77 protein-coding genes and 27 pseudogenes (2 of these 104 running past the window's edge) are annotated in these 115,343 nt (G+C 62.4%); 60 read left to right on the top strand and 44 right to left on the bottom strand.

Annotated elements, in window-relative coordinates; all coding sequences use genetic code 11:
- From AB4O25_RS02385 to AB4O25_RS02360, 6 genes and pseudogenes are all read right to left on the bottom strand, one after another.
- On the bottom strand, nucleotides 1-144 hold the start of the coding sequence (locus tag AB4O25_RS02385; RefSeq protein ID WP_017528373.1) for a GntP family transporter. The gene continues 1,317 nt to the left of window position 1, outside the view; only the first 144 of its 1,461 coding nucleotides appear in the window; it begins with the start codon at nucleotides 142-144; its stop codon lies off the left edge, out of view.
- A 97-nt stretch (nucleotides 145-241) separates the two neighbouring features.
- Nucleotides 242-886 (bottom strand): 3-oxo-tetronate 4-phosphate decarboxylase, encoded by a 645-nt coding sequence (gene otnC, locus AB4O25_RS02380; RefSeq protein ID WP_017528372.1) that lies wholly within the window; start codon nucleotides 884-886, stop codon nucleotides 242-244.
- Nucleotides 883-2,176: pseudogene (gene otnK, locus AB4O25_RS02375) on the bottom strand (3-oxo-tetronate kinase). Before otnK ends, otnC begins: the two are co-directional and overlap by 4 nt.
- Nucleotides 2,177-2,186: 10 nt before the next feature.
- Nucleotides 2,187-3,092, bottom strand: coding sequence for an L-threonate dehydrogenase (gene ltnD, locus AB4O25_RS02370; protein ID WP_017528370.1), 906 nt, complete (start codon nucleotides 3,090-3,092; stop codon nucleotides 2,187-2,189).
- Between the two features lie 364 nt (nucleotides 3,093-3,456).
- Nucleotides 3,457-4,758 (bottom strand): Nramp family divalent metal transporter, encoded by a 1,302-nt coding sequence (locus tag AB4O25_RS02365; RefSeq protein ID WP_017528369.1) that lies wholly within the window; start codon nucleotides 4,756-4,758, stop codon nucleotides 3,457-3,459.
- Nucleotides 4,759-4,885: 127 nt separating this feature from the next.
- Complete coding sequence (locus AB4O25_RS02360) at nucleotides 4,886-6,067, bottom strand: XylR family transcriptional regulator (RefSeq protein ID WP_017528368.1); 1,182 nt, start codon at nucleotides 6,065-6,067, stop codon at nucleotides 4,886-4,888.
- A 139-nt stretch (nucleotides 6,068-6,206) separates the two neighbouring features.
- Here AB4O25_RS02360 and xylA point away from each other — a divergent pair, with 139 nt between their 5' ends.
- The 4 genes from xylA (at nucleotide 6,207) to AB4O25_RS02340 (ending at nucleotide 11,327) form a co-directional block, all read left to right on the top strand.
- On the top strand, nucleotides 6,207-7,523 hold the full coding sequence (gene xylA, locus AB4O25_RS02355; RefSeq protein WP_460150406.1) for a xylose isomerase: 1,317 nt from the start codon (nucleotides 6,207-6,209) through the stop codon (nucleotides 7,521-7,523).
- A 112-nt stretch (nucleotides 7,524-7,635) separates the two neighbouring features.
- On the top strand, nucleotides 7,636-8,637 hold the full coding sequence (gene xylF, locus AB4O25_RS02350; protein WP_460150404.1) for a D-xylose ABC transporter substrate-binding protein: 1,002 nt from the start codon (nucleotides 7,636-7,638) through the stop codon (nucleotides 8,635-8,637).
- A 5-nt stretch (nucleotides 8,638-8,642) separates the two neighbouring features.
- On the top strand, nucleotides 8,643-10,190 hold the full coding sequence (gene xylG / locus AB4O25_RS02345; protein WP_460150402.1) for a D-xylose ABC transporter ATP-binding protein: 1,548 nt from the start codon (nucleotides 8,643-8,645) through the stop codon (nucleotides 10,188-10,190).
- Nucleotides 10,191-11,327, top strand: coding sequence for a sugar ABC transporter permease (locus tag AB4O25_RS02340; protein WP_017528364.1), 1,137 nt, complete (start codon nucleotides 10,191-10,193; stop codon nucleotides 11,325-11,327). It begins immediately after the preceding gene.
- Between the two features lie 156 nt (nucleotides 11,328-11,483).
- Here AB4O25_RS02340 and AB4O25_RS02335 read toward each other — a convergent pair whose 3' ends face one another.
- The 3 genes and pseudogenes from AB4O25_RS02335 to AB4O25_RS02325 form a co-directional block, all read right to left on the bottom strand.
- Nucleotides 11,484-12,404: a substrate-binding domain-containing protein gene (locus AB4O25_RS02335; protein ID WP_116079627.1), complete on the bottom strand. Its 921-nt coding sequence runs from the start codon at nucleotides 12,402-12,404 to the stop codon at nucleotides 11,484-11,486.
- Nucleotides 12,405-12,421: 17 nt separating this feature from the next.
- Entirely contained in the window at nucleotides 12,422-13,126 is a 705-nt protein-coding gene (locus AB4O25_RS02330) for a methyl-accepting chemotaxis protein (RefSeq protein WP_460116881.1), read from the bottom strand.
- A 201-nt stretch (nucleotides 13,127-13,327) separates the two neighbouring features.
- A pseudogene (locus tag AB4O25_RS02325) lies at nucleotides 13,328-13,699 on the bottom strand (methyl-accepting chemotaxis protein); the annotation flags it as partial.
- 1,123 nt (nucleotides 13,700-14,822) lie between these two features.
- Between AB4O25_RS02325 and AB4O25_RS02320 the strand changes: the two are divergent.
- Nucleotides 14,823-15,755, top strand: a complete 933-nt coding sequence (locus AB4O25_RS02320) for an IS110 family transposase (RefSeq protein WP_068931592.1) — start codon at nucleotides 14,823-14,825, stop codon at nucleotides 15,753-15,755.
- Between the two features lie 155 nt (nucleotides 15,756-15,910).
- Here the strand turns inward: AB4O25_RS02320 and AB4O25_RS02315 are convergent, their stop codons facing one another.
- Nucleotides 15,911-17,161, bottom strand: coding sequence for a glycoside hydrolase family 68 protein (locus tag AB4O25_RS02315; RefSeq protein ID WP_065877868.1), 1,251 nt, complete (start codon nucleotides 17,159-17,161; stop codon nucleotides 15,911-15,913).
- Nucleotides 17,162-17,428: 267 nt separating this feature from the next.
- Nucleotides 17,429-18,927 (bottom strand): annotated as a pseudogene (locus AB4O25_RS02310) (CoA-acylating methylmalonate-semialdehyde dehydrogenase).
- Nucleotides 18,928-19,035: 108 nt separating this feature from the next.
- Here AB4O25_RS02310 and AB4O25_RS02305 point away from each other — a divergent pair.
- Complete coding sequence (locus AB4O25_RS02305; protein ID WP_460150400.1) at nucleotides 19,036-19,974, top strand: LysR family transcriptional regulator; 939 nt, start codon at nucleotides 19,036-19,038, stop codon at nucleotides 19,972-19,974.
- Nucleotides 19,975-20,151: 177 nt separating this feature from the next.
- Nucleotides 20,152-21,834 carry an AMP-binding protein gene (locus AB4O25_RS02300; protein WP_017528358.1) on the top strand — a complete coding sequence of 561 codons (1,683 nt, stop codon included), beginning with the start codon at nucleotides 20,152-20,154 and terminating at the stop codon, nucleotides 21,832-21,834.
- Between the two features lie 25 nt (nucleotides 21,835-21,859).
- Here AB4O25_RS02300 and AB4O25_RS02295 read toward each other — a convergent pair whose 3' ends face one another.
- From AB4O25_RS02295 to AB4O25_RS02275, 5 genes and pseudogenes are all read right to left on the bottom strand, one after another.
- Nucleotides 21,860-22,222 carry a hypothetical protein gene (locus tag AB4O25_RS02295; RefSeq protein WP_017528357.1) on the bottom strand — a complete coding sequence of 121 codons (363 nt, stop codon included), beginning with the start codon at nucleotides 22,220-22,222 and terminating at the stop codon, nucleotides 21,860-21,862.
- A gap of 2 nt (nucleotides 22,223-22,224) precedes the next feature.
- Nucleotides 22,225-23,212, bottom strand: a pseudogene (locus tag AB4O25_RS02290) (hypothetical protein).
- 240 nt (nucleotides 23,213-23,452) lie between these two features.
- A pseudogene (locus AB4O25_RS02285) lies at nucleotides 23,453-25,509 on the bottom strand (TonB-dependent receptor).
- Nucleotides 25,433-25,639, bottom strand: coding sequence for a hypothetical protein (locus AB4O25_RS02280; RefSeq protein ID WP_460151011.1), 207 nt, complete (start codon nucleotides 25,637-25,639; stop codon nucleotides 25,433-25,435). Before AB4O25_RS02280 ends, AB4O25_RS02285 begins: the two are co-directional and overlap by 77 nt.
- 67 nt (nucleotides 25,640-25,706) lie before the next feature.
- Complete coding sequence (locus tag AB4O25_RS02275; protein ID WP_460150399.1) at nucleotides 25,707-27,872, bottom strand: TonB-dependent receptor; 2,166 nt, start codon at nucleotides 27,870-27,872, stop codon at nucleotides 25,707-25,709.
- A gap of 181 nt (nucleotides 27,873-28,053) precedes the next feature.
- On the opposite strand from AB4O25_RS02275, the gene AB4O25_RS02270 reads away from it, so the two are divergent.
- From AB4O25_RS02270 to AB4O25_RS02260, 3 genes and pseudogenes are all read left to right on the top strand, one after another.
- Nucleotides 28,054-28,569 (top strand): sigma-70 family RNA polymerase sigma factor, encoded by a 516-nt coding sequence (locus AB4O25_RS02270; RefSeq protein ID WP_017528353.1) that lies wholly within the window; start codon nucleotides 28,054-28,056, stop codon nucleotides 28,567-28,569.
- The gene (locus AB4O25_RS02265; RefSeq protein ID WP_223496734.1) at nucleotides 28,570-29,538 is read left to right on the top strand and encodes a FecR domain-containing protein; all 969 of its coding nucleotides are present in this window, start codon (nucleotides 28,570-28,572) and stop codon (nucleotides 29,536-29,538) included. It begins immediately after the preceding gene.
- A gap of 94 nt (nucleotides 29,539-29,632) precedes the next feature.
- A pseudogene (locus tag AB4O25_RS02260) lies at nucleotides 29,633-31,995 on the top strand (TonB-dependent siderophore receptor).
- A gap of 82 nt (nucleotides 31,996-32,077) precedes the next feature.
- Here the strand turns inward: AB4O25_RS02260 and AB4O25_RS02255 are convergent.
- Complete coding sequence (locus tag AB4O25_RS02255; RefSeq protein WP_017528350.1) at nucleotides 32,078-33,352, bottom strand: glucarate dehydratase family protein; 1,275 nt, start codon at nucleotides 33,350-33,352, stop codon at nucleotides 32,078-32,080.
- A complete protein-coding gene (locus tag AB4O25_RS02250; RefSeq protein ID WP_460150398.1) occupies nucleotides 33,349-34,701 on the bottom strand; it encodes an MFS transporter in 1,353 nt (450 codons plus the stop codon). The genes AB4O25_RS02255 and AB4O25_RS02250 overlap by 4 nt, the downstream gene beginning before the upstream one ends.
- A 107-nt stretch (nucleotides 34,702-34,808) precedes the next feature.
- Here AB4O25_RS02250 and AB4O25_RS02245 point away from each other — a divergent pair, with 107 nt between their 5' ends.
- From AB4O25_RS02245 to AB4O25_RS02230, 4 genes are all read left to right on the top strand, one after another.
- The gene (locus AB4O25_RS02245) at nucleotides 34,809-35,708 is read left to right on the top strand and encodes a LysR family transcriptional regulator (RefSeq protein ID WP_116079624.1); all 900 of its coding nucleotides are present in this window, start codon (nucleotides 34,809-34,811) and stop codon (nucleotides 35,706-35,708) included.
- A gap of 757 nt (nucleotides 35,709-36,465) precedes the next feature.
- Nucleotides 36,466-36,924, top strand: coding sequence for a (2Fe-2S)-binding protein (locus AB4O25_RS02240; protein ID WP_017528347.1), 459 nt, complete (start codon nucleotides 36,466-36,468; stop codon nucleotides 36,922-36,924).
- Nucleotides 36,924-39,155: a xanthine dehydrogenase family protein molybdopterin-binding subunit gene (locus AB4O25_RS02235; protein ID WP_017528346.1), complete on the top strand. Its 2,232-nt coding sequence runs from the start codon at nucleotides 36,924-36,926 to the stop codon at nucleotides 39,153-39,155. The genes AB4O25_RS02240 and AB4O25_RS02235 overlap by 1 nt, the downstream gene beginning before the upstream one ends.
- Nucleotides 39,156-39,171: 16 nt before the next feature.
- Nucleotides 39,172-40,512 (top strand): c-type cytochrome, encoded by a 1,341-nt coding sequence (locus tag AB4O25_RS02230; protein WP_017528345.1) that lies wholly within the window; start codon nucleotides 39,172-39,174, stop codon nucleotides 40,510-40,512.
- Between the two features lie 3 nt (nucleotides 40,513-40,515).
- Here the strand turns inward: AB4O25_RS02230 and AB4O25_RS02225 are convergent, their stop codons facing one another.
- Complete coding sequence (locus tag AB4O25_RS02225; RefSeq protein ID WP_017528344.1) at nucleotides 40,516-41,085, bottom strand: TetR/AcrR family transcriptional regulator; 570 nt, start codon at nucleotides 41,083-41,085, stop codon at nucleotides 40,516-40,518.
- A gap of 165 nt (nucleotides 41,086-41,250) precedes the next feature.
- Between AB4O25_RS02225 and AB4O25_RS02220 the strand changes: the two genes are divergently transcribed.
- Nucleotides 41,251-42,039, top strand: coding sequence for an SDR family NAD(P)-dependent oxidoreductase (locus AB4O25_RS02220; RefSeq protein ID WP_017528343.1), 789 nt, complete (start codon nucleotides 41,251-41,253; stop codon nucleotides 42,037-42,039).
- A gap of 42 nt (nucleotides 42,040-42,081) precedes the next feature.
- Nucleotides 42,082-43,079 (top strand): annotated as a pseudogene (locus AB4O25_RS02215) (NADP-dependent oxidoreductase).
- Nucleotides 43,080-43,102: 23 nt separating this feature from the next.
- On the opposite strand, the pseudogene AB4O25_RS02210 reads toward AB4O25_RS02215, so the two are convergent.
- From AB4O25_RS02210 to AB4O25_RS02175, 8 genes and pseudogenes are all read right to left on the bottom strand, one after another.
- A pseudogene (locus AB4O25_RS02210) lies at nucleotides 43,103-44,903 on the bottom strand (glycosyl hydrolase family 28 protein).
- A 50-nt stretch (nucleotides 44,904-44,953) separates the two neighbouring features.
- Nucleotides 44,954-45,730 carry an ABC transporter ATP-binding protein gene (locus tag AB4O25_RS02205; protein ID WP_065877842.1) on the bottom strand — a complete coding sequence of 259 codons (777 nt, stop codon included), beginning with the start codon at nucleotides 45,728-45,730 and terminating at the stop codon, nucleotides 44,954-44,956.
- A gap of 2 nt (nucleotides 45,731-45,732) precedes the next feature.
- The gene (locus AB4O25_RS02200; protein ID WP_460150397.1) at nucleotides 45,733-46,581 is read right to left on the bottom strand and encodes an ABC transporter ATP-binding protein; all 849 of its coding nucleotides are present in this window, start codon (nucleotides 46,579-46,581) and stop codon (nucleotides 45,733-45,735) included.
- A 15-nt stretch (nucleotides 46,582-46,596) separates the two neighbouring features.
- Nucleotides 46,597-47,514, bottom strand: coding sequence for an ABC transporter permease (locus AB4O25_RS02195; RefSeq protein WP_065877840.1), 918 nt, complete (start codon nucleotides 47,512-47,514; stop codon nucleotides 46,597-46,599).
- A 32-nt stretch (nucleotides 47,515-47,546) separates the two neighbouring features.
- The gene (locus tag AB4O25_RS02190) at nucleotides 47,547-49,151 is read right to left on the bottom strand and encodes an ABC transporter substrate-binding protein (protein WP_065877838.1); all 1,605 of its coding nucleotides are present in this window, start codon (nucleotides 49,149-49,151) and stop codon (nucleotides 47,547-47,549) included.
- A gap of 46 nt (nucleotides 49,152-49,197) precedes the next feature.
- Nucleotides 49,198-50,211: an ABC transporter permease gene (locus AB4O25_RS02185; protein WP_370737731.1), complete on the bottom strand. Its 1,014-nt coding sequence runs from the start codon at nucleotides 50,209-50,211 to the stop codon at nucleotides 49,198-49,200.
- A gap of 45 nt (nucleotides 50,212-50,256) precedes the next feature.
- Nucleotides 50,257-51,866 (bottom strand): annotated as a pseudogene (locus tag AB4O25_RS02180) (ABC transporter substrate-binding protein).
- A gap of 72 nt (nucleotides 51,867-51,938) precedes the next feature.
- The gene (locus AB4O25_RS02175; RefSeq protein WP_026067292.1) at nucleotides 51,939-53,093 is read right to left on the bottom strand and encodes a mandelate racemase family protein; all 1,155 of its coding nucleotides are present in this window, start codon (nucleotides 53,091-53,093) and stop codon (nucleotides 51,939-51,941) included.
- Between the two features lie 358 nt (nucleotides 53,094-53,451).
- Between AB4O25_RS02175 and AB4O25_RS02170 the strand changes: the two are divergent.
- A pseudogene (locus AB4O25_RS02170) lies at nucleotides 53,452-54,176 on the top strand (oligogalacturonate-specific porin KdgM family protein).
- Nucleotides 54,177-54,289: 113 nt separating this feature from the next.
- Here the strand turns inward: AB4O25_RS02170 and AB4O25_RS02165 are convergent.
- Entirely contained in the window at nucleotides 54,290-55,069 is a 780-nt protein-coding gene (locus AB4O25_RS02165) for a FadR/GntR family transcriptional regulator (protein WP_017528334.1), read from the bottom strand.
- Nucleotides 55,070-55,157: 88 nt separating this feature from the next.
- Nucleotides 55,158-55,301, bottom strand: coding sequence for a hypothetical protein (locus AB4O25_RS02160; protein WP_017528333.1), 144 nt, complete (start codon nucleotides 55,299-55,301; stop codon nucleotides 55,158-55,160).
- A 285-nt stretch (nucleotides 55,302-55,586) separates the two neighbouring features.
- Between AB4O25_RS02160 and AB4O25_RS02155 the strand changes: the two genes are divergently transcribed.
- From AB4O25_RS02155 to AB4O25_RS02125, 7 genes are all read left to right on the top strand, one after another.
- On the top strand, nucleotides 55,587-56,825 hold the full coding sequence (locus AB4O25_RS02155) for a cystathionine gamma-synthase family protein (protein WP_017528332.1): 1,239 nt from the start codon (nucleotides 55,587-55,589) through the stop codon (nucleotides 56,823-56,825).
- Nucleotides 56,826-56,941: 116 nt separating this feature from the next.
- Nucleotides 56,942-58,372 carry an amino acid permease gene (locus tag AB4O25_RS02150; RefSeq protein ID WP_017528331.1) on the top strand — a complete coding sequence of 477 codons (1,431 nt, stop codon included), beginning with the start codon at nucleotides 56,942-56,944 and terminating at the stop codon, nucleotides 58,370-58,372.
- A 103-nt stretch (nucleotides 58,373-58,475) separates the two neighbouring features.
- Nucleotides 58,476-59,318, top strand: coding sequence for a LysR substrate-binding domain-containing protein (locus AB4O25_RS02145; protein WP_460060471.1), 843 nt, complete (start codon nucleotides 58,476-58,478; stop codon nucleotides 59,316-59,318).
- Between the two features lie 17 nt (nucleotides 59,319-59,335).
- Nucleotides 59,336-60,715 carry a threonine synthase gene (gene thrC, locus AB4O25_RS02140; protein WP_065877834.1) on the top strand — a complete coding sequence of 460 codons (1,380 nt, stop codon included), beginning with the start codon at nucleotides 59,336-59,338 and terminating at the stop codon, nucleotides 60,713-60,715.
- A 22-nt stretch (nucleotides 60,716-60,737) separates the two neighbouring features.
- Nucleotides 60,738-61,175, top strand: a complete 438-nt coding sequence (locus AB4O25_RS02135; protein ID WP_017528328.1) for an Lrp/AsnC family transcriptional regulator — start codon at nucleotides 60,738-60,740, stop codon at nucleotides 61,173-61,175.
- A gap of 175 nt (nucleotides 61,176-61,350) precedes the next feature.
- A complete protein-coding gene (locus AB4O25_RS02130) occupies nucleotides 61,351-62,409 on the top strand; it encodes a homoserine dehydrogenase (protein WP_017528327.1) in 1,059 nt (352 codons plus the stop codon).
- Entirely contained in the window at nucleotides 62,406-63,818 is a 1,413-nt protein-coding gene (locus AB4O25_RS02125) for an aldehyde dehydrogenase family protein (protein WP_065877832.1), read from the top strand. Before AB4O25_RS02130 ends, AB4O25_RS02125 begins: the two co-directional genes overlap by 4 nt.
- A 109-nt stretch (nucleotides 63,819-63,927) precedes the next feature.
- Here AB4O25_RS02125 and AB4O25_RS02120 read toward each other — a convergent pair.
- Nucleotides 63,928-64,864, bottom strand: a pseudogene (locus AB4O25_RS02120) (AraC-like ligand-binding domain-containing protein).
- A gap of 505 nt (nucleotides 64,865-65,369) precedes the next feature.
- On the opposite strand from AB4O25_RS02120, the gene oxdA reads away from it, so the two are divergent.
- The 17 genes and pseudogenes from oxdA to AB4O25_RS02035 all read left to right on the top strand — a co-directional run bounded on the left by oxdA (nucleotide 65,370) and on the right by AB4O25_RS02035 (nucleotide 82,919).
- A complete protein-coding gene (gene oxdA, locus AB4O25_RS02115; protein ID WP_460150395.1) occupies nucleotides 65,370-66,428 on the top strand; it encodes an aliphatic aldoxime dehydratase in 1,059 nt (352 codons plus the stop codon).
- 79 nt (nucleotides 66,429-66,507) lie between these two features.
- Nucleotides 66,508-67,374, top strand: coding sequence for a transporter (locus AB4O25_RS02110; protein ID WP_017528323.1), 867 nt, complete (start codon nucleotides 66,508-66,510; stop codon nucleotides 67,372-67,374).
- A gap of 151 nt (nucleotides 67,375-67,525) precedes the next feature.
- A complete protein-coding gene (locus AB4O25_RS02105; RefSeq protein WP_017528322.1) occupies nucleotides 67,526-69,040 on the top strand; it encodes an amidase in 1,515 nt (504 codons plus the stop codon).
- 75 nt (nucleotides 69,041-69,115) lie between these two features.
- Nucleotides 69,116-69,707, top strand: a pseudogene (nthA, locus tag AB4O25_RS02100) (nitrile hydratase subunit alpha).
- 40 nt (nucleotides 69,708-69,747) lie between these two features.
- Nucleotides 69,748-70,404, top strand: a complete 657-nt coding sequence (gene nthB, locus AB4O25_RS02095) for a nitrile hydratase subunit beta (RefSeq protein ID WP_003173242.1) — start codon at nucleotides 69,748-69,750, stop codon at nucleotides 70,402-70,404.
- Nucleotides 70,401-71,657, top strand: coding sequence for a CobW family GTP-binding protein (locus tag AB4O25_RS02090; RefSeq protein ID WP_116079615.1), 1,257 nt, complete (start codon nucleotides 70,401-70,403; stop codon nucleotides 71,655-71,657). The genes nthB and AB4O25_RS02090 overlap by 4 nt, the downstream gene beginning before the upstream one ends.
- Before the next feature lie 18 nt (nucleotides 71,658-71,675).
- Nucleotides 71,676-72,626: pseudogene (locus tag AB4O25_RS02085) on the top strand (PAS domain-containing protein); the annotation flags it as partial.
- Nucleotides 72,627-72,674: 48 nt separating this feature from the next.
- Nucleotides 72,675-72,945 (top strand): annotated as a pseudogene (locus AB4O25_RS02080) (methyl-accepting chemotaxis protein); the annotation flags it as partial.
- Nucleotides 72,946-73,036: 91 nt separating this feature from the next.
- Nucleotides 73,037-74,677 carry an AMP-binding protein gene (locus tag AB4O25_RS02075; RefSeq protein ID WP_460150393.1) on the top strand — a complete coding sequence of 547 codons (1,641 nt, stop codon included), beginning with the start codon at nucleotides 73,037-73,039 and terminating at the stop codon, nucleotides 74,675-74,677.
- Nucleotides 74,674-75,237: a TetR/AcrR family transcriptional regulator gene (locus AB4O25_RS02070; RefSeq protein WP_017528317.1), complete on the top strand. Its 564-nt coding sequence runs from the start codon at nucleotides 74,674-74,676 to the stop codon at nucleotides 75,235-75,237. Before AB4O25_RS02075 ends, AB4O25_RS02070 begins: the two co-directional genes overlap by 4 nt.
- A 456-nt stretch (nucleotides 75,238-75,693) precedes the next feature.
- A complete protein-coding gene (locus AB4O25_RS02065) occupies nucleotides 75,694-76,545 on the top strand; it encodes a MurR/RpiR family transcriptional regulator (protein ID WP_460150392.1) in 852 nt (283 codons plus the stop codon).
- A gap of 44 nt (nucleotides 76,546-76,589) precedes the next feature.
- A complete protein-coding gene (gene ddpX / locus AB4O25_RS02060) occupies nucleotides 76,590-77,156 on the top strand; it encodes a D-alanyl-D-alanine dipeptidase (protein WP_460150390.1) in 567 nt (188 codons plus the stop codon).
- A gap of 144 nt (nucleotides 77,157-77,300) precedes the next feature.
- Nucleotides 77,301-78,855, top strand: a pseudogene (locus tag AB4O25_RS02055) (ABC transporter substrate-binding protein).
- Nucleotides 78,856-78,960: 105 nt separating this feature from the next.
- On the top strand, nucleotides 78,961-79,977 hold the full coding sequence (locus tag AB4O25_RS02050) for an ABC transporter permease (RefSeq protein WP_017528313.1): 1,017 nt from the start codon (nucleotides 78,961-78,963) through the stop codon (nucleotides 79,975-79,977).
- Between the two features lie 47 nt (nucleotides 79,978-80,024).
- A pseudogene (gene ddpC, locus AB4O25_RS02045) lies at nucleotides 80,025-80,876 on the top strand (D,D-dipeptide ABC transporter permease); the annotation flags it as partial.
- Nucleotides 80,877-80,882: 6 nt separating this feature from the next.
- A pseudogene (locus AB4O25_RS02040) lies at nucleotides 80,883-81,916 on the top strand (ABC transporter ATP-binding protein).
- Nucleotides 81,913-82,919, top strand: a pseudogene (locus AB4O25_RS02035) (oligopeptide/dipeptide ABC transporter ATP-binding protein). Before AB4O25_RS02040 ends, AB4O25_RS02035 begins: the two co-directional pseudogenes overlap by 4 nt.
- Here the strand turns inward: AB4O25_RS02035 and AB4O25_RS02030 are convergent.
- The 5 genes and pseudogenes from AB4O25_RS02030 to hpaR (AB4O25_RS02010) form a co-directional block, all read right to left on the bottom strand.
- Nucleotides 82,916-84,367, bottom strand: coding sequence for an amidase (locus AB4O25_RS02030; protein ID WP_460150388.1), 1,452 nt, complete (start codon nucleotides 84,365-84,367; stop codon nucleotides 82,916-82,918). The pseudogene AB4O25_RS02035 and the gene AB4O25_RS02030 sit on opposite strands and share 4 nt — an antisense overlap.
- Nucleotides 84,368-84,383: 16 nt before the next feature.
- Nucleotides 84,384-85,614 (bottom strand): annotated as a pseudogene (locus AB4O25_RS02025) (MFS transporter).
- Between the two features lie 10 nt (nucleotides 85,615-85,624).
- A complete protein-coding gene (locus AB4O25_RS02020) occupies nucleotides 85,625-86,557 on the bottom strand; it encodes a SphA family protein (RefSeq protein ID WP_017528307.1) in 933 nt (310 codons plus the stop codon).
- Between the two features lie 67 nt (nucleotides 86,558-86,624).
- Nucleotides 86,625-87,616, bottom strand: a pseudogene (locus AB4O25_RS02015) (helix-turn-helix domain-containing protein).
- Nucleotides 87,617-87,781: 165 nt separating this feature from the next.
- A pseudogene (gene hpaR / locus AB4O25_RS02010) lies at nucleotides 87,782-88,127 on the bottom strand (homoprotocatechuate degradation operon regulator HpaR).
- Here hpaR (AB4O25_RS02010) and AB4O25_RS02005 point away from each other — a divergent pair.
- The gene (locus tag AB4O25_RS02005) at nucleotides 88,050-88,241 is read left to right on the top strand and encodes a hypothetical protein (RefSeq protein WP_460151010.1); all 192 of its coding nucleotides are present in this window, start codon (nucleotides 88,050-88,052) and stop codon (nucleotides 88,239-88,241) included. The pseudogene hpaR (AB4O25_RS02010) and the gene AB4O25_RS02005 overlap by 78 nt on opposite strands.
- A 135-nt stretch (nucleotides 88,242-88,376) precedes the next feature.
- On the opposite strand, the pseudogene hpaA reads toward AB4O25_RS02005, so the two are convergent.
- Nucleotides 88,377-89,283, bottom strand: a pseudogene (hpaA, locus tag AB4O25_RS02000) (4-hydroxyphenylacetate catabolism regulatory protein HpaA).
- Nucleotides 89,284-89,451: 168 nt separating this feature from the next.
- On the opposite strand from hpaA, the gene AB4O25_RS01995 reads away from it, so the two are divergent.
- The 8 genes and pseudogenes from AB4O25_RS01995 to hpaI all read left to right on the top strand — a co-directional run bounded on the left by AB4O25_RS01995 (nucleotide 89,452) and on the right by hpaI (nucleotide 96,731).
- Entirely contained in the window at nucleotides 89,452-90,111 is a 660-nt protein-coding gene (locus tag AB4O25_RS01995; RefSeq protein WP_065877810.1) for a fumarylacetoacetate hydrolase family protein, read from the top strand.
- An 11-nt stretch (nucleotides 90,112-90,122) separates the two neighbouring features.
- Nucleotides 90,123-90,893: a fumarylacetoacetate hydrolase family protein gene (locus AB4O25_RS01990; RefSeq protein ID WP_017528302.1), complete on the top strand. Its 771-nt coding sequence runs from the start codon at nucleotides 90,123-90,125 to the stop codon at nucleotides 90,891-90,893.
- A gap of 5 nt (nucleotides 90,894-90,898) precedes the next feature.
- A complete protein-coding gene (gene hpaE / locus AB4O25_RS01985) occupies nucleotides 90,899-92,359 on the top strand; it encodes a 5-carboxymethyl-2-hydroxymuconate semialdehyde dehydrogenase (RefSeq protein ID WP_460150386.1) in 1,461 nt (486 codons plus the stop codon).
- Between the two features lie 76 nt (nucleotides 92,360-92,435).
- On the top strand, nucleotides 92,436-93,293 hold the full coding sequence (gene hpaD / locus AB4O25_RS01980) for a 3,4-dihydroxyphenylacetate 2,3-dioxygenase (protein ID WP_068932197.1): 858 nt from the start codon (nucleotides 92,436-92,438) through the stop codon (nucleotides 93,291-93,293).
- A gap of 44 nt (nucleotides 93,294-93,337) precedes the next feature.
- Nucleotides 93,338-93,730: a tautomerase family protein gene (locus AB4O25_RS01975; RefSeq protein ID WP_017528299.1), complete on the top strand. Its 393-nt coding sequence runs from the start codon at nucleotides 93,338-93,340 to the stop codon at nucleotides 93,728-93,730.
- A gap of 51 nt (nucleotides 93,731-93,781) precedes the next feature.
- Nucleotides 93,782-95,084, top strand: a pseudogene (locus AB4O25_RS01970) (MFS transporter).
- Between the two features lie 12 nt (nucleotides 95,085-95,096).
- Complete coding sequence (hpaH, locus tag AB4O25_RS01965; protein WP_065877802.1) at nucleotides 95,097-95,900, top strand: 2-oxo-hept-4-ene-1,7-dioate hydratase; 804 nt, start codon at nucleotides 95,097-95,099, stop codon at nucleotides 95,898-95,900.
- A gap of 15 nt (nucleotides 95,901-95,915) precedes the next feature.
- Entirely contained in the window at nucleotides 95,916-96,731 is an 816-nt protein-coding gene (hpaI, locus tag AB4O25_RS01960) for a 4-hydroxy-2-oxoheptanedioate aldolase (protein WP_460150384.1), read from the top strand.
- Between the two features lie 123 nt (nucleotides 96,732-96,854).
- Here the strand turns inward: hpaI and hpaR (AB4O25_RS01955) are convergent, their stop codons facing one another.
- Complete coding sequence (gene hpaR / locus AB4O25_RS01955; RefSeq protein WP_017528295.1) at nucleotides 96,855-97,277, bottom strand: homoprotocatechuate degradation operon regulator HpaR; 423 nt, start codon at nucleotides 97,275-97,277, stop codon at nucleotides 96,855-96,857.
- Between the two features lie 231 nt (nucleotides 97,278-97,508).
- Between hpaR (AB4O25_RS01955) and AB4O25_RS01950 the strand changes: the two are divergent.
- The 6 genes and pseudogenes from AB4O25_RS01950 to AB4O25_RS01925 all read left to right on the top strand — a co-directional run bounded on the left by AB4O25_RS01950 (nucleotide 97,509) and on the right by AB4O25_RS01925 (nucleotide 102,382).
- Nucleotides 97,509-98,805: pseudogene (locus AB4O25_RS01950) on the top strand (NAD(P)/FAD-dependent oxidoreductase).
- Nucleotides 98,806-98,837: 32 nt separating this feature from the next.
- Entirely contained in the window at nucleotides 98,838-99,203 is a 366-nt protein-coding gene (locus AB4O25_RS01945) for a cupin domain-containing protein (RefSeq protein ID WP_017528293.1), read from the top strand.
- A gap of 56 nt (nucleotides 99,204-99,259) precedes the next feature.
- Entirely contained in the window at nucleotides 99,260-99,919 is a 660-nt protein-coding gene (locus AB4O25_RS01940; RefSeq protein ID WP_065877798.1) for a response regulator transcription factor, read from the top strand.
- An 85-nt stretch (nucleotides 99,920-100,004) separates the two neighbouring features.
- Nucleotides 100,005-100,826 (top strand): molybdenum cofactor biosynthesis F family protein, encoded by an 822-nt coding sequence (locus AB4O25_RS01935; RefSeq protein ID WP_026067288.1) that lies wholly within the window; start codon nucleotides 100,005-100,007, stop codon nucleotides 100,824-100,826.
- Nucleotides 100,819-101,619: an SDR family NAD(P)-dependent oxidoreductase gene (locus AB4O25_RS01930; RefSeq protein WP_065877796.1), complete on the top strand. Its 801-nt coding sequence runs from the start codon at nucleotides 100,819-100,821 to the stop codon at nucleotides 101,617-101,619. The genes AB4O25_RS01935 and AB4O25_RS01930 overlap by 8 nt, the downstream gene beginning before the upstream one ends.
- Nucleotides 101,612-102,382 (top strand): SDR family oxidoreductase, encoded by a 771-nt coding sequence (locus tag AB4O25_RS01925; RefSeq protein ID WP_017528289.1) that lies wholly within the window; start codon nucleotides 101,612-101,614, stop codon nucleotides 102,380-102,382. The genes AB4O25_RS01930 and AB4O25_RS01925 overlap by 8 nt, the downstream gene beginning before the upstream one ends.
- 97 nt (nucleotides 102,383-102,479) lie before the next feature.
- Here the strand turns inward: AB4O25_RS01925 and feaR are convergent, their stop codons facing one another.
- The 3 genes from feaR to AB4O25_RS01910 all read right to left on the bottom strand — a co-directional run bounded on the left by feaR (nucleotide 102,480) and on the right by AB4O25_RS01910 (nucleotide 105,618).
- On the bottom strand, nucleotides 102,480-103,442 hold the full coding sequence (gene feaR / locus AB4O25_RS01920) for a transcriptional regulator FeaR (RefSeq protein WP_017528288.1): 963 nt from the start codon (nucleotides 103,440-103,442) through the stop codon (nucleotides 102,480-102,482).
- Nucleotides 103,443-103,553: 111 nt separating this feature from the next.
- The gene (locus AB4O25_RS01915) at nucleotides 103,554-104,138 is read right to left on the bottom strand and encodes a DUF3156 family protein (protein WP_017528287.1); all 585 of its coding nucleotides are present in this window, start codon (nucleotides 104,136-104,138) and stop codon (nucleotides 103,554-103,556) included.
- Nucleotides 104,119-105,618 carry an APC family permease gene (locus tag AB4O25_RS01910; protein WP_065877794.1) on the bottom strand — a complete coding sequence of 500 codons (1,500 nt, stop codon included), beginning with the start codon at nucleotides 105,616-105,618 and terminating at the stop codon, nucleotides 104,119-104,121. Before AB4O25_RS01910 ends, AB4O25_RS01915 begins: the two co-directional genes overlap by 20 nt.
- A 289-nt stretch (nucleotides 105,619-105,907) precedes the next feature.
- Here AB4O25_RS01910 and AB4O25_RS01905 point away from each other — a divergent pair.
- Nucleotides 105,908-107,234 (top strand): annotated as a pseudogene (locus AB4O25_RS01905) (alginate export family protein).
- Nucleotides 107,235-107,333: 99 nt separating this feature from the next.
- Here the strand turns inward: AB4O25_RS01905 and AB4O25_RS01900 are convergent.
- Together AB4O25_RS01900 and AB4O25_RS01895 are read right to left on the bottom strand one after the other, a co-directional pair.
- The gene (locus AB4O25_RS01900) at nucleotides 107,334-108,266 is read right to left on the bottom strand and encodes a p-hydroxyphenylacetate 3-hydroxylase reductase component (protein ID WP_017528284.1); all 933 of its coding nucleotides are present in this window, start codon (nucleotides 108,264-108,266) and stop codon (nucleotides 107,334-107,336) included.
- Nucleotides 108,267-108,322: 56 nt separating this feature from the next.
- On the bottom strand, nucleotides 108,323-109,492 hold the full coding sequence (locus AB4O25_RS01895; RefSeq protein WP_065877792.1) for a p-hydroxyphenylacetate 3-hydroxylase oxygenase component: 1,170 nt from the start codon (nucleotides 109,490-109,492) through the stop codon (nucleotides 108,323-108,325).
- 236 nt (nucleotides 109,493-109,728) lie between these two features.
- Here AB4O25_RS01895 and AB4O25_RS01890 point away from each other — a divergent pair, with 236 nt between their 5' ends.
- From AB4O25_RS01890 to AB4O25_RS01880, 3 genes and pseudogenes are all read left to right on the top strand, one after another.
- Nucleotides 109,729-111,216 carry an aldehyde dehydrogenase family protein gene (locus AB4O25_RS01890; protein ID WP_460150382.1) on the top strand — a complete coding sequence of 496 codons (1,488 nt, stop codon included), beginning with the start codon at nucleotides 109,729-109,731 and terminating at the stop codon, nucleotides 111,214-111,216.
- Nucleotides 111,217-111,474: 258 nt separating this feature from the next.
- Nucleotides 111,475-112,516: pseudogene (locus AB4O25_RS01885) on the top strand (Rieske 2Fe-2S domain-containing protein).
- Nucleotides 112,513-113,463 (top strand): PDR/VanB family oxidoreductase, encoded by a 951-nt coding sequence (locus tag AB4O25_RS01880; protein ID WP_065877788.1) that lies wholly within the window; start codon nucleotides 112,513-112,515, stop codon nucleotides 113,461-113,463. The pseudogene AB4O25_RS01885 and the gene AB4O25_RS01880 overlap by 4 nt, the downstream one beginning before the upstream one ends.
- Nucleotides 113,464-113,469: 6 nt before the next feature.
- Here AB4O25_RS01880 and AB4O25_RS01875 read toward each other — a convergent pair whose 3' ends face one another.
- Both AB4O25_RS01875 and AB4O25_RS01870 read right to left on the bottom strand, forming a co-directional pair.
- Entirely contained in the window at nucleotides 113,470-114,183 is a 714-nt protein-coding gene (locus AB4O25_RS01875; protein ID WP_017528279.1) for a GntR family transcriptional regulator, read from the bottom strand.
- Between the two features lie 130 nt (nucleotides 114,184-114,313).
- Nucleotides 114,314-115,343 (bottom strand): annotated as a pseudogene (locus AB4O25_RS01870) (thiolase family protein); it runs 213 nt beyond the window's last position.

The following is a 115,343-nucleotide window of genomic DNA, read 5'->3' as shown; positions in this document are numbered from 1 at the left end:
AGCCGGTTTCACCCCGGCGACCAGCGCTACCACGATGCTCACCAGCATCAGCGCGACAAACGGCTGGAATTTGTACTTGAGGACCAGAAACAGTAGCAGCGCGATGCCCGCGCCGGCGGTCAACATCAAAATCAATGGGCTCATTGGTAAATGTCCTGTTGTTATTGTTTTTGGGCGCAAGCGGGCCCCATCGAGCGCCGCGGGCGGTTCTCGAGTGGTGCTTGCAATGTCGGTCTACGGGTTACCAGTGCGCGCCGAACGTCTCGCGCAGTTCATCCAATGCGGCCTGGCCAAGCGGCTCGGGCCGGGGGTTGCTCATCAACCACAGGCGTGCGGTTTCTTCCAACTCTTCCAGGGCATAGCTGGCCTTGGCCACCGAGCTTTCCCACACCACCGGCCCGAGGCGTTCGAGCATCACGCCACGCACGCTGTTGGCCAGTTGCGCCACTTGCTCGGCGACGTTGGGCGAGCCGGGGCGCTGGTACGCAATCAGCGGAATGTGCCCGACTTTCATCACCTGATAAGGCGTGAGCGGCGGCAGGATATCGTCCGCCCGCCACACTCCGGCCAGGGTCAGCGCCACCAGATGCGTCGAATGGGTATGCACCACGCCGCCCACCGCCGGGTTGCGGTCATACACCTGGCGGTGCAGGGCCAGGGTTTTTGACGGCTTGTCACCCGACACCCATTCGCCGTCAAGATTGACCTTGGCAATGCACCCGGGCACCAGGCGACCCAGGCAGACATCGGTGGGGGTGATCAGCCAACCATCGTCCAGGCGCGCACTGATATTGCCGGCGCTGCCGACGGTGTAACCGCGTTGGTAAAGGCTGCGGCCCACGTCGCAGATTTCTTCGCGCAGGGCCTGCTCGTTGATGGCGCTCATTGGGCGCCTCCCGCCAGTTGCGCCAGGGCTTTGGCAAAGAAGTCGCGCCCCCCGAAGTTGCCCGATTTCAGCGCCAGCGCCAGCGGTTCGGCGCAACTGCTCACCGTGGCCGGCACGCCGGGATCAATCTGCGCGCCGATCTGCAACAGGGTGACGCCAAGCGCCTTGACCACCGCGCCGGACGTTTCGCCGCCCGCCACCACAAAGCGTCGAACGCCCTCTTGACGCAAACCGGCAGCGATCTCGCCCAGTGCATCTTCCACCAGGGCTCCGGCGCGTTCGACACCCAGTTGTTGCTGCACCGCCTTGACCTCGTCCGGGGTGCTGGTGGCATAGATCAATACGGTGTCGGCACTGTCGCGGGCAAAGGCCAGCGCTTGCGCCACCACCGGTTCGCCGTTAGCCAGGGCGATGGGGTCAAGACGCAACGCCGGGCGCCCCGCTTCGCACCAGGCCGCCACCTGGCCGAGGGTCGCCACCGAGGCGCTGCCGGCGAGCACCACCTCGCCACCGCTGACCGTGGGGCATGCCGTGACATCGAAGTCGCCCAGTTTACCGGCGCGGCGGAAATTGCCCGGCAGGCCCAAAGCCAGGCCCGAGCCGCCGGTGAGCAACGGCAAGTCAGCGCACGCACTGCCCAGGGTGTAAAGGTCCTGGTCCGACAGCGCGTCGGCGATGGCGATGCCCACGCCTTGCCCGCGCAGTTCGACGATCTTGGCGCGGGCGGCATCAACCCCCGCAGCGAGCGTGTCGTAGCGCAACAAACCGACCGGCAATTGCGTCTGCTGTTGCAGCACGCGCACCAGGTTCGCATCGCCCATGGGCGTCAGCGGGTGGTGCTGCATGCCGGACTCGCTGAGCAACTGGTCTTGCACAAACAAGTGACCGCGGAAAATCGTGCGGCCGTTTTCTGGAAACGCCGGGCACGCCAGCGTGAAATCGCTGCCCAGCGCCTTGAGCAACGCCTCGCTGACCTGGCCGATATTACCGGCGGCGGTGGAGTCAAAGGTTGAGCAGTACTTGAAGAAGATCTGCTCGCAGCCCTGCCCGCGCAGCCAGTCCAGCGCGGCCAGCGATTGCTCGACCGCCTCGGCTGCGGGCGTGGTGCGCGACTTGAGCGCGATGACGATGGCGTCGGCCTCCAGCCCCTGGGCGACTTCGCGGCTGGGGATACCAATACTCTGCACCGTGCGCATACCGCCGCGCACCCAGCCTGTTGGCAAGGTCGGTGGCGCCGGTGAAATCGTCGGCGATGCAGCCCAGCAAGGGACGTGCGTTGGAGTCAGTCATGCGGCGTTCCTCAAACAGGCTCGGGCTTGGCGGTGGGCAGGTCGATACCCGGGAAAATCTTGATCACCGCCGAGTCGTCCTCGCGGCCGAAACCGGCGCTGGACGCCTGCATGAACATTTGGTGCGCCGTGGCCGACAGCGGCAGCGGAAACTTGCTGGCGCGGGCGGTATCGAGCACCAGGCCCAGGTCCTTGACGAAAATATCCACCGCCGACAGCGGCGTGTAGTCGGCCTTGAGAATGTGCGGCACGCGGTTCTCGAACATCCAGGAGTTACCGGCACTGTGGGTGATGACTTCGTACAAGGCGTCGGCATCGACCCCTTCGCGCAGGCCCAGGGCCATGGCCTCGGCGGATGCGGCAATGTGCACCCCGGCCAGCAATTGATTGATGATCTTGACCTTCGAGCCCAGGCCATGCACGTCGCCCAGGCGATAAACCTTGCCCGCCATGCCCGCCAGCACCGCTTCGGCCTTGGCGTAGGCGGCCTGCGGGCCGGATGTCATCATGGTCATTTCACCGGCGGCGGCCTTGGCCGCGCCACCGGAAATCGGCGCATCCAGATACAGCAGGCCGTGTTCGCCCAGGCGCTGCCCCAACTCCACGGCGTACGTCGGCGCCACGGTGGCGCAGCCGATCACCAGGCTGGCCGCACGTAGCGACGCCACCGCCCCGCCCTCACCGAACAGCACGGTCTCGGTCTGTTCGGCGTTGACCACCACCGTGATGATCACATCGCAGGCCTGCGCCATCTGCGCGGGCGACGCACACGCCACCCCGCCTTCGACGGCGAACTGCTGGGTGACCGTTTCACGCACGTCACACGCATGCACATTGAAACCTGCGCGCAACAGCGAGCGGGCAATGCCCAGCCCCATCGCGCCCAAACCGATCACACCGACATTCTTATTATTCATGGGGTACTCCAGGGGAAAACGGCGGCTGACACCACACCGGCGAGCCGCGTTGGAATGGCGATCGATCATCCACCAATGAACGGATTATGTGAAGTATTTTTTCCATCTAACATTTTTTAACATCGGTAGCCCTGGCCGTTGTCGCCTCGCGCAGGGCCGGCGGCATGCCCGCGTCGTCCGGCGGCCAGGCTTTGTGTGAAAGGACGTGATGGAACACAAGCAGCAACGCCCGCGTGTAGGCGGGCCGATGATGCACAGGACAAGGAAGGCGCAGGCGTGGTGTATCGAGGAGGTAGTGGCGGCGTTTCGTTGAACGTACCGTACGCGTCGCGCGGCACAGGCGCGACGCGTACAGCCACGCAGATCAGCTGAACAGGTCTACCCCGAGCTGGAACGCTACCCACAGTGCCAGCCCCGTGGCGAAGAGCAGCGCGATGTTCTCGAACAGGTTATTGCGGTATTCCTTGCCGAGCAGCGACTTCTGGTTGGACATGATCAGCAGGCCCAGGGAAATCACCGGCAACCCGATGATGTTCAACGCGCTGACGCCGATGGTCAGCGTGACGAAGTCCGGCATGCCAGGCAGCGACCAGACCAACGGGGTCACCAGGATGAACAGCATGAACCACTTGTGCATCGGGTCATGGTGGAATTGCTTGCCGTAACGCTCGCGCCGCCCTGGCCGTACGTGCTGGAACGCGTCGGTGATCAGCATCGGAAACGCAGTGGTCTTGCCGGAGATGCTGGCAAACAGCGTGGCGAACACGCCGATGAAGAAGATGTACCAGCCAATCGGGCCAAAGAAGATTTCCAGCGCCTTGCCCAGATCGCCCAGTGTCTTCACTTCGATACCGTTGGGCCGAAGGATTTCGGCACCCACGATCCAGATCGCCAGGTTGATCACAATGCCGACGAACACCGCAAACAGCAGGTCGTTACGCTGGATGCGCTTGTGTTGCGGGCCCGTCCACCCCTTCTGGCGCATGACATACGGGTGCACGAAGTTGGCGATCGAACCCGCCACCGCGCCGATCACCGATACCGCGACCAGCAGCGCGCCATGCACGCCCTCGTCCGGCGGGATGCTGAAACCGATCGTGCCTTTGACGATCCCTGCCATGTCCGGCCCGGACATGACCGCCAAGGCAATGAATGCCAGGGTCATGATTGCCAACAGGCCTTTCATTACGCCTTCGATCATCGAGTAGATGTTGCGCCCGACCAGCATCCACACCGCCAGCACCACCGCCACCGAACACAGCAGTGCGTAGTCGGTCTTGAAGAGCATGGCCAGGGCCTCACCCGCCCCCTTGATCATGTAGGCATTCATCAGGTGCCCCATGAGCAATGCGTACACCAGCAGGAACCAGGCAAAAAACGGGTTCAACTGGGCGTAGCCCTGCAGGATCGTCATGCCTCGGTTATTGCATAACTGGAAGCGCGCAATGATGTTGACGATCAGGTACCTGAGCAGCAGAGACACCGCCAGCACCCACATCATGGCGTAGCCATAGTTGGCGCCCGCCACCGAGGAGGTGATCAGATCACCGGCTCCCAACCAGGACAGCACGGCAATCACGCCAGGGCCAAGCAGCTTTAGAAGTCGTACAACACGGCCGGACGCAGGTGCCGCAGCCTTGCCTTCGATGGAAGGGAAACCGGTCATCGGAGAGTCTCCTTTGTTTTTTTGTGAGAGCGCGGCTAGTCGAACACAGTTGATATGACGTCGTACAACCATAGGGGTTGGATAAGTATTAAAAAATGTTTCTTCTGCACGAGTGGCAATACAGCCCTCAATCACACGCCACGCCGTGCTGATACTCCCGTGGCGTACACCCGTACTCACGCCGGAACACGGTGTGCAGGTACTGCGCCGACTTGAAGCCGCACTGTTGGGCAATGTCGGTAATCGCCAAATCGCCGTGTTCCAGCCCCTTGGCCGCCGCCGCCAGTTTGAAACGCAGAATCTCGTCATGCACGCTGCAACCGCGCACCTTGCGAAAGTGCGACTCCAGGGATGAGCGCGACACGCCGACATAGGCCGCGACCTGGGCGGTCTTGATGCCCTGGCAGGCGTATTGCCGGATAAACAGCAGCGCCTGCATCACGTAAGGGTTGCCCAAGGGTTGATGCAAGCTGGAGGCCTGCACATTGATGGCCTCCGGCGGCACCAGGATTTGCGTACCGGCGCAAGGCTTGCCGTGCAGCATCTGATGCAATAGCGCGGCGGCGGTGCGGCCCATGGTTTCAGTGCCCTGGATCACCGAGCTCAAGGGCACGCGCGTAAGGGTGCGGGTCAGCGGGTCGTTGTCGATGCCGATCAGCGCCACCTGCTCCGGTACCGCGATACCGGCGGTAAGGCAGGCCTGCAGCAATTGCCGAGCGCGGGCGTCGGTGACGGCGATGATGCCGATGGGTTTGGGCAGGCTATGCAGCCAGGCGATCTGCAGTTCCACGGCGCTGTCCCAGAGTGGCGCGCTGGTGCCCAGGCCGCGATAGATCTCCACGTGCAAACCGTCGCGCTGCATCAGCCGGCGGAAGGCTTTTTCGCGCTCCTGGGCCCAACGGTTGGCCTGGGCTTCGGGCAAGCTGAAACAGGCAAACCGCGTCAGCCCGGCCTCGATCAGATGCTCATAGGCCAGCTTCATCAACGCGTCATTATCGGTCGCCACGTAGGGAATGCCCTTGGGGTAGGCACGCGCATCCTCATAAGAACCGCCCACCGCCACCACCGGCAACTTGATCCCCGCCAATGCTTCGCCGATCAACGGGTCGTCGAAGTCGGCAATGATGCCGTCGCCCTGCCAACGCTCTATGCCTTTGAGGCGGCATAGAAAGTCCTCTTCCAGAAACAGGTCCCACGACGCACGGGTGCTGCTCAGGTAATTGCCGATGCCGGCGATGATGCCACGGTCATAGATTTTGCTGCCGTTGAACAGCAAGGCGATGCGGTGAACGGGCGGTAGGGTTTTCATTGTTGTTGTCCTGTGGCCGGTCGCCAGAGACTAGCCCCCGCCACTCAAAATCGCACGCCCCTTTGGTGATTTTCATAATCAGCAGCCCCCAGGCCATTGCTAGTATCCAGACACCGCCAAGAACAATAAGGAAAACGCCATGCCGTACTTCCCAGGTGTCGAGAAGGTTCGCTTCGAAGGCCCCACCAGCGACGCCCCCCTCGCCTTTCGCCATTACGATGCCAACAAGCTGATCCTCGGCAAACCCATGCGTGAGCACCTGCGCATGGCGGCCTGTTATTGGCACACGTTCGTGTGGCCGGGTGCGGATATGTTTGGCGTGGGGACGTTCAAGCGGCCGTGGCAGCGCAGCGGCGACCCCATGGAACTGGCCATCGGCAAGGCAGACGCGGCCTTTGAGTTTTCTCCAAGCTGGGCATCGACTACTACAGCTTTCACGACACCGATGTGGCCCCCGAAGGCAGCTCGCTCAAGGAATACCGCAACCACTTTGCGCAGATGGTCGACCACCTGGAGCGCCATCAGGAACAAACCGGCATCAAACTGTTGTGGGGCACCGCCAATTGCTTCCAGCAACCCACGCTTTGCCGCCGGCGCCGCGAGCAACCCGGACCCGCAGGTATTCGCCTATGCCGCCGCCCAGGTATTCAGCGCCATGAACGCCACCTTGCGGCTCAAGGGCTCCAACTACGTGTTGTGGGGCGGCCGCGAAGGCTATGAAACCCTGCTCAATACCGACCTCAAGCGCGAGCGCGAACAGCTCGGACGTTTTATGCGCATGGTCGTGGAGCACAAGCACAAGATCGGCTTTAAGGGCGACCTGCTGATCGAACCCAAGCCCCAGGAGCCGACCAAACACCAATACGATTACGACAGCGCGACGGTGTTCGGCTTCTTGCATGAGTACGGCCTGGAACACGAGATCAAGGTGAATATCGAAGCCAACCACGCCACCCTGGCCGGGCACAGTTTTCATCATGAGATCGCCACCGCCGTGTCCCTGGGGATCTTCGGCAGCATCGACGCCAACCGCGGCGACCCGCAAAACGGCTGGGACACCGACCAGTTCCCCAACAGCGTCGAAGAAATGACCCTGGCCACCTATGAAATCCTCAAGGCCGGCGGTTTCAAGAACGGCGGCTACAACTTTGACTCCAAGGTGCGCCGCCAGAGCCTGGACGAGGTCGACCTGTTTTACGGCCACGTCGCCGCCATGGACACCCTGGCCCTGGCCCTGGAACGCGCGGCGGCCATGGTGCAAAACGACCAGTTGCAGCAATTCAAGGACCAGCGTTATGCCGGCTGGCAGCAGCCGCTGGGCAAGGCCGTGCTGGCGGGCGAGTTCAGCCTGGAGTCGCTGGCCGAGCATGCGTTTGCCCATGAGCTCAACCCGCAGGCCGTGAGTGGGCGCCAGGAAATGCTTGAAGGGATGGTCAACCGTTTTATCTACAGTTAAGGGGTTGTCGTGAGCGGGCTTGCCACAGGGGCGGCCCGCTAGCCACACCCACAGTGTTCGCCTAAAGTCTTCACCCAGTGTCTTTCCAACAACAATAAAAGGACGCACCACCATGAAGTCATTCAAACGTACCCTGCTCGCCACCACCCTGGCCCTGCTGACCCTGCCGGTCATGGCCGACCCGGCCCATCCGAAAATCGGCTTCTCTATCGATGACCTGCGCCTGGAGCGCTGGTCCCGTGACCGCGATTACTTCGTGGCGGCCGCGGAGAAACTCGATGCCAAGGTCTTCGTGCAGTCGGCCGATGCCAACGAACAAAAGCAGATCTCCCAGATCGAAAACCTGATTTCCCGTGGCGTCGATGTGATCGTGATCGTGCCGTTCAACGCCACGGTGTTGACCAACGCGGTGGCCGAAGCCAAGAAGGCCGGGATCAAAGTGGTGTCCTATGACCGCCTGATCCTCAACGCAGACATCGATGCCTACATCTCCTTCGATAACGAAAAAGTCGGCGAAATGCAGGCCCGCGGCGTGCTGCAAGCGGCGCCCAAGGGCAATTACTTCCTGCTCGGCGGCGCGCCCACCGACAACAACGCCAAGGTGCTGCGCGAAGGCCAGATGAAAGTGCTGCAGCCGGCCATCGACAAGGGCGATATCAAGATTGTCGGCCAGCAATGGGTCAAGGAATGGAACCCCACCGAAGCGCTGAGCATCGTCGAAAACGCCCTGACTCGAAACGACAACAAGATCGACGCCATCGTCGCCTCCAACGACGCCACCGCCGGCGGTGCGATCCAGGCCCTGGCCGCGCAGAAACTGGCGGGCAAGGTGCCGATCTCCGGCCAGGATGCCGACCTCGCCGCCGTCAAGCGCGTGATCGACGGCACCCAGACCATGACCGTGTACAAGCCGCTCAAACTGATCGCGACCGAAGCCGCCAAGCTGTCGGTGCAGTTGGCGCGTAACGAGAAGCCCACCTACAGCTCGCAATACGACAACGGCAGCAAAAAGGTCGACACCATCCTGCTCACTCCGACCCCGCTGACCAAGGCCAATATCGATCTGTTGGAGAAGGACGGGTTCTACACCAAAGAGCAGATCGGCGGGCAGTGAACGCCATGGCCGCCGACTACCTGTTGCAAATGAACGGCATCGTCAAAAGCTTTGGCGGTGTCAACGCGCTGAACGGCATCGATATCAAGGTGCGGCCGGGGGAATGCGTGGGTCTGTGCGGCGAGAACGGTGCCGGTAAATCCACCCTGATGAAGGTGCTGTCGGCGGTGTATCCGTACGGCAGCTGGGACGGCGAAATCCTCTGGGACGGGCAGCCGCTCAGGGCGCAGTCCATCAGCGAAACCGAGGCGGCCGGCATCGTGATCATCCACCAGGAACTGACCCTGGTGCCCGACCTGTCGGTGGCCGAGAACATCTTCATGGGCCACGAGCTGACCCTGCCCGGCGGGCGCATGAACTACCCGGCGATGTTCCACCGCGCCGAAGCGTTGATGCGTGAACTCAAGGTGACGGACATGAACGTGGCGCTGCCAGTGTCGCAGTACGGCGGCGGTTACCAGCAGTTGGTGGAAATCGCCAAGGCCCTCAACAAACAGGCGCGCCTGTTGATCCTCGACGAACCCTCGTCGGCGCTGACCCGCTCGGAAATCGAAGTGCTGCTGGACATCATCCGTGACCTCAAGGCCAAGGGCGTGGCCTGCGTATACATCTCCCACAAACTCGATGAAGTGGCCGCCGTGTGCGACACCATCGCGGTGATCCGCGATGGCAAGCACATTGCGACCACGGCCATGGCCGACATGGACATCCCGCGCATCATTACGCAGATGGTCGGCCGCGAGATGAGCAACCTCTACCCCACCGAGCCCCATGCGGTGGGCGAGGTGATTTTCGAGGCGCGCCATGTCACCTGCTACGACGTGGACAACCCCAAGCGCAAGCGTGTCGATGATATTTCGTTCGTGCTCAAGCGCGGTGAAATCCTCGGCATCGCAGGTCTTGTGGGCGCCGGGCGTACCGAGCTGGTGTCGGCGCTGTTCGGCGCCTACCCTGGCCGCTACAGCGCCGAGGTGTGGCTGGACGGCGCGCTGATCGACACGCGCACGCCGCTCAAATCAATCCAGGCCGGGCTGTGCATGGTGCCCGAGGACCGCAAGCGCCAGGGCATCATTCCCGACCTGGGCGTGGGCCAGAACATCACCCTGGCGGTGCTCGACACCTACGCGCACCTGACCCGCATCGACGCCGAAGCGGAACTGGGCAGCATCGACCAGCAGATCGCGCGCATGCATCTCAAGACCTCCAGCCCGTTTTTGCCGATCACCAGCCTGTCCGGCGGCAACCAGCAGAAAGCCGTGCTGGCGAAAATGCTGATGGCCAAGCCCAAGGTGCTGATCCTTGACGAGCCCACGCGCGGGGTGGATGTGGGCGCCAAATATGAGATCTACAAACTGATGGGCGCGCTGGCGGCCGAAGGGGTGGCGATCATCATGGTCTCCTCGGAACTGGCCGAAGTGCTCGGCGTGTCCAACCGTGTGCTGGTGATCGGTGACGGCCAACTGCGCGGCGATTTCATCAACGAGGGGCTCACCCAGGAACAGGTGCTCGCCGCCGCGCTCAGCCAACACAATAACAATCGGAAGACCGCGTAGATGAATCAGCTCAAACAGCTGTTTACCCGCTACAAAATGCTCGCCCTGGTGATCGCGGTGGCCGTGATCTGGCTGTTTTTCAGTTGGCAGACCGAGGGTGGCTTCCTGACGCCGCGTAACCTGTCGAACCTGCTGCGGCAGATGTCGATCACCGGGATTCTGGCGTGCGGCATGGTGCTGGTGATTATCAGTGGCGAGATCGATTTGTCGGTGGGCTCGTTGCTGGGGCTGCTGGGTGGGTTGGCGGCCATCCTGGACGTGGTCTATCACATCCCGCTGCTGGCCAACCTGAGCCTGGTGGCGCTGTGCGGACTGATGATCGGCCTGGCCAACGGCTACATGACCGCGTATCTGCGCATCCCGTCGTTCATCGTCGGCTTGGGTGGGATGCTGGCGTTTCGCGGGATTTTGCTGGGGATCACCGGCGGCACCACCATCGCGCCGGTGTCGCCATCGCTGGTGTATGTGGGCCAGGGCTATTTGCCGCATACCGTGGGTGTGGGCCTGGGCGTGCTGCTGTTTGCGCTGACCTTGTTCCTTACCTGGAAACAACGGCGCAACCGCGCCTTGCATGGTTTGGCGGCGCATTCACGGGTGCGTGACGTAGTGCGCGTAGGGGTGATCGGCGCGGTGCTGGCCGGGTTCGTCACTACGCTCAACAGCTACGACGGCATCCCGGTGCCGGTGCTGTTGCTGCTGGTGCTGCTCGGCGTGTTCAGCTACGTCACCAGCCAGACCGTGTTCGGCCGCCGCGTGTATGCGGTGGGCAGCAACATGGAGGCCACGCGCCTGTCGGGCATCAACGTACAGGCGGTAAAACTGTGGATCTTCGGCATCATGGGCGTGATGTGCGCCCTCGCCGGCCTGGTCAACACCGCCCGCCTCGCGGCCGGCTCACCGTCGGCGGGCAACATGGGCGAACTGGACGCCATCGCCGCGTGCTTTATCGGCGGCACCTCAATGCGCGGCGGCTCGGGCACGGTGTACGGCGCGCTGCTGGGGGCATTGGTCATCACCAGCCTGGACAACGGCATGTCGATGCTGGACGTGGACAGCTACTGGCAGATGATCGTGAAGGGCAGCATTCTGGTGCTGGCGGTATGGGTGGACGTGAGCACACGCGCGGGCCGGCGCTGAACCCATTCTCACCGACACCACATAACCCTTGTGGGAGGGGGCTTGCTGCCGATGGCGGTGCATCAGCCAGCTTATCGGTAGCTGACCCACTGCCATCGGGAGCAAGCCCCCTCCCACAGTTGACTGCATTTCAAGGTTGGATCGAGGTGGCCAGTCTTATTCAAACGCCTGGCGATTCTCCGGCGTGATCAACTTGAACGGCACCCATACCACCGTCGACTCCAACACTTCGCCGCGGACCAGGCGGAGCGCGGTGTCCACGGCACCGCTGGCCTGGCCGGCGGCGTCCTGGAACACGCTGACCGCCATCTTGCCCTCGGCCATCAGTTTCAAGCCGTCCGGTGTGCCGTCGATACCGCCGACCCAATAGTCCTTGGCCTGCTTGCCGGCCTTTTCCAGGCCCATGATCGCGCCGATCGCCATTTCATCGTTATTGGCGGCGATAATCGAAAAATCGACGCCCTGCTTGACCCAGTCAATGACAATTGTGGCGGCCTGACTGCGCTCCCAGTTGCCGACTTTTTTCTGTATCACTTTCATGTCCGGGTATTTGGCGACGACTTTTTCCACATCCTCCGTGCGCATCAACGAAGATGCGTTGGCCGGGTCGCCCACCAGAATCACCACGTTGCCTTTGTAACCGGCACGGCGCGCCAGTTCTTCCATCTGCAAAGTGCCCGACTCCAACTCGTTGGAGCCGACAAACGCGGTCTGCGCCGGCCACTTTTCCGGGTTCGGGTTACGGTTGACGAACACCAGCGGGATCTTGGCCTGCGAGGCCAATTGCATCATTTGCGCCGCGCTCTTGCCGTCCACCATCGCGATGATGATCGCATCCACCTTGGAATTGACCAGATTGCGGAATTGGCGCATCTGCAAATCGACGCTGTCCTTGCCGTTTTCCATAAAGATGTCGGCGTTCATGACGCCGGCCTGCTGCTGCACCCCATTGCGCAGCAGGGTCTGGAAGTTATCGTCGTATTTTGCCATCCCCACACCCAGCAAGGGCGTGGCGGCCTGGGTGGGGCCCGGAACGAACAGCGTCGCCCCCAGCGCGAGCATTAACCATGCTTTCATGTTCTGACTCCTGCGGCTCAAACGCTGAAATGATGGAGCAGCTCGCGCTGCACTTTGGCCATGTCCGACAGCTCCTGGCTGCTGACGGCGGACTGTTCGGCGCCGTTTGCGGTCAGTTGGGCCGAATCGTTGATCTGGATGACCATCCGACTGGTTTCCTGCACCGTGGCGCTTTGCTGCTCGGTGGCAGCGGCGATCTGAATATTCATGTCGCGGATACTGTCGACCGCGCCGCTCATGGACAGCAACAAATCACCGGCGCCCGAGGCCAGGGACACGCATTGGCTGGACTGCGCCTGGCTTTCGTTCATCACGTGCACCACCGAGTGAATTTTTTCCTGCATGAGCCCGATCATGTCCTGGATTTCGCTGGTCGAGGCCTGCGTACGGCTGGCCAGGGAGCGCACTTCATCGGCCACCACCGCAAAGCCGCGTCCCTGCTCGCCGGCCCGGGCCGCTTCGATCGCCGCGTTCAGGGCCAGCAGGTTGGTCTGTTCGGCAATGGTGCGAATGGCCACCACAATGCCCTCGATGTTCTGCCCGTACTTCTGCAGCTCATCGGTCACCTGCGTGGCTTTGTTCACCTGGTCGGCCTGCTGGCGGATATTGACGATGGTCTCGGCCACGCGCTCCTGCACTTTGTGCGTGAGGTCACTGGTATCGTCCACCGCCTGGCGGGTGTCCTGGGCGCGCCGCGCCACTTCTTCGACCGTGCTTTCCATCTGCGTCATGGCCGAGGCCGCCGACTGCAAACGGTCTTTCTGTTCATCCACCACGCGGGTGGTCTGCTCGCTGTTCAAGGCGTTGCTTCCAGCGGTCACGGCCAGTGCATCGGCAGAGCTGATCAATTCACGGAAGGTTTTCTGCAGGGCCTTGGTCAGTTCGTTCAGGTAGCCGCCCAACTCACCGAACTCATCTTTGCGGCTGACATCGAAACTGACTCGCATGTCGCCGGCGGTGAGTTTCTTGAGCACTTCACGGAACGCCGCCAACGGCCGCCGCAAGCTGAAGGCGACCCACGTACCAATCGCCACCGCCGCCAGCACCGCCAGCACACACGCAATCAACAGCAAGCTGCGGCTGGTGCCGATGGTGGCATTGGCCGAGTGACTGGCCTGGTTGGCGACCTCCAGGGACTGGCTGCCGAACTCGCCAATCCGCTCCAGGGTGGCTTTGAGCGCCGCATCCACCGCATCGCGTTGTTGCTGCACCTGCGTGGCGAGTTTCGCCTCCACTTGATAGGCCTGGAACAGCCCGTCAGGGGCGGTCAGGTCCGTCAGCAGGCGATTGACCATCACGCCGGCGATACGCCCGGCTCGCGGGTCAATCGAGGTGAGGGCCTGGGCGCGAGAACTGATCACTTCGTCCTGCAGATTGAGCACGCGCTGTAATTTATCAATGGCGGGCGTGACGGTATGAGCGGCGAAGCCATCGTAGGATTTGTTGACTTCCAACAGCAGTTTTTCCGCGGCGGCCACCTGTTGCGGCTCGCCGGCACTGCGTGCCTGCGCGACGTAGTCGCGCAAGTAACTGGTCAACTGTATCGCCTGCGCACTGCTGTAGCCTTGCAGTTTGCGCGTCAGTACCAGCTGCTGCACATGCTGCAAGTGGGAGGTCATCAACGCTTGCGCCTGCTCGGCGTAGGCCGCGACCTGTTGCCGCTGCTGCGCCAGGTTCGCCCGCAGAGCCTCATGCTCGCCGGTATAGGCAAGGGTGCTGTCGAGCAACTGGTTGAACTGGGCGACGCTCTCGGTAAACGGGCGCTTGCCGTCCTCGATCTGCTTGGGGTCGGCACTGATCTGAATGGCCAGCAACGCCTGGTTGGCGCGCAGGATATGCACGTACAACTCACTCGCGGCCCGGCTCAAAGGCGCCGACTGGCCGGTGATAATGGTCAAGCGGCTGCCGATGGACTGCGTGTTCTGATAGCTGATCCCGGCCATGATCAGCAGCAACAGCACCAACACCGCAAATCCGCCGATCACGCGCTGCAATATGGTCATGGCTACCCCTTTTTGATTTTTATTGGTTGACCTGAACGACGACCAGGTATGCACCTAGTGGCTGTATCGGCCTGGCGGGCGGGGACTTGAGTGCTGAAGGCAGGTTGAAACGCGGTCAAAAAAAGTGAGAGGGGGCTTGCTTCCGATGGCGGTGGGTCAGTCGATATCTACCTTGACTGACCTACTGCTATCGGGAGCAAGCCCCCTTGTGTCTTGATACGGGATTAAGCTGAGAGTGAGAGGGTGAGTGGCAAGCTGAATGCCCGAAGTGCTTAAAGCACGTGTGGGAGCCCATGCTGCCACTCACTTCTCCGCTCTGGACATGAGCCCGAACAGTTGAACGAGCCCACCTCGAACAGTTACAAGCGTGGGCCAAGCCAGAGCGCTCTCACTTTTAGTGTAAGAGGGTTTGGCTATGTTTTCCTATCCAGCAGGCATTGATGTTTCCAAGGACAGCCTTGAAGCTCGAGTTCATCAGGTTGACGTTGGGGTAAATTGCGCTAACGCCGAAGAAGATTTCCCTGGGTTGATTGGGTGGCTATTGCTTCACCAGGTCGGACGCGTGGTGTTGGAGGCTACTGGCGGTTATGAGCGCAAAGTCATGAAGGCGCTTCAGGCTGCGGGCCTTAATGTCATCTGCGTCAATCCCCGTCGGGCCAAGAGTTTTTCCAGGGCGATGGGGCAACACGCTAAAACCGACCCGATAGACGCAAAGTCTCTTGCGCAGTTCGCAGCGGTTCTCGACTCACCAAGCAGCCGAATCACCAGCCCGGAACATGACGAGTTGCGTGCGTTAGTCCAGCAGCGAGAGAACTTTGTTCAGCAGAGGGACGATGACAGAAGGCGCCTGAAAACAGCCTCCTGCGACGTAGTAAAACCGGCGTTGCAGAGCCATATCGACTACTTGAGCAAGGCTGTGAACGCGATAGAGCAGCTGATTCGCGAAACCGCCAACAGGCTAGACCGCGAAAAGGTCGAACGCCTGTGCTCAGTTAAGGGCATCGGGCTCATTACGGCGGCTAGCCTAATGGCATATCTGCCGGAGCTGGGCGAGATTGGCAGGCGTCCGATCACGGCGCTAGCGGGCCTCGCTCCGTATAACAACGACAGTGGGAAACACCAAGGTGCGCGTCACATTAGCGGCGGAAGGTTTTCCGTGCGTCGCTCGCTCTACATGGCCTGCTGGGTTGTCATCCGGGAACAGCCTGAATTCCAAGCCCGCTATAAAGCACTGCGCGACAAAGGCAAACGCGCAAAAGTTGCGCTAATTGCATGCATGCGTGTTTTGTTAGTCAGGCTGAACGCGATGCTGCGTTATAGAGCCGAATGGAAAGAACACGCTGCCTGAATCGGTAGCGATATGTGGTTGAAGGTCACACGGCTTGAAGCTGTGGGAGCTTGGCTGTCTTAAAAAGCGATGCCAAAGTTAGGGTCATCAAGACAGTTGCTCCCACATTTGGATCGGTTTACACCTGACGGGTCAGGCTGATTTTTACACCGCGGTTACTGGCTCAACACCACATCGCGCATCGCCGGGATGTAACCGTAGTCGTAAGCCTCCTGCACAAACGAGCGATCGCCCTTCAAGACAATCCTCACCGTGGGCGCTTCGGTGCCGCCGATGCGGAAGTCGTCACCGGTGGTGGGCACGCTGTCGATAAAGGACGTCACCAGGCCGTTGGGCATCACGCAATGAGAATAGGTCTGGAACGGCTGCGAAGGTGGGTTGCCGAGTACCAGCCCGGACGCGTTCATCGGCGTGTAAGGACCAAACAGATGATCGCCAACAAAGCCGTAGACGCCATCAGGGCCGGTCACCCCATCCGCGTAGGTGAATTTATGGCTGATGGTGAACAGGTAGTATTTGCCGTCCTGGAACACATAATGCGGCCGCTCGGTTTGATCGTTCACCCCCACGGCAGTGACCAGCGGCGGCAGGATTTCCCATTCGTCACCGGCAAGGTCCTTGGCGACCGCGAGGCCGATGCAGCCGACCTGATAGCGCGCGCCACCCACGCCCTCATGCCCGGGCGGCACCAGGCCCAGCTCATCCGGGCCCACGTCGTGGGTGCCGCGTTCGCCGGCGACGTTGCCTTCAAACACCATGTACAACTTGCCATCCACCGGGTCGATAAACGGGCTGGGGTCGCGAAAGTTCCAGGTCGAGTTCTGCGCTTCGGTCTGGTAATAGGTGCCGTCCGCTTCGAATAGCGCCTTGACCTGGGTGAAACCGCGTAGCTCCACACCGTTATCGGACGTGACGACTTGGCCCCTGACCTTGGCGATGGTCGCACCTGGAGTCACACAGGTGTAATACAGGTCGATGTCGCCGCCGTTGTTGAGCAGGATCGGCGTGCCGGCCCATTCACGCGTGGTCGGCGATACCCCTTCGGCCATGACCCGGCCGCCGAAGATCCAGTCCTTGCCGGTGCGCGAGTACCAATAGCAGATGCGCGCATGGCCATGGCGATCTTCCCAATCGCGTTTGATGTCGTAGCGGCCGTCGGCATTGATGAACTGTGGATCGTGGGGACGACGGTCGGCCGTCAGGGTGAAAATAACGGACCAGCCGTCGACCGACACCACCGTGCCATCCAGCGTGCGCAATGGCATGGTGTCCCAGATAAAGACTTTGTCGCTCATCACTGGAAAGTCGCCAGGCACCAACGGCTGGGTAGTGGTTGGGTCGTTTTCGTTGACTTTGAGCGCATCGGCGCGCGTCCAGCGAGTGGGGATGATCGTTGTGTGTTTCATCATTAAGTCCTTTAATACCGGTGAGTTAATCCATGACTGCACACAGTGCCTTGGGTGGCTGACATGACCCTTCCTGGGTGATCAGCACTTAAACACTGTGTTTATATACAGTATTCAGCGTTCGCCACGCCGTCAACCCTTACGCAAAAAAAATGTGGCAGGGGGGCTTGCTCCCGATTGCGGTCCGTCAGTCATGGAGAGGTCGACTGAACCACCGCTATCGGAGCAAGCCCCCTCCCACAGGGGTGCTGGAGTGCCTGTTGAATCCTATTTGGAAACCGGCATCGCAAACTCCGCGCCCTGTTCGATGCTCTCCGACCAGCGCTGCATGATCGACTTCTGCTTGGTATAGAAGCGCACGCCTTCAGTGCCATAGGCATGCATGTCGCCAAACAGGCTCTTCTTCCAGCCGCCAAACCCGTGCCACGCCATCGGCACCGGGATCGGCACGTTGATGCCGACCATGCCCACCTGAATGCGCCGGGCGAATTCGCGGGCGATGTTGCCGTCGCGGGTGAAGCAACTGACGCCGTTGCCGAATTCGTGGTCGTTGACCAGTTGCACGGCTTCGGCGAAGTCGTTCACGCGCACGCAGGCCAGCACTGGGCCGAAGATTTCTTCGCGGTAGATGCTCATCTCTTGGGTGACGTGGTCGAACAGCGTCGCGCCGAGCCAGAAGCCGTTTTCCAGGCCGGGTTCGGTGGGCACATAGTCACGCCCATCGAGCAGCAATTGCGCGCCGGCCTGCACGCCTTGTTCGATGTAGCCGCTGATGCGTTCCAGGGCAGCGCGAGACACGATCGGGCCCATTTCGGCTTTCAGGTCGCGGCCGTCGGTGATGCGCAGTTGCTTGGCACGCTCGCTCAGGGCGGCGATGACCTTGTCGCCCACATCGCCGACCAACACGGCCACGGAGATGGCCATGCAGCGTTCGCCGGCACTGCCGTAGGCGGCGCCCATCAGTGCGTCGACGGTTTTTTCGATATCGGCGTCAGGCATCACCACCATGTGGTTTTCGCACCGCCCAGGCCTTGCACACGCTTGCCGTGACGCGCACCGGTCTCGTAGATGTATTGGGCAATCGGCGTGGAGCCGACAAAGCTCACGGCCTTGACGTCCGGGTGTTCGATCAGCGCGTCCACCGATTCCTTGTCGCCTTGCACCACGTTGAACACGCCTTTGGGCAGGCCGGCTTCGCGCAGCAGTTCGGCCATGAACAGCGATGCACTCGGATCGGTAGGGCTTGGCTTGAGGATGAAGGTGTTGCCCGCCGCGATGGCGATCGGGTACATCCACATCGGCACCATCACCGGGAAATTGAACGGGGTGACACCCGCCACCACACCCAGGGGTTGGCGCATCGTCCAGTTGTCCATGCCACGGGACACCTGGTCGGAATATTCACCCTTGAGCAGGTTGGGAATGCCGCAGGCGAATTCGAGGATGTCGATGCCACGGTCGACTTCACCCTGGGCGTCGGTGAAGACCTTGCCGTGCTCGGCGACGATGATGCGCGCCAGGTCGTCCTTGCGCTCACGCAGCAGGTGCAGGTATTGGAACAGCACACGGGCGCGGCGGATCGGCGGGGTGTCGGCCCAGCCGTCGAAGGCGGCCTGGGCGGCGGCGACGGCTTCGGCCACGGTCTGGCGGCTGGCCAGCGCGACGCGTGCGGTTTTTTCGCCGGTGGCCGGGTTGAAGACGTCCTGATAGCGATCATCGCGGCTCACGCGCTGGTCGTTGATGTAGTGCTCGATGGTGGTGGTCATGGCAGTCGATCCAGGTGGGTAGCGGTGGAACACACCTTAGGCTTTCGCTTTGTTCCAAACCAGAGCAGAATCCTGAACTTATTGTCCATAAACGCGAACAATACGCCCATGGAAAAAACTGAGATCGAGGGGCTTTGGACCCATATCCACTGGCTGTCGGTGCTGGAAGAGCAAGGCACCTATACCGCCGCCGCCGCGCGCCTGGGGGTGAGTAAATCGGCGGTGAGCCAGCGCATTTCCGATCTGGAAAAAGCCACCGGCACACGGCTAGTCACGCGCACCACGCGCAGTGTGCGCTTGACCGATGCGGGGCTGTCGTTGACCCGTGAAGTGCGCAGCGCCTACGCGCAAATCGCCCGCGGTTTTTCGTCCGTGCGCGACTCGGTCGGGGAGATTCGCGGGCTGGTGCGGCTGACCGCGCCGGTGGCGTTCGCCAGGCAGCAATTGGTGCCGCATCTGTCGGAATTTTTACAGCAGTACCCGCAGGTGCGTATCCAACTGGATGTGTCCGATGCCTTGAGTTCGCTGGCCGCCGAAGGTTACGACCTGGCCGTGCGCCACGGCTTCCAGGTGCCGGAAACCCACGTGGCGTGGAAGCTCTGCGACACCGGCTCGGTGCTGGTCGCCAGCCGTGATTACCTGCAGCGTCACGGCGAACCGCGCGCCCCCGGGGACTTATCCGCCCACAACTGCCTGTTTTACCCTCGGGGCACCGACCAACCGGCGTGGACTTTCGAGCGCGGCAGCCAGAACGTCGAGCGTCTCACCGTGCCCATCGCCGGCAGTTTCGCCACCAACAACAGTGAAGCCCTGCGCGATTCGGCCCTCAACCACCTGGGCATCGCCCTGCTCCCGGACTTCAGCGCCCACGCCGCGCTGGCCAACGGCACGCTGGTACAAGTGCTCAAAGACTGGACGCTCAAGGGCGCCTTTGCCGATGAGATCTACTCGATCCGGCCGTACTCGCCCCACGTACCGAAGTCGGTGAGCGCACTGGTGGGTTATTTGAAGGAAAAGTTGTCGCTTGGTTTTCGCTACGGTGGGTAAAGCTGACCGTGCACCGTTTGAAGACGTGACCAGCCATGACGTTTTTGCACAACGCATCGGTATTTTTAGGCGTTCATCTTCAGATTTATGCATGCCTATACTCGGTCCGGCCTGCTGTTGAGCCGCAGGCAGCCGCACAATAAAAGGTCCCTACAACAATAATCAAGGACACCGACCATGACGCATCCCTTCCTGGCCGCCCGGGATTTCCTGCTCGCGCACCGCACCGACTATGCCACTGCCGTCCGTGACTTCCGCTGGCCGCAGTTGGATGCGTTCAACTGGGCCCTGGACTACTTCGATGTGATGGCCGAGGGCAATTCGGCCAACGCACTGTGGATCGTCGAAGAGGACGGCAGCGAGCAGCGCTACAGCTTCGCGCAATTGGCTGCGCGCTCGAACCAGGTGGCCAACCATCTGCGTGCCCTCGGGGTGCGTCGTGGTGAACGGGTGTTGTTGATGCTCGGCAACGACGTGGCGCTGTGGGAAACCATGCTCGCTGCCTTCAAGCTCGGTGCCGTGGTGATCCCCGCCACCGCCCTGCTCAACCCGGATGATTTGCGTGACCGTATCGAGCGCGGCCAGGTGCGCCACCTGGTGGTGGGTGCGGCGCATGTCGATAAGTTCGTCGGCCTGGGCGACGGCTGCAGCCGCGTTTGCGTGGGCGCGGCGCCCGCGGGTTGGGTCGCGCACAGCGCCGCCTTCAATTACCCCGAGCAGTTCCAGGCCGAGGGCCGCACCCTGGCCACCGACCCGATGCTGCTGTATTTCACCTCCGGCACCACGTCCAAACCGAAGATGGTGCTGCACAGCCACCAGAGCTACCCGGTGGGGCATCTGTCGACGATGTACTGGATCGGCCTGCAACCGGGCGACCTGCACCTGAACATTTCGTCTCCGGGCTGGGCCAAGCACGCCTGGAGTTGCCTGTTCGCCCCCTGGAATGCCGGTGCGTGCATCTTTATCCATAACGTGGCGCGGTTCAGCGCACAGGCTTTGCTCGGCGCGCTGCAACACTATGGCGTGACCAGCCTGTGCGCCCCGCCCACGGTGTGGCGCATGTTGATCCAGGAAGACCTGGCCAGTTACAAGCCGCGCCTGAGCCTGCGCGAACTGGTGGGTGCCGGTGAGCCGCTGAACCCGGAAATCATTGAACAGATCCAGCACGCCTGGGGCTTGCCGCTGCGCGACGGTTTCGGCCAATCGGAAACCACCGCCCTGGTCGGCAACACCCCCGGCCAAGTGCTCAAGCCGGGCTCCATGGGCCGCCCATTACCGGGCTACCGCGTGGCGCTGCTCGACCCCGATGGCGTGCCCGCCGGCGAAGGCGAAGTGGCGCTGCCCCTGGATGTGCGCCCGCTCGGCTTAATGCTGTGCTACGAGGACAGCCCGGAAAAAACCGCCGAAGTGATGCGCGACGGTTACTACCGCACCGGCGATACCGCGCAGATCGACAGCGACGGCTACATCACCTTTGTGGGCCGCGCCGATGACGTGTTCAAGGCCTCCGACTACCGCATCAGCCCGTTCGAACTGGAAAGCGCGCTGATCGAACACCCGGCGGTCATGGAAGTGGCCGTGGTGCCCAGCCCCGACCCGCTGCGCCTGGCGGTGCCCAAAGCGTTCCTGATCCTGGCCCACGATGCGCCGGGCAGTGCGGAGCTGGCCGCGCACATCCTCGCGTTTGCCCGCGAGCATCTGGCGCCCTATAAGCGGGTGCGCCGTATCGAGTTTGTGAGTGAACTGCCCAAGACCATTTCCGGGAAGATCCGCCGGGTGGAACTGCGGCAGATGGAGGTGGTGCGGCGCCAGGGGCAGACGCGGGGCGAGCACGAGCATTTCGAGGAGGATTTTTCTTGAGGGCAAAACCTGGTGTTGCGGCAGGCTACCAGTGGTACCAGATGCTCCAGATGACTGACGCGACAGCCCATGACATACCGAAACGATAGGGCCACAACGCCCATCGTCTAAGCGATTTCGGGATGGCCGCCAGCTCCGACTCGGTGACATAACCCTGTTTCACACAGCGCTTGGGCATTGATAGGAAATCGATCATCAGGCCCATGCGCATAAATCTGCCGATTCTTTGACGTCTGCCCCAAAATCGCTTTCGCCCCCGCACCAACGAATTTTCGCTGAAATAGCTTTCCAACTCGTCTAGCTTTCGGTACTCGGCAAAGAGCACCAACCCCAGACTGATTGGAGCCCCCGCGCATACCAGGATTGTATAAATGAGAAAAAAATCCACGGTTAAGCGCCCTCGGGTTGAAAGATCAAATCAGCATCAACCTCTACGATTTGCCCACCCAGAAACGCACCACCATCACCAAAAGCAGAGCCTCCTGCGTACCCTCCCGCAGCACCTCCCATGACTACGCAAGCGAGTTCACCCGCCCCCTTCATAGACACCCCCAACACGATATTGCATGCACGACGAGTGAATTCAGCACCCATTTTCGCCCCTACAGCAGCCCCCATCACGCTCCCCACCAACTTCCCCGTCTCCACATACTTGGCCCGCCGACACTGCGCCTCTCGCCCTTCACACACGCTTGCTTGATCTCCAACCCTGCCACTCCCACATCCATCGCCAATCCCACGTACGTCCCCTTCCCCAACCATTTCGACGTCTGCGCAATCGCCCGCATCCGCTGCGCATACCCGGCAATCTCGCCCTTGTGCAGATAGCTTTTGGTGGAGATCCCAATACCTTCTTTAACGCCTGATTGCCCCGCAACCCCGTGCCAAATCGCGCCGCGCCTTGCAGCTGGGTTTCCAGCAGCCCGAACAGGACCTTGCGCTGGTGAAAAAACGCTTCTCGATCCAAACCGCCCTCCCTCAGGCGCTGATGCAATCGCTCGATCTCCTCCAGCGTATGCGCCACCTCATCCAGATGCCGTGACCATGCCGATGTTGCGCTGCCGATGCCCAACGAGCTGTACCCCAACAGGCTTTGCAGCAAGTCATAGTCATTGACCACCTGGGTTCCGCCCGCATTGTCCAGCTCCCGGCGAATCGCCTGCGCCTGACGCACCAGCCAGGCCTCCTCCATGGAACAGCTGGCGCTGTAGGCATCGGGAATAATGACCAACTGCCCGGGCATTACCAGCCCACGGCGCAGATGATGGTTCAACACATCGAAATGGTCCGAGCGTTCCCGACTCAAACCGCTGCCCATCAAGCGGGATTTCAAGCTCTGATAGTCCGCCGTGCGGTCGTTGATATAGCCCTGCGCCATGTCCTACATCCCAGGAGGCAATGAAGATGGCGTCGGAATATAAGCAAGGGAATAGGCCCCGGACACAAGCCCAGGGGGTCTGAATTACATTTGGGAAGTTGCCTACATCGCAGGGAAAAAGCGCCTACGCAAAAGCCGCACTTGAACCTCGACGGACAACTGCCCCCTTCAGGGCAGTGCCGCCAAGCTGCGGTGTGACCGTGCGAAACCGGCCCCGCGCGAGTGGTGAAGGGGTGCCGCTTACAGGTCGTAACGCAACGCCATGCCAAAGGTGCGTGGCGCTCCCGCATCGATGATTTCGTCATCGCGGTTGTTGGTGACGTAGCGCTTGTCGAAGGCGTTTTTCACGAAGCCCGACACCGCCACGTGCTGGGTGACTTTGAATTCGCTGCTGAAATTGGCCAGCACGTAGTTGTCACTCCTGCGCTCGCCATTGACCTTGCCCGCCGCATCGAACTCGTACGCGGACGGGGTCGTGCTCTGATACGTAACGTCGGTGTTGAAGGTCAGGCGGTCGTTGATGCGATAGATGCCGCCCACCGACATCTTGTACTTGGGCGCGTACAGGAACGCCTGGCCACTGCGGTCCTGGCCATTGCCCGCGACGAAGTCCTTGTATTTACCGTCGGTGATCGCCCCCCCGACGGTCAAGGTCAACTGCTCGCTGAGGTCTTTTTCGACGAACACTTCCAGGCCCTTGATATCACTGCGACCGGCGTTGTAGACGTCAATGATATTGGTGTTGGCCTGGCGCACGCTGACCTGTTGGTCTTTCCAGTCGGTGTAATACAGGTTGGCGCGGGCGCGCAGGGTGTCTTCGAAGAATGAACCGCGGTATGACAACTCGTAGTTGGTGGTGTACTCAGGGTCGTACGACTGGTGGCCGCTGCCGGAGCGCACATTCACGCCGCCGCCGCGATAGCCCTTTTGCACCATGAAGCCCAGGTACTGGCCGGCGGCGAGTTCGTAGTTGATACCGAGTTTGGGCAGCACGGCGGCGAACGACTTATTGACCTTGGCGGCGTCGGACAGATCGTCCTGCTTGATGTCAGTGTCGTTGGTCTCGTGGTCGTAGCGCAGGCCGGTGACCAGCGTCCAGCGCGGGGCAAAGGTCCAGTTGACTTCACCGAACAGCGCTTTGTTTTCGATAGTCGTGTCGCCTTTGACCGTCGCTGCCAACTCACCAGCAGACAACAACCGGTCGTGGAAATTGTTGGTGTTGTGGCCGTAGTAGGCCCCGATGAAACTCTTCACCGTGTCCGAGCTGTAGTTGAGGCGCAGTTCCTGGCCGAACAGTTTGCCATCCTGCTTGCGCAGAATGACGTCGTTGTCCACGGCGTTCTGGTCGAAATCCAGGCGGTTGCTGTAGTCCGAATTCGTGTTGGTGGTGAGGCTGGTCAGCGACCACTGGTCGTCGAGGCGGTAGTCGAGTTTGGCGCTGACGGTGTCCTGGAGAAGGTTGTCGAACGCCTGGGTGTTGGAAGACACCTTGTAGTAACGCACCTTGTCCGGGTTGCGGATGACCGAGTTGTCACCCTGGCGGTGTTCGTTGTGGGCATAGGTGAGCAAGACGTCGAGGTCGTCGCTGGGCGTGATCAGCAGCTTGCCGCGTGCATTGCTGGTGCGATGGGGGTTGGCGTCCTTGCCGAGCGCGATGTTATCGATATAGCCATCGCCATCCTGGTAATCCAGGGCGATGCGCCCGGCGATCTTGTCATCGACAATGCTCCCGCCGCCGGCAACCGCCGCGCCTTTTTCACCGTAGTTGCCCACATTGGTTTGCGCCGAAAAGCTGGGTTGGAACGTCGGGTTGCGGGTCTGCACCACCACCGCACCGGCCAGGGAGTTGCGCCCCTGGGTGGTGGATTGCGGGCCGAGGAAGACCTCGACTTGCTCGACATCCCACAATGTCGTGGGGCTCAGGGTCAGGGTACGGTTGGGTTGCACGGCGCCGTCCACATACACCGACACAGCGCCGTTGAGGGTGGCCGGGCCCTGGTCGTCGAAACCGGACACCGGCACACCGCGAATACCCCAGTTTTCGTTACCGGCCTGGCTGTACACGCCCGGCGTACGAGCGAAGACATCGACCAGGCTGTGGTCGGCCTTGTCGCGCAGTTGCTGTTCAGTCACCACCACTACGCTGGATTGGGTTTGCTCAAGGCTGCGGTTGATTTTTCCCCACTCACCGTGATCGGGGCAATTTCCAGGGGGGCCGTTTCAGCCGCCCAGGCGCCACCTGTCACGCACACCACCGACCCTACCGCCAGTGCAATTGTATTCTTTTTGAAATTCACGCCCGCGCCCCTGTGACCGATCATTATTGTTTTTGCGGCGTGCCAAAAAGCAGCCAAACGCCAGCAGGGCGGAGTTTAAGGGATACCCAACAGGAAGTGAATGTAATTGATAAACAATATCATTCGTCATGAATGCGCATTCGTGTATCCGATTGATTACATCGGCCCTGCGTCAGCGTGATCCGGCCGCAACGCAGTCAGAAATCGACCGTGGCCGACAGCTGCAACGTACGTGGATAACCCGGCGAAAACGCCCCATACGACGCCACACCCGACCAATACTCGCGATCAAACACGTTCTGTACGGTCGCGCGCAAAGTGGTGGGCCGCCCTTCTATCTTCGTCACATACCGCGCGCCCGCGTCGATGCGCGTCCAGGAATCCAGCGCCTGGGTATTGGCCTGATTGACGTATTGGCTATCGGTGTAGATCGCGCCGCCGGTGAGGGTAAAGCCTTCCAGCCACAGGGTGTCGTACTCGGCCCACAAGTTGGCCTGGATGTCCGGCACGCCCACGGGTTTGTTGCCACGGTTGGCTGCGGTGGCGGACTTTGTCAGCTCACCCTCAAGAAAGGTCACGCCGCCCATCAACCGCGTGCGGGGTGCCACTTCGCCGTACGCGCTCAGTTCGACGCCACGGTTGCGCTGCTCGGCCTGTACCGAATACACACCATTGGCGCCCAGTTCGCCGCTGGGCTTGTCGATCTGGAACAACGCCACGCTGGTCATGAAAGTACCGTGCTCATACTTCACGCCCAGCTCATGCTGCTTGGACTTGTACGGCGCAAAGGTGTCGCCGGCGTTGCTCGCCGTGCCTGGGGCGGTGTCGCCTTTGCTCAGGCCCTCGACATAGTTGTAGTAGAGCGACACGTCATCCCACGGCTTGACCACCACGCCCACCAGCGGCGTGGTCGCGTTGTCTTTGTAGCGTGAGCTGACCGCGCCCGCGGCGTTGTAGTTACGTGACTCAATCGCCTGGCGACGCACGCCCAGGGTCAGTTGGATGCGCTCATCCAGAAAGCCCAGGGTGTCCGTCAGCGCCACGCCGGACAAATCCGATTCGGAAACGCGCAACACCCGGGGCGCGTTGATTGATTGCTTGGGCGCGTCCACCGGGTGATACAGATTGGAGCGAACCAGCGTGCCACTGTTGATGCCACGGGACAGTTCGTCCTGGTAACGGGTTGCCATCAGCGTAGCGGTATGGGTCACCGGGCCCGTCGCGAACAACCCGCGCAGGCCCACATCGGCGGTGGAGCGGTCAACGTTGAACTTGTAGTAACCGGGCGTGTTGCTGGTATCACCGGCGGCGTTGAGAATTTGTGGCACCTGGTCGGACATGCGCTTCACATCCGACCTGCCGCCACCGGCGTGGGCGAACACGGTGAGCGAGTCGCTCAGGTCATATTCGCCGCCGAGCAACGCCGACTGTTCCTTGGTGTCCGACCAGCCCCACTTCTGCGGCAGGCTGGTGCGGCCGTTCGCGGCAGACGGCACGTCCGCGCCCGGCGCAATGGTGAAAGGCCGCGAAGCGCCTTCAAAGCTCTCTTTCTGACTGAGGTAATCGAGGTTCAGGCGCAGCCGCTCGCCGCGATAATCCAGGGCGATGGCGCCGATACCGACATCGCGGTTCTGGCTGTCCACGGCAGTGTCGCCGCCCTGGAGGCTACCGTTGAAGCGCACGCCAAACTGGTTTTCGTCGCCAAAGCGCCGGCTGATGTCCAGGTGGCCACCCACTTGGGTATCGGAGGCGTAACTGCCGGTGAAGCGGGTCAAGTCCTGATCCAGCGGGCGCTTGGGCACGATATTGATCACCCCGCCGACACCGCTGTTGGGTGAAATGCCGTACATCAACGCTCCCGGCCCCTTGAGTACTTCGACGCGTTCGGCGTACTCGGTAAATGCACGGTAGTTGGGCGCCACGCCGTACACGCCGTCATACGCCAACTCGCCCAGGTTGCCCTCACCGATCGCAAAGCCACGCACGAAAAACGAGTCGACGATACCCCCCGTCTGCCCGGTGGAACGCACCGAGGGGTCGCGCTCCAGGGCATCGGCCACGGTCACGGTTTGCAGGTCGGCGAGGGTCTTGGCGGTGTAGCTGGTAACGCTGAACGGCGTGTCCATCACATCCTTGTTGCCCAGCATGCCCAGGCGCGCGCCACGGGCCACCTGGCCACCGGCGAGCACATCGGGCAGGTCGGTGGGGCCGGTGTAGCGAGCGTTGACGTTCGTCGCGTCAAGGGTCAGGGGCGGCGGGCTGTCGTCGGTCGGCTCGGCGATAGCGGCCCAGGCGTTGCTGCTGGCAGCCGCCAGCAACAGGGCGGTACGAATGGCGAGTGTTAACCGGCTGGCAACAGGCATGGCGTCAGGGTCCTTTCATCGAGAGCAGAGGGGAATTACTGCTGATGCCAGCCGACGCGCGAAAAAGTATCACCTGCCCTGCGTTTTCTTTCGAACCAGGCGGTCGCCGCGTGCGCGATTGCAATGCGCGGCGGTTGTCACTTAGTATTGGGAATACTTCTCAGTTGCACGAATCCGCACCATGAGCGACAGCCTCCCCGCCCCCAACACCTCTCACCTGCGTGCAATCGAGGCGCTGTACAGCGGCCATCACGGCTGGCTGTACGCCACGCTCAAACGCAAACTCGGCAACGCCATGGATGCGGCGGACCTGGCCCAGGACACCTTCACCCGCATCCTCGCCTCCCAGGTCACGGTGATCGACCAGCCCCGCGCTTATCTGACCTGCGTGGCCAAGGGCATCCTGGTCAACTGGTACCAGCGCAAGGCGTTGGAGCGTGCGTACCTGGAAGCGCTCGCCAGTGTCCCGGCCCACGAGGTGCCGTCACCGCAAGCGCACTTCATCGTGCTGGAGACCCTGCACGAAATCGACGCGATGCTCGACGCGCTGCCGCCGCTGGTCAAGCGTGCGTTCCTGCTGTCGCAGCTCCACGGTCTCAAATACCAGGCCATCGCCGAGCAACTGGGCGTGTCGCTGATCACCATCAAGCGCTACATGAAACAGGCGTTCATGCAATGCCTGATGCGGGTCGAATAAGTGCTCAGCCTGGGCAAGGAACCGCCGCTGCCCGCCGATGTTCTGGAAGAAGCCGCCGAGTGGCTGATGCGCCTGAGCGAAACCGACCTGAGCGCCAGCGAGCGCGCCGAATGGGAACGCTGGAAGGTCAGCAGCCCCGAACGCGCTCGCGCCTGGGCTCGGGCCCAATTGCTGCAAAGCACGCTCGGTGGCCTGCCGCCGTCCCTGGCGATGTCGACCCTGGACCGCCCAAGCAACCCGCAACGCCGCGCCGCCCTGGGCAAACTGGCGCTGCTGTTGGCGGTGATGCCGGTAGGCTGGGGCAGTTGGAAGCTGACACAGTCCCAGCAATGGACAGCCGACCACCGCACCCGCGTCGGCGAACGCCGCGAACTGACCCTGGCGGACGGCTCGCGCGTGACCCTCAACACCGACACCGCCATCGACGTGCTGTTCGACAGCCAGCAACGCCTGCTGCACCTGCGCGAAGGCGAAATCCTGGTGCAGACTGCCGCAGACACCGCACGCCCGTTTCTGGTCAGCACGCGCGAGGGCCGCCTGCAGGCCCTGGGCACGCGTTTTACCGTGCGCGAACTGAACGAACGTACCCACCTGGCTGTGCTCGAAGGTGCCGTTAAAGTAGTGCTGGCCGAAAACGACCAGCGGCCGCCGTTGATCGTCAACGCCGGGCAACACATAGACTTTTCCACTCAACATTGGGGCGCGCTCAGCCCCACGGATCGCAATGTCGGTGCCTGGACCCAAGGCATGCTGATGGCGGACAACATGCGCCTGGCCGACTTTGTCGCCGAACTGACGCGCTATCGCCGTGGCTTCGTGCGCTATGACCCGGCGATTGCCGACCTGCGCATTTCCGGCGCGTTCCCCATCGCCGACACCCAGCGCACCTTGAACATGCTGGTGCAAACCTACCCGGTTCTCGCCAGCGGCCATCTGAACGGCTATTGGGTCACCCTGTCCCCGGCCTGACAGCCGCAACAATAAATCCGCGCGGGTGATACTTTTTTTGATCTCGACTGGCAAACACAAGCCCCCTTCCCTCTTATCCATAGGGCTGCCTTCCATGCTTGTCATTCGCAGCGCGCTGCTCAGCCTGGCCCTGGCCGGTATCGCCCTGGCGGACGTGCCGGCGCCATTGGAGACGGCGCGGGTGCGTGCTTATCAGATTGCCCCCGGCCCGCTCGGAGCCACGCTGTCGAGTTTTGCCATGGAGGCCGGGATTGCCCTGTCGTTCCTCCCTGCCCTCACCGAAGGCCTGACCAGCCCGGGTTTGTCCGGTAACTACTCGCCCCGGCAAGCCATGAGCCGGTTGCTGGCCGGCAGCGGCCTGGAGGCGGTACTGCGCAACGACGGCAGCTACACCCTCGTATTGCGCCAAGTCACGCTGTCGGACACCACGGTCAGCGGCGTCGAGCCACGCACCAACAGCCTGCCACCGCTGTACTCCGGCAACCAAGTGGCCACCGGTGGACGCCTGGGCATGCTCGGCAATACCGACATCATGGACGCGCCTTTCAGCGTCAGCACCTACAGCGCGGCGCTGATCAAGGACCAGCAGGCGACCACCGTGGGCGATGTGCTGGAACGCGATTCCTCGGTACGCTCCACCGGGCAGACGGGCGGCATTGTCGACTCGTTTTTCATCCGTGGTTTTCCGGTAGGTGAAGGCAACCTCGGCGAGTTGGCATTCGACGGTGTGTACGGCGTGGCATCCAATTACCGCGTGTTTACCGATTACGCCGAGCGCATCGAAGTGGTCAAGGGCCCCGGCGCGCTGCTGTACGGTATGGCGCCCAACAGCGCGGTAGGCGGGGTGATCAACATCGTGCCCAAGCGCTCTCTCGATGAAGACCTGACCCGTTATACCGCCAGCTACGCCCAGGATGCGCACTGGGGCAACCACCTCGATATCAGCCGACGGCTTGGCGAGGCGCGGCGCTTGGGCGTACGCATCAATGCCAGCGTGCAGAATGGCGACACGGTGATCGACCAACAGTCGCGCAATATCGACATCGGCGCCCTGTCTCTGGACTACCAGGGTGAACGCCTGCGTACCAGCCTCGACCTGATCTCCCAGCAAGAGACCTTCGATGCGGCCTCCCGCCCGTTCCTGATCGATAGCGGCGTGGCCATCCCAACCGCCGCCAACGGCCGCACCAACGTCAGTCAGGACTGGGGCTGGTCGCGCACCCGGGACAAATCGGCTTTGCTCAGCGGCGAATACGACCTCACCGAGGCCCTCACCGTGTTCGCCCACGCCGGCGGCGGCAAATCGGCCGTGGCGCGCCTGTCCGACCAGACCCCGAGCATCGTCAACGCCGCTGGCGACACCTCGTCGATCCCCGGCTACTACCGCTTCAACGTGCAGCGCTACACGGTCGACGTCGGAGCATGGCTGCGCTTTGACACGGGGCCGATCAGCCACCGCAGCACGCTACAGGCCAGCCGTTATCGCGATGAACTGTCGCGGGGGATCATTTCTGGTGCGCCGGTACTGTCGAATATCTATCACCCGGTGAACCGGCCAGAACCGTCGATTGCCAAGCCGGATATGCCCAAAGTCTCGGCCTCCGAACTCTCCGGCGTCGCCATCGCCGACACCTTGTCGATACTCGACCAGCGGGCGCAGATCACCCTCGGCCTGCGCCAGCAGCGTATCCAATCGAGCAACTACAACAACGCAGGCGCCGTCACCAGCGCCTATGACGACAGCCAGATCACACCGCTGTTTGGCGTGGTGCTCAAGCCCTGGGAGCATGTGGCGTTCTACTACAACGCTCTCGAAGGCCTGAGCAAAGGTGACGTGGCGCCCTCCAATGCCGCGAACGCGGGGAGGTCTTTGCGCCTTACGTGTCCAAACAACACGAAGTCGGGGTCAAGATCGACTACGGCACGTTCATGTCGACCCTCGCACTGTTCCAGATCCACAAGCCCAGCGGCGAATTGGCCGCCGGGCGCTTTTCGGTACAGGGCCAACAGCGCAACCGCGGCCTCGAACTGAGCGTGTCTGGCGAAGTCACCCAAGGCACGCGCTTGCTCGGCGGCGTGACCCTGCTGGACGCGCGACTGACCAAGACCGCGAATGCCGCCAACCAAGGCAACGCACCGGTGGGTGTGCCCAAGGTGCAAGCCAACCTGTGGGCCGAATGGGACACGCCATGGGTCGAGGGCCTGACGCTCACCAGCGGCGCGCTCTATACCGCCCGCCAGTACGCCAACCAGGCCAACACGCAACAGCTCGATGCCTGGACACGCTTCGATATCGGCGCGCGCTTCAGCACCCGCATCGCCGAACAGCCAACCACATTTCGCGCCACGGTACAGAACCTGTTCGATCGCCAGTATTGGTCAGGCGTTGCCTCATACGGCGCGTTTTCCCAAGGCTCGCCACGCACGTTGTCGTTGTCGGCTACGGTTGATTTCTGATCGAGACCGACAGTCAAGGCCACACAAAAAAAGCCCGCAAGCGCACCCACATGCACTCACGGGCAACACCAAGCGACCTGCTTCAAAAACGTGGTTTGACGGTTTTCCAGTCCGGTTGATAACGCCGCATCTGTTTCACATCGTCGCGCTGGCGAATGCCGCAGCTCAGGTATTGATCGTGCAGCATGCCCAACTGGTCATGGTCCAGTTCCAGGCCCAGCCCCGGTGCGCGAGTGACCTGCACGCAGCCATCGATGATCGGCAATTTGCCGCCCTTGATCACTTCCTCGTCCGGTTCCTGCCACGGGTAATGGGTGTCGCAGGCGTAGTCGAGGTTGGGCACCGACGCGGCTACGTGGGCCATGGCCATCAGGCTGATGCCCAGGTGTGAATTGGAATGCATCGACACGCCCAGGCCAAAGGTCTGGCACATCTTCGCCAGCACCTGCGTGTCACGCAGGCCGCCCCAATAGTGGTGGTCGGCGAGTACGATCTGCACGCTGTCCAAGGCCACGCTGCGCCGAAATTCGTCAAAGTCGGTCACGACCATATTGGTCGCCAGGGGCAAGCCGGTGCGTTTGTGCAGCTCGGCCATGCCGTCCAGGCCGGGGGTCGGGTCTTCGTAATATTGCAGGTCGTCACCAAGAAGTTCAGCCATGCGAATCGAGGTTTCCAGCGACCAGTTGGCGTTCGGGTCGATGCGCAATGGCACGCCGGGGAAAGCTTTCTTCAAGGCCTTGATGCACGCCACTTCATGTTCGGGCTCCAGGGCCCCGGCCTTGAGCTTGATGCTTTTGAAGCCGTAGGTTTCGAGCATGCGCCGGGCCTGGGCGACGATCTGTTCTTCGTTGAGCGCTTCGCCCCAACTGTCGGGCTTGTAGGGCGAGTCGATGTGCTGGGCGTATTTAAAGAACAGGTAGGCACTGAACGGGATCCGATCGCGAACCGCGCCACCGAGCAGGTCCACCAGCGGTACATTCAGCGAATGCGCCTGCAAGTCGAGAAACGCCACCTCGAACGCCGAATAGGCATTGCTCACCGCCTTGCTCGCGTGGGAGCCCGGCGCCAGCTCGGCACCGGCCAGGCTTGCCGGTTTATGCGCCGCCACCGTGGCTTGCACAATGGCGCGCAGTTGGTTGAGGTTGAACGGATCGAGCCCGATCAACTGCGACTGCACCTGTTGCTGGATCGCCAGCGCCGGGGCATCGCCATAGCTCTCGCCGAGGCCGATGTAGCCGGTGTCGCTCTCGATCTCGATGATCGAACGCAGCGCGAAGGGTTCGTGAATACCGCTGGCGTTGAGCAATGGCGGGTCACGGAAAGCAATCGGGGTGACGGTAACGCGGACAATTTTCAAGAGGCGGCTCCCTGTGGACCTGGACGCATGGCGTGATGATGAGAAGAAGGAGTTGGCCCTCGAGGCGTGGCGCGGGCAAAGAACACCATCACCGCAGCCACCAGCGAGGTCGCGGCGAGGCCATACAAACCACCCTCGATGGACCCGGTGGTCTGCTCCAGCAACCCGAAAGTGGTGGGCGCCACGAAACCGCCCAGGTTGCCCACCGAATTGATCAAGGCAATTACCGCCGCCGCAATGCGCGCATCCAGGTAGCCCTGAGGGATCGGCCAGAACAGCGCCGAAGCCGCCTTGAAGCCGATCGCGGCAAAACAGATGGCGACGAAGGCAAACACCGGCCCGCCGGTGGTGGACATGAACATGCCGAACGCGGCGATCACCAGCATCAGCGACACCCACGCCTGCTGGTGTTTCCACTTGCTGGCCAGGGATGCGAACCCGTACATGGCGACGATGGAAATCAACCAGGGAATGGAGTTGAACAAGCCCACCTGGAAGTCGCCCAGATTGCCCATTTTCTTGATCATGCTCGGCAACCAGAACGTGGCGCCGTAGATGGTCAGGGCGATGGAAAAGTAAATAAAGCAGAACAGCGCGATCTGTTTGTCGGCCAGCAGCTTGAACATCGATGGCCGCACGCTCTGGCTCGCCTCGCGTGCCTGCTGCTCAAGCGCAATGGCGCTGACCAGCGCGTGTTTTTCGTCGTCGCTGAGCCACTTGGCCTGCTGCGGGTTGGACTGCAACCAGAACCACACACACCCACAGAGCGCGATGGAAGCAAAACCTTCGATCAGGAACATCCACTGCCAGCCGTGCAGGTTAAGACCGCTGACATTAAGCAACGCCCCCGACACCGGCCCGGAGATCACCGAGGCGATGGCCGAACCACTGAGGAAAATCGCCATGGCCTTGCCGCGCTCGCTGGCCGGCAACCATTGTGTGAAGTAATAGATGATGCCGGGGAAGAAACCGGCCTCGGCGGCGCCCAGGATGAACCGCAAGATATAGAAGCTGGTTTCCCCGCGCACAAACGCCATCGCCATCGCCGCCGCGCCCCAGGTGAACATGATGCGCGTCAGCCAAGCCCGCGCGCCGTAGCGCTGCAGCAGCAGGTTGGAGGGCACTTCGAAGATCGCGTAGCCGATAAAAAACAACCCGGCCCCCAAGCCGTAGGCCGCCGCGCCGATGCCCAGGTCGGTTTCCATATGGCTGCGTACGAAACCGATATTGACCCGATCGATGTAATTGACGATGAACATCACCACGAACAGCGGCAGCACATGGCGCTTGACCTTGGCCGCCGCGCGGGCAAGCACGGTCGGGTCTGGCGGACTCTGGAGGATATCCACGGGCAACTCCCATTGATTGTTTTTTTAAGGGACGAGTCGATGATGGACGCCGAGGATTGTTCCCGTCTAATCTAACCTGGCATGCGATTGATACCGGAATTAGATCAATGTTTGAACTGACGCAATTGCGCTGCTTCACCACCGTGGCCACCGAGCTGAATTTTCGCCGCGCCGCCGAACGGCTGAACATGACCCAGCCGCCACTGAGCCGGCAGATCCAGTTGCTGGAGCATCACCTGGGGGTGGAACTGTTTACCCGCACCACCCGCAGCGTCGCGCTCACCGCCGCCGGCCGGGCCTTTTTCATCGAGGCGCAGAACCTGCTCGAACGCGCCCAGCAAGCGGCCATCACCGCGCGGCGCTTTGCCGAAGGCGATATCGGCACGGTCAATATCAGCTTCGTCGGCAGCGCGGTGTATGAGTTCCTGCCCAAGGTGATCGCCGAGGCGCGGCTCAAGCAGCCGCAGGTAAAGATCGACCTGTCCGAGATGAACACCTACCAGCAATACGAAGCCCTGCGCGCCCGGCGTATCGACCTCGGCATCGTCCGCGCACCGCTGCTGGAACCGGGCTACGCCACCGAATGCCTGGTGCGCGAACCGTTTGTACTGGCGGTGCCGAGCAGCCATCGGCTGGCACACGCCGATACGGTGAGCGTGCAGGACCTGGACGCGCAGCCCTTTTTGATGTACGCCCACGCCGCCTACCCGCCGTTCAACGAACTGCTCACCGGCCTGCTGCGCTCGGCCCGCGTCGCGCCGGAATACGTACAGTGGCTGGGCTCGTCACTGACCATCCTCGCGCTGGTCAACGCCGGCATGGGCCTGGCCCTGGTGCCGCGTTGCGCCAGCAGCGTGGTGTTCAAGAACGTCATGTTCCGCGACATCGACCTGGGCGAAGGCGCACAGAGCGAACTGCACCTGATCTGGCGCGAAGACAATGACAACCCGGCGTTTGCCATGTTGCTGGAAGGGATTCGCAGCGCGGTGCGCGAGGGCTGGGCGTGAGTGTCGATGACCGACAGGCCATTGTGGGAGGGGGCTTGCTCCCGATAGCGGTGGGTCAGAAGAAAGTCACGTGACTGATTCACCGCTATCGGGAGCAAGTCGAATCATCGCACCGCCCCACCCACATTTGCAGCACGTTCGGCGTTGCATACCGGTCGGCTCTAAGGCCGCCGCGCTTTTGATCTTGATCTTGGATCGCCCCGTCAAACACGCTGGCCGAAATTCGATATTGATTGGGGGGGCAAACCGGCAGGGATGCCGGTTTAGCCGCCCCGCGCCATGGATGGCGCGTGGCGGCGGCCCCCAAATCAATGTCGGATTACGGGCACACCGAGCCTGAGCGAGGTGCCGAGTGTTGGGGCGAAGGCTTTTGGTTACTTTTGTGCCTTTACAAAAGTGACACGCCGTAAGGGCGTAACCCTAAGTGGCCGTTACCGCAGCAACGGATATGTACTCGATCTGATCCAACATCCTGGCCGGCTGTCAGGCTGCTATCGGGAGCAAGCCCCCTCCCACAGGGGATCTGCGCTTGACTGACTGGCATTGGGGCAAGCCCCCTCCCACACAGGCAGCCAACCACCAAAGCCCGACGCAGTCACCCAATCCTGTTGAATACTTGCCTGATCCTCTGAACTTGAGCCCCATCAGATAGATAGCCCTTGCGCCGTAGTCTAGAGTTCGACGATGGGCGACCTGCGGTCGCACCCTCCTATAAGAAACCCGCACCACCAACCGATGATCAGCAGGTGAGCCCGCCATGGAATTACGTATCAACCAAAAGGCCTATCAGGTCGATGCCGACGCCGACACGCCACTGCTGTGGGTGATCCGCGACGATCTGGGCCTGACCGGTACCAAATACGGCTGCGGCCTGGCCCAGTGCGGCGCCTGCTCGGTGCTGGTGGACGGCAATGTGGTGCGCTCGTGCGTGACGCCAGTGGCCGGGGTGGTCGGTCGCGAGATCACCACCATCGAAGCCATCGAAGCCGATGAGGTGGGCAAACGCGTGGTCAGCGCCTGGGTCGAGCATCAGGTCGCGCAATGCGGTTATTGCCAGTCCGGCCAGGTAATGGCGGCCACAGCCCTGCTCAAGCACACCCCTGCCCCCACCAAGGGCCAGATCGACGCGGCGATGGTCAACCTGTGCCGCTGCGGCACCTACAATGCCATCCATGCCGCCATGGATGACCTGGCCGCCGGGAAGGAGACCGCCTGATGAACACGCCTGAACTGATTCCCGGTGTGCCCCTGGGCGAGCCGATCAACCTGTCGCGTCGACGCTTCCTGGCCAGTACCGCCGTGGGTGCGCTGGTCATCGGCTTTGGCCTGCCACTCGGGTCTGGCCGGGTGCAGGCCGCCACCGGCGTGGAGCGCGGCACCCAAGTGCCGGCATTTCTGGAGATTCGCCCGGACGGTACGGTGCGCCTGCTCAGCCCGTTCATGGAAGGCGGCCAAGGCACCCACACCGCCATGGCGCAAATCGTCGGTGAAGAACTGGATGCCGACCCCGCCACGTTCATCGTCGAAGCCGCGCCGCCCGGCGACGCCTACGTGGTGATGGACAACGGCATGCGCATCACCGGCGGCAGCATGTCGGTGCGCATGAGCTACCCGACCATGCGCCGCCTCGGCGCCCTCGCCCGCGCCATGCTGCTGCAGGCCGGCGCCGAGCAACTGCGCGTGCCGCTGAGCGAACTGAGCACCCAACCCGGCCGCGTGGTACACGCCGCGTCCGGCCGCTCCGTGGGCTACGGCGAGTTGGCCGCTCGCGCGCTGGATATGCCGGTGCCTGACCCGGCCACTATTACCTTGCGCGACCCGAGCCAGTTCCGCTGGATCGGCAAACCGGTCAAACGCGTGGACGCCTACGACAAATCCACCGGCAAGGCGCTGTACAGCATCGATTTGAAGGTCGACGGCATGCTCCACGCCGCCGTGCAGCACGCGCCGCGCCTGGGCATGACCGTGGGCGGCCTGCGTAACCAGGCACAGGTCGAAGGTATGAAGGGCGTGCATTCCGTGCACACGTTACCTGGCGCGGTGGCCGTGGTGGCCGAACGCTGGTGGCATGCCAAGCGCGCGGTGGAGGCAATCCAGGTTGACTGGCAAGAACCGACTGCCGACTCCACAGTGCGCACCATGCCCGCTGAGTTTTCCAGCGATGGCTACCGCGACTTCCTTGCGACCCAGCAAGGCCCGGCCCGCGACGATGAAAACGAAGGCGACGTGGCCGCCGCGCTGAAAAACGCCAAGACCCAGGTCGAAGCCACTTACCACAACCAATACGTCAACCACGCCCAGTTGGAGCCGCCTTCCGCCCTGGCGCGTTTCAACCCCGACGGCTCGTTGGACATCTGGTTGCCCAACCAGGCACCGGACATGTTCCGCGCCGACATCGCCAAGCGCACCGGCCTGGCCCTTGAGCAGATCAACCTGCATTCGCCGCTGCTCGGCGGCTTTTTCGGCCGCCACTTTCTGTATGACTCGGCCAGCCCTTACCCACAGGCCATCGCGTTGGCCAAGGCCGTGGGCCGCCCGGTCAAGCTGATCTGGAGCCGGGAAGAAGAGTTCCTGCGCGATGTACTGCGCCCGGTCGCGGTGGTCAAGTTCCGCGCCGCGCTGGATGCCGACGGCTTGCCGGTAGCCATCGAAGCGGTCAGCGCCACCGAAGGCCCCACCGAAGCCATTGCCGGCAAACAGGGCGATAAAATCGACCCCACGGCCCTTGAGGGGTTGTCGGGCAAGAGCTACGCCATCCCCAACAAACGCATCGCGCAGATCTACGTCAAAGGCCCGGCGATGCTCGGCTACTGGCGCTCGGTGGGCAACTCGCTCAACGACTTTTTCTACGAAGCCTTCCTTGACGAACTGGCCGACACCGGCAAACGCGACCCGTACGAGCTACGCCTGCATTTGCTGCGCGACAATCCGCGGCTGACCACCCTGCTCAAGGCGGTGGCCGAGTTGTCCGGCGGCTGGAAGCGCGGCCCCTACACCGCCGAAGACGGCACACGCCGTGCCCGTGGCGTGGCCATGGCCTCACCGTTCGGTTCACACGCGGCGGTGATCGCCGAGGTGTCGATTGAAAGCGGCCAGGTCAAGGTCCACCACATCTGGGAAGCCATCGACCCAGGCAGCATCGTCAATCCGGCGATTGTCGAGGCGCAGGTCAACGGCGCGGTCGCGCTGGGGTTATCGCAAACCTTGCTGGAAGAAGCGGTGTATGTGAACGGCAAGCCACGGGCGCGCAACTACGACCTTTACCCGATCCTGCCGCCCTCACGCATGGCGCAGGTACACGTGAAGATCGTGGAGAGTGGCGAAAAGATGGGTGGCATCGGCGAACCACCGCTGCCCGCCGTGGCACCGGCCGTGGCCAATGCCGTGGCGCAGTTGACCGGCCAGCGTATTCGCAGCCTGCCCCTGAGCCGATACACCTTCAGCTAACCGAGCGAGACCGCCCATGAACACCCGTCGATTCGCAAGAACCGCAGGCTGGCTCGCGCTGCCCTGCGTGGTCGCCGCCGGCCTGCTGGCCTGGTACGTCACCCGTCAACCCGCGACACCGTTTGAACAGCAACAAGCCGTCAGTTTCGACCCGGCCCAGGTCAGCCGTGGCGAGTACGTCGCGCGCCTCAGTGACTGCGTGGCCTGCCACAGCCTGCCGGGCAAGGCGCCGTTTGCCGGGGGCCTGGAAATGGCCACGCCGCTGGGGGCGATTCATGCCACCAATATCACGCCGGACCGCGATAACGGCATCGGCACCTACAGCCTCGCCGACTTCGACCGGGCGGTGCGCCACGGCGTCGCGCCGGGCGGCCGCCGGCTCTACCCGGCCATGCCGTACCCGTCTTACGCCAAGCTCAGCGACGACGACATTCGGGCGATGTATGCGTTTTTCATGAAAGGTGTGCAACCGGCCAGCCAAGCGAACATCCCCAGCGATATCCCCTGGCCGCTGAACCTGCGTTGGCCCATCGCGCTGTGGAACGGCCTGTTCGCGCCAACCGCCCCCTATGCCGCCAAGGCTGATCAGGACGCGTTGTGGAATCGCGGCGCCTATGTCGTCCAGGGCCCCGGCCACTGCGGCAGTTGCCACACGCCGCGTGGGCTGGCCTTTAACGAGAAAGCGCTGGATGAATCCGGCAAGCCGTTCCTCGCCGGTGCCTTGCTTGATGGCTGGTATGCACCGAGCCTGCGCCAGGACCCCAACACCGGGCTGGGCCGTTGGGGCGAGCCGCAGATCGTGCAGTTCCTCAAGACCGGGCGTAACCGCCACGCCGTGGTCTACGGCTCGATGACCGAGGCGTTCAACAACTCCACGCAGTTCATGGCCGACGATGACCTGGCCGCCATTGCCCGCTACCTCAAGTCACTGCCCGGCGACCCGCAGCGTGACGGCACGCCCTGGCAGTACGTGGCCACCGAGGTGCGCCCGGATACCCCCGGCGCCCACACCTACGCCACCCGCTGCGCTTCTTGCCATGGTGCCGACGGCAAGGGCCAGCCCGACTGGATGCCACCGCTGGCCGGTGCCACTTCGGCATTGGCCAAGGAAACCGCGTCGGCGATCAATATCACCCTCAACGGCTCGCAACGCGTCGTGGCTGCCGGGGTGCCGGACGCGTATCGCATGCCGGCGTTCCGTGAGCAGTTGTCCGACCAGCAAATCGCCGAGGTGCTGACCTTTGTGCGCGGCACCTGGGGTAATCAGGCGGGTGCGGTGGCCCCCGAGGCAGTGGGCACGTTGCGCGGGCACACCGACCCGGCCAGCAGCAGCCCGATCATTTTGCATATGCGCTGAGGCTTAGCCGCGCAGGGAAGCGAGGATCTCTGCGCGGCACACCTGGAGAATTTCGTCGGCGAGGGGCGAATCATCCGGGCAGGCGCGCGAGAGGATGACGGCACCGACTGCATGGGCCAACGTGTCGAGCATTTTTGCACGGCTGTCCTGCCCCGTTGCCTGGGTATCCGCCGAGACGCTTTGCTGCAGCGCCCGCACTGTGTTTTCAACGCCGTCGGCAAAGGTCGTCTTCAGCGCACCGGATTGACGCGCGGCGTCCGCACACAACGCAGCCAAGGTGCAACCGTCGCCCCGTCCGTCGCGGTGCTCGCGCGACACGTACAACTGGATAAATTGCTCTACATCGAGGCCTTCGGTGCTGGCCAGCGATTGCGCAAGACTGTTTTGCGCCGCCTCGGCCATCAGGTCCGCCTTGGAACCGAAGTGCTTATAGAAGCCGCCCTGGGTGAAACCGGCGGTGGCCATCAGCTCTGCCACCCCCACCCCATCGTAGCCACGCTCGCGAAACAGCTCTGAAGCCGTCTGCACGATATGCGCGCGGTTGGCAGCCGATTGCGTCTTGGTGATTTTCATGGACCTGTTCCTCTACGGCCTAAAACAATGGCCTGAGCATACTATGATTACGACCATAATCAAAACTGTTGACAGCTTTGATTATGATCGACATCATAAAACCGCCAACGCAAATTGTTGCCGGCATGGCGCACGTCGCCCTCCCCTGTATTCGAGGATCCATTCATGAGCAGCTCCAAGACCGTTCTTATCACTGGCGCTTCCACCGGCATCGGCGCCACCTACGCCGCGCGCTTTGCCCAACGTGGGCACGACCTGGTATTGGTCGCTCGCGACAAGGGGCGACTGGACGCCTTGGCAGCCAAGTTGCGCGAGGCGCACAACGTTAATGTTGACGTGATCCAGGCCGACCTGACCCAAACCAGCGACCTGAACCGCGTAGAAACCCGTCTGCGCGATGACGCGGCGATCGGCATCCTGGTCAATAACGCCGGCGCCGCGCAGTCCGGTAGCTTTATCGAACAGTCCACCGACAGCGTGGCGCAGTTGGTCACGCTCAACACCACCGCCTTGGTGCGGCTGGCCAGCGCCATCGCCCCACGCCTGGCCCAGGCCGGCGACGGCGCGATTATCAACATCGGCTCGGTGGTGGGCCTGGCGCCGGAATTCGGCATGACGGTATACGGCGCGACTAAAGCCTTCGTGTTGTTCCTGTCCCAGGGCATGAGCCTGGAACTGACGCCCAAAGGCGTCTACGTACAAGCCGTACTGCCGGCCGCCACGCGCACCGAAATCTGGGATCGTGCCGGCATCGACATCAACACCCTCAGCGAGATCATGGAAGTGGGCGACCTGGTCGATGCCGCGCTGGTCGGTTTCGACCGTCGCGAGCCAGTGACCATTCCGCCCTTGCAGGACGCTGCGCGTTGGGATGACTTGCAGGGCGCCCGCCAGGGCTTGCTCGCGCAGATCAAGCAATCCCAGGTGGCCGAGCGCTACACGGCCAAGGCATAAACCGCACTACACTCACTTCGGCGCACTGAGAGTTGAATCACCATGAAGGCATTTTTGATCGACCGTTACGGCAAACACAACGGACGCATCGGCGAGGTTCCCACGCCTGAGGTGGGCGACCATGACGTATTGGTCCAAGTGCGCGCCGCCAGCGTCAACGTGCTGGATTCGAAGATCAGAACGGGCGAGTTCAAGCTGATCCTGCCGTATGCATTCCCGCTGATATTGGGCAATGACCTGGCCGGCGTGGTGATCCAGGTGGGTGCCGCCGTGAGCGGTTTCAAACCCGGCGATGAGGTTTATGCACGTGCGCCCGACGCGCGCATCGGCAGCTTCGCCGAGTTGATCGCGGTGCATGAAGACGCGCTGGCGTTGAAACCCGACAACATCGACATGGAACATGCCGCCGCCCTGCCCCTGGTGGCGCTGACGGCATGGCAGGTACTGGTGGAAACCGCCCAGTTGAAAAAGGCCAAAAGGTGTTTATCCAGGCCGGTTCCGGTGGCGTCGGCAGCATCGCTATCCAACTCGCCAAGCATCTGGGTGCCTTCGTCGCGACGACTACCAGCAGCGCCAATGTGCAATGGGTCAAGGCGTTGGGCGCGGATGTTGTCATCGACTACAAACAGCAGGACGTCTACAGCGCCCTGCACGATTACGACGTGGTGTTGCATAGCCTGGGCGCGGACGAACTGGAGAAATCCCTCGGCATTCTCAAGCCGGGTGGCCGCCTCATTTCCATCTCCGGGCCGCCGACACCGCAGTTCGCCCAGGCGCACAAGCTGCCCTGGGTGCTGGGGTTGGCCATGCGTGTGTTGAGCAGCGGTATCCGCCGCAAAGCACGCAGGAAAACCCTCAACTATGACTTCGTTTTTATGCGCCAGAGCGGCGCCCAACTGAAGCAGATCAAACAGCTGGTGGAGGCCGGCGCGATCAAACCGGTGGTTGACCGCGTGTTCCCGTTCGACGCGACCGCCGATGCCCTGGGCTATGTGGAACAGGGACGGTCAAAAGGCAAGGTGGTCATCAGCCTGAAATGACCGCCCCCTCACACCGCAGCGCCCTACTGCGGTGCCGGCTGCACTGCTTCGAAACTCAATCCTGAACTGCCCGTCACCTGCCAGGGGTTGGCGGCGCCGTAGTGGCTGAACACCACGTTTTCGAAGCGCGAATTTTTCAACCCGTCGATCCGTGCCCCGGCGGCGCCACGAAAACGCACGCGCTGGAACACCAACCCCTCGTGGTAGGCATTGTGCTGGCTGTCGCCCTTGACCTCGATGGCCCGGCCCTGGGCGTCCTCGACGCTCACATCGCTCACGTGGATGTCCTTGAACTGCCCGGCCACTGTGGAGCGCTGGTAATCGAGTTTGGCGTTGGGGTCGTTGTAATCCAGGGTAAAGATGAACGCCTGCTTGACCGTATTGCGCAGCGCCGAATCACGGAAGATGACATTGCGCGCCCCGCCGCCCATGAAGTTGGTGCTCTTCATGCGCAGCCCGGCGTCGGTGCCGTCGGAGACATTGTCTTCGGCCAGGATGTCCTGGATCCACGCACCGGTATGACTGCCGGCCACCACCATGCCGTGACCTTTGCGGAAGTAGTTATTGAAAATCCAGGCGTCCTGCTGGGCGGTTGATGCACCGCATTCGCACCGGTGCCGGCGGCGAAATTGACGCAGTCGTCGCCGGTATCGAAGACGTTGTTGAACACCATTGCGCCTTTGCTGTTGGCGAACTCGATGCCATCGCCGTTGTTGGCGTCGTAGGTCGTATGGGTGGTGTTGGCCAGCACCACGTTTTCGCTCTCCAGGTTCATGATGCCGTGGAACGCCGGGTTCACCACGGTGAAACCGCCGTAGAACACGTTCTTGACGTTGCGCAGGGTGATCAGCGACGAGCGCATCTGCCCGTAGGCATCCTTGACATTCATGCCCCGCGCCACGGCTTGCTCCACCTGGGCTTTGGCGAGGATGCCGTCCTGGGCATAGCGGGTGTTGTCGCTGGGCAGGTAAAACGGCAAGGCCCGGCCTCGCTCATCGATCACATCCGGGTTACGTTTCCAGCCATTGCCGTCGAGGGTGCCTTTGCCGACGATGCGGATATTTTCGAACGCCTGATGCGCGCGCGGATCGCGCGGCAGGGCATTGATCAACGACGCCGGGCGCACCGTGGTGGAATAGGGATATTGGATGTAGCCCGCCAACGGGTAATCCTCGGCGCGCTCAGAGCCGAGCAAGGTTGCGCCTTCGGCGATCTCCAGGGTCATGTGGCTCTTGAGGTAGAGCGCGCCACTTTTGTAGATACCTTTGGGTAGCAAGACCTTGCAGCCCGGCGTGCACGCATCGATCGCGCGCTGGATCGCCAGCGTGTCGAGGTGGCTGCCATCGCCCTTGGCGCCGTATTTTTTCACGTCGAACAGCGCCGCCACAGGGGTGGTGCGCTGCACGACGGCGGGGCTGTCGGCAGACTCCGCGCCGTTGCCATCCACCGAACGTACGGTGAAGCGGTACGCGGTATCGGGCTTGAGGCCCTGTGCGGTGTAGCTGTGGATGCCGATGCGGTGGTGAAAGTGCGCGGTGTCTTGGCGGTAGAACTGGTCGATATAGGGCTTGGCCGGCGACACCTGATCATTATTGGCATGGGCGCTGCCCAACAGCGTGCCGTTGGCGTAGACCCGGTAGTCCTGGATATCGGCATGATCGGTGGGTTTTTCCCACACCAGAATAATCTGCCGGTCATCGTAAGCCAGCGTCGGCACTTGCAGCCCGGACGGCGCCTGCAGCGCCCAGGACAGCGGGCTGCAACCGAGGGCGACGAGGGCCAGGGCAGCGCGTGCGAAGGTGTCTCGAGGGGTTGGTACGGCATGTCGTTCTCCTTGTTGTTGCCGGTTATCCGTGTTGTGTGGCTGGCGTGCTTCAGCCGACCTGGCGGCGTTCCGACGCCTGGCTGAAGTCACGACTGGCCTGCACCAGCATGCGCGTGTAATCGTGCACCGCCTGGTCCTGGCTGAGCGCCTGGCAGTCGAGCAGTTCAACGAGCTTGCCGTGTTGCATCACCGCCACCCGGTCGCACAGGTGCGTGACGACGCCCAGGTCATGGGTGACCAGCAGGTAAGTGAGTTTCTCGCGCTGGCGCAGGTCTGCCAGCAGGTTGAGGATCTCGGCCTGCACCGACACGTCCAGGGCCGAGGTCGGCTCATCCAGCAACAGCACGCGCGGTTCCAGGATCAGCGCGCGGGCAATGGCCACGCGCTGGCGCTGCCCACCGGACAATTGGTGCGGGTAGCGAAAGCGAAAACTGTCGTTCAGGCCGACCTTGAGCAGGATCTCGTTGATGCGGTCATCCTTGTCCCCTACCCCATGGATAATCAGCGGCTCACGCAGGGCGGTGTCGATGGTGTGCCGGGGGTGCAGGGAGCCGTAGGGGTCCTGGAAGACCATCTGCACCTTGCGAAAATGTTCCTTGGGGATTTTGTGCTGCAACGGTGCGCCGGCAATGCTCAGCGCGCCGCTCCAGTGCCGGTACTGCCCGGCCAGGCAGCGCAGCACGGTGGTCTTGCCCGAGCCGGACTCCCCCACCAGGCCGAACGATTCGCCGTCGGCCACACTCAGGTTCACGTCGTGCAGCACCTGGTTGATGGCGGCACCGGTGCCGAAGCTAAGGTTCAAGGCGTGTGCTTGGATCATGGGCATGCTCAGGGTCCTTGTTGGGTCAGCCAGAGGGGGTCGCGCTTGAGCACCGGCAGGTGCCCGCGGCGGTTGTCCATGCTTGGCAGCGCGGCCAGCAGGCCCCGGGTGTAGGGGTGTTCGGCGTAGTGCAGGTCGCAGGCCGCGAGAGACTCGACGACGCGCCCGGCGTACATCACCAGCACGCGGTCGCAGTAGTTACGTACCAGGTTGAGGTCGTGGCTGACAAAGATCAGCCCCATCTGCTGTTGGTCCACCAACTCTTCCAGCACGTTGAGCACTTGCTGGCGCACCGAGACATCCAGCGCCGAGGTGGGCTCGTCGGCGATGATCACTTCGGGGCGGGTAATCACCATCATCGCGATCATGATGCGCTGCCCCATGCCGCCGGACACCTCGTGCGGGTACAGGTTGTACACGCGCTGCGGGTCGCGAATGTGCACCTGTTCGAGCATCCGCAGCACACGCTCGCGGGCATCGCTGCGGCTGGCCTTGTGGTGGGCCAGGTAGGCTTCGGCGATCTGCTCGCCCACCTTGACCACCGGGTTCAGCGAGTACTTGGGGTCTTGCATGATCATCGAGATGCGCTGGCCCCGGATCTTCTGCATGGCCTTTTCACTGGCCGACAGCAAGTCAACTTCGCCAAACGTCATGGCCTTGGCGGTGATCTTCGCACTGGACGGATGCAGCTTGAGCAGGCTGCGCCCGACGGTGGATTTGCCCGAGCCGGACTCACCGACAATCGCCAGTTTCTCGCGCCCCAAGGTGAAGGACACATCGCGCACGGCGTGGGTTTCTTTCTGGCCACTGACAAAGCGCACGTCAAGCCCTTGGACATTCAATTTAATCGCGGACATCAGGTGGTCCTCCGGTTATTCGCTACGCGGATCAAGGATGTCCCGCAGGCCATCGCCCAACAGGTTGAAGGCCAGGCTGACCAGCATGATTGCCGCGCCGGGAACCGCCACCAGCCACCAGCATTCGAGCATGTAGCGCCGGCCGGTGGAGATCATTGCGCCCCATTCGGGCAACGGCGCCTGGGCACCCAGGCCGAGAAAGCCCAGGGCGGCGGCCGTGAGGATGATCCCGGCCATATTCATGGTCAGGCGGATGATCACCGACGACAGGCACATCGGCACGATATGGCGCAGGATGATCCGCGCCGGCGACGCCCCTTGCAGCTCCACCGCGACCACAAAATCGGCATTGCGCAGCGACAGGGTCTCGGCCCGCGCCAGCCGCGCAATCGGCGGCCAGGACGTCAAGGCAATCGCCACCACCGCATGCTCCAGGCCAGGGCCGAGGGCTGCGATAAACGCCAGCGCCAGGACCAGGCTGGGAAAGGAAATAAAGATATCGGTCAAGCGCATGAACACGGTGTCGACCGCCCCGCCGAAATAGCCCGACACCGTGCCGATAAACAGGCCGATCGGCCCCACGATCACCGTGACCAGGCCAATGATGTACAGGGTGATGCGCGAGCCGTAGACCAGGCGGCTGAAGATGTCCCGGCCATATTCATCGGTGCCGAACCAATGCGCCGAGCCTGGCGCCTGCAAGGCATTGGCGAGGTTCTGCGCCACCGGATCGTGGGTCGCGATCCACGGCGCGAAAGCCGCCACCACCACCAACAGCAGCGCCACCAGCAGGCCCGCCAGGGTCATGGGGTTACGCAACAGGTGTCGCAACACCCGCACGCCGCTTTTGCACAAGGCGTCGAAGCTCGAGCCCGGGGAGCGATCCACCGGGCGCTTCGCCGCCGTTTCCATGGAAGACAGATTGGCATTCATAAGCATCTTCTCTGTGTGAATTCTGGAAGCACTCAACGCTGCTTGTAGACACCCAGATAACGGGTGGCCTCGGCATCGTCACCGCTGAAACCCTTGACGTCGGCCGCGCTGACCACGGTGTCGGTCATCTGCGAGATCATCAGGATCGGCCCCACCTGCTGGTCGTAGAGGTGCTGCGCCTGGTGGTACAGGCTGATGCGCTGCGCCGAGTCGCGGGTGACCCCGGCCTGGTCGATCAGGCTGTTGAGCTGCGGGTTGAAGAACGAGGCGCGCCAGCCCTGGAAGTTCGGCAAGCCGGCATCGTCGCTGTTGTTGGGGTTGTAGGCGAAGGTGCGCAGGCTGAAATACGGGTGCGGATAACGCTCGGCGCCCCGCGCCACGATGATTTCGAAATTGCGCGCACGCATCGCGCCGTACACCTGGTTGCCGGTGCCGGTGACGATGCTGGCCTTGATCCCGCCTTCGGCCAGGGTCGCTTGCAGGCGCGCCGCGATATCAATGAACGGCGGCTCCGACAAGGTGCGAATGGTGGTGGTGAAACCGTTGGGATAGCCCGCCTCGGCAAGCAGCTTTTTCGCCTTGGTCACGTCCATGTGATAACCCGGGTCCGGCAAGCGCGCCTCCAGCCCCAACTGCATCGGTTGCTGATTGAGCTTGCCGTAGTACGGCATCACCTGTTCATCCAGGCCCTTGTAGTCGATCAGGTTGCGCACCGCTTCACGCACCTGGGGCTTAGCAAACTCGGCTTGCTTCATGCTCATCGCCACGTAATACATGGTGCCCCGTGGCAATGACTGCACCTGGATCTTGTCCGAGCCGTCGATGGCGCGAATGTCCGGCGCGGCCATGCCATAGGCCAGGTCGAGATCGCCACGTTCAAGCATCAGGCGCAGCGACTGCGATTCGGTCATGTGCCGCACCACCACGCGCTTGAGCTTGGCCGCGCCGCCCCAGTAACCGTCGAAACGGGTCAGCAACAGCGAGTCGTTGGCGCTCCATTTGCTGAGCACGAACGGGCCGCTGCCCGCTTCGTTGGTCACCAGCCAACCGGCGCCCAGATCGCCGTTCTTTTCATGGGCCAGGGCGGTCTTGCGGTCCACCACCACGGCGCTGGGCGAGATCGCCAGGGAATCCACCAGCAGCAGCGGGTCCATGGTCTGCGGCAGGTCGACCACCAGGGTATGGGCATCGGTGGCGCGAATCAGCGATTGAATGTTGTCGAGGTTGTAGCCATAGGCCTTCCAGGTGGTGGCCAGGCCGAAGTTGAGTTTCATCACGCGGTACAGCGACCACGCCACGTCCTCGGCGGTCAGCGGGTTGCCCGAATGGAACTTAACGTCCTGGCGCAGGTGGAAGGTCACCTGCTTGCCGTCCTCGCTGATGTCCCAGCGCTCGGCCAGTTGTGGCAGGTGTTTTTCCGGGTTGCCCTGGTCACGCTTGATCAGCGTGTCGTAGAGGTTGGCGTTGACGCCGGACGCATCCAGGCCAGGCGCGTTGGCGGGGTCGATGGAAAACAGGTTGACCATGCTCATGCCGACGATCAGTTGATCGGCCGGGGTTTTGGCGTGGGCCATTGTCATCGGCCCGAGGGCGAGAACGGCCGCGAACAGGCCAAGGTGCAGTGTCGAAAATGTCATGGAAAATTCCTTGTTTTTATTGGTTTTATCCGTGCCGCGTTTTGGGTTAACGGGTGCGCGGGTCGAATACCTTGTACAAGGCATCGCTGATCAGGTTGAGTGCGACGAAAATCAGGCCGATCACCAGCACGCAGCCCATCACCGCATTCATGTCACCCAGCATCAGGCTGCTGGTCAGGTACTGGCCGAACCCCGGCCAGGCAAACACCGTTTCGATCAACACCGCGCCCTCCAGCAACGAGCCGTAGGCCAGCGCCACCACCGTCAGCAACTGCACGAGGATGTTGCGAAACGCATGCCCCCACACCACTTGGCGACGGGACAAACCCTTGACCCGCGCGGTGATGATGTACTCCTGGGACAGTTGCTCCAGCATGAAGCTGCGGGTCATGCGGCTGATGTACGCCACCGAGTTCAAGCCCAGGATCAGCGCCGGCAACACGATATGACGCAAGGCGCTCGCGAAGGCGTCCCAGTCGCGCGCCAGGCTGGTGTCGATCAGCAGCAGGCCGGTGACCTCGGGCACCATGCCGTCGTAGGCCAGGTCGATGCGCCCTGCTCCACCGGCCCACCCGAGCCAGGCGTAGAACACCAGCAGGCCCATCATGCCCAGCCAGAAAATCGGTGTGGAGTAGCCGAACAACGTGATCACCCGTGCGACGTGATCGCCGAGGCGGCCTTGGTTACTGGCCGCGCACACGCCCAGTGGCAAGCCGATAAGTACGCCGAACAGGATCGCCAGGGTGGCCAACTCGATGGTCGCCGGGAACACGCGCAGGATGTCGTCAAGCACCGGGTGGCCGGTCAACAGCGCATTGCCGAAGTCACCGTGGAGCAGGTCGTTGAGGTAAAGCCCGAACTGGGTCCAGATCGGTTTGTCCAGGCCCATTGAGCGGTACACCTGGTCGTAGGTGGACGCGTCCGCGTCGGGCCCGACCACGGCCAGCACCGGGTCCAGCGGCATGACGCGGCCGATGATGAAAGTCAGCGCCAGCAGGCCGAGCAAGGTCACCAGCACGGTGCTGGCGCGCCGCAGGGTGTTGGAAGCGCGAGCGCCCATGACAGAGGCAGTCATAACAAACATAGTGAGCTCCTGATTAATCGATCAGCGCTTTTTGTAGACGTCTTTGTAGCGCGTGGTCGCAGCGGTGTGGCCCTGGAAGTCGGCTACGTCGGTGTATACCACCACGGTGTCGGTCATTTGCGAGACGGGCAAAATAGCCCCCACCTGCTGATCGACTTGCGCCTGGATATCCCGGTACTGGGCCAGTTGCTTGCCGGCGTCGGGCTCGACTTCCGCGCGCTCGATCAGTTGATTGAGTTCAGCGCTGTAAAAGAAGTACGCCAGCCCTGAAAGTTGGTGAGCTTGGCTTCATCGCGGTTATCCGGGTTGTACACCAGGGTGCGCAGGCTGGAATGCGGATGCCGCTCCGCGCCGCCACCGCCGCGTCCGACAATGATGTCGAAGCTGCGCTCACGCATCGCGCCATAGATCTGGTTGCCGGTGCCGGTAATGATGCTGGCCTGGATACCGGCCTGGGCCAGGGTCGACTGCAGGTTGGAGGCAATGTTGATGAATGGCGGCTCGGCCAGCACGCGGATGGTGGTCTTGAAGCCGTTCGGGTAGCCGGCTTCGGCCAGCCAGGCCTTGGCCTGCTCGACATTGAGCGTATAGCCGGGGTCGGGCAAGCGCGCGGCCAACCCGAGCGGCATCGGCCGTTGGTTGATCACGCCGTAATGCGGCATGACCGTCTGGTTGATGCCCTGGTAATCGATCAGCGAACGCACGGCCTTGCGCACGCGCGCATCGGCGAACATCGGCTGCTTTACGCTCAGCGCCACGTAATACAGCGTGCCGCGTTGCAGGGTCTGGGTGCGCACCTTGTCGCTTTTTTGCAGGGCTTCGATGTCCGGCGCGGACATGCCTTTGGCGATGTCCAGGTCGCCGCGCTCGATCATCAGGCGCAACGACTGCGACTCGGTCATGTTGCGCATGACGATGCGCTTGAGCTTGGCCGGGCCACCCCAGTAACCGTCGAAACGGCTCATCAGGATGACATCGTTGGCGCGCCAGTCATTGAGCACGAACGCGCCACTGCCGGCCGCATGCGTCACCAGCCAGGCGGCGCCCATGTCGTTGTTTTTCTGGTGTTCGAGGACTTTTTTGCGGTCGAGGATAAACGCACTGGGCGAGGTCGCCAGGGTGTTGAGCACCAGCAGCGGATCGGTCGGCCGTGGCAGCTCTATCACGAAGGTCGCGGCATCGGTGGCGCGCATATAGCGTTCGACGTTTTCGGCGGTGAAGCCGTAGGCCTTCCAGGTCGACGCCAGGGCCAGGTTGAGTTTGAGCACGCGGTGCAGCGACCAGGCCACGTCTTCGGCGCTCAGGGTGTTGCCGGACTGGAACCTCACCCCGTCGCGTAAATTGAAGGTCAGGGTCTTGCGGTCATCACTGACCTGCCAGCGTTCGGCCAGCGCCGGCACCAGGCGGTCAGGCTGGGCGACGTCCTGCACCAGCAGCATGTCATAGAGGTTGGCGTTGATCTCCGACACGTCCAGGCCGGTGGCGGCCGCCGGGTCCAGGGACAACAGGTTGATCATGCTCATGCCGACAATCAGTTGATCGGCCGGGGTTTTGGCAAAGCTCTGGGGTACCGCGGTCACGGCCAGGGCGGCGACGAATACCCGCGCCCACAGCGAAGGGAAAATAGTCATAACAAGAGTGCCTTTTTTATATTTATAGGGCTCTCGGCCAGCCCGGCTTATGCCGAACGGGCCGTGTATACGTCAGAAGCTCTTAAGCGTGTTGGTCTCGATGTAGTTGAAGTCGATGTCTTCACCCAGGCCCGGCAAGTCGGACAGGTGCACAAAACCGTCATTGTCCATCGGGTCCACCAGGCGCTTGAGGTAGGCCGGAACGTCGTCGTAGTCCAGGTACGGGTGCAGCAGGCCGCGTTCGTACCAGGTGCAGTTCTTGATGGCGCCGACCACCGCCAGGTTGGCGGCGCCGTTGCCATGGATCTCGCAGTCCATGCCAAACGACTCAGCCAAATGCGCCACCTTCAGGCACGGTGCAATACCGCCGACGCCCGCCACGCCGGCACGCAAGATATCGCAGACATCGTGCTTGACCCAGCTGGCGCGGCTCAGGTGCTTGCCGGACAGGGTTTCCGGGCCCAGCACTGGTATATCCAACTGCCCCGCGAGCCAGGCATAGGACTCGGCGGACTCTTCCATCATCGGCTCTTCGAACCAGGCAAAGTCGAGCTTCTCCAACTCGCGCCCGATGTACAGCGCCTCGGTGCGGCTGTACCAGTGGTAACCATCGAGCATCAATGCAATGTCCGGCCCGACAGCTTCGCGCACGGCCGCACAGGCTGCGACATCGATGCGCGGGCTTGGCGCAAAAGACACCGGCGGCATCCACGTGTGCAATTTGATGGCCTTGTAACCGCGCTGCACCAGGGTTTCGGCGAACCGGCCGTAGTCGTCGGGGGTCGCCAGGCCGCCGGGCAACTCATCGCCGCACATGGTCGAGCCATAAGCCGGCACCTTATCGCGGAACCCGCCGATCAACTTGTGCACCGGCACGCCCAGTGTGCGCCCCGCCCAATCCCACAGCGCCTGCTCAACCAGGGCCAGCGCGCGGTCAGTCAACTGGCTGGCGCTGCCACGCTGCCAATGCGCCAGGTCGTGCCAGATCTTCTCGCGGTCAAACGCGTTTTGGCCCACCAGCACTTTGCGCACAAAGCCGTCCAGCACATAGGGGCGGATCAACTCGGGGGCGCCAAAGGCATAACCCTCCTGGCCATCTTCGGTCTGGATACGCAGCAGCGCCATCTGCGCCTGGGAGACATCACCGGGGTGAGCATGGCCGGCGCTGTCCACTGCGCGGCGGGTCGGGTAGGAAAACACCTGGACGTTGACTGCTGTGATTCTCATGGACGTCTTAAGCCTTCTTATTGGATTTGAGACAGGAATGTCGTCTGTTGCGACCGATCATAGGTCATCGTACAACACTTGAAAAGACCCAATAATCCGCCTCCATTTCTGCGGTTTTCTCGGCAAAACCCCACATAAGCCCGATTTTTAAAGACAACCAAGGAATAACAGGATTGGCTGTAAAGCCCTATTCACTGGGTACATATATTTCAAGATGTTTCAAAACCACCGATAACCCGTAGACGAGTCGTCTTGTCGTACGATAACGTATATCGGCAGCATAGATGAGATCCATACGCAACAACGTACTGCCGCAGCATCCTCAAACGACCCTAACAAAAACAAAAAAGAAGACCGTATGAACACCACCCTACGCACGCTCGTCACTGCCCTGGCCCTCAGCCTGCCGCTCTATGTCAGCGCTGACTCTGCCAGCATCAACTACCGCCACCAGTTCACCGAGGAAGACAGCGCCCACGCTGATCGAATCAAGCTCAATTACCGCCTGGACAGTGGCCTGGGTTTTGAAGCGGAAATGAAATACCGCACCGCCGGGGACCGCGAAGACGTCGCCTATGACAACCTGGTCAACAACGGTCACGAGTTCACCGTCAGCTACAACTACAAGCTCAGCCCGCAGTCGACGTTGACCCCGGCATTCCAGATGGACAGCTCGAAGGACTCGACCACCTACAAGCTCGGCCTCAAGTACAACTACAAGATCAACGATGCTTTCTACGCGGCGACGCGCTACCGGCTGGATACCAAAAGCTCGATCGCGACCAGGTCGACGAAGACCTGCCCGACCACATCAAGGATGACCAGACCACCCACCGCTTTGAGGGCTGGCTCGGCTATACGCCGGCGAGCAAATGGGCGTACGAATACCAGTTCATCTATTTCAAGACGGACTACATTCGCTACGACAACAAGAAGAACGACTACGAACAGAACCTGATCGTCAAATACAAACTGACCAAGGAATGGGCACCGTTCATGGAGATCGGCGACGTGAAGGTCAACGCCACCTCTGAAGACCGCCAGGCACGCTGGCGCCTGGGTGTGCAGTACAACTTCATGTAATGCCCCGCGCCACTTGCCTTGCTTGTGCGCATCGCTCGCCAGGCAAGTGGCACGCAGTCAACCAGCAGTAAAGCGCCACGAGCAGCCTGCCTCCGTTGGGCCGGGCTGCCGGCTCAGGGCCGCGCGGTTACTACGGCCGGGCCGTGCGACAACTGCGCGGCAGCCGCTTCGTAGGCACGGCGCATACGCTCGCGGCTGTTGGACAGGTGCAGGCGCATCGCGGCACGAGCGGCGTCGGCATCGCGCCGCAGGATGGCTTTGTAGATATCCTCATGCTCACGACTCAAGCGCTCCAGGTAGGGCTCCTTGTTGTCGTTGGCCAAGCGTTTGGAGTGCAGGCGCGTACGCGGCAGGATGTTGACCCCCAGATGCAGCATGATATCGGTGAAGTAGCGATTGCCGGTGGCCAGCGCGATCTGCTGGTGAAACTGGAAGTCCGCCGATACCGCATAATCGGCACTCACCGCTCGCGAGTTAAGCGCATCCAACGAGTCGCGCATCACCCGCAACTGCTCATCGGTACGCCCCACACAGGCCAGCCCCGCCGCCTCCACTTCCAGACTGATGCGCAACTCGAGCACCGCCAGCACATCCTGCAAGGTCACGATGGTCTCTGGGTCGATCCGGAACCCACTGGGGCTTGGCACATCCTTCACAAACGTGCCGACGCCATGCCGGGTTTCGACCAGGCCCGCAGCTTGAAGACGCGAGATGGCCTCACGCACCACGGTGCGGCTCACGCCGTGCTCGGCCATCACTTGCGATTCGGTCGGCAGCTTTGTGCCACGCGCCAGCTCACCGGCGCAGATGCGTCGGGAAAGTTCGGTGACCAGCTCTTCGGCCAGGCTTCGGTGTCGGCGGCGAACCGTGGGCTGGACGTTCGGGTTGTCCATCAAGAACACAAGTCTCGGTTTACGGAGGAAGGCGCATCATAGCGCATTGGTTGTACGACAACGTAGACGCGCGTGATGGACACCCCGGTTACTTGCTCTCTTGAGCCTTGCCCTCCTGCATTTGCACCGACGATTTGCTGCCATCGGTGTTGTTCTTGGTGGTGTTATCGGCGCTGTCGAAACAGCCCTGAAGCATCAACATGCTGCACATTACCAGGCAGAATCTGTTCATGACGGGTCACCTGCTGACGGGTTTTATGAACGAGCCAAGCAGTGGCTCAGCCCCTGATTTATCAGGCCGCCCGGCCGGCCCATACGTTCAACAAAACCGCTCAGGGCCTGACAAGTGGTTGCGGCGGGCAACGCAAAACCGGTGGCAAGCCGTATTACCCATTAAAAAAAGCTGCCCTTTGGCACCGATAACATCGTTTCTCGGGCGCACAGCCAGTCCCTATATTGAGCCGCACTATCCAGTGAACGAACCAACGTTCACGCCTCTTCAGTGCGAGTAGTCTCAATGAACAAAAAACCTGACAGCGCAGGGCTTGATAATGCGGGCGCCGGGACCCGAGCGGTCTGGGGTGGAGAGCAAGTCAGGCACCCCTACAACGCCACCCAAACCCCCATCGTGGTCAGCGCGGCTTACGGTTACGACGATATCGACGTCTGGTATGACGTGGCGCTGGGCAAGGCTCCAGGCTTCATCTATAGCCGAATGAGCAACCCGACGGTCGAAACCCTCGAAGCCAAAATCAGCGAGCTGGAAATGGCCGAGTCCGCCGTCGCGTTCAGCAGCGGCATGGCGGCCATCAGCAGCGTGCTTTACACCTTCCTGGCCCACGGCGATCGCGTGGTGTCCACCAAGGACAGTTATGGCGGCACCAACAAGATTTTCGAAGAATTCCTGCCGCGCATGGGCGTGGAGGTCACCTTGTGCGAAACGTTCGACCACGAGGCCATCGAACGCGAAATCGCCCGAGGCTGTCAGGTGCTGTACCTGGAAACGCCGACCAACCCGACCCTCAAAATCCTCGATATCCAGCGCCTGGTGGCAGCGGCCAAGCGCGTCGGCGCCCTGGTGGTGGCCGACAACACGTTCGCCACACCGCTGAATCAGAACCCGCTGGCGCTGGGGGTGGATGTGGTCATCCACAGCGCGACCAAATTCCTCAGTGGCCACGGCGACGTCTTGGGCGGCCTGGTCTGCGGCGCTCAAGCGCTGATGAGCAAGGTTCGGCATTACCGCGAAATCAATGGCGCGACGCTCGACCCGTTCTCGGCCTACATGATCATCCGCGGCATGAAAACCCTGGTGCTGCGCATGCGCCAACAACAACGCAGCGCCCATGCCCTGGCGGAGTTTCTGTGCACTGAACCCTTGGTCGCGTCCGTCAATTACCCCGGCTTGCCCAGCCACCCGAACCACGCAGTGGCCTGCGCGCAAATGGGCGGTTTTGGCGCCATCGTCAGTTTTGTGCTGATTGGCGGCATGGACACGGTCAAGGTGCTGCTGCCGCGCCTGCGATTTGCTCACTGCGCCGGCAACCTCGGTGCGGTCGAAACCATCTACGGCCCGGCCCGCACCACCAGCCACGTGGAAAACACGCTTGAAGAACGCCTGGCGCTGGGTATTTCCGAAGGGCTGGTGCGTGTTTCGGTGGGGATCGAGGACACCGACGACTTGCTCGACGACCTGAAACAGGCGTTCGCGTTTGTGCGCTGCCTGCGCGAGGAAACAAGCCACCAGCCTGCCTGAACGCAAGTCTCAAACCCCACGACAGGGCCGTCTGTGGGGCGTTTCATGAAGAGGAATAATAATAAAACCAAGTGGCGAGGTTCCGACCTGCCCTAACAACTTTCATGAGAACAACCATGTCCATAAAAGAACAAAAACTCAACGCGCGCGCCGGTTTCAAACAGGAAATGCAGACCCGCCACATTGTCATGCTGGCCCTGGGCGGCGTGATCGGCACCGGGCTGTTCCTGACGTCCGGCTATACCGTCAACCAGGCCGGCCCCTTAGGGGCGGTCATCGCCTACATCATCGGCGCACTGATGGTCTACATGGTCATGATGTGCCTGGGTGAGCTGGCGGTGCAGATGCCTGAAACCGGCTCGTTCAGCACTTACGCCACGCGCTTTCTCGGCCCCGGCACCGGCTACACCGTGGCCTGGCTGTACTGGCTGACATGGACCGTGGCCATTGGTTCGGAGTTCACCGCTGCCGGTATCTTGATGACACGCTGGTTTCCGGACACGCCCGTATGGATCTGGAGTGCGCTGTTCGCCGGCACGGTGTTCCTTACCAACGTGGTCTCGGTCCGTCTGTTTGCCGAGACCGAATTCTGGTTGTCGCTCATCAAAGTGGTGACGGTGGTGGTGTTCCTGGCCATCGGCGGCGGGGCCATTCTCGGGCTGCTGAATATCGACCAGGCGCACAGCATCGGCTTGGCTAACTTTACTCGCGAAGGCTTGTTCCCCACCGGTTTCATGTCGATCGCGATGACCTTGCTGGCGGTCTCGTTCGCCTTCTCGGGCACCGAGTTGATCGGCATCGCCGCCGGCGAAACCAAAGACCCTCAACGCAATGTGCCGCGAGCCATTCGCACCACCGTGCTGCGCCTGGCGGTCTTTTTTGTCGGCACCATCTTTGTGCTGGCCACCCTGCTGCCACGCGAACAGGCCGGTTTGGTGGAAAGCCCCTTCGTAACGGTGTTCACCTACATCGGTATCCCCTACTCGGCCGACATCATGAACTTTGTGATCATTACCGCGCTGTTGTCGGCGGCCAACTCCGGGCTTTACGCCGCCTCACGGATGCTCTGGACCTTGAGCGACCAGGGTCACCTGCCCAAGCAATTCTCGCAGCTGACCCGCATGGGCACGCCGTTGAATGCCATTATCCTGAGCATGATCGGCGGCGGCGCGTCCCTGCTCAGCAGTGTGTTCGCCGCCGACACCGTTTACCTGGCACTGGTATCGATTTCCGGGCTGGCGGTGGTGGTGGTGTGGATGAGCATCGCCGCCAGCCAAATTGCCTTTCGCCGGCACTATGTGGCCAACGGCGGCGATGTGCGCGCGCTGAAGTTCCGCGTCCGGGGTTACCCGTGGGTGCCGCTGGGCGCGCTGGCCTGCTGCAGCCTGGCCTGTGTGGGGATCGCTTTTGACCCGGAACAGCGGGTCGCGCTGTACTTTGGCGTGCCCTTCATCGCCTGGTGCTACTTCGTGTATTACATTACCCGCAACAGCCGCGAGCGACGCTTGTCGCTCGCCTCCACAGTGCAACCGTCCGATGCGTTCTAGGCTCGTTCGACGCCGTGGGTCAGCGTGCTCAGTGCAGCGTCAATGAGGTCCAGACCATGAAGCAAAAGCCGCTCCCCCCTTGAACTGGCTGCGGGCCTTCGAGGTGTCCGCCCGCTGCTTGAACTTCACCCACGCCGCCGACGAACTGTGCTTGACCCAGGGCGCGGTCAGCCAACAGATCCGCCAACTGGAAAGCCATCTGGGGGTGGCGCTGTTCAAACGCCTGCCTCGCGGGCTGGGCCTGACCGAAGAAGGCCAGGCTTATCTGCCGGTGGTGCAGGATGCGATCACGCGATTGGCGGTGGGTACCAGCGAGATTTTTGGCCAGCACAAACGCCGCCCCATCAAGGTGCGCGGCAGCCTGGCGTTTTTCGTGCACTGGTTGGCGCCCAAGCTGGTGGACTTCCGTCAGTTGCACCCGCACGTCGATATCCGCTACATCAGTAATATCTGGGTCAAGGAACTCGATGGCGAAGACGATATGGAGATTCGCTGGGGCCATGGCCAATGGCCCGGCCTGGTGTCCCAGCGCCTGACCTGGGATACCCTGTTTCCGGTCTGCTCGCCGGCCCTGATGACGCGCTCGCCCCTCAAGGCGGCAAGCGACGTGGCCCAGCACACGCTATTGCATGTGCTGGGGTACGAAGAGGGTTGGGGCTACTGGCTGAAGATGGTCGGCGCCGACGCGGTCGACTCATCGCGCGGCCTGCAGTTCGATACGCTGATCTCGACATTGCGTATGGCGGAATTAGGGCAAGGCATTGCATTGGCCCGCTCTTCAATGGTCGACGAAATGCTCCACGACGGGCGCCTGGTTGAACCCTTCGACCAGCGCATCGAAGCCAGCGAATCGTTTTACCTGGTACGCGGTTCCGGCGCCGACGAGCATCCCGACGCCGTGATGTTTTCCACCTGGCTGGTCGAGCAGGCACACCGTTATAAATAAGTGGCCGGAGCCAAACCATGCGCTACGTGAGTACCCGAAACACGGCCGTGCAGGCCGACTTCGAACAGGTTGTATTATCCGGCATCGCCGATGACGGCGGGTTATTCGTCCCTTTGGCGCTGCCGTTGTTCGCGCCCCAGGACATCGCTAACTGGTCAACCCTGCCCTACGCCGAACTGGCGTATCGGATCATCCGACCGTTTGTGGGGGCGGCGATTGCTGAAACAGACCTCAAGCGCCTGCTCAACGCAGCCAGCAGTCGGTTCCAGCACCGTGCCGTAGCGCCGTTGCATCAGGTCGACCGCAATGAATGGGTGCTGGAGCTGTTCCACGGCCCTACCTGTTCCTCGAAGGATTTTGCCGCGCAACTGCAGGCGCAGTTGGTGCAGCATTTTCTGCAGCAGCGGGGTCGACGCGCAGTGCTGCTCGGCGCCACCAATGGCGACACCGGCCTGGCCGCCATCGAAGCGTTCAAACACAGTGCCGAGGCCCACGTGGTGGCGCTCTATCCCGAGCGCGGCGTGCCCCCGCATCAGTTGCAGGCGCTGTTGGCGGTGGCGCAGCCCAATGTGCATCTGTTCGCTGTCGACGGTAGCTTCGATGAGTGCCAGGGCATTGTGAGCGGGTTGTTCAAACAGTGGCCGTGCGCGCCGTACGCGGCGATCAGCTTCAACTCCAGCAACTGGGTCAACGTGCTGGCACAACTGGTGGTGTATTTCCACGCGGTCCTGCAACTGGGCGGCGGCCAGCGGCCGATCGGCTTCAGCGTGCCGGCGGCGAGTTTCGCTGAAGTCTATGCCGGCTATATCGCCCAGAAGATGGGCTTGCCCATCACTCAACTGATCGTCGCCACCAATACCAACGACGCCCTGCATCAGTTGTTTTTGAAGAACCATTATTCCAGGCTGCGCGCCAACAAGACCTTGTCACCGGCCATGGACCTCTCGACCTTCTCCAACCTGGAGCGTTTTCTCTGGGAGGTATACGAACACGACGCTGACGCGGTGCGCGCGTTGATGGACGGGCTGGAGTCCAGCGGCGAAATGACCATCGCCAATGACTGCTGGCTGCGGGCGCGAGTGATCATTGACTCCTATGCGGTCAGCGATGAGGAAACCCTGAACGAAATAATCGCGCTGCACCGTGACACCGGCTACATTGTCGACCCCCACACCGCCACCGGCGTGATTGCCGCCCGCCTGTACCGGCGCAGCCTGGTGGCGCCCATGGTCACGCTGGGGGAAATCTCGCCGGTCAAATCGGCGGCGCTGCTCGACGAACTGGGGATCAGTGTGCCGCGCCCGGCGTGCCGCAGCGCGCAGCACAACGGCCCGGCGCATCAGCGGATCAGGCCCGACAATATCGCCCTGCTCCTTCAACAGCTCGACGCGCTGTGAGGGCGCTGTCACTGGAGGCTCAATGAAGCGCATTCTGGACCCTCTCGATGAACGCATCATCGCCGAGCTTAGGCTCAACGCCCGGGCCGCCCACGCGGAGCTGGCGGCCAAGGTCAACCTGTCGCGCAACGCTGTGCGCCAGCGTATCGAACGTTTGGAACGTGACGGCGCCATCCTGGGCTATACGGTGCTCACCGGCGACGGGCGACAAGCCGCCGCGCAGATCAATGCGGTGATCTTCGTCTATCGCTATGACCGTATGCGCGGCGAGGATGTATTGCAGGCACTGCGCGCAATACCCGAAGTCATCCAGTGCGACGTGATGAGCGGTGAGTTCGACCTGATGCTGCGCGTCGGCGCAACGAGCCCGCAGCGGGTGCACCAGGTGTGGACCCAGATCTCGGCGCTGGCGGGCGTGGAAAACACCGTGACGTCCTTCGTCTTATCGTCTGTGGTCTGAGCCGTCGCTGCGATAAAAAAGCCAACCTGCGTTGGCTTTTTTTATGCCCGGCGTATTCGCCGCTCCTTGGTCAAAACGCCCATAAAATAGAGCAAATCGGCATATTTCACTGCCCTGGTAGCGCCCTTAACCTAGAGCACAACCACTCCTCACCCAGATCAGGGGCAATAAAAAAATGACTGAATACAAACTGGCGCTGGTCGGCTTCGGCGGTGTCAACCGGGCCTTGGCGCAACTGATTGCCGAGCGTAATGAGCGCTGGAAAACCGAGTTGGGTTTCAGCCTGACAATCGTCGGCGTTACCGACTTGTTCCAAGGCTCGGTGATCAACCGACAAGGGCTGGATGCCGCCGCATTGGCCGCGTTGCCCGTGGTCGAAGGCGCGTTGGCGCAATTGCCGGGCGGCGACGCGACGGCAAGCAATGAAGCCGTGATCAAAGACTGCGGCGCCGACATGATTGCCGAAGCCACGTTCACCAACCCGGTGGATGGTGAGCCGGCAACTTCGTTCTGTCGTTGGGCGCTGGAAAACGGCAAACATGTGGTCACCACCAACAAAGGGCCGATTGCCCTGCACGGTGCCGCGTTGAAGGCTCTGGCCCAGCGCAACCAGGTGGGCTTTGAATACGAAGGGTCGGTGATGAGTGGCACGCCGGTCATCCGCCTGGCCAGGCAGTTGCTGGCCGGCAGTACCATCAGCGGTTTCGAGGGCATTCTCAACGGCACCTCCAACTTCGTGCTCACCCGCATGGAGAGCGGCCTGGGTTTCAGCGAGGCGGTCAAACAGGCGCAGACGTTGGGGTATGCCGAAGCCGACCCGACGGCGGATGTCGAAGGCCATGACGTACGCCTCAAGGTGGTGATCCTGGCCAACGAACTGCTCGATGCAAAAATCAATGTCAACGATGTGCGCTGCAACGGTATCAGCGCCCTCACCCTCGGCGACATCGAGCAGGCTCGCCAGAACAATGCCCGCTGGAAACTGATCGGCGCCGCCACACGCAATGCCGACGGCTCGGTCAGCGCCAGCGTCGAGCCGCGCCTGTTGAGCAACGATCATCCGTTGGCCAGCATCGGCGGCGCCACCAATGCGGTGTCGTTCACCACCGACCTGATCGGCACGGTGACGGTTTCGGGGCCTGGCGCCGGGCGCACGGAAACCGCGTTCGCGCTGCTGTCGGACATCATCAGCCTCCATCAATGCGCCACACAGCACCGGAAAACATGCCCATGAACGTCTCGAATCTGGCCCGCACTGTCGTGGCACCGCAGATCCAGGTCTTCAACCCTTTTGACGGTACGCCGGTCGGTGCCGTCGCGGACGTGTGTGCGTCGCAGGTTGCGCACCTGTTGGAACAGGCTCGCCACGGCGTTCGCGCTTGCGCTGCGTTGCCGCGTTACCGCAGGGCGCAGATCCTCGAACAGACCGCCTTGCACGTTGAACGCGACGCCCGGGCGTTCGCCCGGCTGATCGTCGACGAAGCCGGCAAGACCCTCAAGCAGGCCGAAAAGGAGGTCAAGCGGTGTATCAACACCCTCAAGTTGTCTGCCGAAGAAGCCAAGCGCAATGCCGGAGAAGTGATTCCATTCGATGCGTACGAAGGCTCGGAGTCGCGTCAGGGCTGGTTCACCCGTGAACCCCTGGGGTTGATTGTCGCGATCACGCCCTACAACGACCCATTAAACCTGGTGGCCCATAAACTCGGGCCGGCCATCGCTGGTGGCAACGCGGTGATTCTCAAACCGTCCGAACTGGCGCCGTTGTCGGCGATAAAACTGGTGGCGTACCTGGTCGAGGCCGGGCTGCCCGAATCGGTGGTCACGGTTGCCACCGGCGGTGCCGAGCTGGGCAAGGCCCTGGTGGCGGCGCGGGAAGTTCGCATGATTTCGTTTACCGGCGGCTTTGCCACCGGCGAGCAGATTTCCCGCACCGCGGGCTTGAAGAAACTGGCGATGGACCTGGGCGGCAACGCCCCGGTGATCGTCATGGCGGACTGCGACCTTGAGGCCACCGTGGCGAGTTGCGTATCGGGCGCGTTCTGGGCGGCGGGGCAAAACTGCATCGGCACCCAGCGGCTATTGGTGCATGCGTCGATCTATGCGGCGTTCCGGGCACGATTCGTCAGCCAGACCGAGGCATTGACGGTCGGGAACCCCCTGCTTGCCACCACCGATATCGGCCCGATGATCACCCAACAAGCGGCACAGAATGCCGAGCGCGTGGTGGCCGACGCACTGGCCCAGGGCGCCACGTTGCTTTGCGGGCATCGGCGCCAGGGCGCCTGCTACGCCGCCACGGTGCTGGAAAACGTCGATCACGCCAGCCGCCTCTGGCGCAACGAGGTCTTCGCGCCGGTGGTGGTGTTGCAGCCGTTTGAATCGTTCGAGGAAGCCATCGCACTGGCCAACGAACCCGACTACAGCCTGCACGCCGGGATCTTCACCCGCGATCTGGCCACGGCGATGACCGCTGCGCGCCGGATCGAAGCCGGCGGCGTGATGATCAATGATTCCTCCGACTATCGCTTCGATGCGATGCCGTTTGGCGGTTCCAAATACGGCAGCCTGGGCCGTGAGGGGGTGCGCTTCGCCTATGAGGAAATGACGCAACCCAAGGTGGTGTGTTTGAACATGCTGGGTTGAGCGATGCAAATCAGGTAGTTGTGCATTGGGCCGGTCCAGCCAACCGCCCAATGCGTTTTTCCGCTGATCAAGCCGCTTGCGCAGTCAAAGGCGAAAGCCGATCAGCACCTCAATCGCGGCGCAAAAGCGTATTCGGCGCCACCCCAAAGGCTTTGCGAAACGCATGGCTGAAATGAGAGAAGTCAGAAAACCCGAAGTCCAGCGCCGCCTGGGACACACTGCGCACCTGACCGCGTTCAATCGCTTCACGGCTGGCGTTCAGGCGCTCTTTCCAGATTTCCGCCACAGGGGTTTTCTGGTACCGGGCAAAGGCGCGCGTGACGGTACGGGTGGACACATTGTGCGCCTGGGCGATGATTTCGATCGACAGGTCCGGCTCGGTCAGATGCCGTTGGATGTACTTCATGATGCGCCCATACAGGTCCAGTTCCTGGTGGGTGGTGTTCAGGTCCTGGAGTTCCAGGCTGAGCACCAGCAGGTCAAGCAAGGCCGTCGAATAACGCTTGGCGATGTGCTCATCCTGCAGCGACGCCGGCGTATTCGCAGCCTGACGCAGCATTTCACGCAAGGGAATGACGCCAGGGCGGCGGTCATCGAGGACCATTGCGGTGTACTCCGCAATGCGCGGCAGACGCTCGGTGAGCAAGGCTCGCGGAATCCGCACCAAGTGGTTTTCGGTACCACCGAAGCTGAATCGAAACGCCTGGGTTGCGTCATAAAGAAACAAATTGCCCGCGGCCAGGTTGGCTTTTTCTTGAGCCTTGTTCAATTTGACCATGGCCATTTCGAGCGAAACCCAACCACAGATCCTCCGCCGGACCGCTGCGCAGGTGCCGCTCGGAGCGCTCCCAATAATGCAGTGGCGAGGACAGTGAACACAGGTCCAGATCGCCGACGGTATTGACCGCCAGCGCGCCATCGAAACTGCTCTGGGACAAGGGTTTGCTATCGGCCGCCAGGCAATGGCGACAGACCACTTCTTTCCAGTAATCAAAGCGACGTGGTGCAGGAACGGCAAGGGTCGAATACTGGGTGCTTGGGTTCATGGCACGGACCTCGGTACAGCGATGTCGTAACAGCGCGAGAAGGTGTAACTGACCTGTCACTGTTAGCAATTAATAGGCCAAGCACATTTTCATCGGCCCCAGGCGCCCAACCTGGTTATCCGCGCGCCGGGGCGGCAAAGGTTGCCTTCGCCCTGCTCACTTAAAGGTCGCCGTGCACCAACGCCGATCATCGGCGGGCCGGCAGTTCCAGCGTGTCTTTTCCAACCAAACGGTTGTCTTGACGAACCAAGCGGCCCCTCGCCGTCCCGCCTAATTTCCTCCTCACAGCAGCTCATACCCCCGCTGATGAGGCACGCCATGCATCGACCCTACGCACAACGCCTGTCTGATGCCTCCTGGCTTCTACAGGTGCGCGACCTGGTACCTGAAGAGTCGGCTTGTTGGTTGATCGAATGGGGGGCCATGAAGTTGCTGCATCGAGCGGCTACCGCCGCAGCGCTGACGCCCACCCGTAGGCCTGAACGAAAATAACGAGGAGCTCACCATGGAATCTGCAATCGACACCCATCTCAAATGCCCGCGCACCCTGTCCCGCCGGGTGCCCGACGAGTATCAACCGCCCTTCCCGATGTGGGTCGCCCGCGCTGACGAACAGCTGGAACAGGTGGTGATGGCTTACCTCGGCGTGCAATATCGCGGCGAGGCCCAGCGCGAGGCCGCACTGCAAGCCATGCGTCACATCGTCGGCAGTTTCAACCTGGCCGATGGCCCGCAGACCCATGATCTGACCCACCACACCGACAGCAGCGGCTTCGACAATCTGATTGTCGTGGGCTACTGGAAAGACCCCGGCGCCCACTGCCGCTGGCTGCGCTCGGCGCCGGTGAACGACTGGTGGGCTTCGCAGGACCGCCTCAGCGACGGCCTGGGTTATTTCCGTGAAATCAGCGCGCCGCGTGCCGAGCAATTCGAGACGCTGTACGCCTTCCAGGACAACCTGCCCGGTGTCGGCGCGGTCATGGACACGACCAGTGGCGAAATCGAGGAACACGGTTACTGGGGCTCGATGCGCGACCGCTTCCCCATCTCCCAGACAGACTGGATGAAGCCCACGACCGAACTGCAAGTGATCGCGGGTGACCCGGCCAAGGGTGGGCGTGTCGTGGTCATGGGGCATGACAACCTAACGCTGATTCGTTCAGGCCAGGACTGGGCGGATGCCGAGGCGGACGAACGTTCGCTGTACCTCGACGAAATCCTGCCGACCCTGCAGGACGGCATGGACTTCCTGCGTGACAACGGCCAACCCCTGGGCTGCTACAGCAACCGGTTCGTGCGCAATATCGACCTGGACGGCAACTTTCTCGATGTCAGCTACAACATCGGCCACTGGCGTTCGGTGGAGAAACTCGAACGCTGGGCCGAGTCGCACCCTACCCACTTGCGCATTTTCGTGACGTTCTTCCGTGTGGCCGCCGGTTTGAAAAAGCTACGGCTGTACCACGAAGTGTCGGTGTCGGACGCCAAGAGTCAGCTTTTCGAATACATCAACTGCCATCCGCACACCGGGATGCTGCGGGACGCACGAGCGGCAACCGCCTGAGCATTCGCACGCTGAACGCCCATTTTCGCTGGCTTGCCACCTTACCGGGTGGCACGGCATCCCCTGCGAGGAACACACCATGAACAAGATCCGCTTGCTGACACTTACCACGGTATTGCCGATGCTCCAGGCTCAGGCCGTTGAGGTCGCCCCTGGCGACTATGAGCAATACCCCGTGGGCGCGACCATCGGTGCGATCTATTACCAGCACGCCACCACCGACTCGGCCTACGCCAACGGCCATAAGGCAAGCTCGGATTTCAGGTTGAATTCTGACGTCGGCATCCTGCGTCTGCTGCATGTGTATGCGTTGAGCGACACCGTCACTATCGACCCACAGTTCCTGCTGCCCTTTGGGCACGTCTCCAGCGACGGTGACGCCTCGGCCCTGGGCAGTACGCGCGGGATTGGCGACTTGATCCTGACGGCGCCGCTGAAGTGGCGGTTCAACGCTGCTCGCGACACCCTCAGTATCGCCCCCTATGTATATGTGCCCACGGGCACCTACGACAAAGATGACGCGCTCAACATCGGTGAGAACCGCTGGAAATTCGAACTGCAGAGCGCCTACGTCAAGCACTTCACGGAACACTGGGCGATGGACGTGGTGGGCGGCGCGACCTGGTATGGCGATAACACCGACTACGGCGCCAATGCCGACCGGCTAAAGCAGGACGTGTCCTACGCAGCACAGGTGATGGGGCGCTATATGCCCGATGCCACCACCGCGTTCGGGATCGGCTTCGGACGGACCTGGGGCGGTGAGACCAACATCGAGCACGTCAACCAAGATAACGAACTGGGAACCACCAACGTGCGCCTGACGGCCACCAAGTTCGTCACGCCCCAGGACCAGATCCAGCTGCAATTGGGCAAGGACCTGTCGGTGGACAACGGGGCCAGGGAGGACTTCCGGATGAACCTGCGCTACGCGCGCGTGTTTTAAGGCGCTCCCGAAGACAGCGGCCGACCGCCCCTCGCGCTCAGCGCCGGGGGGTGTCCGGCCCAGCCAAGTCGCTGTCCGTTTCAACCAAGCCTCTGCCCGCAGGCGCGGATTATCTTGAGCGCCAGGCCACTTACGATAAGGACTGCCCTCCATGGCAATCGTTCGCCCCACCCTTGAGCAGCTACTGGACATGACGAGCCGCCTGCATATGCGGCTCAGCCCCGAGCAAGCCAGTGAATACCTGACCCTTATGCAGGCGAGTTTCGACGCCTATGACCTGATTGACGCACTGCCCGACTTCGTCCCGCCGACGCGGTATGAACGCACTGCGGGCTATCGCCCCTCGGCGGCGCACAACCCGCTCAACGCCTGGTATTACCGCACCGAAGTCAACGGTGCCCGCGAAGGCAAGCTGGCGGGCAAGACGGTTGCGCTCAAGGACAATATCTCGCTGGCCGGCGTTCCGATGATGAACGGCGCCAAGCCGCTGGAGGGCTTTGTGCCCGCGTTCGATGCCACCGTTGTCACCCGCCTGCTGGATGCGGGCGCAACCATCCTCGGCAAAGCCACCTGCGAGCATTACTGCCTGTCCGGCGGCAGTCACACCTCCGACCCGGCGCCGGTGCATAACCCCTACCGTCACGGTTTTGCCTCGGGTGGCTCGTCCTCCGGCAGCGCGGCGCTGGTTGCCGCGGGCGAGGTCGACCTGGCGGTGGGCGGAGATCAAGGCGGCTCCATCCGGATTCCTTCCGCATTCTGCGGCACCTACGGGATGAAACCGACCCACGGCCTGGTGCCCTACACCGGCATCATGGCCATTGAAGCAACCATCGACCATGCCGGCCCCATCACTGCCACCGTGCGCGACAACGCGTTGATGCTGGAGGTCATGGCCGGCGCCGACGGCCTCGACCCGCGCCAGGCCGCGCCGCAGGTCGACACGTACAGCGCTTACCTGGACCGTGGTGTGAAAGGGCTCAGGATCGGCGTTTTGCGCGAAGGCTTTGAACTGGCCAACCAGGACCCGCGCGTCGCCGCCTCGGTGCGCAATGCCATTGCCCAGTTTGAGCGGTTGGGCGCGCAGGTGGAGGACGTGTCGGTTGCCGAACATGCGATTGCCGGCGCCCTGTGGCACCCGATCGGCTGTGAAGGTCTGACCATGCAGATGATGCACGGCAATGGCGCCGGTTTTAACTGGAAAGGGCTGTACGACCTTGCGTTACTGGACAAACAAGCCGGATGGCGCGAACAGGCGGATGACCTGTCCGCGTCCCTGAAGCTGTGCATGTTCGTCGGCCAATACGGGGTCGAGCGCTACAACGGGCGTTACTACGCCAAGGCGCAAAACCTCAGGCGGCTGGCACGGGCCGGTTATGACGCGGCCTTGGCACGCTATGACCTGCTGGTGATGCCGACCGTGCCGATCATTGCCCAGCCCCACCCGGAGCCGGGTTGCTCGATCACCGATTACGTGGCGCGCGCTCTGGAAATGATCGGCAACGCCTCTGCCCAGGACATCACCGGCCATCCGGCCATGTCGATTCCCTGTGGCCTGGTGGAGGGGTTACCGGTCGGGCTCATGCTGGTGGGCAAGCACTATGCCGAAGGCACGATTTACCAGGCTGCCGCCGCGTTCGAAGCGGCTGTCGACTGGAAAAACGCCTGACCGGTTCGTCCCATGCAGCGCAAAAAATAAAGCCGCCAGGCGCTGCTTCGAAGTTCAACGATGAGGAATCCACTGATGACCAGCCAACACACCCCCTCTACGCCCGGCGAACGCGCACAGGCGCTATTGCAGGTGCTCAAGCAAAAGGACCTGATCCCCGAGGGCTACATCGAACACATGACGCAACTGATGGCGCACGAATGGAGCCCGCAAAATGGCGCCCGCGTGGTCGCCAAGGCCTGGGTCGACCCGCAGTTTCGTGCACTGTTGCTCAAGGACGGCACCGCCGCGTGCGCCCAGTTCGGCTACACCGGCCCGCAGGGCGAGTACATCGTCGCGCTGGAGGACACGCCCGGGGTCAAGAACGTGATTGTCTGCAGCCTGTGCTCGTGCACCAACTGGCCTGTCCTGGGCCTGCCGCCTGAGTGGTACAAGGGCTTTGAGTTCCGTGCGCGCCTGGTCCGGGAAGGCCGCACCGTGCTGCGCGAACTGGGGACGCAGCTGCCGGGTGACGTGGTGGTCAAGGTCTGGGACACCAGCGCCGAAACCCGTTACCTGGTGCTGCCGGTCAGGCCTGGAAGGCTCCGAGCACATGACGCAAGAGCAGCTGCAGAACCTGGTGACCAAAGACGTGCTGATTGGTGTCGCCCTGCCCCGCGTTGGCTGAACAAACCACGCATCACCGTTCAATTCCCGGAGTTTTCATTATGGATGGCTTTCACGATCTCGGCGGTTTCCAAGGCTTTGGCAAAGTCCCCCACACCATCAACAGCCTGAGCTACCAACCGGTATTCAAGCAGGACTGGGAACACCTGGCCTACAGCTTGATGTTCATCGGTGCCGATCACTTGAAGAAGTTCAGCGTGGACGAAGTGCGTCATGCCGTCGAACGCCTGGACGTTCGCCAGCATGTCGGCACCCAGTACTACGAACGCTATGTCATCGCCACCGCCACCTTGCTGGTTGAAACCGGCGTGATCACCCAGGCCGAGCTTGATCAGGCCTTGGGCTCGCACTTCAAGCTGGCAAACCCCGCACACGCCAACGGGCGCCCGGCGATCACCGGCCGCGCGCCCTTCGAGGTGGGCGACCGGGTGGTGGTGCGAGACGAGTACGTGGCCGGGCATGTGCGCATGCCGGCCTACGTGCGCGGCAAGCACGGTGTGGTGCTGCACCGCACCTCACAGACGTGGCCGTTCCCGGACGCGATTGGCCATGGCGATACGAGCGCGGCGCATCAGCCGACCTACCATGTCGAGTTTCGCGTGAAAGACCTGTGGGGCGATGCGGCCGATGAGGGGTTCGTGGTGGTCGACCTGTTCGAAAGCTATCTGGACCACGCCGACCGCCCGGTGAGCGCATGATGGACGGCGCCCTGACAGGCCGACTGCCGGTGACGGTGCTTTCCGGCTTCCTCGGCGCCGGCAAGACCACCCTGCTCAACCATATCCTGCGCAACCGTGAAGGCCTGCGCGTGGCGGTCATCGTCAATGACATGAGCGACGTCAACATCGACGCCGCCGAGGTGCAGCGCGACGTGTCGCTGCACCGTGGTCGCGATGAGTTGATCGAGATGAGCAACGGTTGTATCTGCTGCACACTACGCGCCGATCTGCTGGAGCAGATCAGTGCCCTGGCACGCCAGCAGCGTTTCGATTACCTGCTCATTGAGTCCACCGGTATCTCTGAACCGATGCCGGTCGCGGAAACGTTCGCCTTCCTCGACGCAGAAGGCTTCAGCCTCAGCGAACTGGCGCGGCTCGATACCTTGGTGACGGTGGTCGATGGCAGCCGCTTTCAGGCGTTGCTCGAATCACCACACACGGTTGCCCGCGACGACGCACAGGCGCATACGCCGATGCGCCCTCTGGCGGATCTGCTGATCGAACAGGTGGAATACGCCAACGTCATTCTGGTCAACAAGCTCGACCTGCTCGACGAAGCAGGTTACCAGGCCGTGCATGCGATCCTCGCCGGCCTTAACCCCAGCGCGCGGATCGTGCCCATGGCGCACGGCAATACCGAGTTATCCGGCATCCTCGGTACCCACCTGTTTGATTTACCCAGCCTTGCGGCGGCGCCGGGCTGGATGAGGCAGATGGAAGCGAGCGACGCAGCAGCCTCCGAGACGCACACCTATGGCGTGACCTCCTGGGTCTACCGCGAACGCGCGCCTTTTCACCCTCAGCGCTTGCTCGACTTTCTCAATCGCCCCTGGAACAACGGACGGCTGTTGCGCAGCAAAGGTTATTTCTGGCTCGCCAGCCGGCACCTGGAAACCGGCCTGCTGGCGCAAAGCGGCAGGCAGTTCCAGTGGGACTATGTCGGGCGCTGGTGGAATTTCATCGAGCCGTCGCAATGGCCGCGTGATGCCTATCGGTTGCAGAGTCTGATGGACAAATGGGACAGCGTTGTCGGCGACTGTCGGCAAGAGTTGGTCTTCATCGGCCAGGACCTGGATACCCACGCATTGCAACACGAACTCGACGCCTGCCTGCTGAGCGCCGAGGAAATCGCCGCCGGCCCGTCGGCCTGGCAAGCCCTGCCGGGGGCGGCGGCCTTTGACAGCCGGGCCTTGTCGGCGCCGACGCCGTCCTTGCCGGCAGATCCCACTTGACCGAGGTAGAGGTGCTCCATGCTTTTTTTCAGCCGAACCACCCGCTGGGTACTGGCACCGCTCGCCGACAGGCTGGACCAGCCTGATCAGGCGAACACGCCGCTGTCGTCGAACCACCCGCTGTTGCGCCGCATCCTGGCCGGCGTCGAGCGGTTGCTGCAAGAGCGGCGCAGCCTCAACGAGCAGACCCGCGCGTTGACGCTGGAGGTGACGCAACTGGACGAACGCCTGACCCGTAGCGACAGCCAGTTGCGGCAGTTGCAAGCGCGCTGGGCATTGATCACCCGCGGGGCGGATGAACTGTTCTGGGAGCTGGGCCTGGATGACAGCGCTGCACCTGCGCCGGAGTGTGCGCTGGAGTGGACAGGGTCTACGTCGATACAGACCCAGGGTATCGATCAGTTGGCGCGCTGGAGCGAACAGCTGCACCCGGCTGACCGGCAAGCGCACCTGGAGGCGCTCGGCCGGCACCTGGCCGACCGCAGTGGGCGCACGCCCTTTGCGTTGAGGGCGCGGATGAGGTCCGCAAGCGGCGGTGACTATCGCTGGTGCAGCATCAGCGGTGTTTCGCGGCGCGATGCGCAAGGCTTGCCTGTGGCCATCGGTGGGACCCTGCGTGATGTCCACGAGCAACACCTGCACAACGAGACGCTCGAACTGGCGGCCACTCGTTTCGACATCGCCCGGGAAATGCTCCACGACGGGCTCTGGGACATTGAAGTCGTGGCCGGCGACCCGGCGAACCCGAAAAATACGATTTGGTGGTCTTCGCAAATGCGCCGGCTGCTGGGCTGCAACACGGTCGAGGAGTTCCCCAACACCCTGGAAAGCTGGACCTCGCGCCTGCATCCCGACGATAGCGCACGGGCGATTGCAGCGTTTGTCGCGCACGTCGACGACCGCAGCGGCAAGACGCCGTTCGACGTGGACTATCGCCTTAAACACAAAAATGGCAGTTACCGCTGGTTCCGCGGCCGTGGGCAAACGCGCCGCGCCGCGGACGGTTCGCCGCAGAGGGTGGTAGGCGCCATTACCGATATCCATGCCCACCATGAAGAAAGCGCGATGCGCGAGGCGCAGGCACAGCAACATCGGGTGATGCAGGAAACCCTCAGCAAGTTGACGCAAATCGTCGCCACCATCCAGGGCATTGCCAGCCAGACCAACCTGTTGGCGTTGAACGCCGCCATCGAGGCGGCGCGGGCGAGGCGACGCCGGGCGCGGGTTTGCGGTGGTCGCCGATGAGGTTCGCAAGCTTGCCACCCGAACCAGCCAGGCGACCCGGCAAGCGGCCGAGATGATGGACAACTAGCCGGATCGACACGCCTTCGCTCGACGCGGGCACACAACACATTCCAACAATAACAATCAGGTACGTTATGCGCGATTACGACTCAGCAGTGACCTCCTTCGACTATCTGCAACTGGCTGCCCAGGACTTGCACGGCAAACTGAATGCCTTGAACGCCTGCATCGAATGCTGCGACCGGCACGCCCACGGCAATGCCGTGGCGTTGTACTGCGAAACGCGCGATGGCCGCGCCACGCGCTACACCTTCAGCGAGTTGCAGGCGTACGCGGCGCGCTTCGGCAATTTCTTGCGCGAGCAAGGGGTCAAGCCGGGCGACCGTGTGGCGGGCCTGATGCCCCGCACGGTTGAACTGTTGATCGCCATTTTGGGCACCTGGCGCATCGGCGCGGTGTACCAGCCCCTGTTTACCGCCTTCGGGCCCAAGGCGATCGAGCAGCGCCTGGGCTGCTCCGGGGCACGCTGGATCGTGACCGATGCGCACAACCGTCCCAAGCTGGACGACATTCCCGACTGCCCCCGCATCCTCGTCACCGGCGGCCATGCAAGGCTCTCAAGCGATTACGATTTCTGGAGCATGCTGGAGCGCCAGCCGGCTGAGTGCGCCCCCGAGATGCTGGACGCCGACGCGCCCTTTTTGCTGATGTGCACGTCGGGCACCACGGGGCCGGCCAAGCCGCTGGAAGTACCGCTGAGGGCCATTCTGGCCTTCAAGGGTTATATGCGTGATGCGATTGACCTGCGTGAGGACGATCGCTTCTGGAACCTGGCCGACCCCGGTTGGGCCTATGGCCTGTATTACGCGGTGACCGGCCCTTTGGCGTGCGGCCATGCCACGCTGTTCTATGACGGCCCGTTCACGGTGGACAGCACCTGCCAGATCATCGCCAAGTACGCGATCAGCAACCTGGCGGGTTCGCCCACCGCCTACCGCTTGTTGATCGCGGCAGGGGCCGAGTTCGCCAGCGCCGTGCGTGGCCACTTGCGCGCGGTCAGCAGCGCCGGCGAGCCGCTCAACCCGCAAGTCATCCGTTGGTTCGCCGAACAGCTCGGCGTGGTTATCCACGACCATTATGGCCAGACTGAAATCGGCATGGTGCTGTGCAATCATCACGGCCTGCGCCACCCGATACGTGAGGGCTCGGCCGGTTATGCGGTACCCGGGTACCGGATTGTCGTGCTGGACGAGGCCGCCCGTGAATTGCCGAAGGGCCGGCCAGGCGTGCTGGCGGTGGATCGCGAGCACTCGCCATTGTGCTGGTTCAACGGCTACTTCGAGATGCCCACCAAGGCCTTCGTCGACCGTTATTACTTGAGTGGCGACATCGTGGAGTTCAATGACGACGGCAGTATCAGCTTCGTCGGCCGTAACGACGACGTGATCACCACGTCCGGCTACCGCGTCGGGCCTTTCGATGTCGAAAGCGCGCTGATCGAACACCCGGCGGTGGTCGAAGCCGCCGTGATCGGCAAGCCCGACCCGCAACGCACCGAGCTGATCAAAGCGTTTGTCGTACTCAATACCCAGTACCCGCCAGGCGCCGAGTTGGCGGAAACCCTGCGCCTGCACGTGCGGGAGCGCCTGGCCGCCCATGCTTACCCACGGGAAATCGAGTTCGTCGAACAGTTGCCCAAGACGCCTAGTGGCAAGCTGCAGCGGTTCATTCTGCGCAACCAGGAAATCGCCAAACAACAGGCGCTCGACGCATGACACAGGAGGAATTCCAGCACCGAGCGCTGGAGTTGTTCCAGGCCCGCAGCTTCAGCCAGGTCAGCATGCGCGAACTGGCGGCTCACGTGGGCATCAGCCCGGGCGCGATTTATCACCATGTCGAGAGCAAGGAAGCGCTGCTGTTTCAGTGGTTGATGGAGCTGTACCAGGCGTTGCTGTCGCACGTTGAGCAGATCAGGAAACGCCGACTGACGCCCGCGCAACGCCTGACAAAACTGATCGAGTGCCATCTTCAATTGCACGAACACATGCACGCGCACTTCAAGCTGGCCGTCATGGACGCCGGCTGCCTGAGCGCGTCGATGCAAGACAGTGTCCGGCGAGCGAGAGAGGCCTATGAGGCAGAAATACTGAGTTTGGTCGAACAGCTCGGCCAAGGACCTGGCGGCCCTTTGCGCGAGGGTGCGCTCACGGTCATCCTGCCCATGCTCAACAGCCTGCCCGCCTGGTTGAACCCGTTGATGGAGCGCACTCAGCGCCGCGTCATTACCAGGACCCTCGTCAACGCGCTCGTGCAGGCCATCAAGTCGCTGCCTTGAGCCGGGTATTGCGCGCAACGCCACGCCGGCAAGCGGGTCCATTCGGGCCTGGGTGTCTACACGACGTTGGGGTGGGCCTGAACCTGGAATGAGGGGAGCTTGCTCCCCCCGTGACGGCTCGGGGACAAACGACGACCTAACTGACACCCCACATTTAGGTCGCGGCGCATCAAGTAGATGTCTACCCGCTGTCCGGCCGTCACGTGAGCAACCTCACGACAACGAAACGCCATCGCGCCCCCGTGCTTCGTTCGATATCCAGTTTCTTTTGCACCTCGCAGGCCCATCCGCCATGCCCACGCACTGCCATGAGGCACGTTGAAACCGCCCGATAAAATCGTTGAAAAAACCTGGGGACAGCGAAATTTCGCCGTGTTATGTTGATAACACAAACGCCATAAATGATCCTTCGATAACATTCTGGCCAGACTTTTTTGATACCGCTGCGGGCTTCTCATGGACAAAACAGGTTTCCTGGACATGCTGGACAGCCGGTTCGCCGACCTCACGCCGACCGGTAAACGGATTGCCGGCTACCTGCTGGCCAACCCGCAGAAACTGCCGTTCGAGACCGCGGACAGCATTGCGCAGCAGACGGATACCACCGGCATATCGGTCGGCCGATTCTTGCGCTCGCTGGGTTATCGCAACATTGACGATGTGAAAAAAAGCCTGCGTGACGATGACGACAGCGCCTGGGTCATCACCGACAGGCTGGGGGCGTTTCGTGAGGAAAAGGTCCATGGCGATACGCTTGAGCGGTCAATGAAGCGTGAAGTCGAAGCCATCCAGCGCGTGTATGCGCTGGCGCGTGGGGCCACGTTCGCGCGGATCGTCGACCGGCTGTGCACCGCCGATGCGGTGTTTATCGTCGGCATCCAGTCGACGCGTGGCATTCTGAATGCCTTCTTCAGCCACCTGGAGTACATCAGGCCCAAGGTCTATTACGTGGATGGCCTGTCGGGCACCTATGCGGAGTCGTTGAATTCTCAATTCGAAAACCCCTACGCAGTGATTGCGGATTTTCGTATGTATTCAGCCGTGGCGCGGACCTTCTGCGATGTCGCCCACCAACAGCACCTGCCGCTGGCCTTCATTACCGATTTTCAGTGCCCCTGGGCACGGGATTACCCGCATGACCTGCTTCAACTGGATTCGGACGTGGGGCAATTCTGGGACTCGCTGGCGCCGCTTTCCTGCCTGCTCAACCTGATCGTTTCCGCAGTGGCCGAGCAACTGGGCGACAGCCTGGATGAACGTCTGGCAAGGAACCGCGAGTTGCAACAACTGTTCGGTCAATTTGATTGATCACGTGGCGATGCCCCATTCAACGTCTGTGCTGGAGCCTTGAAGTGAATAACAACCCCCTCATCGAAGTGGATGCCCAGGCGTTGAAAATCGAGGTCGACCTGGTGTACGCCAGGGCCGATAACCTGGCCGGCAAACAGATCTATCAGGACCCGCGCCGCCTGTTACACCCCGACGCTCACGCCTGCCTGCGCAAGGCCTGCCAACTGGCCCACCAGGCGGGTTTGAGCCTGCGCATTCTCGACGCCTACCGGCCGCCGTACGCTCAATACCTGTTGTGGGCCGCGCTGCCCAATGCCGAATACGTTCGCGACCCCGCCCTGGGCTCGCATCACAGTCGCGGCGTGGCCGTCGATCTCACGCTGATCGATGCCAATGGCAAGGCATTGGATATGGGCACCGGGTTTGACGACATGCGCGAAAAGTCGCACCAGTTCTATGTTGATCTTCCTCCCCAGGTGCAACAGAACCGCTTGATCCTGCTAGGGATCATGCTCGCGTCCGGATTCACCTACATAGACAGCGAGTGGTGGCATTACGAATTACCTGATGCACAGCAGTACCCACTGATTGACGACCCGTCAGTCGCGCCCGCCCCCTTGATCCAATGACCGTGACACCCGACCGGGGCCTCTATAAATCCCGGCGTAGAACAACAGCAACACTGGGATGCCCTGACGCAGCCCGTTTACTGCCCGGTAAAGCACCAATAAAAACCTGAAAAATTCCATACATCGAACGATAAAGGAACCGGCATGAAATCAATCGTTGAACCTCGTCATCTGGCGATGGCTGTTTTCTTCAGCGCAATGGGCCTCGGCTCATTTCAGGCGGCCAGTGCTGCCGTACCCCAGGACACCTTGATGATCGGTAAACCGTCCGATCCTCAAACGCTCGACCCGGCGGTGACCATCGATAACAACGACTGGGCCATTACCTACCCGGCTTATCAGCGCCTGGTGACGTACAAGGTCGAAAACGGCAAAGGCAGCACCGAAGTGCAAGGCGAACTTGCCGCCAGTTGGTCGACCTCACCGGATAACCTCACCTGGGAATTCAAGCTCAAGCCCGGCAACAAGTTCGATGACGGCTCCGAGGTGAATGCCGAGGCGGTCAAGTTTTCCTTTGATCGCGTGATGAAACTCAAACAAGGGCCTTCGGGAGCGTTCCCTGAAGATATGGACGTCAGCACGGTCGACCCAATGACGGTGCGCTTTACCCTCAAAGCGCCCTATGCACCGTTTCTGTCGACGCTGGCGCACAACGGCGCCGCTATCGTGAACCCCGCCGTGGCCAAGAAGCCTGAAGGTGCCGAGACCTATCTGTCGACGCATACCGCCGGCTCCGGGGCGTTCAAACTGATCAACTGGCAGAAAGGCCAGGCCCTGACCATGGAACAGAACAGCTACTACGCCGGCCCCAAGCCGACCCTGAACAAGGTCGTCGTCAAGATCATCGGCGAGGCCTCGGTACGCCGCCTGCAACTGGAACATGGCGACCTGGACATCATCGAAGACATGCCGGAGGACCAGCTCCAGGCCCTGGCGAAAAAACCCGGGATTGTGATCGGTGATTACCCTCGCTGCGGGTGACGATGCTCTACCTGAACACGCAGAAAGCGCCGCTGAACAACCCGGATGCCCGCCGCGCAATCATTGAGTCGGTCGACTACAACGGGATTATCCAAGGCATCCTGGGCGGCAAGGCAAAACCATTGAACGGCCCGATTCCACAGGGCATGTGGGCGTATGACGAAAAGCTGCCGGCGCTCAAGCAGGACCTGAGCAAAGCCAAGGCGGACCTGGCCAGGGTCTCGCCAAAGTCAGTAACCTGACCTTCATGTATTCCGACAAAGACCCGAACTGGGAACCCATCGGCTTGACCTTGCAAGCCGGCCTGCAATCGATCGGCGTCAACCTGAAGATGGAAAAACTGGCCAACGCCAGCATGCGTGAACGCTTGGGCACGGGGGATTTCGACGTCGCCATCGGCTCATGGAGCCCGGATTTTGCCGACCCCTACATGTTCATGAATTTCTTTTTCGACTCCAAGCTCAAGGGGCTGGCGGGCAACCGTTCCCTGTACGACAACCCGGCGGTCGACAAACTGATTCGTGAATCGGCCACCACCAACGACATGGCCACGCGTGTCGAGCTGTATCAGCAGGCGCAGAAGATCGTGCTCAATGACAGCGTCTACGCCTATCTCTACCAGAAGGCCTACACCTTGCCGATGAGCGACAAGGTCAAGGGGTATGTGTTCAACCCGATGCTTGAGCAAGTCTTCAACATCGGCACGATCACCAAGTAAGCCACGGCGGGCGGCAGCGGCCTCGCGGCTCACGCGAGCCCGCTGCCACGCCATGCCCGCGAGCAGCCTGGCCCTGCCCCCTTTATAGAGTGACCGAGGTGCCCTATGGCCTTCCTGAATACAGTGCGAAAACGTCTCGGCGGCCTCCTTCTGGTGGTGTTCGGGGTTTCGCTGATCACCTTTTCGATTTCCCATCTTATCCCCGGCGATCCGGCGCGCCTGATCGCGGGTGACCGCGCCACGGATGCGATTGTCGAGAATATTCGGCATCAATTGGGCCTGGACCTGCCGCTGTACCAGCAATACGGGCGTTACATGCTTGACCTGTTTCATGGCGACCTGGGCACCTCGATTCGAACCAGCCGCCCGGTGCTCGAAGACTTGCAGGCGTTTTTCCCGGCCACCCTGGAGCTGGCCTTCGCCGCGCTGACATTGTCGATCCTGGTGGGCGTGCCGCTCGGTGTGTTGTCGGCGGTCTACCACAATCGCCTTATCGACCAGATCGCCAGGACCCTGGCGGTAACCGGCATCTCCACCCCCGCCTTCTGGCTGGGCCTGGGGCTGATCGTCGTCTTCTACGGTCATCTGAACTGGCTGCCCGGCAGCGGGCGACTCGATGAAGGCTTGACCCCACCGCCGACGTTTACCGGCTTCTACCTGATCGATTCACTGATTGCCGGCGACATGGCGCTGTTTTGCAACGCACTCAAACACCTGATCCTGCCCGCCGTCACCCTGGGGTTCGTCAACCTGGGGGTTATCGCGCGGCAGATCCGCTCGGCGATGCTGGATCAGCTCGGCGAAGACTACATACGCACGGCACGCGCCTACGGGTTGTCGAAGTGGACCGTGATCCTTCGCCATGCGCTGCCCAATGCACTGATTCCTTCCATCACGGTGCTGGGCTTGACCCTCGGCGACCTGCTGTATGGCGCGGTGCTGACCGAAACGGTGTTCGCCTGGCCGGGGATGGGCGCCTACGTCGTCAAGTCAATCCAATCGCTGGATTTCCCGGCCGTCATGGGCTTCGCCATCCTGGTGTCGTTCATCTACGTACTGCTCAACATGACCATCGATCTGTTGTATCGCGTGATCGACCCGCGCATTGGCGAGGTTAACTGACAATGTCTGATTCCCTGGTTGCACCTGCCGTCAAACCGCTGCCGAAAATGAACCGCTGGCAGGACAAGCTCGCGTACTTGGCCCACCAGCTAAGGCGCAGCCCGCTGACCATGGCCGGGCTGCTGATCACCCTCGCGGTGCTGCTGGTGATGCTGTTCGCACCGTGGCTCGCGCCCCATGACCCCAACGCATTGAACCTGGCGCAGCGGCTGGCGGCGCCTTCGGCGCAGCATTGGTTCGGCACCGATGAAGTCGGGCGTGACCTGTTCAGCCGGGTGCTGTACGGCAGCCGGCAATCGGTGGGCGTCGGCCTGTTCGTGGCCTTCACGTCGTGCCTGGCCGGTGGCTTGCTCGGTTGCATGTCCGGGATCATTGGCGGGCGCTTCGACAGCCTGGTGATGCGTGTGATGGACATCATGCTGTCGGTGCCGTCGCTGGTGCTGATCATGGCGCTGGCCGCCGCGTTGGGCCCCAGCCTGTTCAATGCGATGCTGGCGATTACCCTGGTGCGGGTTCCGTTCTATGTGCGCCTGGCGCGCGGCCAGGCCCTGAGCATTCGGCAGATGGGCTACGTGAAAGCCGCCGAGACCTTCGGCGCGGGGCGCTGGCACATGGTGAGCTGGCATGTCGCCCGCAACGCCATGCCGCCCCTGCTGGTGCAACTGAGCCTGGATATCGGCAGCGCGATCCTGATGGCTTCCGCCTTGGGGTTCATCGGCCTGGGCGCGCAACAACCGACCGCCGAATGGGGCGCCATGGTCGCCACCGGACGCAACTACATTCTTGATCAGTGGTGGTACTCCACCTTTCCAGGGGTCGCGATCTTGATCACCGCGACAGGGTTCAACTTATTGGGCGACGGCGTACGCGACCTGCTCGACCCACGCCAGCAGGGGGAAATGAGCATGCCTATCCAGCCACAGGTCACTGCCCATTCACGCGAACCCGTGCTGTCCATCGACAACCTGCGGATTGAATTCCCGGCATACCGCAGCACCGTAAAAGCGCTCAACGGTGTCTCCCTGGAGGTCAAGGCCGGCGAAATTGTCGGCGTGATCGGTGAGTCGGGCTCGGGAAAATCTGTGACCGCCATGCTGAGCATGCGCTTGCTGCCGGAACGCGCCTACGCGGTCAAAAGCGGGGCGCTGCGCATTCTGGGACGAGACATGCTGGGCGCCTTGGAAAAAGATCTGCTCAAGGTGCGTGGCAAAGACGTCGCGATGATTTTCAAGAGCCGATGACCGCACTCAACCCGACCCGGCGTATCGGCCGGCAGATGCTCGATGTGATCATTCATCACCAAAAGCTGAGCACGTGCGCAGCCCGCGCCAAAGCCATCGCCTTGCTGCGCGACATGCACATCGCCGACCCCGAGCAGGTCATGCACAGTTACCCGTTCGAACTGTCCGGCGGCATGCGCCAGCGGGTCATGATCGCCTTGGCGTTCTCCTGCGATCCGCAATTGTTGATCGCCGACGAGCCGACCACCGCGCTCGACGTCACCGTGCAGCGCCAGGTCTTGTTGCTGCTGCGCGAAAAGGCTCGCCAACGGGGCACTGCGATCCTTCTGATTACCCACGACATGGCCCTGGTTTCGCAGTTTTGCGACCGGGTGTACGTGATGTACACCGGCGCGGTGGTCGAGCAAGGCATGACCGCCCAGGTAATGGCTGATCCCCGTCATCCCTACACGAAGGGGTTGCTCTGCGGCTTGCCGGAACAGGTCGAGCCAGGTCAGGACCTGATGACCATCCCAGGCCAGGTCCCCAACCTCGCTGCATTGCCCGAAGGTTGCACGTTTCGCGAGCGCTGCCCCCATGCCATGGCGCGATGTGCCGAGCGCCCGCCGATGCAGTCCGTCGATGCCCGAACCGGCCACCAAAGCGCGTGTTGGTTGGTCGAGGCGCCCTCCCCCTCATCCCTGGAGTTGCACTCATGAATGACATCGCCACGCTCGCCACCCGCCCGCCCATCCTGGGCTTGCAGGACGTCAGGGTGCACTACCCGATGGGCACTGACTGGTTGGGAAGACCCAAGCCGTGGCACACGCGCTCAATGGCATTGACCTGCAGGTGCAGGCCGGTGAAACCCTGGGTATCGTCGGCGAGTCAGGCTGCGGCAAGAGCACCCTGGCGCAACTGTTGATGGGCTTGATCAAACCCACGTCAGGCCGGCTCGATTGGGTGTACAACACCGACAGCGAGCGCAGCAGCCATGTGCAGATCGTCTTCCAGGACCCGCAGTCCTCGCTGGACCCACGCCTGCCGATCTGGAAAATCATCACTGAACCGCTCTACGTACAACGTAGCGCTCCCCGCCAGAATATGCGCGACATTGCCGCCAAAGTCGTCGCGCAGGTCGGCATCCGGGCTGAGTATCTCGACCGCTACCCTCACCAGTTTTCCGGCGGGCAACGCCAACGCATCGCGATCGCGCGGGCGCTGTCGTCGGACCCGGACATTATCGTCCTGGACGAGCCCACCTCCGCGCTGGACATTTCGGTACAGGCGCAAATCCTCAATCTGTTGAGTGAGCTGCAGCGCGCTCGGCAACTGACCTATATCCTCATTTCCCACAACGTATCGGTGGTGCGCCATATGGCGGACCGGGTGGCCGTCATGTACCTGGGACAGGTGGTGGAGCTGGGTTCTGCGGCGCAGGTGCTGGAGCATCCGCGCCATCCCTATACGCGCTTGTTGCTCGAAGCCGTTCCCCGCCTGGGGGCCCGCGTGGACGATGCGCATGTCTCGGCACCGACCGAGTTGCCCGGCAATCGCAACTTGCCCAAAGGCTGCTTTTTCCGTGATCGCTGCCCGCAGGCGACGGTTGGCTGTGAACGACCTCAAGCGTTACTGCCGGCCAGCCGCTCCAGTGGCACTGAGCAAGTCAGATGCCACCTGGCGTCAGCCGAGCAAGGGCTGCCAACCCAACCGGCCGGTTAGCGCGCGGCACAGGCATTGATCGGCGGTACCCGCCCCCGCCACGGCTGCGCCCGCTCCAACTGTGCAGCAAGCGCGAACAAGGTACTTTCTTCGCCAAAACGCGCAGCAAAATGCGCCCCCATCGGCAGGCCGGCCGCGCTCCAGTGCAACGGTACCGACATCGCCGGCTGCCCGGTGGCGTTGAACAGCGCGGTGAACGGCGAGTAGCTGTGGAAGCGTTCGATCAACTCTTCCAGGCTCAAGCGGTCGTCCTGCAGGTCCAGCTCGCCGATCAGTACCGGTGCACGGGCCAGGGTGGGTGTGAGGATCAGGTCATAGTCCTGCATGAACACCGCCAGTTGCCGGCCCAACGCATGGATCCACTCCACCGCGCCGGCGTACTGCGCACCACTGACCTCGCCCTTGCTGCGCAAGATGATCCGCGTACGCGCCTCCAGCTCCTCGGGCTGCACCGCAAAGCCGCGCATCTGGCCCAATACGTCGAGGTAATGACGGGTGCTGGCGCCAATGATGGTAAACACCTGATCGAGAAACTCCGGCAGCGCCACCGGCAGCTTCACCGGCTCGACACGGTGGCCCAGGGATTCGCACAGCCTGGCCGCCGCGCGCACGGATTCGACCGCTTCGCTGGATGTCGCCCACGGCCCGAGTTGCTCCACCAGTGCAATCCGCAGCGGCCGTGGATCACGTTGCAGCGCCGAGACATAGGGCTGCGCCTGCAAGGGCGCGGCGTATGGCGCCCCAAGGTCGATACCCGCCGTCGCATCCAGCAACGCGGCACTGTCGCGTACCGACAAGGTGATGGCGTGGGGCGTGCCCATCCCCGCCCACCCTTCGCCAATCATCGGCCCCGAAGGTAACAACCCGCGACTCGGCTTGAGGCCAAACACCCCGCAGCAGGAGGCCGGCACGCGCAGCGAACCACCGCCATCGTTGCCATGGGCAAACGGCACCACGCGCGCCGCCACCAGGGCCGCCGCGCCGCCGCTGGAACCGCCCGCGCTGTGGCTGATGTTCCAAGGGTTGCGCGTGGCACCAAAGCGGTTGGACTCGGTGGAGTACGAGGTGCCGAATTCGGGCGAGGTGCTGGTACCGGCAATCACGCAACCGGCTCGGCGCAGACGGGTCACGAGCTCAGCGTCGAAGTCGGCGCGAAACCCTCCCAGCGCCTGGGAACCATTGGTCATGGCCGCGCCGTTGACCGGCGAGAACAGGTCCTTGATCAACGTCGGCACGCCGGCAAACACCCCGGCACCGGGCTGCAGGGTGCGAGCGGCTTCACGGGCCGAATCGTACAGGCGCTCGGCCACGGCATTGAGCTGCGGCTCGACCAGCTCGATGCGGTCGATGACCGCCTCCAGCAGCTCGCCGGGTTGCAGCTCGCCGCGCCGCAGCCACTCGGCCAAGCCGGTGGCGTCTTCGGTGTCCAGCAGGTTGTGGATGTCCATGTGCATGTCCTCTTGATTACGAATGACTTGAGCCGAACGTTCGGGTCGCCGCCTTGCGTCGCGCTTGCAGGCCGGCCAGCGCCCAGACCAGGGCGGAGACCACACTGGCGAACGCCAGCCACTGAATGGAAAGGCGCAGGTCGCCAGAGCGGGCACTGAGCAGTGCCACCACCAACGGGCTGACGAACTGGCCGAAATACAGGCAAGAGGTGAACCCGCCCAGGCCGCGCCCACGGTTCTGGCGCTGAGGGCATTCATCACCGGCGCCATCGCGTTGGGCACCAGCAGCCCGGCGCCCAGGCCGTGAATCAGCACCGCCAGCAGTACTGCGTTGTAGCTTTGCCCGCGCATCAGCAGCCACAGCCCCAACCCCAGCAACGTCAGCAGCAACGCGTTGCAGCCGGCGATACCGATGCGGCGGCGCAGCAACGGCCAGGCCAGCGAACCGCCGAGGGTCGCCAGCAGGCTCAACCCCGCTGACAGCCCGATCATCGTGCTCGACGTTACGCCCAGGCCGACCAGCAGAATCGGCGCCTGGATCGGCACCACAAAACTCAGGATCATGCCGCACAGAATCAGCAGGTAACCGATCACCACGGGCAGGATCGCCACCCGCCCCTCTTCAGGCCTATCGACGAGCTGTCGGCTGGCCGCGGGCTCCCACAGCACTTTCATCATCACCGGCACCAGCAACAATGGCAGCAGGTACAGCAGGAACGGTTGGCGCCAGGAATGCTCGCCCATCGCCCCGCCTACTACGAAGAACAGCGCGCCCACCAGGCCGATGGTCACCACTTGCCGGTTGATGTAGCGCATGCGTTCCTCGCCGTGCCAATAGTCGGCGATCAGCGTGGCGCAACAGGTCATGACCGCCGCTTCGGCGGCACCGAACAACAGGCGTATCCCCACAATGGTCGGCAAATTGTCCAGTACCGCCGGCAACGCGCCGAGCACGGCGTAGAGCAAGGTAGCGAGGATCAGCAAGTTTTTGCGCCCGACCCGGTCGGCCAACCAGCCGGCCAGGGCGCGCACACTGCAATCGCCAATGCCGGCCCGGTAACCACCAGCGGCACCAGCATGTCGGCATGCGATTGCAGCGGGCCGAACTCGGCGCCGAGCTTGGGCAGCACCGGCGCCACCATGACCACGCCCATGATGGTCAGGCTACTGCCCAGCATCAGCACCAGCCCTTCGCGGCGCCCGGTGGCTTGACGGGGTGATGCGCTATCAGAACGTAATGGGTTCATGGCCAGCCCCTTAAAAGCTTTGAGAAATACGCAGCGCCACGGTGTAGCCTTCGGCCCGGTTGCGGGCGTCGGTTTCCTTGTAGGCATGCAGCCAGATGGGTGGCAGGCCGGGCTTGAAGTAGCTCACCGCCGGCCCCACCGCCAACACTCGTGCGCGATTGCCCGATTGCAGCCCCGGCGCGTCGTCATCGCTGAACTGGCGGTAGTAGTAACCGCCCAGGCCCAGGGTCCAGGGACCCACATGCTGGCCCACGGCAAATTCGTGGCGGTACTCGACACCGTTTTTGTAGTCGGTCGCGGGGTTGCGCGTGTTGACGTCGACTTCAAAGCTTGAAGACACCTCAAAGCCACTGTCGGTGATGTAGGTGGCGTTGACGATCGGCGAGAACGTCCAGTGGTTGAGCCCCGGGGAAATCAAGCGATTCTTGTCGTAGTCGCCGGTGGGTGCCTGGATCTGCAACTGGGTGTTGATGAACAGGTTCGGCGACAGGTTCCACTGCAGGATCAGCGGCAGAAATTGCATGTCGGCCATTCGGAACGGATCGGCTTCCAGGTGCAAGGGCCCGACCGGCGTCGGCACCTTGACGGAAGCGTCCATCTTGAAGAACGGCACCACCACCCCGTAGCCGTAGTTGGCGCCCAGCACGGTGTGATCCGTCATGCGCATGTAGGCGACGCCGATGGACAACACATCCAGTGAGAAGTGGTTGTCGACGGAGCGCCCGTGGCGATCCTTCTGCACGTTGGCCGAATAGAACGCCGTTCGCAGCCCCAGCGTGCCGAACGGCGTGGCCGGCGGCATCATCCCCGCGCCGAAGTCATACACCCCGACCGCCGTGGTCGGCGCACCGTTCTCGGTAGCCTGGGCCGCGGCGCAGCAGCCGAGCAACCCCAGGGTGAACAGCGTCATGCGTGCGGCGCTTGCGTTATTGTTGTTGCTCATCGAATGCCCTCCCATCAAGTGGTGTGGGCCATCGTATTGAGCAGCGCTGGGGGCGGGTTATCCGTTTTCAGCAGAGTTGAGCGCGTCGCAGGGTCTGCGAAGGGCTTTCGCCAAACATGGTGCGGTAATCGCCCGAGAACCGGCTCAGGTGCCAGAAACCCCAGCGCGCCGCCACGGCCTGGACCCCTTGCGGCGGCATGCTCATACGCAGTTCGCGACGCACCGCGTTGAGGCGCAATGCACGCAAATAGGCCACCGGGTTGATCCCCAGGGTTTCCTGGAAGCAGTACTGGAGTTTGCGCCGGCTGGCGCCGATGTGGTTGCACAGGTCGAGGATCGACAGCGGCTCATCGAGATGACTGAGCGCGTACTCGCGGGCGCGGTCGACCATTCGTTTACGCGCCGTGGGGTTCAGGGGTGGCGCCTGGTCCGGCGCAATCAGTTCCAGTACGTGCAGCATCACCGTATCGCGGATGCCGCGACGGATCGCGTCATGCCCGAACAGCGCGTCACGCTTTTGCTCGCACCCTGCCAGTGCGTCGAACAAGGACGAGAGTGCCTGTTGCACCGGTGAGTCGCCCAAACGGTAACACTTGGGAAGATCGGTAATTCGAAGGGGCTGCCCTGTCGTTCCAGAATGTGTTGCAGCACGTGCTCGTCAATCGCCACGCTGAGCAGGTCAAGGTGCTGGGGCGTATGCAGCTCGGGCAGGTTGCGCCCGTGGGCAACCAGCAGGCTGGGGTCGTGAATCGGGTGCCCGGCACAGTACACCGGCCCATGCGCACTCAGCGGCAAGCTGAAGGTGATCGCACCGTCCCAGGCTTCTCCGCTCTTGATCATGGCTTGATTAGAGCGGTCGCGGGCCAGTTGCATCCAGCCCGAGCGGAACTCAATCAGCTCGCCTTCAAAGGCACCCGGCGATAACTGATCGTAGCGAACTTGCCAGCCCTGCATATTGCGGGCGTGCTCATCGATGTCACTCGTCAGGAAGCGCTGGAGGGGCGGCATAGACCGCACCGTCTTCGAAACCGCGGGCATCCGCTCATTATTGTTGTTCATGGACCCGACCTTTTTCAGTTGCAAGGCTTACGGGTCACCTACAAGGCAAGTTCCATTCCGAACTCAGGACAGGTCGCGCATTTGTGCCGAAAAGGGATAGTGCGCGGGACCAACACAGGTCGCCCGCGGGCCAATACGTTCATCTGTTAACGATTTTTTTGCGCATCACGGCTTTATATTTTTCAGCTCGTTGAGCAGGCCCAGCAACTGCTCCATTTTTTCCGCGCCAAACTGTTCTTCGATCTTGCGGTAGTTGCTTTCCATGCCTTCGCTCATCGACACAAAACACTGCTGGCCGCGTTCGGTGAGGCCGACGAATACGCGCCGCTGGTCCTGGCTGGACTTTTTGCCGACGCACCAGGCCATCGCGCTCCAGGCGGGTCAATACGCCGGTCATGCTGGGTTTCAGGATGCAGGCCTGCTGGGCAAGTTGATGGCTTTCCAATTCGCCCTGCTGGCGCAGGATGCGAATCACCCGCCACTGCTGTTCGGTCAGTTCATGCTTGTTCAGCGCCGGCCGGAAAAACGCCATGGCGGCTTCACGGGCTTGCAGCAGGGTCAGGGTCAGCGAAGGTCTGGGGTTGGCCATATCGGCACCACGTGGATGATCGAGTCGGCAGCTTAGTGTCGCCGCCCGGCGCACGCAAGCCTGTGAAGAGTGCAATCGGTTCCGTGTAAAAGCCATTCTGTGCGAGCGCCGCGCTGGTCATGCTGACCCGACAAAATCAACAAGACCAAGGCGCAACGGCCCATACCTGGCTCAACGCAAACCCAATTGCCGCTGGCGATACTCCCCCGGCGTGAGCTGTGCGTAGCGCTGGAAAAAACGACTGAAATAGGCCGGGTCCTTGAACCCGAGCTGGTAGCAGATTTCGTTGGCGGAGCTGCCGGTGAACAACAGCAGGCGCTTGGCCTCCTGCATCAGGCGCTCCAGGATCAGCGCGCTTGGACGGCAGGTCGGCGATGCGTCGGCACACATCGTTGAGGCGCGCCTCGGTCACGCCGATGCCTTGCGCATACCGCGACAACGGCCAGTGTTGCAGGTAGTGCGCTTCGATCAGTTCGTTGAAACGGTGGAAGATCTTCAAGTCTTCGTGCCGCGCGGGCGTGGCTTTCAACGAATGGGAGCACAGCCGCAACAGGCTGACCATGATCAAGCGCGTCAAGCTGTCCAGGGCCGCGCCATGCCCTGGGCGACGGGCGTCCACCTCTTCGCTCAACTCATCGAACAAAAAATCCAGCCGGCGTATTTCACTCGCGTAGTGCGGGCCCAGGTGTGCCAGCGCGACGCACGCCGCCGGCAATTGCGCACCGGCCGGCGCCAGGCTGGGGTCGGTCTCGATCAGTTGCCAGACCAACTGCTGGCGCACCGTCAGCACGTGCCCATCGCTGTCGGCCTCGGTGACGAAGGAGTGCGGCACGGTAGGCGGCGTGAGGAAAAACATCGGCCCGGACTCGACGTACTGCTGGTCGTCCAGGTACACGCGCACGGTGCCGCTCTTGACGTAGTGCACCTGGAAGAACCGGTCATGCCGGTGCACCGGCATGTTGCGTCCGAAGAAACCCGCCAGGTTGGCCAGCCGGTCGTAATGCACCTGCGCGTCGCGGTAGCGCTGGTCGTACACCTGGCCAATGTTGATGTTGGGGATGGGTTGGCGGTCAGTCATCGCACGCTACTCGTTTTTATTGTGATTGCCGTGGCGCCCATCCTGCACCGAATCGCGCAGCGCAACCACCGTGAAGAACGTTTGCCACGCTTGACGATAGTTAACATCTTAATTATAACTGTTAACACATTAACAAACGGAGCCACCCATGGCTCTGCCAGAGAAAGCATGAGCCGTGCCTTGCATGACGTCGCGACCGGCACCCTGTTCGGTGTCGCGCTGAACTACCAGGGGCTGCTCAAACAGCGCCTTGGCGAATTCGAACAGCCGCCGTATCAAACGCCGCCGATCAAACCGGTGCTGTTTATCAAGACGCCCAACACGCGCAATCGGCACGGCGCCGCGGTGGTACATCCAGGCCAGGGCCAACGCTTGCAACCTGGCCCGGCGCTGGGCGTGGTGATGGGCAAAAGCGCCAGCCGTGTAAGCGCCGCCGAAGCCCTCGACTACGTCGCCGGCTACACCATCGTCAATGAGTTCAGCTTGCCCGAAGACAGCTACTACCGCCCTGCCGTCAAAGCCAAATGCCGTGATGGTTTTTGTGCCGTGGGGCCCGAGTTGATCCCCACCGCGCAAGTCACCGACCCCCATAGCCTGGCGATCACGCTGTACGTCAACGGTGAGGTTCGCCAGCAAGACACCACCGCCAACTTCGTGCGCAACATTCCTTTGCTGATCGCCGAAATCAGCGAGTTCATGACCCTGCACGCCGGCGACGTGTTGATCACCGGCACCCCGCAAGGTCGTGTCGATGTGCAGCCGGGCGACACCATCGAAGTTGAAATCAGCGGTTTGGGCCGCCTCGCCAACCACGTCGTGGCCGAGTAACAGGAGCTTGCATGAAACACGCCCGTATCCAATTTGAAGGCGAAGTCCACCTCGCCCATGTCGAAGACAACAACGCCGTGCGCCTGGCCGATGGTCGGCTGCTGGCCGAGGACCAGGTCCAGTGGCTGCCACCGGCCACCGGCAGCATGTTCGCCCTGGGCCTGAACTACGCCGACCACGCCGCCGAACTGGCGTTCAAGCCGCCCACCGAGCCGCTGGCCTTCATCAAGTCCCCCGGCACCTACACCGGCCACAACCAGGTGACCTGGCGCCCGGATAACGTCGCCTACATGCACTACGAGTGCGAACTGGTGGCCGTCATCGGTAAACCTGCGCGCAACGTCAAGCGCGAACACGCCCTGGACTACGTGGCCGGCTACACGGTGTGCAACGACTACGCCATTCGTGACTACCTGGAAAACTACTACCGCCCCAACCTGCGCGTGAAAAACCGCGACGCCACCACGCCTGTCGGCCCGTGGCTCATCGACGTGGCCGATGTGCCCGACCCGAGCAACCTGAGGCTGCGCACCTGGATCAACGGTGAGCTGCGCCAGGAAGGCAGCACAAAGGACATGATTTTCGACATCCCCTACCTGATCGAATACCTGTCCAGCTTCATGACCTTGCAGCCCGGCGACATGATCGCCACGGGTACGCCAGAAGGCCTGGCCGACGTCGTGCCCGGCGATGAAGTGGTGGTGGAAGTCGAAGGCGTAGGCCGCCTGGTCAATCGAATTGTCAGCGAAGCGGCGTTCTTCAACGCCCGTAAAGAGGCTTGAACAGCATGATCAACCATTGGATCAACGGCCGTGAGGTCGAAAGCAAAGACGTGTTCGTCAACTACAACCCGGCCACCGGTGACGCCATCGGTGAAGTCGCCAGCGGCGGCGCCGAGGAAGTGGCGCAGGCGGTGGCGGCGGCCAAGGAAGCCTTTCCGAAATGGGCCGGCACCCCCGCCAAAGAACGCGCGCGCCTGATGCGCAGGCTCGGCGAGCTGATCGAACAGAACGTACCGCGCCTGGCTGAACTCGAAACCCTGGACACGGGCCTGCCGATTCACCAGACCAAAAACGTGTTGATTCCACGTGCATCACACAACTTCGATTTCTTCGCCGAAGTCTGCACGCGCATGGACGGTCACAGCTACCCGGTCGATGACCAAATGCTCAACTACACCCTGTACCAACCGGTAGGGGTTTGCGCATTGGTCTCGCCATGGAACGTGCCGTTCATGACCGCCACCTGGAAGACCGCGCCATGCCTGGCGCTGGGCAATACCGCCGTGCTGAAGATGTCCGAGCTGTCACCGCTGACCGCCAACGAACTGGGGCGCCTGGCCGTCGAAGCCGGCATCCCCAATGGCGTGCTGAACGTGATCCAGGGTTACGGCGCCACCGCCGGCGATGCATTGGTGCGCCACCCGGACGTGCGCGCGATTTCGTTCACCGGCGGCACCGCCACCGGCAAGAAGATCATGCAGAGCGCCGGGCTGAAAAAGTACTCCATGGAACTGGGCGGCAAATCGCCGGTGCTGATCTTCGAAGACGCCGACCTTGAGCGTGCCCTCGACGCGGCGCTGTTTACGATTTTTTCGCTCAACGGCGAACGTTGCACCGCCGGCAGCCGGATCTTTATCCAGGAAAGCGTTTACCCGCAGTTCGTCGCCGAGTTTGCCGCGCGCGCCAAACGCCTGATTGTCGGCGACCCGCAAGACCCGAAGACCCAGGTCGGCTCGATGATCACCCAGGCCCACTACGACAAGGTCACCGGCTACATCAAGATCGGCCTCGAAGAAGGCGCCACCCTGCTCGCCGGCGGCCTGGAGCGCCCGGCCAACCTGGCGGCGCACTTGAGCAAAGGCCAGTTCATCCAGCCGACGGTGTTTGCCGATGTGAACAACAACATGCGCATTGCCCAGGAAGAAATCTTCGGCCCGGTGGTCTGCCTGATTCCGTTCAAGGACGAAGCCAGCGCCCTGCAACTGGCCAACGATACCGAATACGGCCTGGCGTCTTACATCTGGACCCAGGACATCGGCAAGGCGCATCGTCTGGCCCATGGCATCGAAGCCGGCATGGTATTCATCAACAGCCAGAACGTGCGCGACCTGCGCCAGCCGTTCGGCGGGGTGAAAGGTTCCGGCACCGGCCGTGAAGGCGGCCAGTACAGCTTCGAGGTGTTCGCCGAAATCAAGAACGTGTGCATCTCGATGGGCAGTCATCACATTCCACGCTGGGGCGTCTGAGTAAACGCGTGGCGAGGGCGTTTGCTTTCTCGCCACCCGGCGCAGTCAAAACAACAACAATTTCAGGAGAATCATCATGGGCGAAGTCGTCCTGGCCGCGAAAATCTGCCACGTTCCCTCGATGTATTTGTCGGAGCTGCCCGGCAAACACCATGGCTGCCGCGAGGCGGCGATTGCCGGCCACAAGGAAATCGGCCGGCGTGCCCGCGAACTGGGCGCCGACACCGCCGTGGTGTTCGACGTGCACTGGCTGGTCAACAGCGCCTATCACGTCAACAGCGGCGAGCATTTCAAAGGCCTCTACACCAGCAACGAGTTGCCGCATTTCATCAAGAACATGGAATACGAATACCCCGGCTGCCCGGAGCTGGGCGAGCTGATCGCGCTGGAGGCCAACGCCGCCGACGTGCGTACCCTGGCCCACAACATTCCGAGCCTGGAGCTGGAATACGGCACGCTGGTGCCGATGCGCTACATGCACATGGGCGTGCCGGACGATCAGAAACTCAACGTGGTCTCGATTGCCGCCTGGTGCGCCTGGCACCGCCTGCAAGACAGCTTCACCTTCGGCGCCGCCGTACGCCGGGCCATCGAAAAGAGCGATCGCAAAGTCGTGGTGCTGGCCTCGGGGTCGCTGTCGCACCGCTTCAGCGACGACCGCAACGCCGAAGCCAATATCCACAACTGGACGCGCGAGTTCGATAAGCAGGTCGACCTGCATGTGGTGGAGCTGTGGCGCCAGGGTCGCTGGAAAGAATTCTGCGCCATGCTCCCCGACTACGCCGAGCACTGTTTTGGCGAAGGCAAGATGCACGACACCGCGATGCTTCTGGGGTTGCTTGGCGGGCCGGATTACACCCAGCCCGCCGAGATCATCACCGAACCCTTCGGCAGCTCGGGCACCGGGCAGATCAACGCCATTTTCCCTGTTTGACCGCATGGCCGCCCGGCATCCCCGCGCGGCCAGAAGGAGCCACCATGCCCCACTTCATCGCTGAGTACACCGACAACCTCGAACAGCAGGCGGACCTGCCCGGCCTGTTCGAAAAAGTCCACGCCACCCTGGGTGACAGCGGCGTGTTCCCGCTGGGCGGCATCCGCAGCCGTGGCGTGCGCCTGGACACCTGGCGCATGGCTGACGGCAAGCACGACTACGCTTTCGTGCACATGACCCTGAAAGTCGGCCATGGCCGCGACCTGGCAACCCGGCAGAAGGTCGCCGAAAAACTCTTCGAGGTGATCACCGCGCACTTCGCCGCGCTGCAAGCCCAACGCCTGCTGGCCTTGTCGTTTGAAATGGTCGAACTGCACGAACAGCTCAATTTCAAGCAGAACAATGTGCACGCTTTCCTCAAGGCACAGGTGGGCTAACCCGCCCTGCCCGTTCGTTCCATCGGCCTCTCAGACAAAAAGTATAAAACCATGAGCACAGCCAATACCGCCGACACACCGGCCACCATCGCCCGCGACCGCACACACGGCCTCATCACCTGGCGGCTGATGCCGCTGTTGTTGATCTGTTATCTGTTCGCACACCTCGACCGCATCAACATCGGCTTCGCCAAGATGCAGATGAGTACCGACCTGAACTTCAGCGACACCGTCTATGGCTTCGGTGCCGGTCTGTTCTTCATCGCCTATGCGCTGTTCGGCGTGCCGAGCAACATGGCCCTGGACCGTGTCGGCCCGCGCCGCTGGATTGCCACGCTGATGGTGGTGTGGGGCGCGCTGTCGACCTGCATGTTCCTGGTCGACAGCGCGATGGGCTTTATGTGCTGCGCTTTTACTCGGGGTGGCCGAGGCGGGTTTCTTTCCGGGCATCCTGGTGTTCCTGAACCGTTGGTACCCGGCAGGCCGGCGTGCGCAAATCACCGCCTTGTTCGCGATTGCGGTGCCGATGGCCGGGGTGATCGGCGGGCCGCTCTCGGGCGGCATCCTCGAACATTTTCATGACCTGGGCGGCCTGCGCGGCTGGCAGTGGATGTTCGTGATCGAGGGCGCGCCGGTCATCCTGCTCGGGCTGGTGGTGCTCAAATGCCTGCCGGACAGTTTCGAGACCGTTACCTGGCTGACGCCTGCGCAAAAACAACAACTGCGCGAGCAACTGCACAGCGAAGAACAACGCAAATCCATCACCTCGTTCTCCGCCATCCTGCACAACCGGCAAGTGTGGCTGTTGGTGGCGGTGTATTTCGCCGTGATGCTGGCGGTCAATACCCTGGCGTTTTGGATGCCGACGCTGATCCACGGCGCCGGGGTCGGCAGCGACGGCAAGGTCGGCCTGCTCAGTGCGGTGCCGTACCTGGCCGGGTGCTTTTTCATGATCGGCTGCGGGCGCTCGTCCGATCGCCACCGCGAACGCCGCTGGCACCTGTGCGTGCCGTTATTGATGTCGGCGGGCGGCATTGCCATCGCCGGGCTCGCCCCCACCAACCCGACCCTGGTGCTGGGCGGCCTGATCATCGCCGGCATGGGCGCCAGCGCGGCGCTGCCGATGTTCTGGCAGCTACCGCCAGCGTTCCTGTCCAACCACACCCAGGCCGCCGGCATTGCCTTGATCAGCTCCTTGGGCAGCATCGCTTCGTTCTTCGCGCCCTACCTGATCGGCTGGATGCGCGATACCACCCACAGCGCCAGCCTGGCCCTCTACGCCCTGGCATTGCTCATTGCACTCGGTGGCGCGCTGGTGCTGCGCACCCAGGCGGCCATCGTCAACCCTCACTAAGAGACCCTTGTCATGCTCGATCAACCGCTTATCCAGCAAGCCGCCGCCCGCCTCGACCAGGCGGAACGCTCCCGCGAGCAGGTGCGCCAGTTTTCCCTGGAGCACCCGGCAATCACCCTTGACGACGCCTACGCCATTCAGCGTGCGTGGGTCGCGCAAAAAATCCGCGACGGGCGCAAACTGGTCGGCCACAAGATCGGCCTGACCTCACGCGCCATGCAGGTGTCTTCCAACATCAGCGAGCCGGATTACGGTGCGCTGCTCGACGACATGTTCTTCGACGAAGGCAGCGATATTCCCTTCGAGCGCTTTATCGTGCCGCGCGTCGAGGTCGAATTGGCGTTCATCCTGGGCAAGCCGCTCAAAGGCCCGAATGTGACCGTATTCGACGTGCTGGACGCCACCGAATGGGTGATCCCGGCGCTGGAGATCATCGACGCGCGCATCCAGCAGGTCGACCCGCACACCCAGGCGACCCGCAAGGTGTTCGACACCATTTCCGATAACGCGGCCAACGCCGGCGTGGTGATGGGCGGACGCGCCGTGCGCCCCACCGAGATCGACCTGCGCAAGGTGCCCGCCGTGTTGTACCGCAACGGCGTGATCGAAGAGTCCGGCGTATCGGCCGCCGTACTCAACCACCCGGCCAAGGGCGTAGCCTGGCTCGCCAACAAACTGGCCGCCTACGACGTCACCCTGCAACCTGGGCAAATCATCCTGGGCGGCTCCTTCACCCGCCCGGTGGCGGCCAACCCCGGCGATACCTTCCATGTCGACTACGACATGCTCGGCTCGATTGCCTGCCGTTTTGTGTAAGTGGAGGATTGCTCGATGGATATGCCTGTGAACACCTTCAAACAACGCCTGCGCAGCGGCGAAACGCAGATCGGCCTGTGGCTGGGACTGGCCGATGCCTACTGCGCGGAACTGGCCGCCAACGCCGGCTTCGATTGGCTGCTGATCGACGGCGAACACGCGCCCAACGACCTGCGCGGCATGCTCGGCCAGCTCCAGGCCGTAGCGCCTTACCCCAGCCACCCGGTGATCCGGCCGGTGATCGGCGATACCGCCTTGATCAAGCAAGTACTGGACATCGGTGCGCAGACCTTGCTGGTGCCGATGGTCGAAAGTGCAGCGCAGGCGCAAGCACTGGTGAACGCCATCCATTACCCGCCCAACGGGGTGCGCGGCGTCGGCAGTGCGCTGGCACGGGCATCGCGCTGGAACAGCATCGCCGGTTACCTCGACCAGGCCGATGCGCAAATGTGCCTGCTGGTGCAGATCGAAAGCCGCGAAGGCCTGGCCAACCTGGACGCCATCGCGGCCGTGGAAGGCGTCGACGGCGTGTTCATCGGGCCGGCCGACCTGAGCGCCTCAATGGGCCATCGCGGCAACCCCGGGCACCCCGAGGTGCAGGCGGCGATTGAAGACGCCATCGCCCGCATCCGCCAGGCCGGCAAGGCAGCCGGCATTCTCAGTGCCGACCCGGCATTGGCCAGGCGCTACATCGAACTGGGCGCGGCGTTCGTCGCGGTGGGCGTGGACACCACGGTGCTGATGCGTGGGCTGCAAAGCCTGGCGGCAGCGTTCAAGGGTTCAGCGGCGCCCGCCAACGCGGCGGGAGCTATTTACCAGAGCGTGCGATAGCGAGGGGTTGAGGTGTTCGGCCTAAAGCCCCGGCAAGATCTCAAGATAAATGGAGATCCCCTGTGGGGGGGGCTTGCTCCCGATAGCGGTGTATCAGACTGTCCTAACAGTTGCAGTCTCGGCTCAGCGCTTCAGGGTTTTGAGCTCATTGAGCAAACCCAGAAGCGTCTGCAACTTCTCCTCGCCAAACCCCGCTTGCAAGCGCTGATAATTGGCCTCCATGCACTGGCTCATCGAAGCAAAACAAGCGTGCCCCTTCTCGGCCAGCCGCACCAGCACGCGCCGTTGATCCTGGTGCGCCTTGCGCCGCTCGACCATGCCCGCCGCCTCCATGCGTACCAGCACCCCCGTCATGCTTGGCTTGAGGATGCAGGCCAACTCGGCCAGGCGATTGATCTCCAGCTCTGGATGCTGGCTCAAGATCCGGATGACCCGCCATTGCTGCTCGGTCAACCCGTGCTGGTTCAATGAAGGACGAAAAAACCCCATGGCGGCTTCCCGCGCATGGAGCAAACTGAGGGTCAGGGATTGGCGCAATTGAGGCATATAAAGGTCGACGTCGTATTTAGTTAACAGATTAACAAGATTCTAGCATCGGCACCGGCCCCCCGTGTGCAGCTTTACCCTTACGCAGGCTTCAGTGGCAGCCACGGTCAAGCGCGGCGGCACACAGAATCAAGACACCTAACGCGCGGAAGGCACCTAATAGCAGCCAACAAGCATAGAGCTCAAACCCGGCTCTGCAGTGAGTTCCCCTTCACTTTTCCAGGCTGCGCAATGATTAATATCGAAACGCCCACCTACTATTCGGCCACCAAAAAATACAACCTCAGCTTCCCGACCCTCGAACAGGACGTAGACGCCGACGTGGTGGTGATTGGTGGTGGTTTCTCCGGCATCAACACCGCGCTGGAACTCGCCGAAAAAGGCATCACCAACATCGTGGTGCTTGAGGCGCGCTACCTGGGCTTCGGTGGCACGGGCCGCAATGGCGGGCAAATCATGGCGGGGATCGGCCATGACCTGGAAAAGATCAAGCAGCAAGTCGGTGACGAAGGCCTGCGCCAGATCTTTGAAATCAGCGAGCTGGGCGCCGGCATCATCAAGGACCGCATCGCCAAATATTCCATCGACGCCGACTTCTGCCACGGCTACGGCTACATGGGCTTCAATGCCCGCCAGGAAAAAACCCTGCGCGCCTGGGAGAAGGACTTCAAATCCATCAACACCAAGGACGAAATCCGCTTCATGGCGGGGTCCGAGGTCAAGCAGATCATTGGTTCCGACGCCTACAGCAGCGCGTTGCTGCACATGGGCGGCGGGCATGTCACTCGCTCAACCTGTTGCTGGGCGAAGCCAAGGCGTTGGCCGGGCATGGCGTGCGCATCTTCGAGCACAGCCCGGCCCTGGAAATCAGCTATGGCGAGCGCATCACCGTGCGCACCGGCCGTGGTTCGGTCAGGGCCGCCAAGTTGCTGTGGGCCTGCGACAGTTTCCTCAACAAGCTTGAACCCGAGTTGCACCAGACCACCGTCAACACCTACGCCTTCCAACTGATGACCGAACCGCTGTCGGACGAGATGATCAACCGCATCAGCCCTATACGCGGGGCCTACAGCGACATTCGCCCGGTGATCGACTACTACCGCGTCACCCGCGAAAACCGCCTGCTGTTCGGCGCCGCCACGCCTTTGTCGAGCACATCCCGCTGGACCTCAAGGCCTGGAACCGCAACCTGATGTTGAAGATTTTCCCGTACCTCAAGGACGTGAGGATCGACCTGGCCTGGGGCGGGCCGATGGCGACCGGGGCCAACCTGTTCCCGCAGATCGGCACGCTCAGCGGTCGCCCAAACGCGTTTTACGTGCAGGGCTACGCCGGCTTCGGGGTCACGCCCAGCCACATTATCTGCAAGGTATTGGCCGAGGGCATGAGCGAAGGCTCTTCGCGCTATGACCTGATCAGCTCGGTCAAACACGCACAGATCCTCGGCAAAGACCATATCCGCCCGCTACTGCTCACCGCCGGCAAAAGCCTTCATCAACTGTCGGGCTACTTCAACGGTCGCCGTTGAGCCCCCGCTGTTTCATTCACAGGAGAACCGCCATGCCCGTTACCCCCCTGAAGAAAGACATTCAATTATCGGAGCTCGACCCCTGGGGCACGGTTGCCGACCTCGGCTCCGAGATCCTCGAAGGCGAGGTCAAGGCCTTCGGCAAGATGACCTTCGGCGCCCCGACCGACCCGGTCAGCAGTGCCTATTTCGGCACCACCCAAGGCAAGTTCCGCATGGTCTACCCGTTCGCCGAACAGGCCACCGTGGTCACCGGCGAAGTGGTACTGACCGACGAAAGCACCGGCCAGAGCACCCGCTACAAGGCCGGCGACAGCTGGTTCGTGACCAAAGGCACACCGGTGCTGTGGGACGTGGTCAGCGAGAGCTTCGTGAAGCACTATTTTGCGGTAGGCTGATCGCTCCCGCTGCCGGCGTGTGCCGGCAGCGTTTTTTCCGGCGCAGGTAACCGACCATGCACGCCATCCCCGCCCAGGAAGTCGCCGGCCACTGCCTGCAGGCTTTCACCCAACTCGTACCCGCCAGCCAGGCGGCGTTCTATTGCGTCGACCGCCACCTGCAAGCCCGTGATTTCAGGCTGCTGGGCATGAGCGGTGAGATGCACCGCGATTACCTGGACAACTACCGCCAATTCGATCCGTTGCAGCCGCGCAACTGCCTGTCCACCGGGCTCACCGTGGTGCCGCTGGGGCTGGCCATGGCCCGGCAGCCGCTGCGTGACAGCCGCCGCTACCGCGACTTTCTGGCGCGCTACGGGGTGGTCGATGTGGTGGAGATCGTCGCCCATCGCGCCGACCAGCCCCAGGCCGCCATCTCGCTGCTGCGCACGGCTGAACAAGGGGTGTTCACCCTCGACCAGTTGGCCCAGTTGAATGCCTTGCAGGTGATGCTGCAAATGGCCGTGGCTAACATGCAGCCCACAGACGACGGGTTGGCCGGGCTTACCCCCAAGGAGCGCCAGATCGCCTGGTTGCTTCGCCAAGGCGCGAGCAACAAACAATTGGCCCAGGCGCTGGACGTCGGCCTGCCCACCATCAAGACCCACCTGATTCACCTGTTTCGCAAAACAGGCGTCAGCAGCCGCACCGAGCTGGTGGCGGCGCTGTTTCTTTAAGCGGGGTCAACCATTCGGTTGATAGGCGCGCGCCCTTCCCCACCGCATGCTCCGGGTTGTCAACTCAACCCCGTGGAGCCATGCAATGACCACCCCATCCGACTGGATCACCGTAGGCGCCCTTGCCGACGGTTTCGCCCCTGAAGCCTTTATCCTGCCCAACCTGGCCGACCTCAACGGCAAGACGTTCACGCTGTACTTCGCCAACGGCTGGCAGATCGAGCACCGCTTTGAAACCGACACGCTGCACTGGAACGCCGCCGATGGTCACTCCAGCGGTGCGGCCGCCTACCGCGCCACCTCGGTGCGTCCGGGCCTGTACCTGGTCGATTTCATCAAGCACGAAGCCGGGCAAGCCTGGTCGATCAGCCTGGTGCTGGATACCGCCACGTCGTCGTTCACCGCCGTGATCGGCAGCATGCCGAGCCGCGAGCAAACCGAACAAGGTCTGTACAGCCGCGCGCTGGCCGGCAAGGCCCTGACCTCGGTGCACGTGGAATTTCTACAGGGCAGCCTGAATCAACCCTGGCAGGCTGGCCAGTGCCCGCACGCACCGACCCAGGAACTGACCGGCTTGCGCAACCTGTACCGCTACAGCCCCAGCGAGGTCTACGAGCACATTTACCTGAACGATCAGTTCTACTCCTGGCAGTGCATCAAGGGTGTCGAACAGGGCCTGTGCGATACCGATCGCTGCCACTACTACAAGATTGCCGACCAGTTGTACCTGTTCGTCTGGCGCGAAAAGATCATCCCGACCCTCGGCCTGGTGTTGATCGATCTGCAACAGCACCGCAGCGACGGCAAGATTTTCGGCTACGCCGGTGCGTCCTTCGATGAGCTGTCGAACTTTCCGGTCAGTTCCTACTGCCAGGTCCTCAACCATACGGAGTATCCCGATGCCTGACGCCCGAACCGTGGTCATCACCGGTGCCGGCACGGGCATCGGTGCCGCCTGCGCGCGGCTGTATGCCGCCGAAGGCGCCAACCTGGTGCTGATCGGCCGGCGTCGCGAGCCATTGGAGCAGGTCGCCGCGCAAACCGGTGGCCTGGTGCTGGTCGGCGACGCGGCCTGCCCGGATACGTGGGACAGGTTCGTCGCACAGATTCGCGCACACCATGGCCGACTCGATGTGCTGCTGGCCTGTGCCGGTGGGCATGGCGTGGGCAGCGCCAGCCAAACCAGCCCGGCCACCTGGGTAGCGGCGCTGCGCAGCAACCTGGACAGCGCGTTCTACAGCGCCCGCGCCTGCCTGCCGCTGCTGATCGAGAGCGCCGGGTGCATCGTGCTGCTGGGCTCCATCGCGTCGTTGGCCGCCGGGCCCGAGGTGTGCGGCTACACCACCGCCAAACACGCACTGCTCGGGCTTAACCGCTCACTGGCGCGGGACTACGGGCCGCGTGGCGTGCGAGTGAACGCCGTGTGCCCTGGCTGGGTCACCACGCCGATGGCCGACGAGGAGATGCAGCCCTTGATGAACTTCCACGGCGATACGCTGCAGCAGGCCTACGCCCGTGTGTGCGCCGACGTACCGTTGCGGCGTCCCGCCAGCGCCGAAGAAATTGCCAGGGTATGCCGCTTCCTGGCCGGCCCCGACGCCTCGATCATCACCGGTGCCAGCGTGGTCGCCGACGGTGGTTCGAGCATCGTCGATGTACCGACCCTGGCCTACGCCCATATGGAGCAGCCCTATGTCTGAAGACCTCGATTTCAGCGGCAAAAGCGTGCTGGTCACCGGCGGCGCGCAAGGCATCGGCCGGGCCGTTGTCGAAGCGTTTGCGCTGCGTGGCGCGCGCGTGATGATCGTTGACCTGCGTCGGGCGCAAGCCCAGGCGTTGGCCGACGAATTGGCTGCGCGGGGGTGCAGGGTCCAAGCCATCGAACTCGATCTGGCCGAGGCGACGGCGGTGTTCGACGGGATCAAAGGCATCGAGCGCGACTGGGGCCGCCTGGACATCCTGGTGCACAACGCTGGCTATTTTCCGTTGACCGCGTTCGAGCAGATCACCCCGGCCGTGCTGGAGCGCACGCTGGCGGTCAACCTCTCGGCGCTGTTCTGGCTGACCCAGGCCGCCTTGCCGATGTTTCAGCGTCAAGGCGGCGGTTGCGTGCTGGTCACCTCATCGGTCACCGGGCCACGGGTCGCCTATCCGGGGCTGAGCCACTACGCCGCGTCAAAGGCCGGGGTCAACGGGTTTATCCGCAGTGCCGCACTGGAACTGGCCGGCAACCGGGTAAGGGTCAACGGCGTGGAACCGGGGATGATCGCCACGCCGGCCATGGGCAACCTGGGCGATGCTCAGGTCAACGCCGACATCGCCAGCCGCGTGCCACTCGGCCGCCTCGGCGCGCCGCAGGACATTGCCGGGGCCATGCTGTTTCTGGCCTCGGACCTGGCGAGCTACATCACCGGGCAGACCATCATTGTGGATGGCGGGTCGACGTTGCCCGAAGTGAAGTAAGGCCTGTCAGGCATAACCCACAGTTGGATCGCGGGGCATCAGTTGGGTAGTTGCCTGCTCCCGAGCCGTGATGTTGCCTGAGGTGAAACAAGGCCACCTAAACCGCGCCCACCGCCTGTTGCAGATGGGTCGAACGAAAATCCTTGGGCGACAGCTCGAATTGCTTCTTGAACGAGCGACTGAAGTGCGCCGAGTCGGTGAAGCCCCACTTGTAGGCAATCGAGGTGATCGACTCGCTCTTGAGGAACGGGTTGGTCAAGTCATCCGCGCTGCGCTTGAGCCGCGCACGCTGGATGTAGCGGCAGACACTGTCGTCCTGTTCTTCGAACAAACGGTACAAATGCCGCACCGAGATATTCAAGCGACTGGCCAGGCCCACGGGGCTCAGGCCGGGCTGGGTCAGCGACTCGTCGATGACTTTCTGCACATAGCTGCGCAGGTTGTTGCCCTGCAGGCAGGCCATGCCCTCACCGGGCGCGTCATGCGCTTCGAAGGCGGAACCGAGCAAGGATACAAACGCCGCTTGCAGGGCCTGCGCCTCCTCGTTCGGGTCCTGGTCGCCCAACCCTTCCCGGCACAGTTGGTCCATCAGCACATGGAGCATGCGGCCACAGGCCTTGCTCGACGAGATCTTGCCGAAGGTTTTCGCGGCGCCACCCAGTTGCTTGCACACTTCATTGCGCGAGAGTGACAACGAGGCGTGTTCGATCAGGCCAAACGGGCTGATCTCGATCGAGCCCGTGGAGTCCATCAGCAGCATGTCGCCGGGGGCCAGTTGCACCACCTGGCCGTTCTGGGTGATCTGGCAATAGCCACTGCGTTGGCTGACGAGAAAACAATGCTGGTCCCTATCGTGATCGGCGTTGGGTCGTTCGCGCTTGATCAGCCCGGCATTGGTGCGCAGGTTGGCCAGTGACAGGCCACCGCGCTCGCGCTTGGACACCTCACCGATAAACAGTGAGCGGTTAAACGCCAGTTCCGTGTCGAAATGGCCGCAGGCCGCGCGCAAATCCCGAGTCCAGGTTTCCAATCCATGGTGCGCAGATTGATAGGTGCTCATGGCAACTCCACAGTGGCTTATTGTTTTTGTCGGCCAATAGTTAACATGTTATCTATATAGGCGCAACAAGCACAGCATCCCAACTGTAAAAGCACTAATGATGCCAACTCATCACAACCCGCTCAGCACTCGCTGCAAGCCCGCCAGCACCGTGAACAGACTGGCGCGCTGGGCTGGGCTCAGGGCGATGTAACGACGAAACGCCGGCATGCGGTTGACCACTTCGCTGCCGCCCATGTGCTCCAGCCGGACGCGCCATTGCTGTGCCTGCAACTCGATGCGCAGGTGCTTGAAATCCAGCGCCATCAGGGCTTCGTGCAACGACGCATCACCCGCCAACGCAGCCTCCAGCCGGGCCAGCAAAGTCGCTTCGCCCGCCCGTTGGCGACACGCCAGCCCCGTGCGCCGAATCGACCCGCGGTGGTGCAGGTCCCAGCGTGCGCTGCCCTGCTGTGAAGCGGGCAACTGAATCCTGAACTCGGTCATCACCAGGTGCATCAGCAGTTGCGCTTCGGTGCGCTCGACAATCGTCACCTCAAGGCCACTGGCGTCCAGGCTGAACACCGCACTGGCCGGCCCGGTGGAGGTAAAACTTGCCAGGCCAAGGTTACGCCGCAGGTATTCAAGCGTGACCCCGGGCCGATAGCCGGCCGGGGCGCGTTGCGCACTGAACAGCTCAGACAGCTTTTGCAGCATGCTCGAAAGGCTCGTTGTAAAGGTTGCCAGGCTCATGGGAAAACTCCTTGGCCAGCACGTCTTCGACCGACGCCGGCTTGAATGGATTGACCTTTTGCACCACCAATGTCCAGAACAGCGCGTAGGCAGCGGTAATCGCCAGCATCACGCCGAACGGCACGTAGATGTCGGCGGGGTTCATGCCCGGCGGGGTGATGAACCACATCCCGAGCAAGATGCCGATGCTGGACAGGATTTGTGGCAACGGGAAGAACGGCGAGCGATAGGCCCGTGGCAGATCAGGACGGCGAATGCGCAGGATCACCACCGACAGCGTCACCAGCAGGTACGAGAAACTCCAGGCACACACCGCCGCCAGCACCAGATGCATGATGTTGTCAGCGTTGCCGCCCAACCACAGGGCGTGCAGGCACGGAATCAGCATCGCCACCAGGATGCACAGCAACGGCGTCTTGAAGCGTGGGTGCAGGTAGGTGAACACCTTGGGCAGCGCGCCGTCCACGGCCATGCCATAGAGGATGCGCGGCACGCCCGCCATCAGCGTGTTGATGGTGGCGGCACCGGCAAACAGAAAACCGATGCCCAGCCACAGCGGGCCGACCTGCCCCATGACCTGCTCGGCAAAGCGCGGAATCGCCATCGGCGTGTCCAGCAGGTGCACGCCGGTGGCGGCATCCAGCAACACGTTTTCGACCTGGCGCTTCATCGCCGCGCCGTAGATAAACATACAGGTGGCCACGCTGAGCAAGCCCAACAGCATGGCCTTGGGCATCACCCTGGCCGAATTGCGCAAGTCCGGAGCCAACGGCGTGACGAACTCGCAACCGACAAACATGAACATCGCCATGCCTACCAACGACAGGACGGTGACCACGTCGGTGCCCACCAGTGACACACCGAACCAGCCCTCCAGTTGCACCGCCGGCGCCGCGATCAGGCCCAGCACGCCGAACACCATCAACGTGGTCCACATGCCGAAGGTCAGGATGATCTCGGCCCTGCCGAAGGCGCTGACGCCAAAGGCATTCAAGATGCCGAACACCACCACGAAGCCGACCCCGAGCAACCACGAGCCCCCGGCGGATTCCGCCAGGGTGTTGAGGTGCTCGAAGTTCACCAGCGCCATGACCCCGGACAGAATGGTTTCAGCGGTACCGGCAAACACATGCACGATCAGGTACGCCGACAAGGTGCCGGTGATCGCAAAAAAACGGCCCATGCCGCAATTGATGTAGTCGTAGACCGAGCCGGTGGTCGGCAGGATCGCGGCGGCTTCGGCGAAGGTGGTCGCCTGCGCCAGCATCATCACCACCGCAATCAGCATGGCCACCGCAAAGGCGCTGCCGCCGATCCCGAAACCCATGGTCGCGGTGAGAATCACCGGGCTGGCCATGATCAGGCCAATGGTGCTGGCCAGCGCGGTCGGAAAGCCGACGCTGCCTCGTTTCAAATGCTGCGTGAGCCGGTCATTGATCGACATGGTGCGGATCCTCGAAAGCGGATTTCTGATTGGATGCATCGAGCCGTACAAGGAGCCGGCGTTGAAGCCCTCCCCAGCCAGTCCCTGATCGAAACGGCCTCGAGCGAAAATCACTGTGCGCCTCCAACGCGCCGAGCGTCTTGCCCATGTGTGCCGTCACTTTTGTTGCTGTCTGCCACGGCACACCGCTTGGCGGGCAGGATCAATTACCTGGCACGCAGATGAAAGACTTCCCCCGCTCCCAGCCACTTAATGCGCCCTCCACCTAACCATGCTGGGGATTATAAAAATGGAGCACACACTCAAAACCCGCACGCTGTCCAAGGCTGTCGGCCTGGGCATCGCGCTCTTGATCACCCATTCGTCGGCCCAGGCCTACGCGCTGTACGCCGACGAAGACACCCACCTCAACGCCGACTTCCTGGCGGTCTACGGGATGTTCAACAGCCGCCACAACTACAATGGCATGCCGGGCGGCTCGACCTGGCGCGAAGGGTTCATCAAGTACGGGGTCAGCGGCGATCAGGGCCTGGCCGGGTACGGTACCGGTTATGGCGCCCTCAATTGGGTCAGCTCCGGCACCTGGGGCGACGGCGATGCGGGGGGCAATACCGTGGGTTCGGAACGCACCACAAAAATCGAAGACGCGTACCTCGGGTGGCGCTCGGCCGAGCTGTTCCCGGCACTGGGCAAGGACGGGGTAGATTTTTCCATCGGCCGCCAGGTGGTCAAGGTTGGCCGTGGTTTTTTGATCAACGACGACGGCCCCAACCTGGGCAAGGGCCCGGCTGACGGTACGTTGAACCGCGGGGGCGGTTTCTACCTCGGCGCCCGCCACGCCTTCGACCGCACGGCGGTCCTGCGCCTGGGCGGGCAGGATGGCCTGCATGGTTCGGTGCTGTGGCTCAAATCCGACAACCGCGCCCAGGCCGAAACCGAGCTGGCGGCGGGCACCCTCGACTACACGGCGGCGGCCGGTACGCTGGGGTTGACCTGGGTTCACGGCATGGGCGTCACCGACCCATGGGCCAGCGACTTCCAGAAACAGCGCGACGGCATGAACACCTACAGCCTGCGCGGCGAAGGCAGCGCGGGCATCGACAACGCCAGTTTCGCCTTCGAATACGCTTGGCAGGACAAGGACGCCGGGCCGGAAAAGCCTGGTACGGCGAAGCCGGCTACACCTTCGCCGACGTCAGTTGGGCACCGAAACTGACCTATCGCTACACCCGTTATTCGCAAAAATGGGACCCGCTGTTCACCGGACTCAGCACCGGCTACGGCACCTGGATCCAGGTGAAGTGGCCGGCAATTACGCCGGCCCGTTCAACAGCAACACCGGGGTCCACCATGTCGGCCTCAAAGCCACGCCATTGGAAAACCTGACGATTGCGGCGCTGTACTTCGATTTCAATACCCTGCGCAAGCACGATGCGCTGAACCTGGACGCTCGCGAGCTGGACCTCTACGCCGAATGGGCCGTCAACAGCCACCTGATCATCAGCCCGCTGGTGGGCCTCTACCAACCGAAAAAGGGCGCAGACACCGGCGGCAACCAAGTCGGTGGCAACGGCACCAACCTCTACAGCCAACTGACCGTGGCCGTACCCTTCTGAGCCCTTTCAGGCGCTGCCCCGCGCAGCGCCTGCGGCACGCCGGGGTGCGTGCTGATGCAGCATGCTCCCTTGCCACATGCAGCAATCAGCAATCAGCAATCAGCAATGGCGGATCAGTTGCTTCAATACCGTCTTGAACGTTTCGATCTGCGCCTCAGTGAACTCAGCGAATACCTTGTCCTGCTGTTCGCGCGCAATCGCCCACAGGTCTTCGGTTTGCTCCACGCCCGCAGCGGTCAGGCGCACGCCGCTGTCGTCGTCGCTCACCAGCCCCTTGCGCTTGAGGTTGGCCACGGCTTCGTCGATTTCGCGCACCGGCATGGCCACCTCGCGTAGCAGGTCGCCGGCGCTCAGCCGGGCGTCGTTCTCCAGCACCATCAGCATGCGCGCCTCGTTGGTGCGCAGGCCGGTGGACAGTTGCCGGGGTTGGTAGGCCGATTGGTAGGCGCGCACCGCCTGGGTCATCAGGTAATACAGGTTGTGGCTCAGGCGCCCCTGGAAATGGCTGCTCGGCGGCTGGCTGTCGTCACGCTTGGTCATGCGCGTGTGGGGTAGGACCATCGAGTAGGCGCCCTGGTGATAGAGCAGCGGCGCACGCCCGAAGTCATCGAACGCCACCACCTTGCCGATCATGATCCAGTGATCGCCGCCGTCCACCTGCTGGTAGTTCTCACAGTGAAACCGCGCCGAACAATCGGCGAACACCGGCGCGCCACCCTCGCCTGGCTGGTACTCGATCTCGGCGAAGCGATCGTCCTTGGGCCGGGCAAAATTGTTCGACAGGTCGATCTGGTCCGCCGCCAGCACGTTGACCGCGAAATGACTGGCCTGCTCGAACACTTCATGGCTGTTGGAGCGTTTGTCGATACTCCATAACACCAACGGTGGGTCGAGCGACACGGAGTTGAAGCTGTTGGCGGTGACGCCCACCTTGCGCCCGCTGGCGTCGGCGGCGGTGACCACGGTCACGCCGGTGGCAAAGTTGCCCAAGGCGCGGCGAAAGGCGCGTGGGTCGAAGGTCGATTCAGACATGCAAGACTCCCGGGCTGCGTCAGGCGCAGCCCTGATTGTTGTTATCAAAGACGGGTTCAGATCATGCTCGGGTCGGGCTCCAGGCCCATCAGCTCGCGGCCGAGGATCTGCGCGCACACGTCGTAGTCGGTGTAGGCATGGGCGCCGGTCATGTGCGAGTCACGGAACAGGCGCTGCATCTCGTTGTGTTCGAACCAGGCATTGCCGCCGGCGGCTTCAAACAGGCGATCCACCGCCTGGATGCACATCTTGGTGGCGTACGCCTGGTTGGTGCGCCAGAACGCCAGGGTTTCGCGGCTGGGGTAGCGCTGCTGCTCACTGTGCTCGGCATGATCGGCCCAGGTCTTTTCAAGAAACGCACGCGCGGCGCCCACTTGATGCGTCGACTCGGCCAGCCGCATCAACGCCGGCGTGGCCGCGCCGACCGCCGCCCCGGTGTAGGCGCGCACGCGGGTCTTGGTCTTTTCGCGGAACACATCGAGCATGCGCTCGGCGACGCCCAGGCTCACGGTGGAAAAGCCGCTGGCAAAATACGGACGGTACGGCGAGTAGAACACCTTGCTGTCGGGGTACAAGCCAAAGCCCGCGGACTTGCCCTCCATCATGTCCTTGGCCTTCTGGATACGGTGCTCCGGCACCCAGGCCTTGTCGATGAGCAGGGTCTTGGTGCCGCTGCCTTTCATGCCGGCGGCAAACCAGTCGTCGCGGATCTGATAGTCACTGCGCGGCAGCACGGCGAAGCAATAGTCCTGCGTGCCTTCGGCATTGGGCCGGCGGAAACCGACAATCGCCCACTCGGCATGGTCGCAGCCGCTGCTCCAGCCCATCTCACCGCTGAACAGCACGCCGCCCTCGACCTCTTCGGTACGCCCAAAGGGCGCGATGCTGCTGCTCGCCGTGGCGTTCGGGTCGGTGCCCCAGACTTCCTGTTGCAGGGTGGCCGAGAACAGCGCCAGCTGATGGCTGTGGGTGCACAACAGGCTCATGGCCCAGGCGGTACTGGCACATGCCCCGGCGAGCGCGGCGATGCAGTCGGCAAACTGTGGCAGCGACAACTCCATGCCGCCGAACGCCTTGGGCTGGAACGCACGATGCAGGCCGATGCCCTTGAGCAACGCCATATTCTCGGCGGGCACCTGGCGGTGCTGTTCAGCCTGCGCAGCATTGGCCGCGATGGTCGGCAGGATGGACTTGAGGTCTTCAAGGAGCGGGTTTGGCTTTTTCATGGATGGCCCTGCTTATTATTGGATGTCCGGACAACCACAGGAATCGAGGCGGGGCGCCGGATGCAGGGCCAGTATGGCGGGCGCCCCTGGGGCATAAAATGCACGTTCCACAGCCAAGATTGCACTTTTCGTAGGCCTGGCAGCCACAGACATAGCACGCGGCAGGCACAGTCAAGCCTGGCATGAAGCGGTGGCTTAACCTCGGGGTTTTCTTTGTTCACGACCAGGAAAACCCCATGAGCGATATTCCACTGCTGCCTCAGGTCGAAGCGTTTTTGCGTCGACAACACGCGCTGTTTATCGACGGTGGCTACGTACAGAGCCACTGCGGCCAGACGTTGGAGGTGATCAACCCGGCCACCGGCCAAGTCATCGCCCAGGTCGCCGACGCCGACGCGGCCGACATCGACGCAGCCGTGGCCTCCGCGCGCCGTGGTTTCAAACAATGGTCCCAGGTCGCCCCGGCGACACGCGGCACGGTGTTGTTCAAACTGGCCGACCTGCTGGAGCAGCACCGCGAAGAACTGGCGCAGATCGAAACCTGCCAATCGGGCAAGATCATCCAGATTTCCCGCGCCTTCGAAGTCGACCAGGCCGCGCATTTTTTGCGCTACTACGCCGGCTGGGCCAGCAAGATCACCGGGCAGACCATCACCCCCTCACTGCCCTCGTTCGCCGGTGAACGCTACACCGCCTTCACCCTGCGCGAGCCGGTCGGGGTGGTGGTGGGGATCGTGCCGTGGAATTTCTCCACCATGATCGCGCTGTGGAAACTCGCTTCGGCGCTGGTGACCGGTTGCAGCATCATTATCAAGCCCAGTGAGTTCACGCCGCTGACCATCCTGCGCATCGCCGAACTGGCGATGGAGGCCGGGCTGCCGCCGGGTGCGCTCAACGTATTGACCGGCGCCGGCCTGGTGGGCAAAGGGCTGGTCGAACACCCCGGCACCAACAAGGTGTCGTTTACCGGCTCGGTGCCCACCGGCATTGCGGTGGGCCAGAGCGCCATGAGCGCCGGGCTGACCCGCGCCACCCTGGAACTGGGCGGGAAAAACTCGGCGGGGTTCCTGCCCGATGTGGACCTGGAAACGGCGGTCAACGGCATCATCGAGGCGGGCTTTTTGCACTCCGGGCAAATCTGCGCCGCGGCCGAACGCTTCTTTGTGCATCGCTCGCAGATCGACGCGGTCATGGACAAACTGGCGCAGCGCTTGAGCGCGCTGAACATCGGTTCGCCGCTGGATGAGCGCACCGAGTTCGGCCCGGTCGCCAACCGTCAGCATCAACTCAAACTGGGCGCGTTCTTTGACAAGGCACGAGCGCAAAACAACCGCATCGTGCACGGCGGCAGGCTGCTTGACCGGCCGGGTTGCTACGTCGAACCGACGATCATCCTGGCCAATGGGGTCAACGACACCTTGCTCAACGAAGAGACCTTTGGCCCGATCGCGACGTTTTTGCCGTATGACACTGAGGAGGAACTGCTGGCGTTGATGAACAACACGCCCTATGGCTTGAGCGCCAGCCTGTGGACTAATGATTTGGGCAAGGCGCTGCGGATGGTGCCGGCCATTGAAGCGGGTACGGTGTGGGTGAATATGCATACGTTGCTGGACCCGGCGGTGCCGTTTGGGGGCAGCAAGTGCTCGGGGGTGGGCCGGGAGTTTGGCGGCGCGTTTATCGAGGAGTACACCGAGTTGAAGTCGGTGATGATTCGTTACTGACGATAATCCGGCTATACCGGGAACCAAATGTAGGAGGGGGCTTGCTCCCGATAGCGGTGTGGCAGTCAATGGATCTGTCACTGACCCACTGCTATCGGGAGCAAGCCCCCTCCCACATGGACCTCACTAATGGATCCACTAATTAATAGGCTGTTCGATAATCGCCCATTAAACCCCCTTTCACAGCTTGACTACCCCCTACCCCTCCAATCTAATGGATCCAACAAATAAAAATAATCCATTGCCTGGAGAGTCACCATGTACCCCAAGAACACGTGGTATGTCGCCTGCACCCCCGATGAAATCGCGCACAAGCCGCTGGGCAGGCAGATCTGCGGTGAAAAAATGGTGTTTTATCGTGGCCTGGAAGGCGCGGTGGTGGCGGTCGAGGACTTCTGCCCCCATCGTGGCGCGCCGTTGTCGTTGGGCTATGTCGAGAACGGCAACCTGGTGTGCGGCTATCACGGCCTGGTGATGGGCTGCGATGGCAAGACGGTTGAGATGCCTGGCCAGCGGGTACGCGGTTTTCCCTGCAACAAGACCTTCGCGGCGGTTGAGCGCTACGGCTTTATCTGGGTATGGCCGGGTGATCAGGCCCAGGCCGACCCTGCGCTGATTCATCACTTGGAATGGGCCGTGAGTGACGAGTGGGCGTATGGCGGCGGGCTGTTCGATATCCAGTGCGATTACCGCCTGATGATCGACAACCTGATGGACCTGACCCACGAAACCTACGTGCATGCCTCCAGCATCGGCCAGAAGGAAATCGACGAGGCGCCGCCCGTGACCACGGTGGAAGGCGACGAAGTGGTCACCGCCCGGCATATGGAAAACATCATGGCGCCGCCGTTCTGGCGCATGGCCCTGCGCGGCAATAACCTGGCCGATGACGTGCCGGTGGATCGCTGGCAGATTCTGTCGCTTTACCCCGCCCAGCCATGTGCTGATCGAAGTCGGCGTGGCCCATGCCGGCAAGGGCGGTTACCACGCCGCGCCCGAACACAAGGCGGCGAGCATTGTGGTGGATTTCATCACCCCGCAGACCGACACGTCGATCTGGTACTTCTGGGGCATGGCGCGCAATTTCAACCCTCGTGATGAAGCACTCACCGCCAGCATTCGCGAAGGCCAGGGCAAGATTTTCAGCGAAGACCTGGAGATGCTCGAACGCCAGCAACAGAACCTGCTCGCTCACCCGACGCGCAACCTGCTCAAGCTGAATATCGACGCTGGTGGCGTGCAGTCGCGCAAGGTCCTGGAGCGCCTGATCGCGCGCGAACGCGCCGGAGATCCATCATGATCGAGGTGGTGGTGACGTCGCGGCGCGTCGAGGCGCTGGACATTTGCAGCTATGAACTGGCCCGTGTCGATGGCGCACCCTTGCCGCCGTTCAGTGCCGGGGCGCATATCGATGTGCACCTGCCCGATGGGCTGACCCGTCAGTATTCCCTGTGCAATCACCCTGAGGAACGCCATCGCTACCTGATCGGCGTGCTCAATGACCCTGCCTCGCGGGGCGGCTCGCGCAGCCTGCACGAACAGGTGCATGAAGGCGCCCGCCTGACCATCAGCGAACCGCGCAACCTGTTCCCGTTGGTCCATGAAGCCCGGCGCAGCCTGTTGTTCGCCGGTGGCATCGGCATCACGCCGATATTGTGCATGGCCGAACGCCTGGCCCAGGGCGGGGCCGACTTCCAATTGCATTACTGCGCCCGCGCCAGTGAACGCGCGGCGTTTGTGCAGCGCCTCAAGGATTCGTCGTTTGCCGAGCGGGTATTCCTGCATTTCGATGAGCAACCCGACACGGCGCTCAATACCGCCCAGGTACTGGCGGCACCGGCGGACGACGTGCACCTGTATGTCTGCGGCCCCGGCGGCTTCATGCAGCATGTGCTCGACAGCGCCCGCGCCCAGGGCTGGCAGGAGGACTGCCTGCACCGCGAATACTTCTCGGCGGCGCCGGTGGACAACAGCCTGGACGGCAGCTTTTCGGTACGGATCGCCAGCAGCGGCCAAGTCTATGAGGTACCGGCCGACAAGAGCGTGGTCCAGGTGTTGGAACACCACGGCATCGAGATTGCCGTGTCCTGCGAACAAGGCATCTGCGGCACCTGCCTGACCCGCGTGCTGGAAGGCATACCGGAACACCGCGACCTGTTCCTCACCGAGCAGGAACAAGCCCTGAATGACCAGTTCACGCCGTGCTGCTCACGCGCAAAAACCGCGCTGCTGGTGCTCGATATCTGAACCGCGTCACGACGCGGGCAAGATCACCTTCATGCGTGCATCGGCGGTGGCGCTGCTGAAGATCTCGGCGTAGCGCAAGGTTGCATTGGCGTGTTCGCGCATGATGGCTTCGGCCCGGGCGCCCTGGCGATTGACCAGGGCGTCGAACACCGAATGGTGTTGCATGTGGGCATAGTTGAAGCGCCGGTATTCGCGGGCCATGTCCTCACGGTCCACCGCCAGCGCCGTCACCGAGGCGAACGGCAGGTGATCGTTGCGCGCCAGCGCATCGGCAATCGCCGGGTTGTGGCTGCCTTCGACGATGACCTGGTGAAAACGCATGTTCAGGTCGTGGTAGACCTCCAGGTCGTCCTCGGTGACGTAGCCCTTGTCGAACAGTTGATCGCCTTCGACCAGGCAACGCTCAAGCACCCTGCGCGCCTCGTCGGACAAGCCCCGCTCAGCGGTCTGGCGCGCCGCCAGGCCTTCAAGCACACCGCGCACTTCGACCGCCCCGGCAATATCGTCGGGGCTGACCGAACGCACCTGATACCCGCGCCCGCCAAACGGCACCAGCAACCCTTCCTGCTCCAGGGTACGGAACGCCATGCGTACCGGCATGCGCGACACACCAAAGCGTTGCGCCGTGGGGATCTCCATCAAGCGCTCGCCTGCCGCCAACTCGCCGCTGGCAATCATCTTGCGCAGCGCAACCAACACCAATTGACCGGGCTTACTCATCCAGGCAACTTCCAGAAAACGTGGGCCGCCATAGTACCGCAAGCCTGCGGTGCCGTCGAGACGAACGCCAGAGCCAGAACAGACTGAGGTCTACCTGATGTCAGTCAGATAGTTGCCGGCTCCCGAGCCGTCACGGGTGCCAGGCCGGGTTTTCGATCAGCAACGCCATCCCCCTGCCCGCCCCCCACGCACGCAGCCGCAATCCCATAACGCAAATGGTGCCGACGCAGTTGCCGAGCCAGGCTCATGACCAGCCGCAGCCCGGTGGCGGCCAACGGATGCCCGAGCGCAAGGGAGCCGCCCTCGACGTTAAGCCGTGTGCTGTCCAGTTCCAGCGCCTGGGCCACCGCCAGCACCTGCGCGGCCTGGGCCTCGTTGATCTCGAAGCGGCCGATATCGCCCTGGCTCAGCCCGCTGCGTTGCAACAGCAGGCGAATCGCCGGGGCCGGGCCGATGCCCATGAACTCCGGGGCCACCCCCACCACCGCACTGGCCACCAGCCGGGCCAGCGCCGGGCGCGTACTGTCGCAGGCCCGCCCTACCAGCGCCGCCGCCGCGCCGTCGACCACCGCACAACTGTTGCCGGCGGTTTGCACACCGTCGGCATGAATCGCGCGCAAACGCGCCAGGGCGCCCAGGTCGGTAGGCCGTGGGTGGCTGTCCACGCTGACCGTACCGGCCTGGCGCGCCAGGCAGATCCCCCTCGGCTGGTACCCCTCAAGTTCGAATACCTGGCTCTCCACCGCCACGATCTCTTCCACCCAGGCCCCATCACGTTGCGCCTGCAATGCGCGCTGATGACTGTCGCAGGCATACCGATCCACCGCCTCGCGGTTCAAGCCGTAACGGCGCGCCAGGTTGTCGGCAGTGGCGATCATGTCCACCGCCGGGGCCGGGTCGTACAGCGCCTCCCAGAGGAAATCCTTGAATTGCACCTCGCCCCCCAGGCGAAACCCGCCCCGGTGGGTGTAGGCGGCAATCGGGTTGCGCGACATCGACTCAGCCGCCACGCACAACGCCAGTTGCGTCCCATCGCGCAGTTGCCCGGCGGCCTGGCGCAACAGCTCGAAACCGGTGGCGCAGATGCGCTGCACCCCCAGCGCCGGGACCGCTTGCGCCACACCGCTGTACAACCCGATATGCCGTGGCAGCAAGTAGGC

The sequence above is a fragment of the Pseudomonas sp. S3_A03 genome (assembly GCF_054668275.1).
Note: the sequence above shows the minus strand (reverse complement) of the source record. Positions and strands in the feature narration are given on the sequence as shown.

Coding starts and splice junctions, on each gene's coding strand:
- AB4O25_RS02365 (WP_017528369.1), bottom strand. CDS start 4,758: ATGACCGGTTTCCCTTCCATCGAAGGCAAGGCTGCGGCACCTGCGTCC.
- AB4O25_RS02225 (WP_017528344.1), bottom strand. CDS start 41,085: ATGAAAATCACCAAGACGCAATCGGCTGCCAACCGCGCGCATATCGTG.
- ltnD (WP_017528370.1), bottom strand. CDS start 3,092: ATGAATAATAAGAATGTCGGTGTGATCGGTTTGGGCGCGATGGGGCTG.
- AB4O25_RS01930 (WP_065877796.1), top strand. CDS start 100,819: ATGCCTGACGCCCGAACCGTGGTCATCACCGGTGCCGGCACGGGCATC.
- AB4O25_RS02360 (WP_017528368.1), bottom strand. CDS start 6,067: ATGAAAACCCTACCGCCCGTTCACCGCATCGCCTTGCTGTTCAACGGC.
- AB4O25_RS01945 (WP_017528293.1), top strand. CDS start 98,838: ATGCCCGTTACCCCCCTGAAGAAAGACATTCAATTATCGGAGCTCGAC.
- hpaE (WP_460150386.1), top strand. CDS start 90,899: ATGATCAACCATTGGATCAACGGCCGTGAGGTCGAAAGCAAAGACGTG.
- AB4O25_RS02090 (WP_116079615.1), top strand. CDS start 70,401: ATGATGGACGGCGCCCTGACAGGCCGACTGCCGGTGACGGTGCTTTCC.
- AB4O25_RS02075 (WP_460150393.1), top strand. CDS start 73,037: ATGCGCGATTACGACTCAGCAGTGACCTCCTTCGACTATCTGCAACTG.
- AB4O25_RS02305 (WP_460150400.1), top strand. CDS start 19,036: ATGGAAAAAACTGAGATCGAGGGGCTTTGGACCCATATCCACTGGCTG.
- AB4O25_RS02110 (WP_017528323.1), top strand. CDS start 66,508: ATGAACAAGATCCGCTTGCTGACACTTACCACGGTATTGCCGATGCTC.
- AB4O25_RS02030 (WP_460150388.1), bottom strand. CDS start 84,367: ATGGACATCCACAACCTGCTGGACACCGAAGACGCCACCGGCTTGGCC.
- AB4O25_RS02165 (WP_017528334.1), bottom strand. CDS start 55,069: ATGGACAACCCGAACGTCCAGCCCACGGTTCGCCGCCGACACCGAAGC.
- hpaI (WP_460150384.1), top strand. CDS start 95,916: ATGGATATGCCTGTGAACACCTTCAAACAACGCCTGCGCAGCGGCGAA.
- xylG (WP_460150402.1), top strand. CDS start 8,643: ATGGCCGCCGACTACCTGTTGCAAATGAACGGCATCGTCAAAAGCTTT.
- AB4O25_RS02205 (WP_065877842.1), bottom strand. CDS start 45,730: ATGCCCATGATCCAAGCACACGCCTTGAACCTTAGCTTCGGCACCGGT.
- xylF (WP_460150404.1), top strand. CDS start 7,636: ATGAAGTCATTCAAACGTACCCTGCTCGCCACCACCCTGGCCCTGCTG.
- AB4O25_RS02340 (WP_017528364.1), top strand. CDS start 10,191: ATGAATCAGCTCAAACAGCTGTTTACCCGCTACAAAATGCTCGCCCTG.
- AB4O25_RS02130 (WP_017528327.1), top strand. CDS start 61,351: ATGACTGAATACAAACTGGCGCTGGTCGGCTTCGGCGGTGTCAACCGG.
- AB4O25_RS02230 (WP_017528345.1), top strand. CDS start 39,172: ATGAACACCCGTCGATTCGCAAGAACCGCAGGCTGGCTCGCGCTGCCC.
- AB4O25_RS02315 (WP_065877868.1), bottom strand. CDS start 17,161: ATGAAACACACAACGATCATCCCCACTCGCTGGACGCGCGCCGATGCG.
- AB4O25_RS01975 (WP_017528299.1), top strand. CDS start 93,338: ATGCCCCACTTCATCGCTGAGTACACCGACAACCTCGAACAGCAGGCG.
- AB4O25_RS02005 (WP_460151010.1), top strand. CDS start 88,050: ATGGCTTTCCAATTCGCCCTGCTGGCGCAGGATGCGAATCACCCGCCA.
- AB4O25_RS01890 (WP_460150382.1), top strand. CDS start 109,729: ATGAGCGATATTCCACTGCTGCCTCAGGTCGAAGCGTTTTTGCGTCGA.
- AB4O25_RS02220 (WP_017528343.1), top strand. CDS start 41,251: ATGAGCAGCTCCAAGACCGTTCTTATCACTGGCGCTTCCACCGGCATC.
- AB4O25_RS02155 (WP_017528332.1), top strand. CDS start 55,587: ATGAACAAAAAACCTGACAGCGCAGGGCTTGATAATGCGGGCGCCGGG.
- AB4O25_RS02185 (WP_370737731.1), bottom strand. CDS start 50,211: ATGGGCGCTCGCGCTTCCAACACCCTGCGGCGCGCCAGCACCGTGCTG.
- nthB (WP_003173242.1), top strand. CDS start 69,748: ATGGATGGCTTTCACGATCTCGGCGGTTTCCAAGGCTTTGGCAAAGTC.
- otnC (WP_017528372.1), bottom strand. CDS start 886: ATGAGCGCCATCAACGAGCAGGCCCTGCGCGAAGAAATCTGCGACGTG.
- AB4O25_RS02070 (WP_017528317.1), top strand. CDS start 74,674: ATGACACAGGAGGAATTCCAGCACCGAGCGCTGGAGTTGTTCCAGGCC.
- AB4O25_RS02240 (WP_017528347.1), top strand. CDS start 36,466: ATGGAATTACGTATCAACCAAAAGGCCTATCAGGTCGATGCCGACGCC.
- AB4O25_RS02335 (WP_116079627.1), bottom strand. CDS start 12,404: ATGAAAGCATGGTTAATGCTCGCGCTGGGGGCGACGCTGTTCGTTCCG.
- hpaR (WP_017528295.1), bottom strand. CDS start 97,277: ATGCCTCAATTGCGCCAATCCCTGACCCTCAGTTTGCTCCATGCGCGG.
- AB4O25_RS02320 (WP_068931592.1), top strand. CDS start 14,823: ATGTTTTCCTATCCAGCAGGCATTGATGTTTCCAAGGACAGCCTTGAA.
- AB4O25_RS02275 (WP_460150399.1), bottom strand. CDS start 27,872: ATGCCTGTTGCCAGCCGGTTAACACTCGCCATTCGTACCGCCCTGTTG.
- AB4O25_RS01990 (WP_017528302.1), top strand. CDS start 90,123: ATGAAACACGCCCGTATCCAATTTGAAGGCGAAGTCCACCTCGCCCAT.
- AB4O25_RS02280 (WP_460151011.1), bottom strand. CDS start 25,639: ATGACGAATGATATTGTTTATCAATTACATTCACTTCCTGTTGGGTAT.
- AB4O25_RS02065 (WP_460150392.1), top strand. CDS start 75,694: ATGGACAAAACAGGTTTCCTGGACATGCTGGACAGCCGGTTCGCCGAC.
- AB4O25_RS01910 (WP_065877794.1), bottom strand. CDS start 105,618: ATGTCGATCAATGACCGGCTCACGCAGCATTTGAAACGAGGCAGCGTC.
- AB4O25_RS02135 (WP_017528328.1), top strand. CDS start 60,738: ATGAAGCGCATTCTGGACCCTCTCGATGAACGCATCATCGCCGAGCTT.
- xylA (WP_460150406.1), top strand. CDS start 6,207: ATGCCGTACTTCCCAGGTGTCGAGAAGGTTCGCTTCGAAGGCCCCACC.
- AB4O25_RS02235 (WP_017528346.1), top strand. CDS start 36,924: ATGAACACGCCTGAACTGATTCCCGGTGTGCCCCTGGGCGAGCCGATC.
- AB4O25_RS02160 (WP_017528333.1), bottom strand. CDS start 55,301: ATGAACAGATTCTGCCTGGTAATGTGCAGCATGTTGATGCTTCAGGGC.
- AB4O25_RS02020 (WP_017528307.1), bottom strand. CDS start 86,557: ATGAGCAACAACAATAACGCAAGCGCCGCACGCATGACGCTGTTCACC.
- hpaD (WP_068932197.1), top strand. CDS start 92,436: ATGGGCGAAGTCGTCCTGGCCGCGAAAATCTGCCACGTTCCCTCGATG.
- AB4O25_RS02245 (WP_116079624.1), top strand. CDS start 34,809: ATGTTTGAACTGACGCAATTGCGCTGCTTCACCACCGTGGCCACCGAG.
- AB4O25_RS02105 (WP_017528322.1), top strand. CDS start 67,526: ATGGCAATCGTTCGCCCCACCCTTGAGCAGCTACTGGACATGACGAGC.
- AB4O25_RS01875 (WP_017528279.1), bottom strand. CDS start 114,183: ATGAGTAAGCCCGGTCAATTGGTGTTGGTTGCGCTGCGCAAGATGATT.
- AB4O25_RS02050 (WP_017528313.1), top strand. CDS start 78,961: ATGGCCTTCCTGAATACAGTGCGAAAACGTCTCGGCGGCCTCCTTCTG.
- AB4O25_RS01940 (WP_065877798.1), top strand. CDS start 99,260: ATGCACGCCATCCCCGCCCAGGAAGTCGCCGGCCACTGCCTGCAGGCT.
- AB4O25_RS02270 (WP_017528353.1), top strand. CDS start 28,054: ATGAGCGACAGCCTCCCCGCCCCCAACACCTCTCACCTGCGTGCAATC.
- thrC (WP_065877834.1), top strand. CDS start 59,336: ATGCGCTACGTGAGTACCCGAAACACGGCCGTGCAGGCCGACTTCGAA.
- AB4O25_RS02190 (WP_065877838.1), bottom strand. CDS start 49,151: ATGACATTTTCGACACTGCACCTTGGCCTGTTCGCGGCCGTTCTCGCC.
- AB4O25_RS02200 (WP_460150397.1), bottom strand. CDS start 46,581: ATGTCCGCGATTAAATTGAATGTCCAAGGGCTTGACGTGCGCTTTGTC.
- AB4O25_RS01895 (WP_065877792.1), bottom strand. CDS start 109,492: ATGAAAAAGCCAAACCCGCTCCTTGAAGACCTCAAGTCCATCCTGCCG.
- feaR (WP_017528288.1), bottom strand. CDS start 103,442: ATGAGCACCTATCAATCTGCGCACCATGGATTGGAAACCTGGACTCGG.
- AB4O25_RS01880 (WP_065877788.1), top strand. CDS start 112,513: ATGATCGAGGTGGTGGTGACGTCGCGGCGCGTCGAGGCGCTGGACATT.
- AB4O25_RS02150 (WP_017528331.1), top strand. CDS start 56,942: ATGTCCATAAAAGAACAAAAACTCAACGCGCGCGCCGGTTTCAAACAG.
- AB4O25_RS02330 (WP_460116881.1), bottom strand. CDS start 13,126: ATGGAAAGCACGGTCGAAGAAGTGGCGCGGCGCGCCCAGGACACCCGC.
- oxdA (WP_460150395.1), top strand. CDS start 65,370: ATGGAATCTGCAATCGACACCCATCTCAAATGCCCGCGCACCCTGTCC.
- AB4O25_RS01995 (WP_065877810.1), top strand. CDS start 89,452: ATGAGCCGTGCCTTGCATGACGTCGCGACCGGCACCCTGTTCGGTGTC.
- AB4O25_RS01900 (WP_017528284.1), bottom strand. CDS start 108,266: ATGTCTGAATCGACCTTCGACCCACGCGCCTTTCGCCGCGCCTTGGGC.
- AB4O25_RS02195 (WP_065877840.1), bottom strand. CDS start 47,514: ATGAATGCCAATCTGTCTTCCATGGAAACGGCGGCGAAGCGCCCGGTG.
- AB4O25_RS01935 (WP_026067288.1), top strand. CDS start 100,005: ATGACCACCCCATCCGACTGGATCACCGTAGGCGCCCTTGCCGACGGT.
- AB4O25_RS01925 (WP_017528289.1), top strand. CDS start 101,612: ATGTCTGAAGACCTCGATTTCAGCGGCAAAAGCGTGCTGGTCACCGGC.
- AB4O25_RS02300 (WP_017528358.1), top strand. CDS start 20,152: ATGACGCATCCCTTCCTGGCCGCCCGGGATTTCCTGCTCGCGCACCGC.
- AB4O25_RS02125 (WP_065877832.1), top strand. CDS start 62,406: ATGAACGTCTCGAATCTGGCCCGCACTGTCGTGGCACCGCAGATCCAG.
- hpaH (WP_065877802.1), top strand. CDS start 95,097: ATGCTCGATCAACCGCTTATCCAGCAAGCCGCCGCCCGCCTCGACCAG.
- AB4O25_RS02175 (WP_026067292.1), bottom strand. CDS start 53,093: ATGAGAATCACAGCAGTCAACGTCCAGGTGTTTTCCTACCCGACCCGC.
- AB4O25_RS01915 (WP_017528287.1), bottom strand. CDS start 104,138: ATGCTGCAAAAGCTGTCTGAGCTGTTCAGTGCGCAACGCGCCCCGGCC.